Raw genomic sequence first — 115343 nt, forward strand, 5'->3', positions numbered from 1 at the left:
GACCGGCTCGACGAGCAGGGCATCCTGGCGAACACCCTGGTCGTGATCACGTCCGACCACGGGGAAGAATTTGGTGAGCACGGGGTCTACGAACACGGCTACTCGCTGTATCGGCCCAGCGTGCACGTGCCGCTGATCGTGATTCCGCCTCGAGCGGCGAGGGGCGCCGCGCCGGCCGCGGTCTCGACACCAGTCAGCCTGCGCGATCTCGCCGCCACTGTTGTGGATCTGGCGGGACTTGCCGAGGGTGCACCGTTCCCCGGCGCATCACTCGCGGGCCTCTGGCGCGACCCCGGCGCGACGATGCCCAGCCTGTACCGACATCCGTCTCCGTCACCGGGGCAGCCCGACTGGTTCCCGTCGAGCAAAGGCGACATGAGGGCTCTGGTCCATGAGGGCATGCGCTACATCCGCAACGGTGACGGAAGCGAGGAACTGTACGACTTTGCCGCCGATCCCTGGGAACGCACGAATCTGGCGGCCCTTCCGGAGCGTCAGCAGGCCCGGCCGGCGCCAGGGCGGCGCTCGATCGCCTGATGGCCAGGCTGAAATAGGCCCGTCTGTTAGAATCGCCGCGTTGCCCGCAGGGCTGTCATCGTGGAACTTTCCATTGTTGTCCCCCGTTTACCGCAGCGCCGAGTGTTTGCCGGAGCTTGCGCGGCGGGGTGCGCAGGCGCTGGACGGGCATATCGGCACGTATGAGTTGATTCTCGTCAACGACGCCAGCCCCGATGCGAGCTGGCGCGCGATCGCCGCCCTCGTCAACACCTACCCATTCGTCGTCGGGCTCAACCTGCGCAGAACGTGGGACAGGACAACGCGATCATGGCCGGCCTGCACCACGCCAAAGGCGACGGTTGTCATCGTGGACGACGACCTGCAGCATGACCCGGCGGATGTGCCGGCGCTGGCCCGTGCGCTGGGCTCCGAGTTCGACGTGGTGTATGCGACGTTTGAGCACAAACAGCAGGCGCTGTGGAAGAACATGGGGAGTTGGCTCAACGAGCAACTACAGCCTCGTGCGATCGATTGCGGTGTGGCTCAAACTGGCGACGGGCTTCTCGGTGATTCCTCTGCGGGTCACCACGCTCATCGGCGGCGTCATCTCGTTGTTCTCTTTCCTGATGGCGTTGTTCTTTGTCATCCAGGCACTGGTGCTCTCGCGGTCGCCGGAAGGGTATCCGTCGTTGATCGTCACGTTGTTCTTCCTTGGCGGCCTCCAGTTGATGGGACTGGGCGCCGTGGGCGAAACTCGTCGGCAGGATCTTCCTCACCCAGAACAAGCTGCCGCAATTCACGGTGAAGGATGTCGCGCGTCACGCGGAGCGCGACGGTGGGTAAGAGCGAAGGCCCAAGCCCTGCACTGGTGCTTGGCGTCTGCGCGCTGGTGCTGGCGCCAACGATAGCGTATCGGTTGGGCGTGGACCAGGGCGTGTTTACGGTACATGGGGCCCGGCTGCTGCGCGGGGTGGCCCTACATCCATTCCTGGGAAGCCGATTTTCCCGGCCTGATGTTTCTGCAGGCGGCCGAGATTTTTGTGTTCGGCAAGTCGATCTGGATGTTCCGGCTCTTTGATGTCCTGTTCCAGCTCGTCACGGCCTGGTTCGTGTTCCGCATTGCCGACCGCCTCAGTGGCCGCGTCGGGGCGATGGTGGCCGCCATTCTCTACTGCCTGATCTACCAGGACTACGGGCCCTGGAACACGGCGCAGCGCGAAGGCTTCGGACTGCCGTTTGTGCTCGCGGGATTCTGGATGTATCTGACGGCCGACCGGCGATCGCCGTGGGTGACGGCGGCCATCATCGGCTTGGGGATGGGGTTTGCCATCACGATCAAGCCGACCATTCTCGCCCTGGCGCTGTTTTACCTGCCGCTCGCCACCGAACTTCGCACCCGCCGGGCTGTGGCCGTGGCGCTGGTGGCAGGCGCGTGCCTGGCTGCGCCGTCAGTGGCGTTCGTCGTCCTCTACTGGACTCTCGGCGGCCTGACGCAGATGTACGAATCGCTTGTCAGTTACCAGCCGATCTACACCGCGCGCCTCAGGGGCACGGAGCCGCTGTTGACTTACTGGTTGCAGAAACTTGGGAACCTCGGCAGGAACGCCGTGGTCCTGCCCATCGTGTATGCACCGTTTCTTTTCCAGGGCACGTTCCGCCGCGAACGACTGATGGTCTGGCTCGGATTCGTGGGTTCGGTCTACAGCGTGTTTGTGCAGGGCACGTTTGCCGGATATCACTACCTTCCGGGCATGGCCCTTGGGGCCATTCTGGTGGGCGATCTCTTTTCAACCGTGAGCCGTTGGGCACTGAAGCGCTTCCACACGCTCGTGCCCGTGGACGCCGTCCTGGCCCAGCGCATCATGGCCACGCTGATGCTGGTGGTGGCAGCGGTGTTCTACATGCGTGAGGCACCTCTCAAGGATCTCGTCACCGGGCATTTCCTGAATCCACCTCGAGCCAACGAGTTCAGGAGCAACACGGTCTTTGACTACACCGAGTCGTACGACCTTGCCGCATACCTGCGCGCGCGGACGCAGCCCAATGAGCCGGTGCAAGTGTGGGGGTATGAGTCTCTGGTCTACTACCTGGCCGATCGATCGGCGGCGAGCCGCTTCCAGATGACCCATCCGCTTGTCATGCGCGTGCCAGGCGAGGCGCTGACGCCGATGCAACTTCGCTGGCGCGAGGAATTCGTCGGCGACATCGAGCGGCGCCAACCGCTGTATGTGGCGGTGGTCCAGCACGACAATTGGTGGTGGTCACCGGAAGAGCAAACCTCCCAAGAGTTGCTGGACGACTTCCCGGAGTGGAAACACGTCATCGAGCGCGACTATGCGCTCGAAACGACGATCGGGCGTTTCCTTGTGTATCGCCGGATCACGCATACGCCATCGCGGTCCGGCAGCTGACCTGCAGATGACGACCACCGCCGGCACCAGGAATCAGACAGGCTACATCCCCGAGCTTGATGGCTTGCGGGCGATCGCCATCCTGCTCGTGATCGTCTTTCACTGCAGGACCATTGCGAGTGCCGCCACGGATGGCCAGCAATTCTTCATGCGCCTGGCCGAGGCGGGCTGGGTCGGCGTGGATCTCTTCTTCGTGCTGTCGGGATTCCTGATCACTGGAATCCTGATCGATACGGCCGGGCGCCCGGGGTACTTCCGCTCGTTCTACATCAGGCGCGTCCTGCGCATCTTCCCTCTGTACTACGCCGCTCTGGCTGGCTTCGCCATCGGCTTTCACGTCTTCGGCATCGAACGCCTGGCGCCGGTCTCGACCACGGCGGAAGTGGCTCATTGGGTCTATCTGCAGAACTGGCTGCCCCTGTTTGGCGTGGACTGGACGCGTCCGCTCGCGCATTTCTGGTCGCTCGGCGTTGAAGAGCAGTTCTATCTCTGCTGGCCCGCCCTCGTGCTGCTGTTCGCCAAGCGCGGCCGTGTGGCCCAATTGTGCATCGGGACCATCGCGTTCGCCGTGGTGATGCGAGTGGTGTTCTGGTGGGCCGGGGTCAGCGAGGCCGGCAACTTCGCCACGGTGACGCGCATCGACACGCTCGCGATCGGCGGATACCTCGCCTGCCTTCAGCGCGGCACCGGATGGGCGCGCCTGCAGGGGCCGCGGTTGACGATGGTGCTTGCCGTCAGTGCCGCGATGACGCTCGGCGTAGCCCTGTGGGGCGGAAGCTTCTTTCGCCCGACCAATCCACACATCTTCCTGTTCGGCTATCTTCCGCTGGCGATCCTGTTTGGCGCGACGGTGGCCTTCGCCCTCGTGGCCGGCGAGAACTCGCTCTGGCGCCGGCTGCTACGATGGCGGCCCCTGACCGAGATCGGCAAGATCAGCTACGGCATCTACGTGATTCATTGGCCGCTGGTCCTGGCCTTGCAGCCGATCTAGCCCGAGCCGGTGGGGGGATTCTGGGTCCGTCAGGCGATGTTCCTGCTCGTGATTCTGGCCGGGTCGTTCACACTCGCGGCGCTAAGTTTTGCGCTCTTTGAACGCCCCTTCCTGAACCTGAAGGATCGGCTGGCCGCCAGGCCGGGGCCGCCACCACATCAGCACCCCGGTCACGCCCTGAACCAGAAAGCCCAGTGATACCAGCGCGTACAGGACCTTTACGGGCATCGCGTACTTTCTCGCGGTGTGAAGATCGACGAACATCGCCCGCTCCGGCCCCGGCGTGAACATCGTCATCCCCACACCGGTGACGGCCACCAACAACATCAGCACCAGGCCCAACGCGCCAGCGGAGTGGTGAAGGTCGATCGCGGCGCGCCGCCACCCGGCCGACAGCCGCACGGCAAACGATTTCCGCTTCCACCACAGCCACACACCGCCCAGTTGCAGCACGATCGCCGCAGCAGTGGCCGTCAGCACAATCATGTTCCCGACCGAACCGAGCGCCAGTGTCTCGTGAAGCCGGCTGGCCGCGCGTCGCAGCAGATCCGGACCAGGCACGGCGAGCACAGCACCAGTCGCTCCGGCAATCGCCAGGATGATCGACGTCGAGAGTCCAATCCAGCGGTGGGTGATGAGGACGAACCGGCGCGAAGTCATGGGTCGGCCAGGTCGGGATAAAAGCGGCCCGCGGGATACGCGCCGCCCTTGAGGCCATCGCGGCAGTAGTCGAGGATCTGCTGCCGGATGGCGGGCGTGACATCCGCATCGCGTGTTTCCTTGCCGCTACGCAGGAACTGCCCGCCGGCGACCGAGAACATTGTGGGCGGTGCCATCTCGAACACCTCTTCGTGCTCCTTCATGTAGGCAAAGCTGCACCGCTGTGCCACAAGGCTCCGCTCGTTGGCCGACAACTCGACGCCGAGAAACGTCGCGACCCGATCGATCACGCCAGCCAGATCACGCTTCATCTCCTCGAAATGGAGGAACAGCACGTTGCCGTGCTGCTGCGACCATCGCCACCACCCGTCCACGTGCCGGGGCCACGGCAGCCAATACATTCGATCGCTCGTGAACCACGCCGCCTGAGCGTCGACGGGCGGCATCAGCGGACCCAGCATTGACTGATTGAAGTCCACGATGCTGGCGAAGCAGGCCACCGGATGCCTGGCGACGTAGATGTATTTGGCGTCGCCACCATAGGGACAGTGACTGGCCGGCAGATGGGTCTTGATGATCCGCGTCGGCCGTGTGCCAACGAGCGGCGCAGCGTCCATCGAGACGCTGTTGACCGCTTCAATCCACGGGCTCATGGCATACAGATGGGTTGGGCCGGGTTCCGAGAACTCACCCCGGCCCTTGGTGACAATCTGAAAGACAATCTGCTGCATCCACGTGGTGCCGCAGCGCATCTGGGTGGCCACAAACACATCCTCGGCCCTGGGGCGATACTGCCGGGCGCGGGCGAACACTGCCGGCGTGCTGACTCTGGGTGGGCCGCTCACGCCCTCATAGTCGAAGACCGGCATCGACTGGCCTGAACGGGTTAGCGCGACCAGAGCGCGGAGGATCGGCTTTGCGGGAAGTGACAACAACCGGATTTGCCGCTTCAGCGCCCGGCGGGCGGCGAGTGGCCGTCCGTAATAGGCCATTCCGGCGGTGTGACGCTGCTCCCAGCGGAAATACCAGAGCAGGTAGCTGACGGCGGCGACACCGAGCAGCGCCGCTGCAACGGCTGCGCCGATCCAGTTCATTGGGCAGGTTTATCGGAGCGACCGGTCACCATCAGCCAGATTTTCCTGGCCAACCCGACCACACGGTTCCAGAACATCATGACAACGCCCACGATGGCCGCAATCGCGGACGTGAGAGGCAGGAACGCCTCGGGCCCGATGTAGAGCAGCACCCACGCCACGAGCGCGGGCTGGACGTCCAGAGGGAGGGGCACCATCAACATACGTCGTCTAGGCAGAGTATCACCGTGCCGCCCGCTTGGCGGCTCTGGCGTTTCTGATCAGGTCCAGAAAGCTCTCAACAACCGCGTTCTCGGACCAGTGCTTTCTGGCGGCTTCGAACGCGCCCGTGGCGAACGAGTCGCGCAACTCCGGGATCGCCGTGCAGGCGTGCGATGGCCGCCACGAGCTCGTCGGTATCCGAAAACAGCAGCCCGCCCTTGGCACGCTCGATGATCTCGGGAAACGGCCCGATGCGTCGGGCGATGACGGGCGTGTGGTAGTGGAACGCCTCAATCAACACAATGCCGAACGTCTCATAACCCGACGACGGCACAATGGCCGCGATGGCGTGTTCGTAGTACCGCCGGAGGTCGTGGTTGGCGATGCGGCCGAGGAACTTCACATTGGGGAGATCGGCCGCGCGCGCGCGCAGTTCCGGCATCTCGTTGCCGTCGCCGATGATCAGCCAGTCGGCATCCGGAAAGCGCCGGAACGCCGGGATCACCGAATCGAGTCCCTTGATGCGCGCCAGGCGGCCCACCGACAGGAAATAGGGCCGCTGCTGCGGTCGTTCAGACATGCGCGGCGCGGGTTGCTCCGGAAAAGGCGCCGGCAGGAAATACGGCAACACTTCCATCGGCTGGGCCAGCCCGAATTCACGGTGTTTGTTGCGGCTGAATTCGCTGCGCGCGATGAACAGGTCGACGTCGGCCAGCCGGCGTTTGAGTGCGCCCGTGTGGCGCCAGAGTTGCGGCGGCCGCCGGTAGCTCATCACACAGCGTGTGCACGCCCGGACGTCACAGGGCTCGCGGTTGAAGCGCCACAGGACGTGTGTGGGGCAGACGAGCCAGTGTTCGTGGGCCACATACACGCGCAGCGCGGGCCCGCCGAGTTTCAGGATGCCGGGGCCCCCCACCAGCGACACGTTGCCGTAGACGATGACGTCGGGCGCGCGTTCCCGGAGCAATGTGTCAATCGCGCGGCCGTGCATGACGGGGTAGCCGAGCTGGTGGGTCAGGAACGGCGACACCACACCCAGGCGGCTGCGCAATCCGACCACCTCGACGCCGTCCTGAATCACCGGCTGGTCGGGCAGTGTTGTGCCCGCCAGCCACTCATAGGCATCCACGTCGTGCACGACCGTGACGTGATGGCCGCGATCCACAAGCGCCAGCGCCGTCCGCTGCACGTCGATGCCATCGCCGCCGAAATTGAACGGCGGATAAAACGTCGTCAAGAAACAGAAGCGGAGGTGAGCCATCAGAACGCCGCCTCTGCCACGCGGACGGCGTTCGCCATCAGGGTGAAGGTGAGGTTCTTGGCGGGCAAGAATGGAAACGTCGCCCCGTCCACGACAAAGACGTTCTCCAAGTCGCGGCTCTGGCACTGGGGCGTGGTCGTGAAGGGCGCGGCCGTGGGGCTCATGGGCAACGTGCCCGCATAGTGCACGCTCGCACCCATCGGCCTGACGTGCGCCATGCCGGGTGGGACGACGCAGTTGAGGCTGAACAGCACGCGCTTGATGCGACTCAGGGCCTGTTTGATCCGGGCGGGTTCATCGGCGCCGGGAGTGTAGTGCAGGTTCAGGCGCGGCAGGTCGTCGCCGGTCAGCTCAACGTAGCTCTCGTCACGCCGGGTATCCCTGAAGTTGACGTTCACCAGGCCAAGCGCCGCGTGAATGGCGCGGAAGAGGTAGGTGGAGGCCGACAGATCGAGCGGCAGCCGCTGAATCAGCGGATGCACGAGTGCCGTCTTGAGGGTGGTGATCTGTCCGTGCACGTAGTCGCGCGGTGTATCGGCCTCAAGGCCGACGCCGAGCAGGTGGTATTGATACGACTCTGGTGAAAACTGCCGCCCCAGCATTCCCAGGTTCACGAAAGGCACGAGCACCTGTCGATTGTCCATCAACCCGCGAAGACGGACGCGCTCGCCGGTTTTTCGCAGGATCGACATCAGGAAGATGCGGGTCGAGAGCAGCGCGCCGGCGGCCAGGGCGACCCGGTCCACGGCAAACTCCTGTTCCACTCCGGTCTCGAGGGACTTTGCCACAACCGCGCGCGCGCGTTGGCCGGGGCCGAGGTCCAGATGGCTGACCTCCACGCCAGGCACGTACTCGAAGCCCGGGAAGGTCTGGCATTCGAGAAGCGTCTGAGAGGGCGTGTAGAGCGCACCACGCGGGCACCCCCAGAGGCACCGGCCAAGATAGTCGCAGGCCTGCCGGACGCCCAGCGCCCGGCTGAGCGTGGCGACGCGCGTACGTCCCATGTAGGCGCCGCCGCGGTTGAGGCGGCCGCGCATACGCCCGTACGACTCCATCAGCACCTGGGAATGCCGATCGAGCTGGAGCGGGGGCAACAGGTGATCGTGCATCGGCAAAAAACGCGCGAGGTCGTCCTGTTCGCCCGTAATGCCAATGCGCCGTGCCACCTCGTCATAGTGCGGTGCCAGATCGCTGTAGGGAAACGGAAAGTCCTGGATCTCGGCAGCGGTCAGAGGATAACACCCGCCCGTCCACGCTTCGGCCAATCCGCCGCGGGCGAACGAAAAGAGCGGCGCGAAGCCAGTGCCCGTGTGACTGAAGCCGGCCGGCGGGTCAAACACATAGTCTTTGCTGGGTGGAATGCCGTAATACTCGTCATCCACTCCAGGCAAAAGCGCAGCTTCCTGCGCCGGACCTAAAAAATACGCCGCCGGATCTGCAAGCCGGTGCTTGAGTTGGTCGAGGCTCGCGTCGGGCAACACCGCGGCGCGTCCCTGCCGACCCACGTCCAGCATCCGCACCGTGCCGCCTTTGCGCAATACGGTCAGGGCGAAATGAATGCCGCTCGCCCCCGACCCCACCACCGTCACCGTGGGAGTCATGGCGCGCCTTTTCCCATCAGGGCCATGACGAGGCGCGTTGGGGTGAAGATCAGGGTTCCCACCAGCAGACTCACGAGTGCCGCAGCGGTGCGCGCGCCGAGCCGGATGAAGAGCATCGGCATGGAACCGCCAACGGCCTGATCGATCGCCTGGCTGAAGGGGGGACGAGTTTCGAGAATGGCCAGCAGGAGCACCAACCGCTTCCGCAGCGCGCCGGCCCGAAGGAAGAGGCTGGCGTAGGCATCCGCAATCTTCGCGCACACAGGGTGGATTCGCGCGAACGAGAGCAACGCCTCGTCGAAACGGCCGCGAGCAGAGAGGACGGGCATGCCGGCCAGTGCGGCACGGTACGTCGCCGTGACGTAGTCGTCCGGATCGCGGCCCAGCAGATGTTGCGTGAAGACCCGGCATTCCGCGCCAGTAGCGTCGCCGGCGGCACGGTTGGCATCTGACACGCCCGGCACCATCTCCGCGATGCCGATCAGGCTGGGACCCAGCCGTGCGTGAAGTGGGTGGCCGGCGGCCACGCCGTCGAATCGAAAAGATGAGAGTTGCCCGGCGCTGATCGGCAGGAGCTTGCCAAGCCCGATCGCCTCAGCCATCCGCAACGGGATTCGCAGCGCCGCCAGGGGCACGTGGGCCACGCGCCCGGGCCCTCCGGTGCGCGCGATGCGAATGTGTTGAAGCAGCGCCTCCATCGTCAGCGTCTCAGGACCGCCAATCTCGACAGTGGCATTCGTGAACAGATCCTGCCGGATCGTTTCCGTGATGCATCGGGCGACGTCGCTGACATGGATCGGCTGCACCCTGACTCGTCCGGCGCCGGGCATGACGATGAACGGGAGGAGCGCGAGTTTCTCGAGGCTGCCCAGCACGGGCGCACCCGGGCCCAGAATGACCGTCGGTCGAAGGATGGCAAAGCGCAGCCCCGAGCGCGACACGGCCTCCTCGGCGAGGCACTTGGCGAGGGCGTAGTGGTAGCCGGTTTTGTCGGGAAAGGTCGTGGCGATGGAACTGACGAAGAGCACCTTGGGGACACCGGCCTTGCGGCAGGCCTCAAGCAGTACGCTAGTGCCGTGCGCGTTGACGCGCAGGTGGTCTTCGGCCGACGCGCGGCCGGTGGCCGCAGCGAGGTGGACGACCACCTCGCACGAACGAAGCGCGTCCGCGTAGGTCGTCGGATCGAGCAGGTCGCCATGAATGACCGTGGTGTTGGCCCCAGCCGTCTGCGGCATGTCTCGGCGTGCGAGCGCAATCACGGGACGGCCCAACGGCTGAAGCGCGGCCAGCAGCGTCCTGCCGACGAATCCGCTTCCGCCGGTGACGAATATCGTGTCCCGCATGGTCACGCGCCCGGAGCGTCGGGCCCGGAGGTCAGGTCCTCCTCCACGATATACATCGGGCGCGGCTTGACCTCGTTGAACACCCGGCCGAGGTACTCGCCGAGAATGCCCAGGCAAATCAGCTGCACGCTGCCCATGAACAGCATCGCCACCATGATCGTGGCCCAGCCATCCACCGTGTAGCCCATCAGTTTCTGCACAAACACGCTCAGGAGGTAGAGCACCGCGAGTATCGCCGACGCGTAGCCGGTCCAGGTCGCGAGTTTCAGCGGCATGGTGGAAAACGATGTGATGCCGTCGAACGCGAACTTCAGCATCTTCCGGAACGGGTATTTGGTTTCGCCGGCAAAGCGGCGGTCGCGTTTATGCGTGATGCTGGTCTGCGGGAATCCCACCCAGCTGACGAGGCCGCGCACGAACCGGTCCTTCTCGCGCAATTGTTTGAGCTGTTCAACCACACGCCGGCTCATCAGCCTGAAGTCGCCCACGTTGGCGGGAATGTGGATGTTGGTCAGCCGGCCCAGCAGCCGGTAGAACATGGTGGCCGTGGCCAGTTTGATCGGGGTTTCGCCCGCTCGATCGGATCGCACGCCATAGACGACGTCGAAGCCCTCGCGCCACTTCGCGATCATGTCAGCCACGACTTCAGGCGGGTCCTGGAGATCGGCGTCGATGATGACGGCGCAATCGCCTTTGGCGTAATCGATGCCGGCACTGATCGCGATCTGATGTCCGAAGTTCCTCGAGAGTTTCAGCACCCGGATCCGCGCATTCCGTTTCGCGAACTGCGCGAGCCGCTGATACGACCCGTCCACACTGCCGTCATCAATGAACACGATCTCGTAGGCCATGCCCTCGAGCGCGCCAAGCGCCTGGGTCGCCCGTTCATAAAACGCATCGATCGCTTCGATTTCGTTGAAGACCGGAACGACCAGCGATACCAGTGGTTCGCGTGCCGGTTGACTACTGGGCGCCATGCGTGATCTCCAATCGGCTGCCGTACCGCCAGATGCCCGCGGCCACGGCCAGAGTCAGGACCAGCAACATCGTCGGCGGCCACCATGTGCCCAGCCACGCGCTGTCAGGCCTGGATGTCAGGGTCAGGACGCGATACCAGGGTAGCTGCGGTCCCTCGGAAAAGAGCAGTTGCCATGATTTCATCACCGGTTCGCGATAGACGGCGATGACCCACGCATGCATCACGGCGACAGCGGTGATGGCGGCCTTGAGGCGCCAGCCGATCCGGATCCAGTGGTCCGCAAGCGCGAGCATCAACAGCGGCACCAGCGGCAGCAGATAGCGGAACCCGCTGTTGAACTGCAGCCGCGAGTACTGATTGGCTGACGCGAACAGCAGCAGCGCGACCCAGGAAGCCCACACAAACCACCGCTCACGTGCCGGCAGCACCAGCGCCCCCGGCGCGTAGCGCCAGACGGGCACCACCGAGAGCAGCAGAATCGGTCCCCAGGAATACATGCCGAAGGATGGATCGAACAGGCTCTTGAAGAACAGGTCTGGGGCCGGCAGGGTGAAGCCGCGCATGCCGACGGCGACGTATTCGTTCTGGTTCGGCATCCAGTGCTGTCCCGGCCAGAAAGGGTGGCCGTACATCGCCCACTGGCTGAACAGCAGGAACGCGATCGGGGGCAGGCTTCCCACGACCATCACCAGCGATTCCCGGAACGACTGCCACCACGACGCCGACGAGAGCCTGGGAATGAACAGGTAGGCCCACAGCAACGGCATGATGATGACGCCGATGTAGTCGGTGGCCAGGGTCACGCCGGCGAAGAAGCCGGCCAGCGCCCGGCGGCGTTGCGAGACCGGTCCCCCCGCGGGACCCCACAGCAGGACAAACGACGCGAACATCGCGTACATGACGAACATGTTGTGTCCGAGCACCGTGGCCCGGTAGAACAACGGCGTGCCGAACCCGAGCAGGAATGTGAGCCATGTGGCCTGCGAGGGATCAATCCCGCGCCGCCTGAGCACGCGGTAGAAGAACACGAGAAACAGCGCCGTCAGCGGCGCCATGAACAAGGCGGTTGTGATGAACGTGGCCGCGCCGAATCTCAGGTCGAGTCCGCGTGCCTTGACGAGGCGGAAGAAGTTCACGCTATTGCGCCGCGTGGTCCGGTATTCAACATCCGGCACGCCCTGCTCGGCCAACCGTGCCTTGCTGTAGTTCTCGATGGCGTCGAGGGCGGGATCGAGCAGGAACAGCGGGACTGCCGCAAGCGCCGAGACAAGCACCTGATTGCCAATGACCGAGTGCCCGTCACGATGCACAAAGATATCGGGGTGAAATCCCTGATACTCGTCCACGCGAAACGTGCCGTGCTCGGCGATGCTGAACGCCGGGTAGTGCTCTCTCACAACATTGGTCGCAAAGTGCACGGAGTACACGAGCCAGGCAATCAGGAAGATGCGCCAGGGCCGCGACGCAAGGAATGCCGGAGAGGCCACGGCGCCTATGATAACCGCGAGCCTCTTGTTCCCCAACGGCCGGCCCACTACACTTTGCAGCGAAGTCGAAGATGAAGGACGTGACCACCGAAGACGGCATCGCGCTCTGGTCCACACGCGCGAGCACCGAGAATGAGCCCGTGCCGTGGGGGTGGCTCGCGCTGTTGACCGCGCTGGCGGTGCTCCTGCGGGCGATCGGGCTGAACGGCGGCCTGTGGTACGACGAGATCCTCACGATGATCGAGGGCGTGCGCGATCCGCTCTACCAGATCGTCACCGTCTTCCCGGGCAACAACCAGCACACACTGTTCTCGGTACTCGCGCACATCTCCATGGAGGCGTTTGGCGAATACCCATGGAGCCTGCGGCTGCCGGCCCTCGTCTTTGGCGCCGCGACCGTGCCGGTGCTCTACCTGTTTGCACGGCAGTTTGTCACCCGCCGCGAAGCCCTGCTCGGGTGCCTCCTGCTGACGACCGCGTATCACCATGTCTGGTTCTCGCAGAACGCGCGCGGCTATTCCGCGCTGGCGTTCCTGACGCTGCTGAGCAGTTGGCTCCTGCTGCGTGTCCTGCGACACGGCAGGACGTCCGATGCCGTGTGGTACGGCATCGCCGCCGCCCTCGGCGTGTACGCGCACCTCACCATGGTGTTCCTCGTGGTGAGCCACGCGATGCTGTGTGCCGCGGCGGCAGGCATGGCCGGCCGCGATGCCCCCGTGTGGCGCAGATGGCGCGTGGTCACGACGGCAATCGTGCTGGCCGGAGCCTTCACGCTGCTGTTGTACTCGCCGGTCATGCTGGACGTGAAACAGTTCTTTGTGGATCGCCCCGCCCAGGGCGTCGCGGCCACACCCACATGGGCTGCCCGGGAGTTGATTCGGGGGCTGCAGATTGGGCTTGGCGCCGGTCTGGGTGCGCTCGCGGCCGCCGTGTTGTTCGCCGCCGGATTCTGGAGCTACCTCAGGCAAAGCCTGTTCGTGGTCGGACTGTTCGTGCTGCCAGGCGTGGTCACCGTCGGCGCGGCCGTCGCGCTAGGACGGCCCCTCTACCCACGGTTCGTGTTCTTTCTGATCGGCTTCGGCCTGTTGATTGCCGTGCGTGGTGCGCTGGAGATTGGACAGTGGTTCGGTCGCGGCCGGGCGCAGGCCGCGGGAGCCGGTCTGGTGGTGGCGATGGCCGCCGTGTCCGTGGTGGCGCTGATTCCCAATTACAGGCTCCCAAAACAGGACTTTGAGGCCGCGCTGCGTTTTGTCGAAGCGCAACGCACAGGCGACGACGTGATTATCACTGTGGGACAGACCACCAGGGTCTACCGGGAGTTCTACCTTCGCACGTGGGAGTCGGCTCCGTCCCTCGAGCAGTTCCAGAGCATCCGCGCAATGGGGCAGCGCGTGTGGGTGGTTCACACGCTCGATCGATACATTGAGGGCCGCACCCCCGACCTCATGCGCATGCTGCGCGCCGAGTGCGTGGTGCAGCAGGTCTTCCGCGGAACCGTGGGTGACGGCGACGTCACTGTGTGTGTGGCCCCGCCTGTCGGCTCGTGAAAACCGTTCAATGACCACCGCGCTCCTCGAACGAACGCTATTCCGGTGGCTTCCCGCAGGCGTCCTGCTCGTGGCGTTTGTGGGGCTCTGCGTGATGACCGGGACGGCCTGGCCCTGGAACCAGGTGGTGCACGAAGACGGCGTGCGCACCCTGCTCGGCACGGTCTTCTACGTCGAACATGGGACACGGGAGTTGTTGCCAGACGCTCTGCTGGCGCTCGCGGTGGCAGGCTCCGTCGCGTACTACTTTCCGCTCGGCCGCGCCGGGGTCCGAGACACCTTGACCCGCTCCCGTCGCCGCCTGGCCTGGGTGGTGGCCGTCACGTTCGCCGTGATCGTCGGCGGCACGCTCTGGACCGAAGGCGGTCATGTGCTCATCGACAACCTCTCACAGTCACACACCCGCGCCGGAGCGCCGCTCGTGTGGGGCGCGCATTGGCGTTACCACCTGATTGAACGATTCGCACAGATGATGCTCGCGTTCAGCGCGAGCGGCGTGTTCTGGATCCTCCACGGCAAACCGGGCGCCGATTCGGTCCGCGGGCGCTTCCGGCTCTTCGGCGCCGCGCTTCTCCTGTTTGTGGCCATTACGGTTGTCTTCCGCCTTACGAACGAGCCGTTTCGCGACCCGGCGTATCTTGGCCACCAGCTTCGCGAACTGTTCACGCATTCGCTGGTCACGCTGCCGCTCGCGCTGGGCACGTGCCTGGCACTTGCTCGCAAATTCTCGGCTGGGAACCCAGACGCGTCAGGGGATCGCCTCTGGCCCATCGTGGTGACCGGCGCGTTAGCCGTCTTGAGCGGAGCCTTCTTGCTGGTGGCGTCTGTGATGGCCGACGCGCAGTCTCACGGCCAAGCCGAAGGACTGGCAAGCCTGCTCTTCCCCCACTTCGCGGAGCATGCGCTCGGATACGTCCTCGTGCCGTCGCTGGCTGGCTTGATCTACCTTGCGCCCCGCAGCCGAGTCTGAAGACCCGGTATGTCCGCCGGACCTGAAGGTCCGGCCTCCGAAGATAGACGCCACTCCTCGGAGGCCGGGTCTTTAGACCCGGCTACACCGAGGTCGAATCCGCTCTAATCCTCGACGACGTGGTCTTCAAACGACTTGCGGGCGCGCGCCCAGGCGGTGCCGTCGAATGAACCGTCGGCGCCCAGGCAATCCACGAGCGCGTAGGCCATCGCCATGGTGTGATGCGTGTTGTCGTGCGCGAAGAGTCCCTGCCGGCCAAACGTGATCAACCCGTCAATATCGCCGATCCAGTGGTCCAGCACATCCAAGGCCTCGCGGTATCCCTTCGTGTAGAGCGGATACGCGTGCGGCAGACGCCTGGTCTGGACGTGGCGCACCGGAGGCAACGGGCCAAGGCCGGCTCGCACAAGGTCGTTTGCCACGAGTGTGCCCAGCGCCTCATCCGTCATCGACCACTCCCCATCGTCTTGCGAGCAGGGCAACTCGGCGCAGAGCACGGTGCGCCCGGGCGCGGATGTGAGGGAGTAGTTTTTGGGTTCGGAAAGACGGCTGATCCGGATCGCGGTTTCCGGAAAGTAGTGCGCGTCAAATTCTGTGAATTGTTCGGCGTCGAGGGTCAGGTACACCAGGACCATCGAACGTTGCTGCAGGCGTTGCGTGGCGGCCTGCGACACGGCAGGACCGTCCGACCGCACGAGTCGCGCCAGCAGGGTCACGGGGATCGTTGAGAGGACGTAGTCCGCAGGAATGACACGGGTCTCGCCGGCGATCGTGACTTCGACGCCACGCACGCGGCCACCTTCGGCGATGACGCTTGTCACCGTCGTGTTGAGGTGCACCGTGGCGCCGGCCGTAGCCGCGGCGTGGTGCAGGGCGTCGCTGATTTGGCCGTAGCCCTTGCGCGGATAGAAGAATCGGCCGGCGCCTGGGGGTTTGGGCATTCCCGGCAGAGCGCGCATCACGCGCTTCACCATCTTGCCTAGTGACCCGCTGCCGACGCGGCGCTTGGCCTGTTCCGGATCCAACGCCGTGGGCGTGAGTCCCCATATCTTCTGCGCGTACGGGAAATAAAAGTCGCGGCAGATGGTGCGGCCGAGTCCCCGCTCGAGAATGGACGCGAAACTCGGCTCACCCGATGCCCGCGTGAACGGTTTGCGGATCGCGTCAGCCAGCACGCCTGCGATGAACGCGGGGTGGACGTGTTGGATGAGGTCAAACGGCTTCAGAGGAAAATGCACCCATCGGCCGCGTAGCCGAATGCGCCCATGTCTGGGCCGGTCGAGTAAATCACTGCCGAGCAGGGCGCGGATGTCGGCCATCACCGCCGGTGGGCAGACCGGGTGCAGCCGGTGGCTGCCGAAGTCCACGGGAATGCCTTCGATCACGAAGCTCCCGGCGTTGCCGCCCACCTGGCTTCCGCGCTCAAGCACCGTGACGTCGGTCCAGCCGCGCTGCGACAACTTGTAAGCGCCCGCCAGACCGGCGGGGCCGCCCCCGAGTACGACGAACTTCATTTGGGTGCCACCGTGGTGGGCGTGGAGCGGGGCAGCATCTGCGTCACGATCAGTCCGGCCACACCGGTGACAATGAGCACCGCCTGCCAGAGGATGCCGGACGCGAGGACGGCTTCGCGCGGCGCGCCATACGGCGCAAGCAACGAGACGAGCGCAGCCTCGCGCACGCCGATGCCTCCCAGGCTGATGGGCAGCACGGCGATGAGCTTGGAAAGGGGCCAGGCCACAAACCAGGCAGGCACTTCGGTGGTGACGCCGACCTGCCGGGCCAGCCAGACATTGGTCATCACAAACGCCGACTGTACCACGAGGGAAATGACCACCGCCCCGAGCAGTGCCGGCCGGCGGGTGATGAGAGCCGTCCATGCTTCGCTGATCTGTGCGGCCAGATTGGAGAATCGCCCTGACCGCAGCAGCACAATCCCGGCGATGACCGCGATGACGACCCCGGCCGCGATCCACAGGCTCGCGTCCTCAATGATGCGCGCGATGCCGGGCGGCACACCGGCAAACGGCAGGGCCACAATCACGAGCATCAGCACAGTGCCGGTATCAATCAGGCGGTCGGCAATGCTGGCGAACGTCACGCGTTTCACCCCGACCAGCGGCGCGAGGTAGGCCGCACGCACGAGGTCTCCCCCCGCCAACCCCGGCAGGCTGAGGTTCGCGACGAGTCCGGCGTATTGCGCCCGCACGCAGGCGGCATTCAGCCCTTCTGCCGGTCCCAGCAACAGGCGCAGCTTGATCGCATTGAGGTAGTGGCCCGCGAAAAACACCACCACGCTGGCCGACCAGGTCCAGATGCTGGTGCGGCGCAGGGCGTCGAGCACGGTGTCGAGCGGAATGATGCGGAGAAGAATGGCGACGACGGCCGCGGACACGGCGGCGCGAATGACCCAGCGAGCCATCAGGGACTTTCAGTCCTTCGGGCGCCACGGCGCCTGCATCTGGAGGCGCGAGATCATGTCGGCCAGCAGGCCGACCGACCAGATGGTGATGGCCGACAGAAACGCCATCACGGCAGTTTCCGAAAGATTCCAGCGGTAGATGTCCTCGATGAGCTTGGCGATACCGATCAGGAACACCACGCCGCCCACCGGCAGGAACACTTTGAGCGGGTTGAAGAGCACGATCGCCCGGACCACCAGCAGGATGAAGCTCACAAAATGTGACGGACGGATCTTCGACTGGCCCGCCCGCTTCGCGTATTCCACGGGCTCGAAGAGCACGTTGTGCCCGTTCGCCAGCATGGCGAGTGTGATCGTGCTGGTGAAGGAGAATCCGGCCGGGCACAGGTGCATGTAGCGCAGCAGGGTCTCGCGCTTCATGACGCGCTGCCCCGAATTGAGGTCCGGGATGCGGACGCCGACCAGGTAGCCCGCAAGCCGATTGAGCAGCCACTTGCCCGGACGCCGGATCCACGCGACGCCGGCCGACATCAGACGTCGCTCTCCCACCACCATGTCCGCGCCGGCGAGCCTGGCGTACAGGCGCGGCATGGCGTCGGGCTCATACGAGGCATCCGCGTCCATGATCATGATGGCGGGCGCCTCTGTGGCAAACACGCCGGTCTTGAGGGCGGCGCCATAGCCTCGATTCCAGGTATGCGTGATGACCCGCACACCGGCCGCGGCAGCGCGTGCCCCTGTGCCGTCAGTTGAACCGTCATCGACCACGATGATCTCGGTGGACACAGGGAGACCGGAGAGGACCTCGCGGACGTGCGCCAGCGTGCCGTCAATGCCGGCGGCTTCGTTGAACGCCGGCAAAATGACCGCCAGCTCTGGCACGGGCTTCGTGATGTCCATTCAGGGTTACCTTCCGCCGCCGAAAACGGCCAGTGTAGCCTACACCGTCACGACGGATCACAGGGAGGCCGGGAGGCCCGGAGGCACAGCTTCTTGTCACGACGGATCACAGGAGGTTCGGAGGCACGGAGCGCGCCCCTCGACGGATACGACGGATGACAGGAGGAGCGGAGACACGGAGGAAGCTTCTCGTCACGACGGATCACAAGAGGTTGGGAGGCACGGAGGCATGCCCTCACGACAGACACGACGGATCACAGGAGGTTCGGAGGCACGGAGCGCGCCCCTCACGACGGATACGACGGATGACAGGAGGAGCGGAGACACGGAGGAAGCTTCTCGTCACGACGGATCACAGGAGGTTGGGAGGCACGGAGGCGTGCCCCTCACGACGGACACGACGGATCACAGGAGGTTGGGAGGCACGGAGGCGTGCCCTCACGACAGACACGACGGATCACAGGAGGTTGGGAGGCACGGAGGCGTGCCCTCACGACAGACACGACGGATCACAGGAGGTTCGGAGGCACGGAGGCGTGCCTCCGAGTCACGACGGATCACGCAGGAGGTTGGGAGGCACGGAGGCGTGCCCTCACGACAGACACGACGGATCACAGGAGGTTGGGAGGCACGGAGGCGTGCCCTCACGACAGACACGACGGATCACAGGAGGTTGGGAGGCACGGAGGCGTGCTCCTCACGACGGATAACAGGAGGAGTGAAGGCCCGGAGTGGAATCGTCCGGAGGGCATGGGCTTCAGGCCGTGCCGCGCGTCCCAGACTGAAGCCCGGGACCTCCGACCCTCTGCCTTTCCGCGTCTCTGTGTGATCCGGCCTCACTAACAAAGGGCTCTGTGTCTCCTGTGCCTCTGTGTAGTCCGTCGTGCGCCAACCGCAAGGCCTCTGCGTCTCCGCGCCTCTGTGTGATCCGACTTCACTGGGCCCGAGGGCTCCGAGTCTCTGTGTCTCCGTGTGATCCGTCGTGGTCGGCCGCAAGGCCTCTGCGTCTCCGCGCCTCCGTGTGATCCGACGTCACTGAGCCCGAGGGCTCCGTGTCTCTGTGTCTCCGTGTGATCCGACGTCACTGAGCTCGAGGGCTCCGTGTCTCCGTGTGATCCGTCGTGGCGGGCTACTGGCCGAAGGCGTAGAGGCGTCCGTCTCCGTCCCCGATGATGACGCGCCCGTCGGCGACAGCGGGAGAGGCCGTGAAGGGCGCGGCCGCATCGAACTCCCAGAGCTTTTTCCCGGAGGCAAGGTCCAGGACGTACAGCTTGCCGTCGCTCGAGCCTACGATGACCCGGGTGCCTGCGATCGCCGGCGAGGATTCCACTCGCGCACGGGTGGTGAACGACCAGCGCTGCTTCCCCGTCCCCATGTCGAGGGCGCGCACGTTCTTGTCACGGCCGCCCAGCACCATGGTGCCGCCATTGCCGCTGACGCTGAGGGCGGCTGACGAATAAAACGGGAACTGGCGGTCGGGATCGAGGAACCGCCACTTCACCCGTTTCGCCGCGATGTCCACCGCGACCACCTCGTTCGCGAAGGTGCCGTAGTACGCCACGCCTGCGGCGATGGCTGGCGAAGCGGCCGTGTAGGCTTGCGTGGCCAGGGACAGCACCTTGGTGCCATCACTGATACGGACGCCATGGAACACCTCGTCGCAACCGCCGAAGTACGCCACGCCGTTCCAGAGGGCCGGCGTGGAATGCACGTAGTTGTCGGTGCCCGCTTTCCAGAGGAACGCACCTGTCGCGGCGTTCAGACCATACAGATGGCCGTCGTACGATCCAATCAGCACCGTGTTGCCGGTCACCACCGGTGATGATTTGATCTCGGCCCCGGTCTTGTACGTCCAGCGCGCCTTGCCTGTGGCTGCGTCAACCGCGTGAAACACGCCCGCAAGATCCCCGATGTACACCACGCCGTTGGCGACCGCCGGTGAAGACTCGCCGATACCCAGGTCGTCAGACGTCGCCCGGTACGACCACTTCAGCTTCCCGCTGCCAGCATCAATCGCGACCAACGCGCCCCCGGACGTGCCTACATAGGCCACGCCATCAACGACGGCGGCGGAAGATTCAATGGCCGAGCCGGCCTCATACGTCCACTGCAGGCGCAAGGTAGGCGGCAGCGGGGACGCCGCCACGCCGGTCAGCGTGGGCGTATTCCTGAACTGAGACCAATTGGCGGGCTTAGGCGCGGCCGCTTGAAATGGGCCAATGAGCCAATTGGGCAGTGAGCCAGTGGGCAATGAGGCAATGCCGGTAATGGGCCCAACGACGGCAATCAGGGCAAGAGCGAGCATGGTGGCGACGAGCATCGCCCCCTGGTCGCCACGCCGCGGAATCGAGCTGCGCGTCATTGCCCCATTGCCTCACTGGCCAATTGGCTAATTGCGTTTCGCGCCCTGCTGAATCGCGAACAAGTTATTGCGTGTCATCACGAACATCGCGCCGTTGGAGGTGACGACCGTGGAGTAGACGGAACTGCCCATGTTCACTTCGTTGAGCACTTTCTTCTCGCGGCCGTGCTGGAAGACGGTGATGTCGCCGTCTTCGTCACCCAGGTAGACCTTGCCGTCCACGATCATCGGTGAGCTCCACATCGCGGCGAACATGTCGTGTTTCCAGATCTGCTTGCCGGTCTTGAGATCGATGCAGTGGAAGAATCCACTGAAGTCGGGGTAGTAGAGCAGCCCGTCCTTGATCGCCGGCGTCGAAATCGTCCGGCGAATATCGGTGTAGTGCCAGAGGCGGCCCGAGTCCGTGATGTCACCGCGCTTGGTGCCATCGATGGCGTACAGGTGCCCCACGCCTTCACCGTGCTCGGGGTCCTGGCCATTCGCGACGTACACCACGTTTTCGTAGATCACCGGCGTGGCGATGATTTCGTTGCGCGTCTTCGGCCAGACGGAGTCTTTCGGGTTGGAGTCGAACTCCCACAATTTTTTGCCCGACAGGGCTTCGTAGCCGCGGATCCAGCCATCGCCCTGCCCGTGCACCACCTGCACGACGCCGCCGATGGTGCCCACCGTGGGCGTGGACCACTGGCCGTGCAGGACCTTGTCGCCCGGCGATGCGTCCTCCCACACCAGTTTTCCAGTCGTGCGATCGAGCGCGATGATGGCCGGCGCGTTCGGCGACGGGATGTTCACATGGCTTTCGTCCTGGCCGTTGCCGGTCGAGACATACAGCAGGTTCTGATAGAAATTCGGCGACGAGTTGGCAAGGTTGTGCGGGAAGGCGCCGACCTCTTCCATCATGTCGTACTGCCAGACCACGTCCGGGTCGTGTTTGCCGGTGAGTGTCTCGGTCTTGAACTCGCCGTCGTTTTCGTTGTCGTGGAAGCCCTGAATGTCGGCGGCAACGACCACGCCGCGGTTGGACACGAAATACGCGATCTCGCCGATCACGAGCGGCGACGACGCGATGCCCTGGAAGGGCCAGTCGTTTGCGCGCCCCGACGTCAGCTTTTCGTAGGTGGCCTGCCACAGGAACTCGCCCGTTGATTCGCGGAAGGCCATCAGCACGCCTCGGTCGCCGGCTTGTTTGGGGTCGCGTGTGGCTTCGTTGTTCGTGCCCACAAGCACCACGCCGCCCGCCACCACGGGGTTGCCGTAACTCTGGGAGCCGAGCGCGGCCACCCACTTGATGTTCTCTCCCGTCTTCACGTCCCAGGTCGAAGGCATCCCGGTGGCGTCCGACACCATGTTGCGGTCGGGTGACCCGCCCCACATGTGCCACTCGGTCACACCTTTGCCGGCCCCAGACGACGCAGTGGTGGCCACCAACGCACACAACACGACGAGCGAAAGTTTCTTCATCACGTGATTCCTACTGATTCCTGTAGACCTTGAAGTTGTCGAAAAACACGTCGGAGATGCCGTCGCCGTACAGGCCGGGCGCACCGGAGCGGTGGGGAATGCGGTCCACCTTTTCGATGGTCCACGCCGCAGGCTCGGCCTGGTCGCGGGGCCAGACTTTGCCCTGCACGAGCGTGGTGCCGTCAGCCCGGTTCTCGACGCGGAGCTTCATCCGGTACCACGTGTCCACCGGCCACGTGAATTTCTCCACGCTGACCGTCATCTCGTTGGCGGCCTGCCAGGGCTGCAGCTCGATCTTCTGGTTGTTGCCGAACATCATCAGCACATAGCGCTGGTTGATGAGGCCCACGTCACCGCGCTGCCTGCGCATCACGAGGCCGCGCACGTCGGCCTCCACGGTGTAGTTGGACCACTCGGGCCGTCCCATCATCAGCTTCGTACGGCGGCCCACGGTGTCGTCGCGAGGACGCACCAGCACGCCGCTGCCGTCCAGTTCACGAGGGAGGGCCTTCATGTTCGACGTCCACCACGCGGGCGTCGCCTTGAGGCCGTCGAAGTCGTAGGACCAGGGCAGCGCGGGAATCACGCGCACTCTCGCCTGTCCCGTGATGGGGCCGTCCGCGCCGGCCACAGCCGCCTTGACGTAGCCCGCCGCGCCACCACCGGGCGCCACGAAGGCGCCATCGGCGCCAATCGTTCCCGCCAGCTGATCGGTGGTCCACGTCACCTCGCCCGCCTTGGCTTCGCGAATGAACACACCGTTGGCATCAAAGAGTCGTGCGACAAAAGACTGTTTGTCACCCGGGTTGAGGAGCGCTTCGTACGGAAACACCTGCACCGCTGCGATCGGAGCCGTCGAAGCAGCAGGCCTCGCGGCCGTTGGTGACGCGCCTGCGGTAGTTGCCTGTTTCGGTCCAATCGCGTACACGCGTTCCATCGACGTCACATACACACGGCCGTTCGCCACTGCAGGAGACGCCACGATGGGTTCGGGGTTTCCCGCCGAGCCGAGCACGTCTTCATCCAGCACTTCGACGCCCGTGGCGCTCGGCCGCAGAATGTAGAACTTGCCGTTCTCGGTGCCGACGTACAACTTGCCGTCAGCCAGCGTCGGTGATCCCTTCTGCAGAGTCCCGAGCGTCTTCTTCCAGAGTTCCTTGCCCGTGGCCAGATCGAACGCCGCGAGAATCGCGCCGTTGTCCATCCCATAGAGACGGCTGCCATCCATCACCGGCGATGCAAACGTCGGCATGAAGCCATGGGTCTTCCACTTGATCGCTGCGCCGGTTAGCACGCCTTTGCCTGTGGCATCAACGGCTGCGAGCATCCCCATTTCTGTCGTATCGATGTTCTCTTCCCCGTGGGCGATGTACACGGTGTTGTTGTGAAACAACGGGCTGTTGAGAATGGCCCGCTTGCTCACTTCAAGGCTCCACACCGGCTGGCCCGTGTTCACCTTGAGACCGTGAAACACGCCGTCCGTGCCGCCGACGATGAGCTGGCGCATGCCGTTGACGTCGGCCACGATCGGGCTCGAGTAGTTCGTGTCGTAGTGGCGCGACTGCGGCGCGCTGACCCAGATCGTCTGGCCCGTGGTCTTGTCGAAAGCGAAGTAGCGGTTGCCCGGACGGCCCAGGTCGCCCCATCCCTGCAGCAGGGTGTTGAGGATGACCATCTGGCCTTCGATGATGGGGGAGGTGGTGCGGCCGCCGTGCGTGGTGATGGCGCCGTACTCTTCGGGCAGTGACCGCTTCCAGAGGACCGCGCCCTGTGGCGACAGCGCCAGGAGTTCGGCGGACACGGTAAACATGTAGATGTTGCCGCTCTGCCGATCGACCGCGGGTGAAGCCCACGCCGCGCGGTGTTGCGGCACGTCGCTCAGGAACTGCGGCACCTTATGCTCCCAGAGCACGCGTCCGGAGTTGGCTTCCACCGCCACCAGGCGCTCCTGCGTCACGGAGACGTCGCCGACCGTTGTGGTCTGCAGATACAGGCGGTTGCCGTGAATGACTGGGGTGGATCGGCCGCCGAAGGGCAGCGTCCAGGCCAGGTTCTCTCCGGCCGGTGACCATCGCGAGGGGAGGTTGGTCTCCGGCGACGTACCGTCACGGGATGGGCCGCGCGATTCCGGCCAGTCACTCGCCAGCAGGGCGGGCGCAAGGCCCGCCGCGAACAGCACGATAAGAAGTTTGTTTCGCATGAGAGGGATGCTCCCGATTATACCGCCCGGCAGACGGGGTCAATGCAGACTACGGCCGTTTCGCAGGTCCCGTTGCACGCGTGGGACGAACCCACACCAGGCGTCGCTCAAGCCGTCAGAAACGCGGCTCAGCGCGGGTCCCTGCGGGATTTGCCGGGCGAATCTGGAACCTGGCGAGTCACGTACCGATATAATCCGCCCGCCATCCTGCTCATTGCACTCCTCAGATCGTGACTATGAATCCTTCCCGGTCTCAACAGATCATCGGCAATAGCTGCGCCGCTCTCGCCGCCCTCATCTTCCTGCTGCCGCTGCAACATTTCCTGTGGGATTGGGCGCGCAAGGAGGCAAGCAACGATCAATGGGTGACGCCCGCCCTGTACATTTTGGCTCCCCTGTGGCTGCTGTTGATGGGCGCGCTGCTCTGCGTGACCGCCAGCGGCGGATTCAACTGGATGCGACTGGGCCGGCCCATGCTTTATGCGCTCACCGTTGCGGCGGCAATTGCGCTGGCGGTCGTTTCGTTCGTGTTCATCGCCTTGTATATCCGGCCCGGATTCACGCCGCGCTTCCTCTACAGCCCGGTGATCTACCTCGTTCCACTCGCCACCGTGTTGCTCGTGGTCTTGAGCCTCAATCAGAAGCTCGCGCCCGGAATACCCACGCAGTGGTTGCATCGGTCCTGGGCGATATTCACCGGCTTGAGCCTCGTGGGCTGCGGGGTATTTTCCGGCTACTGGATCGTCAACACGGGCGTTGGGGGAGTGGTTGGCATCGCCCACCGAGTGCTCAACCCCGGTCCATCACCCGGGGAAAAACTCGCCCAGATCTCCACGCTTGATTCGGAGACCGATTTCTTAGACCTGCTCCGCTGGGCGGACCGGGATCAACCCCGCGAAGTGCGCGAAGCCGCCACCGCCCGCCTGCGCTCGAGTCCCCAGTTCCTGGAGCGCCTGTCCACCGAATTGGAAACCGGTTATGTGGAACCTGCGCTGGTGTTCCTTCGCGACGCCACGCTGACTCCCGCCGAACACGCCCGGTTCGCCCGACCCGCGCGTCAGGCCTTGCAGCGTTGGGTGGACCGCATACCCGCGCCCAACTACACGACGAAGGCACACCTCAGGGACCTGAAGCGCTGGGGCACGGATATGTTTCGCGTCCTCCCCGAAAAATTCGCCGGCACCGGTGAGGATTTCACCTCGGTCCTGGACGACTTCAAGGACAAGGTCGAATGAATGAGGTGGATGGAGTCTCAACGGCCCGCGGTGCTGGGCAGACGCTCGCCGGCCTGGATGGCCACAGCCAGGCGATTTTCCCGCGGCGGCACGGGACAGACGTACGACGTGTTGAAGACACAGAACGGGTGATACGCGCGGTTGAAGTCCAAATCGTACAGCGTCGTTGATGTGCGTTCGAGTTCCAGGTAGCGGCCGCCCTTGTACGTTTCCGTGCCGCTGGTGAGATCGCCGAATGGCACAAACAGTCGCGTGATCGAACGTTCGCCCTCGTCGGCGAACGCGGTCAGGGTCAGGGTGGTGCCTTTCAGGGTAAACGTCAGCGTGCCCACGCGCTGCATCCGCCGCAGTTCGGTGGTGGAGGTCGGTAGTTCGATGATGAGTCGCGGCGACCGGTTTTCGTTCAGCACCGCCGGCATCCGATACGCGGGGTCGATCGGAAAGTAGGGCAGTCCGGTGAAGGCGGCCTGGTCACCGGGCAGCAGCGGCGAGTCCGCGCCCGACTTGAACATCGCATCCTTGCTGGCCCTCCACGCGAGGATGTCCTGATCGTGCGACACGTCTTCCATTGGTTGCGGGCCGGAGGTGCAGGCGGCCAGCGCGGCCGCCGCAGTCAGGGCAAAAATCAGAGTGCGACGCACACGACGATTCTACCGCGTCCCTCGGGCTTGAGAACCGGCCCGAGCTACGTACCGTTCGCACGTAGCTCGGCCTGGCCCTCAAGGGTACGTAGCTCGGCCTGTTCCTCAAGGCCGAGGCCATTACTCAGGCGAAGATGTACCCCTTCCGATCGACGATCGCGTCGGCGAGCCGGCGGCGCGCCGCGATCGTGTCCACCGGCGTGACCTTGAGCAGTCGCCGCAGCGCCGCCAGCATCGTGCGCTGCGTGTCGCCGCCGGTCATGGCCTGGATGGCGGTTCGCGCCGCAGCGTCCGCGCGCAGGCCGGCGTCGTGCGTGAGCACGGCCGCCGCATCCGCCTGGAGCGCGGCTGTCGGCGATCCTGACGCGGCCGATTGTGCGGCCCGCAGCAGCGAGCTCTCGGCCACGAACGTGTCCATCATGATGTCCGAGGCCAGCATCAGCACTTCCTGTTGTTCTTCGAGCGCCGTGCCATAGGTCTGCATCGCCAGGCCCAGCACCATGATGGCCGTCTTTTTCATGCCGGCCACAGTTCCGGCGATCAGGTCGGCGGGCGCAGTACCGCTCGTGGCCGCGCCAGCCTGGGGCGTGAGCAGTTCATCCTGCAACCGCTTGGCCGCCGCAATGATCGGCACGCCGCCCTTGAGCGCGCGTTTGATGAGCATGCCGGGCACCAGGAGCCGATTGATCTCGTTGGTGCCTTCGAAAATACGATTCACCCTGGCGTCGCGGTAGTGACGTTCAGCCGGGTAGTCACGCACGAATCCGTTGCCGCCATGAATTTGCACGTTTTCATCAAGGACGAAATCAAGCATCTCGCTGCCGGACACTTTCAGGAGCGACGCCTCGATCGCAAACTCCTCAAGCGCGGCCAGCGCCGCGGCCGGCGTGTGACCCGCGCGCGCGATCATCTCGTCGATGAGGCCCGTCGTGCGATACAGAATGCTCTCCACGCCGTACGTGCGCACGGTCATCTCGGCGAGTTTGTGGCGGATGGCGCCAAACGAGGCGATGGGTTGTCCGAACTGGCGTCGCGTCGTGGCATAGGTCGTCGACTCGCGCATCACAAATTTCGCCGCGCCGCTGCAGATGCCGGCAAGTTTCAGCCGCCCGTAATTGAGAACGTTGAACGCGATCTTGTGGCCCTTGCCCACTTCGCCGAGCAGGTTCTCTGCCGGTACGCGCGCGTCCTGCAGCACCAGGGGAGCCGTGGACGAGCCGTGCAGGCCCATCTTGTGTTCTTCCTTACCGGGCAACACGCCGGGAAACGAGCGCTCCACGATGAACGCGGAGAACTGTTCGCCATCCACTTTGGCAAACACGATGTAGAGATCGGCAAAGCCGCCGTTGGTGACCCACATCTTCTCGCCGTTCAGCAGCCACGAGCCGTCTGGCTGGCGCACGGCCTTCGCGCGAGCCCCGAGCGCATCCGACCCCGACCCCGCTTCACTCAGACAGTAGGCACCGACAATGTCGCCCGAGACGATGCGGGGGAGGTACTTGTGCTGTTGCGCCTCGCTGCCGAAACACAGGATGGGGATGATCGCGAGGCCCGTCTGGGCGCCGAACGTGGTGGAGAACGACGCGCTGCCGCCCATGCCTTCACCCACCACCACTGCCGCGGCCTTGTCGAGGCCGATGCCGCCGAACGCTTCGGGCACATCCGTGCCGAGCAGCCCAAGGTCACCGGCGCGTTTCACCAGCGCCCTGGCCAGCGTCCAGTCTTTCTGCTCAAGCCGCTCAAGGGCCGGCAGAATCTCTTTCACGACAAACTCTTCGGCGGTTTTCGCCATGAGTCGGTGTTCGTCGGACAGGCGTTCCGGCGTCAGCACGTCTTGTGGCGCGGTGGAGTCGAGCAGCCAGTCGGCGCCCCGGCGAACAGCAGATGTTGTGGTCATGATGGCCTCAGGCAGAAAGACGTTCGAAGATGGCGGCAGCGCCCATGCCGCCGCCCACACACATGGTGACCAGGCCGTACCGGCCCTGTCGCCGGCGCAGCTCGTACAACAGCGACGTGGTCAGGCGCGCGCCCGTGCAGCCCAGAGGATGCCCCAGCGCAATGGCGCCGCCATTCACATTCAGGCGATCGGGATCGATCGGCAGCACCTGCGTACACGCCAGCACCTGCGCCGCAAACGCTTCGTTGAGTTCCACCAGGTCCATCGCGTCAAGCGTGAGCCCGCTCTTCGACAGCACTTTGCGGATGGCCGGCACTGGTCCAATGCCGAACATTTCCGGCTTCACGCCGGCGGTGGCGTAACCCACGAACCTCGCCAGCGGCGTCAATCCGAGCGCCTGTGCCCGGCCGCACTCATGACAATGACCGCGGCTGCCGCGTCGCTGGTCTGCGACGAATTGCCAGCGGTGACCGTGCCCTGCACGTGGAATGCCGGTCGAAGTCCTGCCAGCGCGGCGACTGACGTATCCCGCCGCGGTCCCTCATCAACCCCCATCGTTACCGTCCCGGTGAGCGTGTGAACGTCCACAGGGACGATCTCGTCGGTGAAACGGCCCGCGTCGATCGCCGCGATCGCCCGCGCGTGGCTTTGCAGGGCGAATGCATCCTGCGCTTCGCGTGTGATCTGGCTCTCGCGCGCGTGGTTCTCGGCCACGAGGCCCGTGCTCAAATACACGTCAGGGTAGTCGCGCACGAGCGTCGGGTTCGGCGCCACTTTGTGGCCGCCCATCGGCACCAGGCTCATGGACTCGGTGCCGCCCGCGATGATGACGTCGGCGGCGCCCACCATGATTCGGCCGGCAGCCTGTGCGATGGCTTCCAGGCCCGACGCGCAGAACCGGTTCACGGTCACCGCGGAGGCCGAGACGGGTATGCCCGCGCGCAGACTCGCGATGCGCGCCACGTTGAGGCCCTGCTCGGCTTCCGGCATGGCACAGCCGAGGATCACATCCTCAACTTCGGCGGGGTCCAGATTCGGGACGCGTCGCAGTACCTCCGCCAGCACCAGCGACGCGAGATCGTCCGGCCGGGTCGTGCGAAACATGCCCTTGGGGGCGCGTCCGATCGGGGTGCGTACGGCGGCGACGACCACTGCGTCAATCATGAGAAGTCTCCCAGCAGGTCTTCGAGGGCGTCTCCCACTTCACGACCCTGTCCATCAAACAGATGCGACGCACCGTCTACCACCACCAGCTCCTTCGGCTCGTGGCAGCGCGCGTAAAACGCGCGGAGGTCCTTCAGCGGGCACAGTTCATCAAGTTCGCCCTGCACAAAAAACTTCGGCTTCGTGCTCTCGAGCGTCTGCGTGAAGTCGTATCCCTCGCGCGTCACTGGAGGCGCCACGGCGATGAGTGCCGACACGCGCGGGTCACTCGCTCCCGTTTCGAGGGCAATCCACGAGCCGAATGAAAACCCCGCGGCCCAGAGCGGCACGCCGGGAAATCGATCGTGCATCTCGTTGAGCGCTGCGCGGTAGTCATCCACTTCGCCGCGCCCCTGATCGAAGGCGCCTGCGCTGGCGCCCACACCCCGGAAGTTGAACCGCAGCACCGCACACCCGGCGCGCACAAGGCCCTTGGCCCCGTGATAGACGGCGCGCGTGTGCATGGTGCCGCCGTACGACGGGTGTGGATGTCCAAACACAACGGCCGCGCGCAGCGGCGCGGAGGCGGGCGGCACGTCGAGCAACGCTTCAAGCGGACCGGCGGGACCTGGAATCGTCAGCTGCATTGCCTCATGGCCTCACAATCAGTTGCATCGAGGAACTCATGTACGAGAACGGAAAAATCGTCGGGCCGAGAGACCACGCCGATATGGCCGGTCCGCGAGAGTCGTGAAAACGTCGAGCCGGGAATCAGGGTCAGATAGTGCAGCGTGCTCTGCACCGGCACCACGCGATCGAGCTTGGGCTCGCCGGTGATGAGATGTGTGGGCGCCGTGATGCGTGCGCACTCGGACGCGATGTCCGTCGCCTGCCAGGCGTGCACCCATCGCGCCATCTTCCGCGGGGACGCCGGATGGGTCAGCACCTGCCAGACGTACTCGGCGGTGAACGCGACGCGCCCGCGCCACGTGGGTTTCGCCGCGAAAATCTCGGGCGCCAGTCGCCGCACCCCACGAATCGCAAACAGCGGCAGTTTCGTGATGGGGCTCTTCACCATGTCTCGATCGAGTGGGCCAAGCCGCATCTGGGGCGATGGCGATGAGACCAGCACCAGGGCGCCGACGCGATTCGGATACCGTGCGGCGAAGCGCGCCGCCACCAACCCGCCGAACGACACGCCGACGAGCACGACGGGTGCGCCTCCTGCGCGGTCAATCAACCGATTGATCGTGGCCATCCACTGCTCGAACGGATCGCCGGTGCCGTCTTCGTCGTTGAGCGAAAAGGTCCACACGCCACCTTCGCCCAATGGGCTCCGCCGGGCCAGCGCGTCAATCGCCGGGCGCATCCATTCCCATCGGCCTTGAATGCCGGGAATGATCACGATTGGAAGCGAATCGAGGGGCATCTAGTTTCTCAACGTCTTCCCGGTTTTCAACGTGTACGCGATCCGTTCGAGCGTCTTGGGCTCTCCGCACAAGCTCAGGAAGGCCTCACGTTCAAGGTCGAGGATTTGATCTTCTGAAAGAGTGGTTGCGTGCGGGACGTTGCCGCCCGTCAGGATCCACGCGAGTTTGCGGCCGATGACCACGTCGTGATCGCTGAGCCGGCCGGCGCGCCAGGCGAGGTGAACGCCAAGTGACAACGTCGCAAACGCCGTGGGGCCGCCCACCGGGATTGCGGCGCGCCGCGCCGGCGCCTGGTAGCCCGCGCGCGCCAGACCCAGAGCGACGGCTTTTGCATCGGTGATGAGCCGTTCGCGGTTCATCGAGATGCCGTCAGATTTCTGCAAATACCCAAGCCGCTTCGCATCCGGGCCACTCGTTGAGACCTTGCCGAAGCCGATGGTCTCAAACGCCACTTGCGCGTCAGGTTGTCGCAGCATCATCTCTTTCGTGCCGCCGCCCGCGGGGATCAGGCCGACGCCCACCTCGACCAGGCCCATGTAGGTTTCGGCTGCCGCCTGTACGCGGTCGCCGTGCAGGCTCAGTTCGCATCCGCCACCAAGCGTCAGGCCGCCTGGCGCGATGACCACGGGCACCGCCGCCGTCTTGAGCGCCATCGTCGCGCCCTGGAAGGCGCGGATCATCAGGTCCACCTCGTCCCAGTTGCCTTCCTGGGCCTCGAGCAGGAGCAACATCAGGTTGGCGCCGGCCGAGAAGTTCGGCGCGTCGTTGCCCACCACCAGGGCCTCAAAGTTGGCCTCCGCCTCGCGCACGCCCGCCTGCAGCATGGCGATCGAGTCGCCACCGATGGCGTTCATCTTGGAGTGGAACTCCACGCAGAGGCATCCGTCGCCCACGTCGATCAGGCTCGCGCCTTCGTTGGTCGCGACGATGGCGCCTCGATCACGCGCGGATTGAAGAATCAGCAGGTCAGGTGCCGCGGCGGGGAGCCGGCCTTCGCGGAACCGCGCGCGCCCCTGCAGCATCGCGGGGCGTTCGGTCACGCCGCAGGCGGCCAACACGTTGTCCACGCCAATCGCGTCCCACAATTCGAATGGGCCGAGGTCCCAGCCGAAACCCCAGCGCATGGCGCGATCAATGTCGTTGATGTCGTGCGCAATGTCGTCCGCGATTCGCGCGGCGTAGAGCAGCGTCGGTCCGAGCGTGCGTCGCAGGAGGTCGCCGGTCTTGTGTTTGCCCAGGAAGAGATCGCGGGTGCGGGCGCCGGTGTCCGTGGTGCCACGTGCGGCGTCCAACTCCGGGAGGCGCACGGACTGTTTCTCGCGATACGTCAATGACGCGGGGTCGAGAGTCAGAATCTCAGTGGCGCCCGCGGTGCGCGTCTTTTTGTAGAAGCCCTGACCCGTCTTGTCGCCCAGCAGTCCGCGCTCGAGCATGGCGGCCACAAACGGTGGCGGCACAAACGCGCGGCGGTCTTCCTCCTGGGGAAGGCGCACCGACAGATCGTGCGCAACCTTGGCGAGGATATCGAGGCCCGCGATATCCACGGTGCGGAACGTGGCACTCTTGGGCCGGCCGATGATCGGTCCGGTCATGGCGTCCACTTCTTCAATCGACACACTGCCGTCGGCCACGGCATCGAGCAACCGCACGACGCCGAAGAGGCCGAGGTGATTGGCGATGAAGGCCGGCGTGTCTTTCGCCTCAACGACGCCTTTGCCCAGCAGGTCATCAAGCCAGCCGCGCACGCGCGCCGTGACTGCCGGGTCGGTGTCGGCGGTGGCGATGAGTTCCACCAGCCGCAGGTATCGGGGCGGGTTGAAGAAGTGTGTGCCCGTCCAGTGGCGCCTGAATCCTTCCGAGCGTCCCTCTGCGACCAGTGCCAGCGGAATACCCGACGTGTTGGACGAGACCACGGCGTGTGGCGCGCGCACGGCATCGATGCGCTCGGCCAGGGCCTGTTTGACGCCAAGGTTCTCGATGACGGCTTCGAGAATCCAGTCGACGGTGGCGAGCGGTGACAGGTCATCCAGGCTGCCGGTGTGGATGAGTGCCGCATTGTCTGGCACAAAAAACGGATCGGGCTTGAGCCCGCGTGCCCGCGCCAGGCCGGCGGCGGCCGCTTCAGCGGTCACATCAAGGAGGTGAACGGGGATGCCGGCATTGGCCAGGTGCGCCGCAATCTGCGCACCCATCGTGCCCGCGCCAAGGACCGCTGCGGAACGAAGGCGGTGCGTCATGATGCGCTCACTCCGTGCAGGAACACATCCACCACCGCATCCGCATCGTCGGCCAGCGTGTAGCGGCGGTCAGAGAGGATCCAGTTGGTGGCCATTTCGTCGAGGGCGCCGAAGAAGACTTTGGCGGCGAGCGTGGCGGGGACCTGTGCGCGAAAGGCGCCGCGCGCCTGGCCGTCGGCGATGGTGTCGCGAATGAGGCCGAGGTAGTCGCGCAGCCGCGACGTCGAGAGGCGCGCCATGAATTTCGTGGACTGCCGCAGCTCCACCTGAAACACCACCGCGAGGTCGCGGTCGCTTCCCAGGCGCGCGAGATGGAGGTGTGCGATGCGGCGCAAGCGGGCGGTCGGGTCGTCGATGGTCGCCAGGGTCTCGCGGCCTTCGCGGATGGCGTCCTGCATGGTGCGATCGAACACGCTGATCAGCAGTTCGTCCTTGCTGCGGAAGTAGAGGTAGACGGTGCCGGCGGCGATTCCGGCCCGGCGTGCGATGTCGGCGACCTGTGCGCCGAAGAACCCGCGCTCGGCGAACACGCGCGTGGCGGCGTCAAGGATGAGGACGCGTTTGTCGGCGTCGGGGGCGGGTGGGCGTGGCATGCGGAGGGTGCGGGCCATATGCTGAATGAATGTTCATTCATTTCACGACCAATCGTCAAGGTTGTAATGGCAGTTGTAACAGAGGTCGTCGACGGTCGTAGTTAGGGGCATGTTAGACGCGGCCCAGCAGCAACTTCTGGTGACTCGGCTCAACCGGGTCGAGGGGCAGGTACGCGGGATCCGGCGGATGGTGCAGGAGCCCCGTCTGTGTGTGGAGATCCTGCAGCAGCTCTCGGCGGCCGAGGCCGCTTTGAATCGAATCAGTCTGGCCGTCCTGCGGACGCACGTCGAACAGTGCGTCCCGTCGGGCGTCGAACAGGGCCGAGAAGAAGGCCAGGCCCGTTTGAAGGAACTGGTCGACATTTTCGACCGGTTCTCCTGAAGACCGGCCGCGGCCGGACGTTCCCGCACCCCTATCCGCCCGTTTGATCACGCCTTTCTTTGATCACGCCTTTCCTCGTAGGGCGGCCTGAACCTCAAGGCCGCCGACAGCCGCGGCGTTGAGGCCCACGCCGCGCTACGACAGGGCAGAAATCTGCCTGTTTTCGGCCAAATTGTCCGTTTCTTGACGTACTCCCTACTCCACGATAGTATCCGCGCCATTACAACAGCTTGGCTGGTGATGGGGGTTTGACCCTCTTCGCACATTGCGTGTGCGGTTGTGAACGGGTTCGACGTGAACCTGACCCTGCAGTGACTGATGGAGGAGAAAAGGATGATGCGAGTCTTTCGAGTGATGGCATTTGCCGTTGTAGCGACGGTGATGATGACCGGAGCGGCCCTGGCCCAGGGTTCGATCTTCGGAAAAGCGACTGACACGTCCGGCGGTGTGTTGCCGGGAGTGACCGTAACCGTGGCGGGACCGGCGCTGCAGGCGCCGCTCGTGGTGGTGACCGGCAGCAGTGGCGCGTACCAGTTTCCGTCGGTGCCGAACGGGACATTTTCCGTTTCGTTTGAACTGAGCGGCTTCAAGAAAGTCGTGCGCAACGGCGTTGTGATTACCAGCGGGTTCAACGCGCCCATCGACATGAAGATGGAAGTCGGTGCGATGTCGGAAGAACTCACCGTCTCGGCGGCGGCCCCCGTGGTCGACACGAAGAAGACCACATCGGGTGCGACGTTCACGTCGGAGATCCTTGAGAAGATTCCGACCGCGCGTGACCCCTGGCAGATCATCAATATGACCCCGGGCGTGCAGGCCGGCCTCAACGTCGGCGGCTCGTCGTCGGGCCAGCAGGTGGGTCTGGCGTCGCGCGGCACGGGCGCGAGCGTGCAGTGGAACCTGGAAGGCGGGTCGATCACGGACCTGTCGTCGAACTCGTCGCCCAGCTACTTCAACTTTGACTCGTTCGACCAGATCTCGGTCACGAACGGCGGCGGCGACGTCTCCGTGCAGTCGTCGGGCCTGTCGATCAACCTGGTGACCAAGAGCGGCAGCAACGTGTTCAAGGGCTCGGCCGTCGGCACGTTCCAGAACGACAAGATGCAGAACAACAACGTGACCGAGACGCAGTTTGCGCGCGGCACGGGCGGCTTCTTGTCAGGTGCGCCGATCAAGAAGATCTACAACATCTCGGGCGAGTACGGCGGCCCGATTGTGAAGAACCGGCTCTGGTGGTGGGCCGCGGCCGACAAGCAACTCATCGACGCCGGCGTCGTGAACTACTTCGATCGCGCCCGCGCGGAGTGCGTGGGTTATGCCGACGCCCAGCGCGCGGGTTCGCTGCTGACCGGCGGTACCTTGACGTATGCCAACCTCGAGCAGGTGCAGGACTGCCTCTCGAGCGACAAAACGATCATCAAGAACAAGCAGGGCAAGCTGAACTACCAGCTGAACGCGTCGCACAAGTTCCAGTACTTGTTCATGAGCGACAACAAGTTCCGCAACGCGCGCGGCGCGTCAGCGAACACCGAGAAGGAAGCGGTTACGATTCAGACGTCCGAGACGTACTGGAAGTACTTCCCGCTCCCGACCCACCAGCTCACGCACACGTTCATCGCGAGCGACCGGCTCGTGTTCAACACGGCGTTCACGAAGGTGTTCGGCGGCTTCTTCCTGGACTACCAGGACACGCAGGGCGACTGCGGCGGCACGCGGTACAGCGGATCGAGCGACATCTCGTCGTACCCGCAAGCGGCCAAGCCCACCTGCATGTTCAACATCCAGCCACAGACGATCCAGACCACGGGCAACCTGAGCCGGTCGTTGGGTGCGTCGTATCAGACGGTGCGGCCGTCGCTGGACCTCAAGACGGACGGCACCTACTTCCTGACCAACGTGCTCGGCGGCGACCACAGCTTGAAGTTCGGCGTGGGCTACCGCAAGAACCCGATCACGTCGTTCTCGCACGAGAGTGGCGGCGGCCGGGCCGTGGTGCAGTGCGTCGGCAATACGCTCGCGAACTGCGGCGATGCCAAGACCTACGTGGCCGTGGGCTCCGCGACAGGCTTGGTGCCCCGCAATGCCAACCTGAATCGCGACTCGGTGTTGAACAATGACTGGTGGTCGTACAACGGCTACATCCAGGATTCGTACAGCTACAAGCGGCTGCGCGTGAACGCCGGCCTGCGTTACGACTGGCAGCAGTCGAAGTGGATGGGCGGCTGCGTGACGGCGAACGTGCTGGTGCCGACACTCCTGCCGGCGCAGTGTGACGAAGCGACGTCAAGCGGCCTGAGCCCAATCACGGGCCAGGTGGAAGAGATTCGACCCTTCTCGACGTGGTCGCCCCGCATGTCGTTGACCTACGACGTATTCGGCAACGGCAAGACCGCGCTGAAGGCCACGGGGTCGTTTTATTACGCCACGAAGATCACGCTGGCCAACGCGCTGTCCGGTCTGCCGACCACTGTCGGCCTGACCTGGGGCGCCAACCAGACGAGCGGTGCGTGCGCCACGGCCGCGGGCGCGACCTGCTGGACCGACGCGAATCGTGACGGGTTTGTCCAGACGGGGGAGCTCATCGGCGTCCCAACCGGACCGAGCAACTTCATTAACGGTGTGTTGCAGCCCGGAGGCAACATCGTGTCAGACGCCGCGCAGCTGGCCCGGACGCGGGAAATGACGCTCGGCGTGTCGCACGAGCTCATTCCGAACCTGGCGGTGGGTGCCGACTACATCTACCGACGTTACGATCGTGGTACGCAGGGATACGTCCTCGGCTACGAGCCAGGGGCCGCGGGCTTCCCGGTGTCGAGCATCTACAACACGACCCCGCTGGTCTATACCGACACCGTCACCGGCAAGACGGCGAACTACTACACGGTACAGCAGGGGCTGACGCGGCCGACCGGTCAGACGGTCACCGCGTTGAACCTTGACTATCAGACGTACCAGGGCGTGGACCTGACCCTGAACAAGCGCTACAGCGACAAGTGGCAGCTGAACATCGCAGTCACGATCCAGAAGCGCAACGACTACGACGAGTACTTCACGAACCCGACCGGTGTGGACCTGTTTGATGGCATCAACACGGGCACGCGGTATCTGGTGAAGGTCAACGGCAGCTATGACCTGCCCTGGGGCATCATGGCGTCCACGAACTTCAACATGAACGACGGCGCGAACCGCGACCTGGCCATCAACGGTCCAGGCCAGGTGTACGGCGGCACGTCAGGCACGATCAACTACGCCTCGCTCAACTTCCAGGCAGGCGGGACGACTCGTCTGGAGCGGACGATGCTGTGGGACGCGGGCCTGAACAAGACGTTCACGTTCCGCGGCGGCCAGAACCGCGTGAAGGTCACGCTCGACGGGTTCAACATCCTGAACGCGGCGCCCGTCCTCGGCTTCTCGAGCAACAACATCAGCTCGCTCGGCACGACGGCGAACCCGGTCATTCCGGCCGAACGCATCAGCTCGATCCTGCCGCCGCGGGTCTTCCGCGCAGGCGTGACGATCTGGTTCTAACAACGGCGTAGTCCGCCGAAGCCTCGCCGTAGCCCCTAGGGCGTAGGCGGGAGAAAACAGACCGGCCCCGGACACTTGTGTCCGGGGCCGTTTTTTTATGTCCGACTGCGGTCAGAGAGTCTTGACCACCTTGCAGCGCAGCACTAGCCTGCTCCTACCGTTCCAATGATCCGGCTGTCGTCAAAGTGCATCTCGCTCCGACGGCAGCTGACTTCCTTGTGACGGATGGAGGAGAAAAAACTGATGATGCGAGTGTTTCGGGTGATGACGTTCGCCGCCGTGGCGACCGTGATGATGACTGGAGCGGCCCTGGCGCAGGGGTCGATCTTCGGGAAAGCGACTGACACGTCCGGTGGTGTGCTGCCGGGAGTGACCGTGACCGTGAGCGGGCCTGCACTGCAGGCGCCGTTGGTGGTGGTTACTGGCAGCAGTGGTGCGTACCAGTTTCCGACGGTGCCGAACGGGACATTTTCTGTTTCGTTTGAACTGAGCGGCTTCAAGAAAGTTGTTCGCAATAACATTGTGATTAGCAGCGGGTTCAACGCGCCCATCGACATGAAGATGGAAGTCGGCGCGATGTCGGAAGAACTCACCGTCTCGGCCGCGGCCCCCGTGGTCGACACGAAGAAGACCACGTCGGGTGCGACGTTCACGTCGGAAATCCTCGAGAAGATTCCGACGGCGCGTGACCCGTGGCAGATCATCAACATGACCCCGGGCGTGCAGGCCGGTCTCAACGTCGGCGGCTCGTCGTCGGGCCAGCAGGTGGGTCTGGCGTCGCGCGGCACGGGCGCGAGCGTGCAGTGGAATCTGGAAGGCGGGTCGATCACGGACCTGTCGTCGAACTCGTCCCCGAGCTACTTCAACTTCGACTCGTTCGACCAGATCTCGGTCACGAACGGCGGCGGCGATGTGTCGGTGCAGTCGTCGGGCCTGTCGATCAATCTGGTGACCAAGAGCGGCAGCAACGTGTTCAAGGGCTCGGCCGTGGGCACGTTTCAGAACGACAAGATGCAGAACAACAACGTGACCGAAGCGCAGTTTGCGCGGGGCACGTCGGGCTTCCTGTCGGGCGCGCCGATCAAGAAGATCTACAACATCTCGGGTGAGTACGGCGGCCCGGTGGTGAAGAATCGTCTCTGGTGGTGGGTGGCGGCCGACAAGCAGCTCATCGACGCAGGCGTCGTGAACTACTTCGACCGTGCCAGGGCGGAGTGCGTGGGTTATGCCGACGCGCAGCGCGCGGGCTCCTTGCTGACGGGCGCCAACGCCATCACGTATGGTGACCTCGAGACGGTGCAGGATTGCCTGTCGAGCGACAAGACGGTCATCAAGAACAAGCAGGGCAAGCTGAACTACCAGCTGAACGCGTCGCACAAGTTCCAGTACCTGTTCATGAGCGACAACAAGTTCCGCAACGCGCGCGGCGCGTCGGCGAACACCGAAAAGGAAGCGGTCACGATCCAGACGTCTGAAACGTACTGGAAGTACTTCCCGCTCCCGACGCACCAGCTGACGCACACGTTCATCGTGAGCGACCGGCTCGTGTTCAACACCGCGTTCACGAAAGTGTTCGGCGGATTCTTCCTCGACTACCAGGACTCGCAGGGCGCCTGCGGCGGCACGCGGTACACCGGGTCCACCGACCTGGCGTCGTATCCGCAGTCGGCGAACCCGAACTGCATGTTCAACATCCAGCCCCAGACCATCCAGACCACCGGCAACCTGAGCCGGTCGCTGGGCGCGTCGTACCAGACGGTACGGCCGTCGCTGGACCTCAAGACGGACGGCACGTACTTCCTGACCAACGTGCTGGGCGGCGACCACAGCTTGAAGTTCGGCGTGGGCTACCGCAAGAACCCGATCACCTCGTTCTCGCACGAGAGCGGCGGCGGCCGGGCCGTGGTGCAGTGCGTCGGCAATGCGCTGGCGAACTGCGGCGATGCCAAGACGTATGTGGCGGTGGGCTCGGCGACCGGCCTGGTGCCGCGCAACGCCGTGCTGCAGCGTGATTCCCTGCTGAACAACGACTGGTGGTCGTACAACGGCTACATCCAGGACTCCTACAGCTACAAGCGCCTGCGTGTGAACGCGGGCCTGCGCTACGACTGGCAGCAGTCGAAGTGGATGGGTGGCTGCCTGACCGCGAACGTGCTGGTGCCGACGATGCTGCCGGCGCAGTGTGACGAAGAAACGTCGAGCGGTTTGAGCCCGATCACTGGTCAGGTGGAAGAGATCCGGCCGTTCTCGAACTGGTCGCCCCGCATGTCGCTGACGTATGACATCTTCGGCGACGGCAAGACGGCCGCGAAGCTGACCGGTTCCTACTACTACGCGACGAAGATCACGCTGGCGAATGCGTTGTCCGGTCTGCCGACCACCGTCGGCCTGACCTGGGGCAACAACCAGACCAGCGGCGCGTGTGCCACGGCCGCCGGTTCCACCTGCTGGACCGACGCGAACCGCGATGGGTTCGTCCAGCCGGGTGAGCTCATCGGCACACCGACGGGACCGGCGAACTTCATTAACGGCGTGCTGCAGCCCGGCGGCAACCTGGTCTCCGAAGATGCCCAACTCGCTCGCACGCGGGAATTCACCGCGGGTCTGTCACACGAACTGATTGCCAACCTGGCGGTGGGCGCCGACTACATCTACCGGCGTTATGACCGTGGCACGCAGAACTACGTGCTGGGTTACGAGCCTGGCGCGGCGGGGTACCCGGTGTCGAACATCTACAACACCACCCCGAGCGTTCACACGGACACGATCACCGGCAAGACGGCGAACTACTACACCGTGCAGCAGGGGCTGACCCGGCCGACCGGGACAACCGTCACGGCGACGAACCCGGACTACCAGACGTACCAGGGCGTGGACCTGACGCTGAACAAGCGCTACAGCGACAAGTGGCAGTTCAACGTGGCGCTGACGATCCAGAAGCGCAACGACCAGGATGTCTACTTCACCAACCCGACGGGTGTGGACCTCACACAGGGCCTCAACACCCAGTCGCGGTACCTGCTGAAGGTCAATGGCAGCTATGACCTGCCGTGGGGCGTCATGGCGTCCACCAACTTCAACATGAATGATGGCGCGCAGCGGACCATGCTGATTGATGGACCCGGTCAGGTCTACGGCGGCACGTCGGGCACCATCAACTACGCCACGCTCACGTTCGAGCCGGCGGACACCACACGCCTGGAGAAGACGGTCCTCTGGGATGCGGGCTTGAACAAGACGTTCACGTTCCGTGGCGGCCAGAACCGCGTCAAGGTGACGATTGATGGATTCAACGTCCTGAACTCGGCGCCCGTCCTCAGCTTCTCGAGCCAGAACATCAGCACGAGGGGAACGACGGCGAACCCGATCATTCCGGCCGAGCGCATCTCGACGATCCTCCCGCCGCGCGTTTTCCGCGCCGGCGTGACAATCTGGTTCTAACGAGGGCGTAGGCGGGAAGACATACCGGCCCCGGGCGTTTATCGCCCGGGGCCGTTTTTTTGTAACGCACACAAAACGGGGTCGACAATATACCCCTACTGGGTATAGCATCATAAATTCTCGCACTCCGCCTTGACCGAATGCGCCCACCGGCCGTAGGATGCCTCACCGTCGCAATGGTCCGATTCCGGTTAAAGGGCGTTTACGCTCTTGTCCTGCATCTGACTTTTTTGTGACGGATGGAGGAGAACAGGATGATGCGAGTCTTTCGAGTGATGGCGTTCGCCGCTGTGGCGACCGTGATGATGACCGGAGCGGCCCTGGCCCAGGGTTCGATCTTCGGCAAGGCCACTGATACGTCCGGCGGCGTGCTGCCCGGCGTGACGGTGACCGTGGCAGGACCGGCGCTGCAGGCGCCGTTGGTGGTGGTCACTGGCAGCAGTGGCGCGTACCAGTTTCCGACCGTGCCGAACGGCACGTTCTCGGTGACGTTTGAACTGAGCGGCTTCAAAAAAGTCGTGCGCAACAACATTGTGATTACCAGCGGGTTCAACGCGCCCATCGACATGAAGATGGAAGTCGGCGCGATGTCGGAAGAACTCACCGTCTCAGCGGCGGCCCCCGTCGTTGACACGAAGAAGACCACGTCGGGTGCGACGTTCACGTCGGAAATTCTCGAGAAGATTCCGACCGCGCGCGACCCGTGGCAGATCATCAACATGACCCCGGGCGTGCAGGCCGGTCTCAACGTCGGCGGCTCGTCGTCGGGCCAGCAGGTCGGCCTTGAGTCGCGCGGCACGGGTGCCAGCGTGCAGTGGAACCTGGAAGGCGGGTCGATCACGGACCTGTCGTCGAACTCATCGCCCAGCTACTTCAACTTTGACTCGTTCGACCAGATTTCGGTGACCAATGGCGGCGGCGACGTCTCCGTGCAGTCGTCGGGCCTGTCGATCAACCTGGTGACCAAGAGCGGCAGCAACGTGTTCAAGGGTTCGGCCGTGGGCACGTTCCAGAACGACGCGATGCAGGCGAACAACGTGACCGAGGACCAGTTCAAGCGAGGCACGGGCGGCTTCCTGTCGGGCGCGCCGATCAAGAAGATCTACAACATCTCGGGTGAGTACGGCGGCCCGATCGTGAAGAACCGTCTCTGGTGGTGGGCGGCGGCCGACAAGCAGCTCATCGACGCGGGCGTCGTGAACTACTTCGACCGTTCGCGCGCCGAGTGCGTGCCGTATGCCGATGCACAGCGCGCGGGTTCGCTGCTGACCGGCGGCTCCCTGACGTATGCCAACCTGGCGGACGTGCAGGACTGCCTCTCGAGCGACAAGACGGTCATCAAGAACAAGCAGGCCAAGGTCAACTACCAGCTGAACGCCTCGCACAAGTTCCAGTACCTGTTCATGAGCGACAACAAGTTCCGCAACGCGCGCGGCGCGTCGGCCGACACCGAAAAGGAAGCGGTCACGATCCAGACGTCTGAGACGTACTGGAAGTACTTCCCGCTCCCGACCCACCAGATCACGCACACGTTCATCGCGAGCGACCGGCTCGTGTTCAACACGGCGTTCACGAAGGTGTTCGGCGGGTTCTTCCTCGACTACCAGGACTCGCAGGGCTCCTGCGGCAACACGCGCTACACGGGCGACATCCAGTTGTCGTCGTATCCGCAGACGGCCGACCCGACCTGCATGTTCAACATCCAGCCGCAGACCATCGCGACCACGGGCAACCTGAGCCGCTCGCTGGGTAACTCCTACCAGACCGTGCGTCCCTCGCTGGACCTCAAGACGGACGGCACCTACTTCCTGACCAACGTGCTCGGCGGCGACCACAGCCTGAAGTTCGGCGTCGGCTACCGCAAGAACCCGATCACCACGTTCAACCACATCAGCGGCGGCGGCCGGGCCACCGTGCAGTGCGTGGGCAATGCGCTGGCAGGTTGCGGCGATGGCCGGACGTACGTGGCCGTGGGCGGCGCGACGCAGGGCCTGGTGCCGCGCGCCGCGTCCGCGACGCGCGACTCGCTGACCAACAACGACTGGTGGTCGTACAACGGCTACATCCAGGATTCCTACAGCTACAAGCGGCTGCGCGTGAACGCCGGCCTGCGCTACGACTGGCAGCAGTCGAAGTGGATGGGTGGTTGCGTAACGGCGAACGCGTTGGTGCCGGATCTCCTCCCGGGCCAGTGCGAAGGCGAACTGACGGGCGGCATCAGCCCGATCACCGGCCAGGACGAAAAGCTGCGGGCGTTCTCGCAGTTCTCGCCGCGCATGTCGTTGACCTATGACGTCTTCGGTGACGGCAAGACGGCAGCGAAGATGACCGGTTCCTACTACTACGCGACCAAGATCACGCTGGCCAACGCCCTGTCGGGTCTCGGCGGCGTCGGTCTCACGTGGGGCACCAACCAGAACAGCGGCGCGTGCAGCACGACCGCGAACTCCACCTGCTGGAACGACGCGAACCGCGACGGCTTCATTCAGCGTCCCGAACTGCTGGGCACGCCGAACTTCCCGGCCGAATTCGTGAACGGCGTGCTCGTCGCCTCCGGTAACCGCGTGGCTGACGATGCGAAGCTCGCCCGTACGCGCGAGATGACGGTCGGTCTGTCGCACGAGCTCATCGCCAACCTGGCAGTGGGCGCTGACTACATCTACCGGAAGTACGACTACGGCACGGCGGCCTACATCATCGGCTACGAGCCGGGTGCGGCTGGCTTCCCCCAGTCGAACATCTACGGCGCACCGCTCACGCACACCGACACGGTCACCGGCAAGACGGCGACCTACTACACGGTGCAGCAGGGGCTGACGCGGCCCTCAGGCCCGACGATCACCAAGACGAACCTGGACTACGAGGTGTATCAGGGCGTGGACCTGACGCTGAACAAGCGTTACAGCGACAAGTGGCAGCTGAACATCGCGGTCACCATCCAGAAGCGCAATGACTACGACGTCTTCTACACCAACCCGACCGGTGTGGATCTCTTCGACGGCATCAACACCGGCTCGCGCTACCTGCTGAAGGTCAACGGCAGCTATGACCTGCCCTGGGGCATCATGGCGTCCACGAACTTCAACATGAACGACGGTGCCAACCGCAACATGTCCATCAACGGACCGGGCAATGTGTACGGCGGCACGACGGGCAACATCACCTACAACACGCTGAACTTCGAAAAGGGTGGCTCGACGCGCCTCGAGAAGACCGTGCTGTGGGACATGGGCCTGAACAAGACGTTCACGTTCCGTGGCGGCCAGAACCGCGTGAAGATGACGGTGGACGGGTTCAACATCCTGAACGCGGCGCCCGTCCTCGGCTTCTCGAGCAACAACCTGAGCTCACTGGGCACGACGGCGAACCCCATCATCCCGGCCGAGCGCATCAACTCGATCCTGCCACCGCGGGTCTTCCGCGCCGGCGTGACCGTCTGGTTCTAGACGCGGCGAGCCGCGTCTAGTCCCGCCGTAGCCCTTGGGCGAAGGCGGACAAACGCGAGGCACACTCACCGGCCCCGGGCATACAATGCCCGGGGCCGTTTTTTTTGCCCGCCATCCATTGGAGGCTGCGTTGAGACATGCGCTCGTCGTGAGCCTGCTGGTCGCCGTAGCGCTGCCGCACGCCCTACGCTCACAGCCGGCGGTGGAAGACCCGACGAGCCTTGAGGCGGTCGTAGCGGCCGCCGCCGCTTACGTTAACGGCTACCAGCGGGAGCTCACCGCCATTCTGGCCGACGAGGAATACCGGCAGCAGATTCACGGTCAGACGCCGCGCGAAGACAACATGCCGCGCCTGAGAACCCTTCAGAGTGAGGTGTTCTTCATGTACGCGCCCGGCAGCGACTGGATGGCCATCCGCGACGTCCTCTCGCAGAACGGCAAGCCCCTCAAGGAGCGGCCCAACCTGCGCGAAGCCCTGCGCACGCTCCCGCCAGGCGAGGTGGCCAGGACGTTCAAGAAATACAACTCGCGGTTCAACCTGGGCCGCATTGTCCGCAACTTCAACGAGCCGACGCTGAGCCTGCTGCTGCTCGCAGACCGCTACCGTCCGCACGTGACGTTTGAACGCAAGCGCGTGCAGAAAAAGCCTGACGGTGTCTGGGTGACGATCGCCGCGAAGGAAGCCCGTGTGCCCGACACCCTGATCCAGGACCTGTCGCGTACGCCTGTGCCCTCAGTTGGCGAGTTCGTCGTGCACGCGGCCACCGGCCGCATCAGCCAGGCGATGCTGAGGACGACGCTGGGGGCCGTGATTGCGGAACTGACCACGGAGTATGCCCCGGACGCCAGGCTCGGCATGTGGGTGCCGACCCGGTTCATCGAGCACTACCTTGAAGGCGCCAGAGTGCAAATCGCGTCCGACCCCCGCACGCGAATCCAGACGCAGTTCGAGGAAATTCGCAGCGTGGCCGAGTACCGGAACTACCGCCGCTTCGAGGTGAAGATCACGATTAAGTAAACTATTTCCATCCTTCGCGGATGGCCTGCATGGGGGGCAGCGCGACGGCTGCATAGCCCTTGCGCGAGCGGACATTGACGCCCGACACGTTCGCCTTCACTTCAATCTTGCGGAACTTGCCGTCCATCACGGCGTTGTCGGGACGATACCCAATCACGTAGTAGGTGCTGGTGTCGCGCACGACCATGTTGAACGCCCGGCTGATGAAGTCGATGTTCTGGATGCGCAGGCCGCCCGTGGCCGACGTGAGCAGGAACGGCGCGGCCTCGCCGCTGTCAAAAGCGGTAGACCGGCCGGCTTCCACGCGCAGTGCGTCCGATGTCGCAGAGGGCGCGCCAATCAGGCCGCGTCCATCGATCGAGTAGATCGTCGTCCCGCCGCGGGCCGCGTCCGCGCCGATGGCCAGCAGGTCGTCGCGCGATTCCTCGACGAAGAACCCTTCCGTGAGGAAGATCAGGGTCTTCCGGCCGGGGATCCGGCTGAGGCGGCTGACCACATAACGCAGGTTCTGCAGCGTCGTGTACATCAGGATGCGCGCCTGGCGGACGTAGAGTCGCGATTTCTGCTGGATCTGGTTTTCCACCTGGTTCAAGCCGCCGTTGAGCAGGCACGACTGCGGGTCTTCCTGGCAGACGGCCAGACCCACGCGTCGCGCCACCTCGGTGGAGCCCTCCGAGATGCGCATGGCGTCGATCTCGCTCGGGATCCTCGGGAACTCGCGAAACGTCGAGAGCAGCGACTGGCGGTTCTCGAACCCGACGGTCACGCTGTTGACGCCGGCCAGGAGTTCGGCCGGGCTCGTGGTCAGGCGCCCGTTGTGCATCTTGCCGTTCTGGAAGATCCCGCCAAAATCGCCCGGGCCAATGTTCTCCTTGATGAACTGGCTCACGCCCACCTTGCTGCGCATCAGAGACTCGTGTGCGAGGTGGCCCTCGTCGAACATGACCACGAAGATGCGCCGCGCCCGGTCTTCAGGCGCCACGTCCTGGTCGCCGGTGACGGGAATGAGCTGCCCGCCCCGCTCGTGCGACACCATGTAGAACTGTTCGATCTTCTGGGGCTTGCCGTCTTCGAACAGTTGCAGGTCGCCGGCCGTCAACCCGCCGACAAAGTCGCCCTTCTTGTCGTGAATGACGACATCCACTTCGACCAGTGACGTGGTGGTGCGGAAGGTGGCCTGAGGCTGCTGGACTGACGGAACTGACGGAACTGGCGGAACTGGCGGAACTGGCGCGGTTGAGACTCCGGGGACACAGATCACCCAGAGGGCGAGGGCAAAGAGGGATATGGCGCGCATGCCACGCATGTGGGAACTCCCAGTATTAAAGGCCGTGGGACAGGATCTTACACCCGGCGCTTGGGTGGAGTTACCATGGCGGGACGGAAAATCATGAAGAGCCCAGCCCGTTCCTGCCGGATGCCCCTGCTCCCACTGGTGCTTGCTCTGGCCATTGTGGCCGCTCCTGACGCGCAGCAACTACCGACGTTCCGAAGCGCGGTCACACTCGTGACCGTGGATGTGTCCGTTCTCGACCGGGACGGCAAGCCTGTGCCCGGCCTCGCGGCCGGTGATTTTGAAGTGAAACTGAACGGCAAGGTCCGCCCTGTGAAGGTACTGAGCTTCGTGCAGGCGGCCGGGGCACTTGCGCCGACCGCCGCAGCCGTTGTGCCCAAACTGGCCGAGGCCCCGGAGGGCGTTCGGCAGGGGCGCCAGACGGTCACGAACGAGGGCGTCGTGGCCGCGGCCGTTAAGGCGGGTGAAGATCGGGTGTTTGTCCTCCTCATCGATGATTTGTCGTTTGCGCCGATGCGCGGCAAGGCGATGTTCCTGGCGGCAAAGAAGTTCGTTAGCAACCTGCCGGCTTCCGACGTCGTCGGCCTGGCCACGACCAGCGGAACGGCCGCCATCAATCCCACGACTGATCGGACCAGGATTCGCTCGGCCCTTGATCATGTCGCCGGCGAAGCGAGCGATTTCCAGGCGTTGACACCTCCCGGCGCCGATGCGGCCGACACCGCGTCTCCCGATGCCGACGGGTCCGTCGGAGTCCACCAGGCCCTTGAGATCTCGAATGGTAACAACGAGGTTCTCAAGGTGGCGATTGCCAATGCCTGCTTCGAAGGGAAACGGTCCCTTCCCGACAGCCCGGTTGACAGCACGGTGCTCGAAGTTCTCATGGCACAGAACGACTGCGCGGCACAAGTCGGCAGACAGGCCAGGACCATTGCCACGCAGGTCAAACAAGTCACGCGACGGCAGGTCGCATCTTATGTTTCGGTGATCGAAGCCATGAAGGCCGCGACGGGCCTTCGGCATCTCGTAGTGATGTCTGATGGCCTGGCCGTTGGGCGTGATGCCTCGCAGCTGACGCCACTCGCGAGGGCGGCGGCTGCCGCGGGCGTTCAGGTCAGCGTCTTGATGGAGGAGCGCGACCTGAGCCTGACGGATGGCGGGCGGCGACAGAGGGCGCCATCGAATGCAGCTCCTCCCCCGATCACCGACACAGGTGCACCGCAGCGCCGCATCGAAGACAACGCGATGTTCCTGGCCGGCGCACAGCTGGCCGCCGAAATGGCGGGAGGGCAGTTCTATCGGATCATCGGCCAGCCAGACACGTTCTTCGCTCGGGTGCGAAATGCCAGTTCCGCCGTGTATCGCCTGGGCGTCGAGCCACCGCCCGACGTCGAGCCGTCGCGCATCACGAGCGTCGAAGCCAAGGTGGGTCGCAAGGGTCTCACCGTGCTCGCGAATCGTCACGGCGTGGCACCACCGTTGTCGCCGTTCGCCCCCGCAGAGCCAACTGTGGACGACAAACTCAGGACGGCGATCGGCCAGGGCCAGTCGCACGGTGCCGTGCCTCTCAAGGTGGCCACTGCACTCCGCCGATCGTCATCGTCCTCCCTGGACCTCAGCGTGAATGCGGAGATCCCCGGCACCGTGCGTGGGCCGCTGGTGGCGATGTTCGGCCTGGTGAAGGACGGCGCCGCGCTGGGGCCATCACCACCGGCCGTCGTGAGATCGCCGTGCCCGCCGCCGGCGAGCCGTTCACCTTGTCCGTGTCGCTGCCGGCTGAACCCGGCTCCTATCAACTGCGGCTGGCCGTGGCCGATGCCACAGGCGCTCTGGGCGCGCTGGAGGTGCCGGTAGACGCGTCGCTCAGCACGATGGGACCGTTTGCCGCCAGCGACCTGATCGTCGCGTGGGTGGATGCCAAGGGGCAGCCGCACGGTATGGCGCTTGAAGAACTGCCGGCGGCGGCCACAAGCCTTCAGGCGCTGTTGGAACTCTACGCGCCGGCCGGTGGCGCGCCCGGTGTGCTCGACGCCCTGAAGAACGACGTCCAGGTGGAGTTGGTCCTCACGCGCGCCGGCGAAACCGAACCTGTCGACGAGCGCGAAGTGGTCCCCCAGTTCTCACCCGGCGTCCTTCGCATGGTCGTTGAGTACCCCATCGACGACCTCAAGCCGGGTGTCTACCGTCTGCGCGCCAACGTCCGCGTCGGTGGCCAACCAGCCGGCGCAGCGATCGCGACGGTGAGAAAGAAGTAGTCTGCATTTCGTAGCGCGCGCTGGGTCTCAAGCGCGCGGAAGGGCCGCGGCCTTGAGACCCAGGCCGCGCTACGAATTTTCTTGGAGCTTCGCGCGCACGGCGGTCGCCAGCGCGTGCGTGGGGTTGAGCGCGAGTGCGTTGTCGGCGTGCGTGCGCGCTTCGACAAGGCGTCCCAGCACGAGCTCGCAGTAGGCCAGGTGCGCGAACGCATCGGCGTCGCGAGGGTCCAGCCGGGCGCTGGCCCCGAACTCACGCGCGGCGTCTTCGATGCGGTTCAGCACCAGCAGGTTGAGTCCGTACTGCAGGCGTGCCGCAGCGGAGCCCGGCGCCAAGGCGGCGCCACGCCTGAAGAACGGCTCGGCCACATCAGGCGCCTGCACGGCCGCCGCCAGGCGGCCAATCTGCAGCCACACCTCCGCGTCGTCTCCCGGCGCCGGAGTGATGCGCTTGATGGCCTCTGCCGCGCCCCTGGGGTCGCCGGTGGCCTGCAGGGCGACCGCAAGGTCATAACCGGCCACACGCGCCTTCGTGCCGGCGTCAACGCCCTTTCGCAGATGGGGTAGCGCCTCAGCGGCCCGTCCAGCCTTGAGCAACGCCTGGCCGAGCGCGTATTCGAGGTCGGCCCCGCCCGGGTTCAGGCGTTGAGCTTCGGCGAGGTACGTGAGCGCCCGGTCGTTCTTCCCGCCGAGCATGTACTGAACGCCGGCGCCGTAATGGGCGGCGCCTGGCCTGGGCGCCGTCGGCTCGAGCTTGCGAACCCAGTCCGCAGCTTCGGCATCACGTCCCAGGATGATCAGGCGCTGGGCCATGCGCAAACCCTCATTCCATCGATCGTCGCCGACCGATGAGGGCGAGTTGACCGCCACAAGGCCTACAACGAGGGCGAGCAACGGGAGCGCGAGCGTGCGCCACTGCCGGCGCGTCACGTACGTGGCGAACGCGTCGAGCGCGATGCCCGATCCAACACAGAGCGGTACCAGCAGCGGCAGCCGGTACCGCTCGGCGATAAAAAACAGCGCGACGGAAATCGCATAGATCGGAACGAACGAGATCCAGACCACGGCCGAACGATCGTCGGCACGGCGAAGCAACAGGCCAAGTCCCACCACACCGAGCGGCATCAACAGCCACGGGCCGATCGCGTAGAACCTCAGCGCGGTATTGGCGTCATAGGCAAAAAACGGATACGAGTACGGCAGCGCCACATGCTGCGCGTGAAACACGTAGCCGAATTTCTTCAGGAACAAGAAAACCGCCCGGTGCGGATGTTCGCCAATCCAGCTCAACGCGAGGTCGAAGAAATAGTCCCGAGGTCTCCGCATCGGAAAGCGTCCGGCCCAGGGCCAGTTCCGCCACGCGTCGCGCGTCGCGCGACTGGCCCTGGATGTCGGGCGTGATGCCCGGCACTTCGGCGTAAAACCCGGTGGCGGTCTCGGAATTGCCGATGTAGAAGTTCAGCCCACCGTGCGAAGACACCGGCGACCATTCACCCGCCACCACGCCGTTGCGTATCGAGACAGGCGCCATGCCCAGAAGGACACCGGCGACGAGCACCGCGGCCGGACGCACACGCCTGGTCGCCAGCAGCACCGCCACCAGGCCGGCGGCAGCAATCGCCATGTTCGGCCGGTTGAGTGCGGCAAGGCCAAAGACGATGCCAGCGATGAGGAACCAGCGCGCGCCGCGGCCCTTCAGCGCCCAGGTCAACGCCAGCAGCGCCGCTGTGGCGAGTGCGACATCAATCGACGCCTGCAGGATCAGTACTTCGTAAAACGTGATGAGCCCGGTGACTGCGGCAAGCCCGGCGGCGAACCAGGCTGCCCGGCTCGTGCTCCACTCCCGCGCCATCGTCCAGATCCCGCCGACAGCAAGGGCGCCCATGAGTGCCTGCAACACGCGCACGGCCGTGAACGAGTCGGTCAGCGCCAGGCCAGCGGCCAGCACGTAGATGTAAAGCGGAGAGACGTAATAGAGGCCCGGCCCCAACGAAAGGTCGCCGGCCACCACTCGGCGCGCGAGATCGGCGTAGGCGGTGGTATCAAGACCCACTTCGGGCTGCACCAGCGGGTGGTCGGCCAACTGCCAGACCACGATCAACTTCAGGATGGCCGCGAGGGCAACAACCACTCCGATCGGCCACCATGTCGCGCCGATGGACTCAGGAGCGGCAGGCTTCTGTATCGGGCGTTTCATCGTCTCAGCAGTTGTCGGATCGCTTCGACGTCACCGGCCAGTTGCGGCGGCGCTGTCCGGACGTATTGCTCGCCGAACGTGCGTGCTTCACCGATGCGGCCCGCGTCGGCGAGCAATACGATTAGGTTATAGAGTGCGTCGAACTCATTCGGGTCCAGCTGCACTGCGCGCTTCCAACTCTCGATCGCGTCAGGCTTCCGGTTGGTCTGCGCCAGAATGACTCCCAGTGTGGTGAAGCCCTTTGCCAGCGACGGATCGATGTCCACCGCGCGTCGTGCGAACTGTTCTGCTTCGCGTAGTTTCGCACCACGGTCACCGCCGGGCCGCCCCGCCTCTTCCAGCAGCATCGTCGCAATGTTCTGATGCGCGAGGCCGCTGGTGGTGTCGAGCGTGAGAATTTTCTGGAACACCACGATGGCGTCCCGGAAGCGCCCCGCGCGACCGTACGCAAGGCCGAGGGCGTTGAGGCCCTCCACGTCGGTGTCCGGCAGAGATTCCAACAGGGCTATCGCCTTCGGAAGATTGGTGCCACTCTCGGCCAGGTAAATGCCGAGCCTGATGCGCAGGTCTCGGTCCGGTGCGCCGGCCGCCAGGCCCGCCTCGAGCGTGGCGATCGCCGCCGGCCACTGGCCCGACTCCCACTCCGAGTACGCCAGCGAAATGTACGCGTCGGCCGTGTCGGGACGACGGGAGATGACGCTGCGAAGCATTTGTACGCCTTCAGCCGTGCGATTCTCCCTGAAAAATTCGGAGGCGCGATGCAGGTCGCGATCGATGGTGACCAGGTTCTTGAGGTCGTCGGCTTCGGTAAACACCGTCCGCTCCGGCGCGCTGCCCGAGATATAGCTCAGCGACCGCAAGGCCTCCCGCTCCGAGGCGGAAATCTGTCCCGGTCGATCAGGCGCCGCCGTGCTGAAGGTACGAAGCAGATTCGTCAGCACTTGCAGCCGCTCGGGTTGGCGGGATGCCATGTTGCTCGACTCGCCCGGGTCTGCCGCCAGGTCGTAGATTTCGGGGATGGGCTGGTCGATGTATTTCGTGCGCTCCTGCAGCACGCCTCGGAGCGGTGCCCAGCCGCGCACGAGGTTGAAAGTCATGGATTCGAAGTAGCTGGGCCGGTCGGGGCCGTCGCCATCGGCGATGAGCGGGCGCAACGATGTGCCCAGCCATTTCGGGTCCACGGGAACGCCCACGGCGTCGAGCACTGTTGGGGCGATGTCGATGTGGCGAGCGGGCGTGTTGATCGTTTTGCCGCGTGTCGCAGCGGCGCCGCCCGGCTGGATGGTCGCCACGATCAGCGGCACACGCAATGTGCCCTCGTACGCGAACATGCCGTGTGTTTCTTCGCCATGTTCGCCCAAGCTCTCGCCGTGGTCGGACGTGACGATCACCGTGGTGGGCCGCGAGAGCGTGGCCAGGTGTGTGAGCAGTGGTTCAAGTGCGTGATCCACCCACGCCACTTCGTCGTCGTACGGGCGGGGCGACTTGCCGGCGAACTCGGCGGGCGGCTTGTAGGGCGAGTGCGGGTCGAAGACGTGCACCCACCCAAAGAACTTCCCAGGTGTGCGACGGACCCAGTCGAGCGCACGTGTCACTACTTCATCGGCCCGCCGTTCGGGCAGCGTGAACGTGACGTCGCTCTTCATCTCGCTGATTTGATCGTCGTAGACGTCAAACCCCGGCGACAGGCCGAACCGTTTGGTGAGCGGGAACCCCCCGACGAAGGCGCCGGTCGAAAAACCCAGCGGCTTCAGACGAGTGGCGAGTGTGGCCGTGCCGTCTTTCACGCGAAACCCGGCGTTGTCGCGCATGCCGTGTTCGTACGGCAGCTGCCCCGTGAGGATCGATGTGTGTGAGGGGAGCGTGACCACCGCGTGGGAGTGCGCGAAGGTGAAGCGCGCGCCGTGCGCGGCGAGCGCATCCAGGTTTGGCGTGGCTGCGGCGCCGCCGTACGACCCCAGCGCGTCGGCGCGCAGGGTGTCGATGGTGACGAGCAGGATGTTCTGGTCGGCCTGCTGGCCGAGTTCGTACGCCGGGGTACGGTTCAGCAGCCAGGCCGTGCCGGCGGCCACAACGAGGGCCACCAGGCCCACGGACGCCCCGCGACGAATCATCAGTCGGAAATCCCGCTACGCCGGCGGAATCCTGTTGGCGTAGAGCTTCAGGCCGTCACGCCGGACACCCACGAGCACGCCCTGGGCCTTGCCGCCGCCGGGCCGCTTGTAGACCACTTCGTACTGGTGATTCAGGTTGTCCACGATGTTCTTCATCATGGCTTCCAGCGCCGACTGCGCATGAATGAACTCGCGCCGGCCACCAGTATTCGCGGTCAACTGCTCAAGGACCAGTCCACGCACCGCGTTTTGATTCGTGCCCGGCTGCACCGAGACCGCCCAGAGGTTGGCGTGGGACTTCGACAGTTCTTCGTGCAACTGCCGGATGTTCTGGCGGCTCTGTTCGTCGCCCGGTTCGATGTTGAGGGCGACGATGTTACGGCGGGGCGACTTGGCTTTCGTCAGCGACTTGCTCGCCTCGATAATCGCTTCGAGCAGCACGGAGGCCGCCCCGGGCTTGGGGAACAGCCGGGCCACACCCTTCTCAAGATCCGCCACGTTTGACGTCATCTTCGTGACGGTGATCGCCGCCTGGCCAAACTCCATCAATTCCATCTGCGTTTCAGGGCTGACGGACGCCATGTCCTTTACGAACGAACCGATCGCGGTGCGAATATCCCGGATGAGTTCAGGCGAGAAGGAGCCGAGGCCCAGGGCGCCGCCAGTGCTGCCGCTCATCATCGAGCCCTCGCCGGCGTTCTTGGTCGTGTCCGCCAAAAGCACGATGGCCATCGGCGCTGTCGACCGCTTCACGCTCACCACTTCGCGATCCTGGTTGTCTTCGCGGATGAGGACTTCCGGCGTCGTCAGGTCCTTCACCGACTTGCCGTCCTTGTCGACGACGGTGAGATAGAGGATCTTTTCTTCCTGGCTGGTCGCCGTCAGTTCGGGCGTCGAGAAGGCCCCAAACGTCACCGCAAGGCCGAGCAGGCCGGCCAGAGGCACAAGGGCCCGGCGGCGAAGTGTGTCAGTCGTCATGTGTCGTGAAGCCTCCAGAGGAAGAGTAGCAGGAATCGGCTACGCCAACGCGAGCACGTCCACAGAGGGGTATCTCGTCCGGATCTTCCGGTCGAGCGTGACGAGCGTGGCAGGTGCAGACTGGGCGAACGCGGCCAGATAGTCGTCGGTCCAGAGCAAGTGGCTTTTGTCGTTGCGCTTCGAGAGCGTGATCCACACCGGCGCCAGGCCGCGTGGCTCGCCGAGGAATCTGACCCGCGGGTCGTCCTGGAGCGCCAGCAGCAGGTCCCACCCCTGTTTCCGCGTCTGAACGTCCGTCCCCGTCACCGCCGGATTGCTGACCAGGCGCAGGAAGGCCATCTCGGTGACCCGGCAAAACGCCAGATCATCATCTTCCTGGTCCATCCAGCGTTTGGCGATCGAATGATGCGCATGGCGGCCCCACGAAGCAGCGAGCCACACGTTCACATCCAGTAATTTCATCGCCGAGCCCGAGCCCGCCCTGTGGACGGGGACGATCGAGGACTGACCCCTTCCGCGTCCGCGTTAGCAAGCGCCTGTTCGAGGCTCGCATTCGTCGCGGCGACCGCTGGCCCTGTGGCGGCACCAAACAGCGGCAAACGTGCCCGAGTGCGGCCCCGCGCCGACTGGGGCAGCGCAAGCTCCGACGCGAGGGCCCGCGACAGCAAGGTCTTCAGCGACTCCCCGCGCTCGGCGGATCGCGCCTTCGCGTGTCGCATGAGTGCGGTGTCGAACATGACCGTAGTGCGCATAAAAGCATATTTGCATATCGACGCAGCCCTGGCAAGACCGGTCGTGAGGCAGCCTGCCGGCTGAAATTGAGCCAATGAGCCAATGGGGCACCCGTATAATTGCCGCCATGACGCGAGAACAACGGCTCCCGTGGCTGGTGGCATGTGGAGTGGTGGCCTGGGCCGCGGCGGTGACGATGCCGCAGGCGCAGGTGGCGACGCCCGCCACAACGGGTGCGGCCCGGGTGGATGCCACCCGGCTTGCGAAGATCGACGAGGTCGTCGCCGAGGCGATCGCCGAGAAGAAACTGCCGGGTGCCGTGGTGCTGGTCGGCCAGGGCGACACCGTCGTGTTTCGAAAGGCGTACGGCCATCGCGCGTTGGTGCCCGCGCCCGAGGTGATGACCCTCGACACGATGTTCGACATGGCCTCGCTGACCAAGGTCATCGCCACCACAAGCGCGGTGATGATGCTGGTCGAAGACGGCAAGATCCGCCTGAGCGATCCGGTGGACTCAGTTCATCCCCGACTTCGCGAAGTACGGCAAAGATCGCGTCACCGTCCGCCACCTCCTGACGCACATGTCCGGCCTTCGGCCCGATGTGGACCTGGCTGATCCGTGGGTCGGCTACGAGGCGGCCATGGCGCTTGCCAACGAAGAAGTGCTCGGCGCCGCACCCGGCCGGCAGTTCGTCTATAGCGACATCGGGTTCTTCCTGCTGGCCGACATCGTGGCCAAAGTCAGTGGCCAACCCTTCGACCAGTTTGTGGCCACGCGCCTGTTCCAACCGCTTGGCATGACAGACACGATGTTCAACCCGGCTGCGGTCCTGCGAGACCGCATTGCGCCCACGGAAAGTTGCACGCAGTACGGATGGCCCTGCGCCGGCCCTGGCGCCGAGATGCTTCGCGGTACGGTGCACGACCCGACGGCGCGCCGCATGGGCGGTGTGGCCGGCCACGCGGGACTGTTCAGCACGGCGGACGACACCGCGCGTTTCGCACGCATGCTGCTGCGCGGCGGCGAATTGGACGGCGCGCGGGTGCTCTCGCCGTTGGCTGTGGCGCGCATGACCAGTCCGTCCACGCCTGATGGTCTGCCCAGTGTGCGCGGACTCGGCTGGGACCTGGATTCGTCTTACTCCTCCAACCGCGGCGAACTGCTGCCCATCGGCTCCTTCGGACACACGGGCTTCACCGGCACGTCGCTCTGGGTTGATCCAGCCACTCAGGTGTTCGTCGTGTTCATGTCCAACCGTGTGCATCCAGAAGGCAAGGGCGACGTCACGCCCCTGCGCGCGCGCGTGGCGACGATCGCGGCGTCTGCATTCAGCGCGCTGCCCGCAACGGGGCTTGCCGGCACCCGCCGGACATTCGAGTCACAAACGCCGGCCGTGCCCGCACCCACGAACGCACCCGTGCAGAACGGCATCGATGTGCTTCGCGCCGGCGGGTTTGCGGCGCTCAAAGGCCTGCGTGTGGGCCTGCTCACCAACCACACCGGCCGCGCGCGTGATGGCGCCGCAACCATCGACGTACTCGCCGCCGCCCCGGACGTGAAGCTGACCGCCCTTTTCAGCCCTGAACACGGAATCCGCGGAATTCTGGACGCCGTTGTGCCCTCCACGCACGACGCCAAGACCGACCTGCCGATTCACTCCCTGTATGGCGACTCACGGCGTCCGACCGACGCGATGCTCGCCGGTCTCGACGCCATCGTCATCGACCTGCAGGACGTTGGCGCGCGGTTCTACACCTACATGACCACGATGGCGTATGTGATGGAAGAGGCCGCGTCGCGCAAGATCAAGGTCTTCGTGCTGGATCGGCCGAACCCCATTGGCGGCGTGCACATCGAAGGCCCCGTCCTCGATCCTGACGCGGTGAGCTTCATTGGCTACCTGCCGGCGATGCCCACACGGCACGGCATGACGCTTGGTGAACTTGCGCGCCTGTTCAATGCGGAGAAGAAGATCGGCGCGGACCTGACGGTGGTCGCGATGCGCAACTGGCGGCGCGACGCCTGGTTCGATGACACGGGGCTGATGTGGATTGGCCCGTCACCGAATATGCGCAACCTCTACGCTGCCACGTTGTACACGGGACTCGCGTCATTCGAGAGCGCGAACCTGTCGGTGGGGCGCGGCACCGATACGCCATTCGAACACATCGGTGCGCCGTGGATTGATGGTGTGCGCCTCGCAGAAGCGCTGAACGCCCGGGCCATCCCGGCGTGCGCTTCTATCCCGAACAGTTCACGCCCAACGCGAGCAAGTTTGCCAACGAACTCTGCCAGGGCGTCTTCATTGTCGTCACCGACCGGAATGCCGTGCGGCCCGTGCGCGTCGGCGTGGAAATCGCGTCCGCGCTCCTGCGACTATTCCCAGGCAAGTTCGAGATCGATTCCTCATTGCGGTTGTTCGGCTCAGCCTCGGGCCTCGCGCGCCTCAAGAGCGGCGACGACCCCGCCGCGATCGCCGCCACCTGGAGCGGCGGCGAAGCGCGGTGGCGACTGCTGCGGGCGAAGTATCTGCTCTACTAGTCCTGGGTCCAGGGTCCTGGGTCCAGGGTTCGATGTGCGTGCGCCGTTCGGCGCACGGGCTTTAGTTAAGAAGGAAGTTCCGGCAAAGCCGGCACCGAGAACTCTGGACCCAGGACTCTGGACCCAGGACTACTCAGAACCTCCTGAATATCCCGATCGTCACCGTCACCTGCCTGTTGGTGCCCGAGCCTTCGAAGAGGGGTGGCGGCCAGGTTTGGCCCGCTCAGCGACGAGCGCACGTTTGGCTGCGTGCTGAACTGAATGCCCGGGCTCGTGGCCGACGGCAATACTCCGGTGGTTGTGGCGGTGGCCACAGCGGGTGCCGCCGTCAGCTTCGTGACGTCCTTCGTTGAGTTCACGAGCAGGCGGGCGTCGACGCGTATTCCTGTGCGCTCAGACAAGTCGTATGTCAGGCCGCCGCCCACAAGGCCCATCGCATTGTTCTTTGGCTGGGTCACGCTCACCACCACGCGATCGGTCTCGTCCATCAGGAACGCGCCAAAAAGCCTGAACGTGTAGCGGCCGTTGAGAACGGCCTGAGGCCCCTCGCCGCTGTTGAGCATGACCCCGCCTCCCGCAGTCAGATACGCCTCCACCTTGCTTCCGCTGAGCACCGTCCACTTCATCGCGCCTGCCACTCGGGTCTGGCTGTTCGCCCGGTCGGGTGTCGTGAGCTGCGACGTGACAACGAGGTTGGTCACCGGCGCCGTCGCGAGCAACGCCTGGAACGATTCCTCGAAGCTGTCGCTGCTGGCCTTCAACGCGTCCTGAAGGGCGCTGGTCAGCGCCAGCTTCGCCAGACTGCGCTCCACACTCAACTCGAGGCTGAGCCTCGATGTGAGCGTCCTTCCCACGCGCAGGCCAAACGCGCTACCGCTCTCTTGCGGCTGGCGCCGTTGCGCCCGAACGCGGCGTCCATCGGGATGAGTTCCGGGAATGGCGTGCCGTCAATGGCCTCGAAGCGCGCCAACACCTGATTCAGGAGTCCAGCACCATCGCCGAAGTACCACGAGGACACAGCGCGACTCGGCTGCCCGGACTCAGTCGTGAACGGTGTGCCTGGGGCGAACGCCGGCACCGCACCTCCGCTCGAGGATGACGATGAGGAGGAGGACGCGCCGCCGTAGAGTTCGATGGTCCACTTGCCGGGCCGAGCCGCGTTCTGAGCGTGGGCGGTTGACGGCCAGAACCCGCCAAGGGCGATGGCGCTCAGCGTTGCGAAGACTCGCGTGGCGGTCCGGCGAACAATTCGGGGTGAAGTCAGCATGCGTGTCTCCGGAAAAAGCGAGTGGCCGGCAGTATAGTAACGGCGGGAGGCAGAGCATGGGCAGATCTTTCTCGATGGTTCGCGCAGGTGTGCTGGCCGGGGCCGGCCTGATGGTGGCGCTGAGCCCGTCGTGGCTGGGGGCTGTCCGGGCCTCGTCCAGTCCGCTGTCGAACGATGCGCTGTTGCCCGCCGCGGCCCTGTCCCAAATCCTCGCGGCAAGCGATGCGAGCGTGACACGGTCGCGCGCGGTGGCGCTGGACGTCAACACGCTGCCGGATCCCCGAACCCGCCCGCAACTGGTCCGCGAGCCGTCTTTGTCGCTCGAACTCTTTCCCGACGTCTCCATCGTTGCGGTATTTGAGCGTTTTGATCCGAATACGTCCGGCGTCACCTGGGTGGGGCATGTGGATGGGGTCGCGGCGAGTTCAGTGACCCTCGTGTACGGCGGAGGCCTTCTCGCAGGCAGTGTCGTGATGCCGTCAGGCACGTTCAACATTCGGCCGGCGTCGGCGGAGTCACGGGCCGCCAATCCGCAGCCCGCGGGCGAAGTGCATGTGATTTCGCAGGTGAATCAAGCCGCGCTCCCACGCGAGGCGGATCCGCTCGAACCCACGTACACGCCCGAAGCGCTTGCGGCCGCGGCCGATCGCAACATTACTGATACGGCCGACATCATTGACGTGATGGTGGTCTATACCGCATTGGCGCAGCAGCACGCAGGCGGCGCGGCAGGCATGGCCAACCTCATCAACATCGGCATCAGCGAGACCAACACGACGTATGCGAACAGCGACGTCAAGCATCGCGTGCGCCTCGTGCACAGCGCCCTCGTGGGCTACACAGAAGTCGGTTCATTCAGCGCGAATCTCACGAGTCTGCGCCAGGGTCTGGGCCCGCTCAGCGGCGTGCCCGCGCTGCGTAATCAGTTTGGCGCCGACCTGGTCATGATGTTGGTGCATCCGTCCAGTGGCGCCGACGCCTGCGGCATTGCCTACGTGATGTCGACGGTGAACGCCGCGTTTGACCCGTTCGGCTACAGCGTCACGGATACCGTGTGCGTCACGCCTGGCCTGACCATGCCCCACGAGTGGGGCCACAACATGGGCGCGCAACACGACTGGTACGTGAATACCTCCGTGTTTCCCTACAGCTATGCCCACGGCTACAACAACACACGGGTGGGGCAGCGGTGGCGCACGGTCATGTCGTACAACGACGCCTGCGCCGTGCAGGGGTTCAATTGCACGCGGCTGCTGGCCTGGGCCAACCCTGACAATCGTCTGAACCCGTTCTGCACCGGGGGCAGTTTTGCCTGCCGCGGCAATCTCTGGTTCCTGCCTGGAGAGGCGATGGGGGTTCCCGGCGGCACTCGCACCGACTGCGTCGTCGGCGTGCTGACGACGAACCCGTGCGACGCTGATGACCATCGCGCGCTCAACAACACCGCGTTGACGGTGGCCAACCTCAGGCAGCGGGTCGTGGCCAGTACAACATCAGATAGACGATAACGCCGGTCACCGAGACAAACAGCCAGATGGGCAGTGTCCACCGCGCGATGGCGCGATGGCGGGCATCATCGCGTTTCAGTCCGCGCCGCAACGTCATGAGTGCGAGCGGCACCACGGCCGCCGCCAGGATGATGTGCGGCACCAGAATGACGAAGTAGATCGTGCGCAGCATTCCGGTGCCCGGGAACGGCTTCGACCCCACCTGCGCGTGATAAATCACGTAAGAAATCAGAAACAACACCGACGTCCCAAACGCCGCCAGCATCGTCTTTCGATGCTGTTCAATGCGCCGCGCCCGAATGTGGAAGTACGCGATAACCAGCAGCACCGTGCAGAGCGCGTTCAGCGATGCGTTCAGTGTCGGAAGGTCGCTTACCGAGATCATTTAGTCAGTTCCCCAGTTCCCCAGTTCCTAAGTTCCCAACTTCGCGATCGCCATCAGAATCCACAGCAGCGGCAAATAGATGATCGACGCGTAGAACACCACGCGCGCGTTGGTCTTGGTGCGCGACCAGGCGAAGCGGACGGTCAGCGCAAACTGCATCAGGCCGAGTATCAACACGCCGATGGCGTACGTCTGGTCGGCCAGGTTCACCACCGTGGGCATCACGCTGACCGGCACCAGGGTGGCGGCCCAGAGGGCCATCTGGCGACCGGTCATGGCGCCCGTGTGATCGATCACCGGCAACATCGGCAGTCCGGCGCGGCCGTAGTCTTCCCGGTAGATCCACGCGATGGCCAGGAAGTGCGGCAGCTGCCAGATGAACATGATGAAGAACAACGACCAGCCCGCCAGTTCGTCGATCGACCCGCGCGCGGCGGCCCAGCCGATCATCGGCGGCAGCGCACCCGGCACGGCGCCGACCACGGTGGCAAACGACGTGTAGCGTTTGAGCGGCGTGTAACAGAGGACGTAGCTGAACAGCGTGGCCAGCGCCACCCACATCGCCAGCATGCTCACCGCGCCGCCGAGAATGCCCAACCCCACGGCCGAGAAGACTGCCGCAACGATGCGGCCTTCGCGCGGCGACATCCGGAGCCCCGCCACAGGCCGGTTTTTCGTGCGGTCCATCAGAGCGTCGGTATCGCGCTCGCTGACCTGGTTGAACGCGGCCGCGCCGCCTGCCACAAGCGCCGTGCCGGCGCACGTCACGGCCAGGCGCGTCAGGTCCACGTCGCCGGGTGTGGCCATGTAGTAGCCACCTGCGGTGGTGGCAACAACCAGGGTATTCACCCGGATCTTGGCAAGCGTGATCCAATCGGCCACGCGCGAAGGTGTGGATGGCATTTCAGGCCGGGCCGAAGGCCAGCGTCACGCTTTGCTGGCTGCCTGCGGCGATCGTGACCTGCTGCGTGCGGGTGCCGAAGACCTCGTGCCACGCTTCAATCGTGTAGGTGCCCGGCGGCAGGCCCTTGAGGTCGAATGCGCCAGTGGCGTCTGTGACCGCGAAGAACGGATGGCTCACCACGCCCACATGCGCGGCCATCCATCCGTGGAAGTCGCATTTGAATCGCACCATGACTTCGGGCACGGTGAAGATCTTCGTTGTCCGCATCCCGGCGCGCGGTTGGCTTTCGTTGAACTCCTGGTTCTGCATCGGCAGGGCGTGCACGTTATGCACCGTGTCATCGCTGTTCAGGATTTCGATCGGCTGGCCCACGCGCACGCCGAACACGCGCGGCGCATACACGCACCCCTTCTGGTCCATCGTGACGGCTTCAGTCGGCGTGTCGAAGGTGTATTCGTCGAATGTCGCCTTAACGTGGACAAAGACGTTTTTGAGCCCGCCATCTGCGCCGACGAGTACGGCGTCGCTCTGCGGGTTCGGGCCGGCGCCGGCCACACACGCCGCGTCCTTGCCCATGCGCAGCAGTTCAGGTTTCGGCACCTGTCCCGTGAATGTGATGCGACCGGCCACCGACCCTGCGGTGGCGCTGTCCACCCGCTTGCCGCCGGTGGCGGGGGGCGGGGCAGACGGCGTGGGCGCGGGCGAGCAGGCGGCCAGGGTCAGGACCACAATCACGAGAAGAGCGGCGGCAGAAATGCGGGTAGAAGTCATGGCAGTAATTGAACCTGTCGATTATCCCTGACTTGACCGCCTTCTCGCCACGATGCTACTTTCAGTGTTCGGGTTAGGGCCGAAACCGGCCCCATCCATGGCGGTATCGTCTAGGGGTCAGGACATGTGGTTCTCAACCACAGAACCGGGGTTCGAATCCCCGTACCGCTACCAGCCTTCGCCAATCAGTCGCTGCGCTCCTGGCTTCGGCTGGGCTGCGCCCGCGAGCCTCTCGCGAAGGCTGTCCCGCCGGAGCCAGGAGCGGAGCGCCTGTCAGGCGCAGGCGGAAGGCGGACGCCAATTCGGTCTACTCTTCACAGGTCGATGAGAAAAGTTGCGATCGGTCTCGCCATTGGTGGCGTGGCGTGGGCGCTGGCCTACGGCCTCGGCCTGTTCCGGGTCTTCACGGACCAGGAGCTCTCCACGTACGACCGCCGGCTCGTGGCCACCCATGACACGCGCCTGGCGCGCGGGGGCGGCGCGCACCAGGACATGGTCATCGTCGAAATCGACGAGTCGTCGCTGCGCCTGCTGGAGCCCACGTTCGGCCGGTGGCCATGGCCACGCCTGGTGCATTCGGCTGTGGTGGACTTCCTGGCGCGCGGGCAGGCGAAAGCCATCGCCTACGATGTGTTGTTCGTGGACCGGGACCTTCGCGGCGCGTTTCCGCTGGGAGACAGCGGCGCGACCATGTCGGGCGCCGAGTCGGATGCCGCGCTCGTCGAAAGCGTCAGGCGCGCGGGAAATGTGGTGCTGGCGGCTGAAGTAATTTTTGAGGGCTCGGCCAGCGCGGAAACACCTGTGCCTGCAGCGCCGCCGCTGCCCGGCGTGAACTACGACCCCGGGCCCGGCTTTTTTGTGCGCCCACACCTTCGTCTGCCGTTTGCCGATCTCGCCGCGGCAAGCGCAGGCGTCGGCCACACCATGTTGGAACTTGACCCCGACGGCACAGCACGCCGCGTGTTGCCGTTCGTCGTGGCCCAGGGACGGCCGGTGCCGTGGCTCGGACTGGCCTCCTTCCTGGCGGCCGATCGTGTGCCGGCCTCGGGGTCTCCGTGGACGGGTCGATCCTGCGCGTCGGCTCGGCGCAAGTGCCGGTGCTCTCAGCCCCCGCGCGCTCGACCACCGGTGAAGAACTGCCGTCGCGTCAGATGCTGCTCCGGTTACACGGGCCCTATGCAGATGCCGAAGGGCAACGCACGTATCCGGCCTATTCCTTCGTAGACCTGCTGCGCTCCGAAGACCTGATGCTCAATGGCGCGGCGCCGCTCGTGGACCCCGCAGAGTTCCGCGGTAAGTACGTGTTCATCGGCACCACCGCCCCAGGCTTGAAAGACACGTATCCGTCGCCGTTCGGCGGACCGGCGATGCCCGGCGTGCAGCTTCACGCCGCGACAGTGGATGACGTGTTGTCGCAGCGGTTCATGCGCAAGGCCGACACCACCGTGGACGTGTTGACCACCGGAGGCGTCAGCCTCGCAGCCGGGGTGGTCGCGGTGGTGCTGCCCGTCGGGTGGGCGGTGGGGGTGGTCCTGGTTCTGGGCGCCATTCTCGTCTGGGCGACGACCGCGGCGATCGGTGCGGGCGTGTGGGTGAGTCTGGTGCCGCCGGTCTTGGGCCTCTCCCTGGCCACGTTTGGTGGCACGGCCTGGCAATATTTTGTGGAGGACCGGCAGAAGCGTCTGATGAAACAGCTGTTCGGACGGTATGTGTCACCCGATGTGTTTGCGCACCTGGTGGCAGACCCGTCGCTCGCGCGACTGGGTGGCCAGCGCCGGGAAATGACCGTGCTCTTTTCGGATATCCGCGGGTTTACAACCGCGTCGGAAAAGGCCACCCCGGAAGCCGTGGTGGCGCAGCTCAACGAGTACTTTTCCGCGATGGTGGCCGTCCTGTTCCGCCACCAGGGCACGCTGGACAAGTTCGTCGGCGACATGGTGATGGGCCTGTTCGGCGCACCCGTGACCGACCCGCACCACGCCGACCATGCCGTGGCCGCCGCCCTCGAGATGGTGCAGGAGCTGAACCGCCTGAATGCCGACTGGAAAGCCCGGGGAATGCCCACCGTGGATATTGGAATTGGCATCAACTCCGGGGACATGATTGCGGGTAACATCGGGTCCGACACCGTCATGAGTTACACAGTCATTGGAGACTCGGTCAATCTGGGGTCGCGCCTTGAGTCTGCCACCAAGGAGCACGGCGTGCGCATCCTCATCAGCGAGGCCGTCAGATCGAGACTGACGACGGATGTGCCGACGCGCGAGATTGGCGCGATTACGGTGAAGGGCAAGGCCCAGGCGATCGTGGTGCACGAGGTAATAGGGGGGCGTTCATGAGACGGGTGCTTTTCATCAGTGTGTTGATGCTTGCGGTGGCGGCGCCAGCCTCGGCGCAGCTCGGGAAACTCGGCCAGGCGGTCGGAAAGATCAGCAAGGCCAAGAGCATGGCCGACCAGGTCAAGGACCTCGTCGTCACCGAGCAGGAAGAAAAGGACATGGGGGCGGCCATCAGCACCCGCCTGCGCCAGAAGTACGGCGTGGTGCAGGACGCCGGAGTGCATAAGTACGTGTCGCTGGTGGGCCGCGTCGTGGCGTCGTCGAGCACCAGGCCGAATCTTGCGTGGAACTTCGTCGTGCTCGACACCGACGGCGTCAACGCATTCGCGGCGCCCGGAGGCTTTGTGCACATCACACGCGGCGCGCTTGCACTTATCGCCAACGAGGCCGAACTGGCGGGCGTGCTCGGCCACGAGATCACCCACATCACCGCGAAGCACACGTTAAACGCCATCAAGAACAAGAAGCTCTCGGGAGCCGCGGTCGAAGCCGCGACCCGCAGCAACGTGCTGGAGTTCATGCTCGACGCGGCCTATGACAACCTGCTCGAGAACCAGTACGACCAAGGTGACGAGAACGAGTCTGATAAGGTGGGCATCCGCATGGCCAACAAGGTCGGATACGCGCCGGCCGGTCTGGGGGCGTTCCTGACGCGCCTGGCCGACCGGAACAAAGACTTGAAAGAGCCGAGCGGCGTGTTTGCGTCTCACCCGAAAACCAAGGAACGCACGGACAAGCTGGCGAAGCAGATCACATCCGAGAAGCTCACCGCGACCGCCACGGTCGCTGCGCGCTACAAGGCCACGATTTCGTACAGGCCTGTTGCGGTGACCGTAGTTGCCGGCGCCGCCGGCGCCTCATCACTCGCCGGCAGCAGTGGGTCTGCCACAACAACCACGGCCAAACCTGCCGCCACGACGACGTCGTCGACGGCGAAGCCGCCGGCGTCTTCGAGCAAGTTCGGTCTCGGTGGGATTACCTCAAAGCTGGGCGCCGACAAAACAAACACCGGCACGGTGGCGTCCGCCGGGTCGCGGGGAGTCAACCCCGACCGCGACGCCAAGGGCGGATCGAACCCGGCGCGCGTGACGGTGACCCTGACGCCGGCCGAGATCGCCGCCTTCCGCAAGGGCATCTCGGGCTGACGTGGACACTGCGCGTCTGACAAGCCCGCACTTCATCGCCGGCGTGGCGCTCCTTGTCGCCACGCTGGCGCTCCTGTTTGCGGTGCGCAACCCCGCGCTGCGCCGCAGGCTCAGGCTCACGCTGGGTGTGTCGGCCGCTGCCGTCGCAGCCCATCTGCTGCTGGTCAGTGCCGTGGTGCCTGAGGGGTACTACGGAAATATCTTCAGCGTTGAGAAACTGCTGCTGACGCTTGGGGCCATCCAGGTGGTCATCACATTGTTGTTCCATCCGTGGTTCAGCGACCACGCCACCGAGCGCGCACCGGGCATCGTGCAGGGCGCGCTCATCATCAGTGTCTTCTTGCTGGTCGTCACGCTGGTGTTCCCCGAGCAGTTGCTCGCCGCTTCCGCCGTAGGTGCGGTCGTCGTGGGCTTCGCGTTGCAGGACACGCTGGGCAATTTCTTCGCGGGCCTCGCGCTGCAAATCGACCGGCCGTTCAAGCCGGGTCACTGGATCGAAGTCGGTCCGTTCCAGGGCCGCGTCACCGACATCACGTGGCGCGCCACGAAGATTCAGACCAAAACCGGCAACCTCGTGATCGTGCCCAACAACATCGTGGGCAAGGAAGCCATCACGAACTACTCGGAACCGCTGTCGCCCACGCGGTTGTTTGTCGAAGTGGGCACGGGTTATCAGATACCGCCGAACCAGGTGCGCGAGGCGATCATGGTGGCGTTGGCGCGGTGCTCGCGCGTGCTCGAGAAGCCGTCGCCGGATGTGGTGCTGGTGGATTTCGGCGCATCCGCGCTGATCTTCAGGGCCCGCTTCTGGGTGACAGACTTCGAGCATGATGAGCGCGCGCGGGACGAAGTGCGCACGGCGATTTACTACGAATTTCATCGGCGCGAGATCGAGATCCCGTGGCCGATCCAGATCGAATATCAGCGAAACGAAATCCCACGCGACCCGATTGCCGAGCACCACCGGAATGAGCAGCAGATTGCGGCCGTGCCGATCTTTGCAGGGCTGGCGCCCGAGGTGCACGCGGCGCTGGCGGCAGCGGCGCGTACTCGGCTGTACGGGCGGGGCGACATCGTGGTGAGGGAAGGCGAACCCGGCGGATCGATGTTCCTGGTCACTGACGGCACCGTCGTGATTTCCGTCGGACCCGAACGCCGCGAAGTGGCCGTCACGGAAAGCGGAGGCTACTTCGGCGAGATGTCGCTGCTCACCGGCGATGCCCGATCGGCCACGGTCACCGCGCGCCGCGACAGCATGCTTCTCGAAATTTCAGCGGAAGCGTTTGGCGCGCACGTGCGGAGTCAACCCTCGGTGCTGGATGCGTTGGCCGGGGCCGCCGCCACGCGCCGCGCGGAACTGGATGCGGTCAAGTCCGCGCCAGGTGCAGCGCCGGCGGCAAGCCATGCGTCGCTCCTGGCGCGGATGCGAAAGTTCTTCCGTCTGGCGTAGCCTAGATCACGTACGGATCACACCTCACGTACGGATCACAGGAGACGCTGAGACACGGAGGACTTCTTTTGGAAATGCCTTCATTTGACTCATTGGCGCACCCAGTCATTTCCGCAGTTCGCCATTTCGGTCATTTGTGACATTTCGCCACTACGCGGCTGTTAACGCCCGAACGGCCACCAGCGCGGAGCGTCGCGCCGATCGTAGCGTCTTCCGTCTCGGTAGCCCTCGTCGTAGCCGCGGCGGAATCCGTCACGGTAACGATCCTTGTAGAGCTCCTTGGGTCCATAGCGGCGATCGTAGTTGCGGTCGCCTGATCGGTAGCGCTTTTCGCCTACGGGGTCGAAGCGCTCGCCACGTTGGCCGTCCCGCAGGCCGGCTTCGTAGCCGTCGTCCTGCCCGTTCCGGAACGCCTCATCAAAGCGGGGAATCGCGCGCGAGTTGACTCCGCCGCGCTCATCGCGTGGATCTGGCCGTCCACGTTGATCCGATCGTCGATCGTCCCAACGCGGGTCGTGCCAAGTCTGACACGCCGCCAACGTAGGCGTGGCCACCACCAGTGTCAAAGCCAGCATCAGTCCACGTGTACCAGTCATAGAAACCTCCATGACTGCCCACATTGCAAGCGTCGTGCCGATCTAAGGAAGGATGCGAAGCCACCAGAATTTCGCCATTTCGGTCATTTGTGACATTTCGCCATAGCAGGGACAGCGTCCCGCTGTCCTCTATTCCGTCCAGATCAGCACGCGTTCACCTGAGCGGCCGCGGACATCCACGATCAGGAGTGATCCCACCCGAGTGATCTCGTTGATGTCGAGTTCCAGCTTCTGGAGATCGAAACGTTCGGCGCCGACGCCCAGATCCACCTTCCGCTGTCCCATCGTCAACATCCAGAGCGGGAGCTTGAGGTTGACGATACGGCCCTGGTCGGGTTCCCACGCCATGACGATGAGGTTCGTGGCCTTGACGGCGGCGGTCGGCGCCTCACTCAGGTCGCGCATCCGGCGCACACGTTCGGAGGCGTCGATTTCGAGGAGCGGCTTCTGGTCTTTGAACGGAACCAGCGCGTCGTCGAATTGCTTGAGCGCGCTGCCGCTGGACACGCGTTCGGTATTGACGTGTTTTGACACGAAGTAAATGCCTGCACCGGCGATGCCGCACATGCCCAGCATGCCGAGGGCGACGATCACGAGCAGGATCTTGAGCCAGGGCTTCATGCGTGCCAGTTGTAGTCTATGAGATTGGACGGAAACTGAAGGGGTGTTTCCTCAAGCGTCCGGCCTCCTCCTGGCACCACGGGTCCTGATGGGTGCGGCACAACTCGCCGGCGGCCAGATATTCGGTGAGGGCCGTCGATCGCTGTTGACGCAGGTCGGCGACCTTGCCCAATTCCAGGTGCACACGGCCCCGCACCCACCCGACCGGGTTCTGGGTCAGCGCCATCCTGAGGTCCGATGCCGCCTCGTCGAGGTGGTTGAGCGAGACCCGTGCCATGCCCCGTTTGTAAATCCACAGCGCGCGCTCGCCAGGCACCTTCGGCCGGGGATCGCGGTCGTGCCAGGCGAGACCGGACGTCAACGCGGCTTCGGCTTCGGCCGGCAGGCCGGCGCGCCACGCCGCTGACCCAATCTCCAGCTGCAGCAGGCGGTTCTGTGGATGGTCGGCGAAGAGCGCCTTGAGCACGGACAGCGCGTCGGCTTGCCGTCCCTCGCGGCTGTACATCAATGCGAGGGCGATGCGTGCGTCTGTCCGCGTGAGCGGATGTTTTGCCGCGCCTTCGATCAGCTGAAGGCCTCGTTCCTTCCCGCCGCCGAAGCCGGCGATGTACGCGACGAGGCGCTTGGGCATCGAGAGCGCGGCCACGGCATACCTGTATGTGCCCACCACGAGTCCGGCGTCGGTCCTGTCCTGCGCATGTTCGAGCACCCACTCGTGTGAGTTGTAGGCCCGCCGCGCCGATCCGAAGGCTTGCGTGACTTTTCCTTCCACCGTGGCCACGTACGAGGCCTGCAACCCATGTGCGGCGCCGAGGTCGTATCGCGCCTGCGCGCTCCGCGAATCGTGTTTCACGGCGGCTTCTGCCAGGGTGATCGCTCGTCCGAGGTGTTTGCGGAATTCGGCATCCGCGTCAGGAGGTGGCGGGGGCAGCTTGATTTGAGAGGACGTCAGGCCGCCGAGGTAGTGGTCGATCGTGGCGCCGCCACGAGTGAAGAGCGCGTGCATCCAGAGGATGGTGGCGAGCGTCCGATGTACTTCGGAGGTATCCGGCCGAGCGGCCGCGTCCTGTCGCGCCAGGCGCAGGGCATCCTCGTAGTTCAGGTTGTACGCGGCAGCAAAGGCTTCGGGCAGCGGACGTGGTGGCTGCGACGCAGGCGCTGCGGCTGTCAGACCGGCCTGGACCGCGATCAGCAGAGTTCCGAACGCTGTCCGCGTCCGCGCTGTCACGAGAGCGAGAACTCCGTGCCCAGGCCGGCGGCCGTCGCGCGCTCAGCCACAAGCTGCGCCGCTACGAGATCTTCCACCGCCATTCCGAGCGACTTGAACAGCGTGACCTCCGCATCAGACTGCCGGCCCGCGCACCGTCCCAGCACGAGACTGCCGAGTTCGCCGACGATGTGGTCGGCGGTGAAGGCGCCTTCCTTGATGGGCAGCACGATATCGCCGGCTTCGACCAGTGCGGCTGCGTGCGAGTCCACGAACAGGCGCGAGCGGGCGACCAGGGCCGTCGGCATTTCGCGCTGCGTGGGCCGGCAGGCGCCGATCGCACAGATGTGGGTGCCCGGCGCAATGTCTTCGTCGGTGATGACCGGCACGGGAGACGCCGTGACGAGCACCACGATGTCGGCGTCACGTACCGCCGTACGCGCGCTGGCGGCGGCGCGGACGGTCAGGCCGGTGTCGGCGGATGCCGATTGCGCGAACGCCGCGCAGTGCGAGGCGTTGGGGCTCCACACGCGCACGTCGGTCAAGGCGCGGACATGCCTGATGGCGTCGAGGTGGCTGCGCGCCTGCACGCCGCTGCCGATGATGGCCAGGCGCGTGGCGCCGGCGCGGGCAAGCCTATCAACGGACACGGCCGAGACGGCCGCCGTGCGGGCTTCGGTGATGTAGCGCCCGTCGAGCAGGGCGACGAGCGCGCCGGTGGCCGGGTCCAGCAGGATGATTGTCGCCAGGTGCGACGTCAGGCCACGCGCGTGGTTGCCGGCATACACGGTGACGAGTTTGGCGCCCATGGCCGCCGGCGCATCGATCACGGCCGGCATGATGCCGAAGTACGCGCGCTCGGGGCCGACCTCGATGACCGTCCGTACCGGTTGCGACACGCGGTTCGCGGAGTATTCGGCCAGCGCCGAGCCCATGGCCTGAATCAGATCCGGCATGGGTAGCACGCGGCGGACGTCATGTTCCGATAACAATAGGGGCATGTCCCTCATCTTACGCACGATCGACGCCCACACAGCAGGCGAACCGCTGAGGCTGGTCACCCACGGGTGGCCCGCGCCTGAGGGCGCCACGATGCTGGAACGGCGGGCCTGGGCTCGGGAGCATCAGGACCATCTGCGAAGGGTGCTCATGTTCGAACCGCGCGGCCATGCGGATATGTACGGAGCGCTGCTGACCGAGCCTGAGCGCGCGGATTCGGACGTCGGCGTCCTGTTCATGCACAACGAGGGCTACAGCACCATGTGCGGCCACGGCATCGTCGCGGTCACGACCATCGCGTTTGAGCGGTCGCTTGTGACCCATGCTGATGGCCGGCGGACTCTGGTGTTTGACGCGCCGGCAGGGCAGATTCGGGCGCGCGCACACATGGATGGGTCGCGCGTCACGCAAGTGTCGTTCGTCAATGTGTCGTCGTTTGTGCTCGCGGCGGGTCTGGTCGTGCGCGTGGGGAACCGGGACGTTCGGGTGGACGTGGCGTTTGGCGGTGCCTTCTACGCGGTAGTGGATGCGGAAAGCGTCGGGCTGGCCGTGGTCCGCGAACGGCTTGGCGATCTCAAGACCGTGGGCATGGCCATCGCGCGCGAGGTGGAGCGCGTGATCACCGTGGTGCACCCGCTCGAGCCTGGCCTGACTGGAATCTACGGCACGATCTTCACAGGGCCGCCTACCGTGGCCGACGCCCACCTGCGCAACGTGACGGTGTTTGCGGACCACGAGGTCGATCGATCCCCCTGCGGCACCGGGACATGTGCTGTGCTTGCGGTGCTGGATGCGATGGGCCTGACCGACGACAGCGTGCCCTTCGTGCACGAGAGCATCATCGGCACCACGTTCAGCGCCCGCGTGTTGTCCAGGACGACGGTCGGCGACTACGCGGCGATCGTTCCCGAACTCACCGGCGCGGCGTCAATCACCGGCGAGCACACGTTCATCGTCGAACCGGGCGACGTAGTGCCGGAAGGCTTTCGGTTATGAGGCGTTACCGAAGCCGAGACGTATCGACGGCTTCGGCGAGGGTGCGCATCGGCTGAGCATCTGACAGTCCTGCGCCCGCGACGTTGATGATGTAGCGCCGGCGGATGAGCACGCTGAGTTCGCCGAGCTTGTCCACGGTGTTCCATGACTCAACGGCCGGGAACGTGGCGACGGTGGTGCCTTTGAAGTAGCCGTTCTCGACCGTGCGGCTCGTGCTTGTGCCGGCCATGTGTTCAAGTGATTCAATCGACCGTTCGTCGCCGCCGGTATCCGCTATCTCCAGACTGAGTGTCTCCGCGCCGCGCGTGAACGTGACCTGCACATGAGTGGAGCGCGAGGGGGCCGGGCCTTCCTGTGCCGTGATCTCGCCGCGTGTCCAGCCGGTAAACTGGGGCACCGACGCCCGCAGGTCCTGCAGTGAGACCAGTGTCACCGCAGGCGCACTCGGAGTCTGCGCGGGTGCAGCGGGCACCGGCGCGGGAGTGGCCTCCTGGCCGCTGCCACACGCCACCATAACGGTGGCAATAGCGGCCACCGTGAACGCCCTCTGCACTCCGTGAATCACTTCGCGGCCGTCAGCTTGGTGAAGTCCATCTGCTCCAGCACGGCACGCACCGGTTCGATGCCTGCGCCCTGGGATCCACGCCCCGTGACGATGAACCGTTTGCCGACCACGACCGTGAGTTCGGCGGACTGGTTCTTCGTGTTGACATCTTCGAAGGCGGGTTCACCTTTGACCGAAGTGCCCTTCTTGTAGCCGTCCGAAGAGCGCTCGCTGAAGTTGGAGGAGAGGAACATCGAGAACGGGACGAACAGCATCTGGGCCAGCGCGGCATCAACGACCTCCACTTTGATCCTCGCATCGTCCTTCCGATAGCTCGCCTCGGACTGCGAGATTGACATGGGGAAGGTCGAGGTGGAGCCGGTGATTTCGCCACGCGTCCAGCCGCTGACTTCCGGGAAGGCCTCGCCGAGTTTTTCGAACGGCAACACCTCGACCTTGCCGCCGGCGCCACTGGCTCCCTGCGCCATCTGCTCCAGGCCCTTGGTCATGGCTGCGGCGCCCGCCGCCATCTGATCCGCGCCCGCTTTGGTGGCGTCGGCGATCGCCTGAGCCGTCTTCTCGGCCTGTTCCTGTTCCGCGCTTTTGCCGCACGCTGCGCCGGCCATTGCAAATACGAGGATGCCTGCTGTGAGTTGCTGTTTCATATGTCCTCCGGGGAATGGGAACCGTTCAGCCAAAAGGCTGGTCAATGGCAACGCTCTGCTTGGTAAAGAACTTCGGGCCGGCTTCAGTCATGTAAAGACAATCTTCCAGCCGGATGCCGAACTCTCCGTAGATCGCCACGGTGGGTTCGTCGCTGAAACACATGCCCGGCGCGAGCGGCGTCTTGTTGCCGAGCACGAAGTTCGTCCATTCGTGCCCTTCCATGCCGATGCCGTGCCCCGTGCGGTGGGGCAGGCCCGGCACCTTGTAGCCCGGCCCGAAGCCCGCGTCGACGATGACCTTGCGAGCCGCGATATCCACGTTCTCGCACGGCGCGCCAATCACCGCGGCAGCGAAACCGGCGTCCTGAGCGCGCTTCTCCAGGTTCCAAATCTCGATTTGGCGCGGCGTGGGTTTGCCCATCACGATGGTGCGGGTGATGTCAGAGGCGTAGCCTTCCAGGTTCATGCCGCCGTCGACCATGACGACGTCGCCTTCCTTGAGCGTCTGCGGCGTGGCGCTGCCGTGCGGAAACGCCGTGTAGATGCCGAACTGCGCACTTGCGCCGCCCGTGTATCCGAGCGCCTTGAACGCCGCGGCAATGTTGCCGCTCAACTCGCCTTGCGTGATGCCCGGCCGAATGGTGGTAAACGCGGCGCGGTATGCCGCAATAGTCACGTCGTTGGCGCGCTGCATCAGCGCGATCTCGGCCGCGGTCTTGTACATCCGGCATCCGGCGGTCACCGGCGTGGCGTCAGCCAACTCCAGCGAGGATGCTTTTCGAATGCCGTCGGCAATGAAGAACCGCACTCGTTCTTCGATGCCGATGCGGCCGTGACGCACGCCGCGATCCTTGACGATGTCGGCGATGAGTTTGTAGGGGCTTTCGTCTTCCTGCCAGACGCGCACGTCATTGCCGAACGTGATCAGCTCGCGTGCCCGGTCTTCCTCGAATCCAGGACACACGTAGGCCAGTTCGCCCTTGGCGGGAATGACGACGCCGAAGGTGCGTTCGCTCTGGCCCCATCGCATATTCGCAAAGTAGGCACAGGTCGTGGTGCCCTCCATGAAGATGGCGTCCAGCTTCTGCTCGGCCATCAGCTTCTGGGCTTTGGCGATCCGCGCCCGCCGCTCGTCGTCGCCAATCGGCACGACGCCGGCCGTCATGGGCGTCAGGCCCTTGAGAAACGCGGGCGTGTCGGCGGCGGCAGCGGCCGGCGCGGGGTCAGGTGCGCCGGCACATCCGGCCGCGAGCGCACCCGCGCCCAGGGCGCTCGTTGAAAGAAATTGGCGGCGAGAAAGGGGGACGGGTGTGTTTTCCACAGAAAACCTCATTTGAGGGACAGGTCTCAGCGGGAAGTTTATCTGAGACCTGTCCCCGAATTGAGGTTTTCTGTGGATAACACACCCGTCCCCCTATTTGGCAACGTAGGACTTGCGGGCGCGGGCGGTGAGGCCGGGTTTGGAGAGGCGCACTTCGAGTTTGTGCGCTTTTCCGTCCATTGCCGTGGGCGAGAATCCCAGCACGTACTGGCTGTGCAACTCCGCAATCACTCGCGTGAACGTGGAGTTGAGCTCAGCTGATTTCTTCAGCTCAAAGAATCCGCCGCCCGTTTCCGCCGCCAGTCGTCTGAATGCGCCGCCGGGCCGCGAAAGCGTCCATCGCTCACCGTTGTGGTAATACGACTCAATGCCCAGCGTGTAGATCATCACGTCTTCGCGCTGCGCACGCTCGAGGATGTCCCCGTTGCTGCGGCTGCTCGCGCCGAGGTCGTCTCCGTCGGTCAGCACCACCACCACCCGGCGTCCCAGGGCGTCGGTCAGCTGATCCATCGCGGCATCAACCCCGTCCCACAGCCGCGTGGAGTTGCCCCGCGTCATGTTGTTGCGGATATAACTGACCAGGCTGTCGCGATCGTTCGTGAGGCTCGGGCTGAACTGGATCTTGGAATTGAAGAACCCAACCACGGTCTTGTCTTCCGGCGCGAGCCGAATCACAAACTGCACCGCTGCATCCTGCATGAAGGGAAGGTTCATCTCCATGCTGATGCTCGAGTCCAGCGTCAACGCGGCAGAGAATGGAATGGGCTTGTTGTCGAAAATCGTTACGGCCTGTTTCTTGCCGTTGTCGTAGATTTCGAAGTCGGATTGCTCCAGGCCGGGCACCAGGCGCCCATCCTCATCAAACACCGTGGCGTATACCGGAACCGTGCGCGTACCCGACTTGAAGGTCGGCTGCTGTTGAACGCCCCCGGTGAGGACTCCGACGACCGCGACGATGAGAGGAAGACGGGTCATTTGGCCACGTAGCTCTTTCTGGCGCGGGCCACCAGGCCCGGCCGGTTGATCCTAACCTCAAGCTTGTGGACCTTGCCGTCCACCGCAAGCGGCGTGAAACCCAGGACGTATTGGCTGTGCAGCTCCGCCGCCACTCGTGTGAACGTCGAATTCAACTCGTCGGCGCGGGTCAACTCAAAGTACCCTCCGCCCGTCTCCTCAGCGACCTTGCGCAGCCCGGCGTCGGGGCGCGTGACCCCCTGGCCGCGCATCCGCGACCGCAGGCCGATCGCATAGATCAGGAACTCTTCGTTTCGGGCCCGCGCCAGGATGTCGCCCTGATCAAGGCGGCTCCAGTTATCCGCGCCGTCGGTGAAGACCAGCACCACCCGTCGGCCCTCGATGTCCTTGAGCGCCTCCATCCCGACGTCGGTCGCATCCCACAGCGCGGTCGGATTCCCGTACTGGATGTCATCCCGCAGGATGCGCACCAGCTCGTCGCGATCATTCGTGAATCCCGGAGGGGCCACCCGAATCTTGTCGCTGAAACTCCCGATACGGGCCTTGTCCGCGGGCAGCAGTCGAATGGCGAATTGCGTCGCTGCCTGCTTCAACAGATCCAGATTCATCGTCATGCTTCCGCTCGTGTCGAGCATGACAACAACGCTGATCGGCTGGATGGAGTTCTCGAAGAGCGAGATGGCCACCTTCTTGCCGTTGTCCCAGATCTCGAAGTCGCCCTGCTCCAGGTCAGGCACCAGTCGCCCCGTGGCGTCGGTGACTGTGGCGTAGACCGGAACCGTGCGGGTGGCCGACCGGAATGTCGGTTGCTGCTGGCCGTACGTCGCTGCGGCGCACAGGCCGAGCGCAGCGGCCGTCATCCAAAGAGGTCGCCGAGGGCCCATACAGGTATCCTAAGCAAAAATGAGGCCGGGCACATGGCACTTGTAGTTTTTGATCTTGACGGCACACTCGTGGACTCGCGGCAGGATCTGGCCGACAGCACCAACGCCGTCCTTGAATCGTTCGGCGCGCCGCCACTCCCGCTCGACCGCGTGGTGATGATGGTGGGCGAAGGCGCGCGAATCCTCGTGCAACGAGCGCTTGCAGCTGCTGGTCTGGACGCGGACCTGGACGACGCATTGGGCCGGTTTCACGCTCACTACCGGACCCGGTTGCTGGCCACCACCCGGCCCTATCCCGGGATAGACGACATGCTGGAACAGACGGCGGGCGTGGCCACACTGGCCGTGTTGACCAACAAGCCCCTCGCCCCGTCACAGCTGTTGCTTGAGGCGTTCGGCTGGTCCCCGCTCTTTCTCTCAGTGATCGGCGGCGACAGCGCCTTTGGACGCAAGCCCGATCCGTCGGGCCTGCAGCATCTGATGGCGCTGGCGGATGCTACCCCCGAGTCCACCCTGCTCGTGGGGGACTCGATGGTGGACGTTGAAACTGCGCGGCGCGCGGGCGCCGGCATTTGCGTGGCTCAATACGGCTTCGGCAACGCTCGTGGCGACCTCCACCTGCGCGGGGACGAGTGGATTGCCGAGACCGGCCACGAGATTGGGCAGGTCATTCGGGCGTGGCGCGCTGGTTCCTGACGCAGCTCGGGCTGTTCCTCAAGCCCGAGCATGTCCTCGGCCTTGAGTAGCAGGCCGAGCTACGTACGGTCCCTGATAGAATCAGAGGCGATGCGACGCCAAATTCTCGCGGGACTCTCGATTGCCGTGGCCCTCGTCATGCTCGCCTCCAAGGTAGGCGCGCAGCAATCAGTCAACACGAAGCCTCCGGTTGGCAAGCCCGCCGTCACCAAGTCGGGCTACATGTTCCTGGACTTCTGGTTCCTGGCCGGATACGACTACAACCCGTCGGACCCCTTCGACCCATCACCCAAGCAGGTCAAGAACACCATTCCCGCCACCATCCTCTCGCTGCAGGGCAAGAAGGTGGAGATCTACGGCAACATCCTGCCGCTCGACTACGACAGCTCCGGCACGTCCACTTTCATCCTCAACGCCAGCGTCGATGCCTGCGGCTTCGGCGGGGTGCCCCGCATCAACGAGTGGATTTATGTCTCGATGAAGCCGGGCCAGAAAGCCAAGACGTACGGCGCGGGCTACGAAATTCTCGTGCGCGGCACCTTCAGCATTGCAGAAGAGGTGGAGAAGGGTCGCATCGTAGGCCTCTACTCCATCGTCGCCGACAGCGTGCAGTGACCACCACGCCGCTGCTCGACGTCACGGGCCTGCAGAAGAGCTTTCTCTCGCCAGAGGGCGAATCCACACTGATTGTGGATGTGCCGCAGTTCCAGCTGGCCGAGGGAGAGCAGGTGGCCGTCCGCGGCGCCAGTGGTTCCGGCAAAACCACATTCCTGAATCTCATCGCCGGCATTCTCCAAGCCGACAAGGGCACCATCGTGCTCGCCGGGCAGACGATGACGTCGTTGTCTGAGAGTGGCCGCGATCGAGTGCGTGCGAAGACGATCGGGTACGTCTTTCAGAACTTCAACCTCCTCCAGGGCTACACCGCGATTGAAAACGTGATGCTCGGCATGCTGTTTGGCTCCGGCGTTGACCGCACGAGAGCGCAGCAACTGCTGGAACGTGTGGGCCTCTCACATCGTGTCAACTACCGTCCCTCGCAGTTGTCGATTGGCCAGCAGCAGCGAGTGGCCGTGGCGCGCGCCCTGGCGAATCGTCCCAAGCTCGTGCTGGCCGATGAACCCACCGGCAACCTGGACCAGCGCCACGCGGGCGAAGCGCTCGAACTGATTCGCGAAGCCTGCAGGGAGAATGGCGCAGCCCTGCTGCTCGTCAGTCACGACCCGGCCGTCCTCGCACTGTTCGACCGGTCCGAGGATTTGGCGGACCTCAATCAGGCCGCCGCCGCGCACGCCGTCTCGGCATCGGGGGGACACCGATGAACCTCATGTCTCTCGTGCGGCGCAGTCTGCGACAGCACGCCTTGTCGTCGTTTGTCACGATCGTGTCGGTGGGCCTGGCGGCCGGCCTCACCATGTCGGTGTTTGCCATCAACGCCCAGACCTACGATGCGTTCACTGGTGGCAAGGTTGGATTTGATGCGGTGCTCGGCGCACGTGGAAGCCAACTCCAGCTCGTACTCAACACCGTGTTTCACCTCGAGACGTCGCCGGGGAACATCCCCTGGTCGCTCTACAAGGAAATTTCCGAAGACCCGCGCGTGACATTGGCCATTCCTTACGCGGTGGGCGACAACTACCAGGGCTACCGCATTGTCGGTACCACACAGGAGATGTTCACGAAGTTCACCTACCGCGAAGGACAGGGCTTTGTGCTCGAACCCGGCGGCCGGGTGTTTGACGAGTCGAAGAAGGAAGCGATTCTCGGGAACTACGTCGCGGAAAAGCTCGGGATGACCGTCGGGTCCACGTTCACGCCGTATCACGGCCTTCAATTCAGTGAACGCGAAAAGCACCAGGATGAATACACAGTCGTGGCGATCATGGAGCCCACAAACGGCCCATCCGATCGCGTCGTGTGGATTCCCATCGAAGGCATCTATCGCATGTCGGGCCACGTGCTGCGCGGTGCGGGCAAGCCCATGCGCGCTCGGCCCGGCGAGGTCATCGCCGAGGAGAACCTCGAAGTCAGCGCCGTGATGCTGAAGTTGCGCAACCCGCAGGCTGGGTTTCTGCTCAACGGCCAGATCAACCAGCAGGGCAAGGTGGCCACGCTCGCGTGGCCCATCGCTCGCGTGATGGCGGAGCTCTTCGATCGCATCGGCTGGGTCAGCCGCATTCTGACGATGGTGGCGTATCTGATTGTGGTGGTGGCGGCCGGTTCGATTCTGGCGAGCATCTACAACACGATGAACGAGCGGCGGCGCGAGTTCGCCATTCTGCGCGCCCTCGGCGCCAGGCGCTCAACCGTGTTCTCAGCTATCGTTCTTGAGGCGTCCACCATCACCACGATTGGCGCGCTTCTGGGATTCCTCGTGTACGGCGCCATCCTCGCCGCAGCGTTTGTCATCGTCCGCGCGCAGACCGGCGTCGTCCTCGACGCGTTCAGATTCGACCACGCCCTGTGGATGACGCCCGTCGGGATGATTCTGCTGGGTGCCCTTGCCGGCCTCGTGCCGGCGTTCAAGGCCTATCGCACGGACGTCGCGTCCAACCTGACGCCGCTGTCGTAAGGGTCCAGGGTCCAGAGTCCAGAGCCGCCAAGTTCCGCGGCGTTGAGACCCACGCCGCGCTACGAAATGCGCGTCCTCGTAGGGCGGCCTGAACCTCAAGGCCGCCAGGTTCCGCGGCCTGGGTCTCAAGGCCGCGGCCTTGCCCAAGTGCTAGACTGGCGCGGCTCTTTCATGAAACTGGCGGCTGGCGACAAACTCGGCCCGTACAAAATCCTCGGACTACTGGGCGAAGGCGGCATGGGCGAGGTGTATCGTGCCCACGACGACCGGCTGCGCCGCGACGTGGCGGTCAAGGTGTCCAACGCGGAGTTCACCGAGCGTTTCACTCAGGAGGCGCGGGCGATCGCATCGCTCAACCACACCAACATCTGTCACCTCTATGACGTGGGCCCGAACTACCTGGTCATGGAGCTCGTGGAAGGCGAGACGCTCAAAGGCCCGCTCGCCTTCGACGATGCGCTGCCGATCGTGCTGCAGCTGATCGACGGCATCGAGGCCGCGCACGAGAAGAACATCATCCATCGGGATCTGAAGCCCGCCAACATCAAGATCACGCCCGATGGCGTGGTGAAGATCCTCGACTTCGGTTTGGCGAAGGCTCTGGATGTGACGTCCTCGAGCGACACCAATCCGGAGAACTCGCCCACGCTGACAGCCGGCGCAACGGTCGTCGGCGCGATTCTGGGCACCGCGGCCTACATGTCTCCGGAGCAGGCGCGGGGCAAGACCGCCGATAGGCGCTCCGACATCTGGTCGTTCGGTGTGATTCTTCACGAGATCCTCACCGGCACACGACCTTTCCAGGGCGAGTCCATCGTCGAGATTCTCGGCAGCGTCCTGAACAAGGACCCCGATCTGTCGAAGGCTCCGGCGCGGGCGCAGCGGCTGCTGCGATGGTGCCTGGAGCGGGATCGCAAGAATCGGTTGCAGGCGATTGGCGATGCGCGACGGTTGCTGACGGAGTTCGCGCCGGTAGACGCCGTGGCGTCCGCGGCAACACCCTCAAGCGGCCTGTTGAAGTGGGCGCCGTGGATCACCGCAGCCGCCGCGCTTGCGGTCGCGGCGCTCCTGTTCCTGCGTCCGGCGCCCGGGAACGACGGTGATGTGACGAGGTTTACCGTCACACCTCCGCCGGGTCATACATTGCCGAGTTCGTTTGACTCCGGAACGATGGCGATCTCTCCCGACGGGCGTGCGATCGTGTTCGTCGCCCAGAGCGGCTCAGGCACGACGGCGCAGACCGCGTTGTGGGTGCGTGCCATCGATTCGTTCGCCTGGCGGAAACTGGACAACACCGAAGGTGCCAGACAACCCTTCTGGTCGCCGGACTTCAAGGCACATTGCCTTCTTCGCCTCGGTCGATAACGGCCGCAGACTCATGCGGATTCCCGCGAGTGGCGGGTGCCCCATTGTCATCTGTCCGGCCCTGACTCATCGGGAGGCGGGACATGGTTTCAGCCGGCAGGTGATCCCGAAGGCGTCATCCTGTTTGGCACGCCAGCGTTGGGCGGTGCCATCAATCGCGTATCGGCGAGTGGAAACGGCTTGCCAGAAGCGGTCACCCGGAGCGAGAAGGGCGAACGACACACGTTTCCACAGGTCCTTCCCGACGGCCTGCGGTTCCTGTTCCTGGAAGATGGCGGCGACCGGCCCGCAACGTATGTCCAGAAGTTCGGCGAAATCGAGCACCGGACCCTGCTGGCAGAGGGACCCAACCTGGCCACGTTCGCGCCGGACCATCTTCTGATACAGCGTGACGACGATACTGCTCGCACAGCCGTGGGATTGGGACCAGTTGAAATCGAAAGGGGAGCCGGTTCCTATCGCCGACGGCTTGCCCAACGCGCGTCGCGCGTTTTCCGTGTCCGCTGCCGCATTGGCGTATCGCACGGACATCGCGGGTGCTGTTCATCAGTACCGCTGGTTCAGACGCGACGGGACTCCCGAGGGCGCAGCCCTCACGCTGCCCGAGGGCCAGTGGGGCGACGTCGATCTCTCTCCGGACAATATGCGGGCGGTGGTCGCGCGAACGACGGGTGTCGACGCCGGCGATCTCTACCTGGTGGAATTCCCGTCCGGTGTCGTGTCTCGGCTGACCTCGGACGGCCGGTTGAAGTCTCGACTGGCCTGGTCTCCCGATTCGCGACGGATCGTTTTTGCGACAAGAGGCTCACGCGAGATCCACCAGATAGTGGTCGGCTCCGGCAAACCAACGCTGGTCCATACCGCTGCCGAGCCCGTGGGACACCTGGCGTGGCTCAAGGACGGCATCCTGATTAGTGGTCGCGCCAAGCTGATGCTGCTCCCCACGCCCGAAGAGAACGTGACCACGCCCGTGACGGCGCAGCCGCGCGTGTTGACCGACCAGCGGGGCGGGCCACATCGGGTCTCTCCAGACGGCAAGTGGGTGGCCTACGTCACGCAGGTCGAAGGCGTGTGGGAACTGTGGGTCGCCGCCTTTCCATCGTTCACCGACCAACGCAAGATCACGAGCGACGCCGTCGGGCCGCGCTGGCGTGGCGACAGCAGGGAACTGATCTTTGTGCGTGGAGACCGCGGCCTGATGTCCGTTGACGTCAAACCCGGCTCGTCTTTCGAATTCACTTCTCCCAAGCCCCTGTTGAACCCAGACGACGCGCAGATCAACGGCCCTTCGAACTACGCCGTGACGAGCGACGGCCGGCGCTTCCTGATGCGGGTGAGCGCACCGGCCCCTGCCGCGGGTGAGCAGATCTACGTGGTGCTCAACTGGCCGAAGTTGCTCGTGAAGTAAACACGCCCGTCAACTCGAACCGCGAGTTGCTCCGAAGTACAACATGTTCCGCGCGTCCGATCGCGCCATCGCGATGTCGAGCAGGCCGTCCTCGTCGAGGTCGCCGACCGCGAATCCGTACGCAGTGCCTTCGGCATCGCCGAAGGGAACGGCTGTGAAGGCGCGCGGTCCGTCGTTGAAGTAGACGACCGGGCGTGACTCTACGTACCCGACGATGACGTCCGGCCGCCCGTTGCGATCGAGGTCGGCAATGGCGATGGCGTAGGGCCGGATGTCGCGGGGGCCGAGCGGTTCGGCAGCCGCGTAGGTGCCGTCGGCGAGGCCGCGGTAGATGGCGGGGCCCGCGCCTTCGTCGATCACCGCGAGGTCGATCAGGCCATCCCCGTCCAGATCCACTGGTTCGGCACTCCGAATCGTGGCGTTCGCCGGCCCGAACGGCCGACGACTTGCGAAGCGGCCTTTTCCGTCGTTCAGATACACGTAGCTCTGCCCATTGTCCCGATGCGGGACGACCAGGTCCGGCGCGCCGTCGCGGTTCACATCAGCGGCCTTGATGGTGGTGGCGGAGCCCTCGGTCACGGCGGCGCAGTCGGCCGCGAACCGCCCGCCGCGTTCGCCGAAGCAGATGAAGCTCGGGCCGGAGCTATTGCCGTACCGGTTCGCCAGCACGACGTCCGGCAGGCCATCTCGGTTGAAGTCGGCGACGCTCACGTGCCGCGTGCTCCAGTTGCCCTGCCCGAACGTCGAGCCCTGCGTGAATCGCCCGCGGCCGTCGTTCAGATGAACCACTTTCGGATCGGGTGTGTCGTTGCTCACCACCACGTCGAGGTCGCCGTCGCCGTCCATGTCCACCAGCAAGCCCGAATACGAACGGTCGGGCCGGCTGCCGAGCGTGTAGGCGGGCGCGAATCCGCCCCGGCCGTCGCCAGGCAGCACGATGTCGTCGAGCGGCCAGTGACGGCCTTTGACCAGCACGAGGTCGAGGTGGCCGTCGGCGTTGAGGTCGCCAATCGAGACGTTCGCCGATGTCGCGCCTTCAGCCTCGAGCGCGAGGCGGCGGGCGAAGCTCCTGGAGCCTGGCTGCTGGATGGCCAAGGCCCACGATCCGGCGGCCAGGAGCAGCGCAGTCACGGAGGTCACGGTCACACGCATCAGCTCTCTCCTGACACCGGGCCGAGCAGGTCTCATTGGTTGCCGGCCATGTCCCGGAAGATGATAGCCGTCAACTGACAGAAGTTGCTCGTGAAGTAAACACGCCCGTCAACTCGAACCGCCTCAGCAGGTGTTCTCCGGGTGGGCAGCCGGCGAGGTCTCGAAAGTCGCGGATGAAGTGTGCCTGATCGGCGTAGCCGCACGTGACGGCCGTGCGTGTGCCAGGAGACGCAGACTCGCACTCTTCGAGCACTCGCAGCGCGTGCTGGAATCGAGTGATGCGCGCCAGGCGCTTGGGCGTCACGCCGACCGTCCTCAGGAACGTCCGCTCCAGCTGCCGCCGGGTCACCGAGACTCGGGCCGCCACAACGTCGATCGGCATGAGGCCCTGCGTGCCGGCAATCAGTTCCACGGCCGCCCGGACGCGCGCGTCAATACGATCGACGGCGAGCCATCGGGGCAGCATCTGTTGTACGAGCGCGACGGCCTCTGTCAGGTCCACTGTCGCGGCACGAACGTCATCGAGCGCGCGCTTGAGTGCCGGCGCGATCTCGTCGACGCCAATCGTGAGCCCAGCGAGTGCCTGTTGGGGCGTGTCAATGAGCGCCGCCGCGCCGTACGGATGGAAGCGTACGCCAAGGACGCCAATCACACCGGTCGGCCTCAGCAACAACTGTGACGTGAGCTGACCGGCGAAGATGACCTCCGGCTGCCGCTCAATACACCCATCCGCATGGACCCGCTCGAAGGCGTCGCCGAAATGCAGGATCAGTTCAGGCCGGCCGTCTGGAAGTATTGGTTGCGTGTCGGCGCCGAGCCGTGACGCGTCGCCGGAAAGGGTCCAGAGGCAAGCCACGATGCCGGCCAGGTCCGGATGCGGCGGAAATTCCGCGTACTGCATGTAGGCAGAGAGCCTGACACAGGCGCCTGCGTCGGCTCAAGCTGGGGATCTCGGGCTGTTCCTCAAGCCCGAGGGGCACCGCTACTTCTTCCGATTGAACGCGAATACCGTGGGCTTGGACGTGCCGCCGGCGCTGATCATCGCATCCATGCCGCCGTCCGGGCGCTTCACGTATCGGATCATCTTCGGGAAGTTGTGCGCGGGATTCTCAAACGTCGCGCTGTCGGCGTCGAGTTTCGTCAGCGTGAAGTCGGTCGCCGTCCCGGCATTCGGCATGGCCGTGTAGACAAGCGTGCCTTCGCGTTCAGAGATGCACAGGAACTCAAACTCGGTCATCACGTCGCCGCGAAGGGTCCGGCTCGTGGCGATCATGCCGCCGCCGGCCCCGGTGGACCAACGCTCTTCGATGCTGCCCGTGGCGGTGGCGCTCATCCAGTCGCCCGCGATCCACGCGACGTCCGCGATTCTGGCCGGAGCCACTGGCGGCGCCTTCGTCGCAGAGGGCGGATCTTCGGGGAGCACCTCAGTGGATCGCTGATACACGGTGCCGACCGGCTTGGGCTGGCCTGTCGCCGTATCTCGTATGCTCGCTTCGATCACGATCGTGTCGGCAGACACGGACCGGAAACGATAGACAACCGGCGCCGTGGGGCGCCTTGGCGTGGTGGCTCCCGGCGCCAGGGTCCCGGTGATCGAGTACTTCAGGGCATCACCGTCCCAAGCCATCGAAATCAACTGCCCCGACTGGCCCCTGCACGGCCGGCTGGGATCAAGCACGGTGGTTTCCGTACCGTCGAGCGGAAGCACAACCGTGAGCGCTGTCGCACGCCCACGAACGGGCCGGACGAGCGCCACGTTCCTGCCTTCTTGTCGGAGCGCGAACCGGTCGCCAAACACGGCGCTTGGGGCGGCCTCGATGGTCGGTGGCGTGTTCTTGGTCGCCACCCACGTGCCGCTGAAGTTGGGCTGCTGCTCCACGAAAACGGTGGCAGCGCTGGCAGAGAACACGATGCCGAAGAGGACGATGGCTTTACGCATAGATTCGTCACTGTAACCCCCGGGTCGTCGACCCGTCTTGAAGGAATGCGACGTTCTTACGCTTTTTGTTCGCTTTGCGCTCCGGTCGGCGCTAGGCTTGGGGCGTGCCGAACAATCCAGCCGTGAAGGGTCGAGGGGCACCGGCCAATCCCTCCGGCCGCTTTGAACGGCTGGCCTTTGTGCAGGAGCCGGGCGACGAGCCCGATGACACCAGGGCCGCGCGGCCCACAGAGCTGTTCAGGGACACGTCAAAGAGCATCCTGGCCTTCAACGACAGTCCGGACGTGCCGATGGACGCGTCCGTGAATCCGTACCGCGGCTGCGAGCACGGATGCATCTATTGCTACGCGCGCCCGTACCACGAATATCTCGGTCTGTCCGCCGGTGCCGATTTCGAAAGCAAGATCTTCGTCAAGGAAAATGCCGCCGCGCTGCTGCGCGAAGCGCTCGCCGCGAAATCCTGGACGCCCCAGGTGATTGGACTGAGCGGCGTCACCGACCCGTATCAGCCCGTGGAGCGCAAACTGCGGGTCACACGCGCGTGCTTGGAGGTGCTCGAGGCGTGCCGCAACCCGGTGGCCGTCATTACCAAGAACCATCTCGTGACACGCGACATCGACCTGCTGGCGTCACTGGCGCAACACCAGGCCGCGCAGGTGTTTCTTTCAATCACCACACTCGATGATGACCTCGCGCGCGTCATGGAGCCGCGGGCATCGCGTCCGGCGCTGCGACTGGAAGCCGTGCGGAAGCTGCGCGAGGCTGGCATACCCGTGGGCGTGATGGTGGCGCCCATCATTCCGGCGCTCACCGACCATGAAGTGCCCGCCATCCTCGAAGCTGCGGCCCAGGCGGGCGCCATGATGGCGGGCTGCACCGTTGTGCGACTGCCGCACGGCGTCAAAGATCTGTTCGAGGCGTGGCTTGAGGCGCATGCGCCGCTTCGCAAAGAGAAGGTGCTCAACCGGCTTCGCGCCATGCGCGACGGCAAGCTCAACGATCCGAAGTTTGGCAGCCGCATGGTTGGCCAGGGCCCATTCGCTGAGTCCATCCACCAGGTGTTCGACCTCCATCGGCGCAAACTGGGGCTGACGCAGAGGCTCACGCTCTCCACACAAGCCTTTCGGCGCCCTGGCGGGAGCCAGATGCGTCTGTTTGGCTGACTCCGACGGTACAGCGTCCGGCTCGTTCGAGCCTGTAGGATCACCCTGGAAGCATGGCAGTCCTGTGAGACTAAAAACGCTCGTGGCCCTCGCCTGTGTGACCGTCCTCGCGGCCGGGTGTGGAGATCCGTACGAGGGCGCCAGCGCTCTGCAGGCCCAGAAGGCGCAGCTGGAGCGTGAACTCGAAGGATTGCGCGAGTCAGCGGCGCTCATCAGCCGGGGCGAGAGCCTCATTCCCGCCTCCGATGTTGTGGTGGCGATTCAAGAAGCGCTCATCCAGGGGTTGATCGCGCGGCGTCTTCCGATCGATATCGAGGCGGCGCCATACAGGATGGCGCTCACCGCGGTGGACGTGGGTTTTAATGGCGCGCCCACTGTGCAACTGCGCGGCATGGTGAGCCGGGACGGACTGCCGGGCATTACCGTCGCCGTGAAACTCATCGGGGCGTTGAGCCGCATCGACGTGGATACCACGACGTTCACGTTGAGAGCCCAGATATCCGCCGACCATCTGGAAATTGAGTCCACGGCCGGCGTCGGGTCGCTGTTCAGCGGATCGTCGCTGGATGACGTGGCCGAGCTGCTGCGGCTTGAACTCGTGGAGCAGCTGCCGGTCGTCGAGATTCCGGTGCGCATACAGGAAGACATCCTCATTCCTGCCGTCACAGACGGTCCGGTGCAGATCGCCAGCGTCCGATTTCCCGTGAAGGCGTCGGTCTCACGCGTGTTTGCGGCGAACGGCCGCTTGTGGATTGGCCTGCACGTCGAGGTGGCTCAGGCCGGCAAGGGGGCACCGTGACCCGCCGGCACGTCACCGTACTCGTGGCGACTTCGGCCGTGGTCGCGACGTTGATGACATCGTGGCTGATGGTCGGCCGGTCACGTGCGGGGCGGCGAACCATTGCGAAGCTCCAGGCCGACCTGGTGACGCTCACGGCCGAGCGCGATCGACTTCGGGCCGGGGTTGTGGGCGCGGTGCACCTCGATGGCCGCCTGACAGGCGGCCCGGACAAACCGCTGCGTATCGGCATCCCCACCACGCTGGCGCGAGCGGTGGTGTCAACGCTCGCCGCTGGCGTGACCGATCAGGTGTCGCTCACGCTGGCCAATCTCCGCGTTCGGAGGCAAGGTGAAATCCGTAGGGTGGTGTCGCTCGGCGACTTCGACCTCACGCTTCGCGTCAAACAGGTCAACGTCAAGCTGGGCGCCGGCACCCCGGACCTCCAATTCGGCGGCAACCAGATGCGCATGGCGATGCCGGTGCGCGTGGAATCGGGCACGGGCACGGCCGAGATCGATTTCCTCTGGCACGCGCGAGGCATCAGCAACGCCGTGTGTGGCGACATGACCATGCTCGAGGTCGTCACCGGCACCGTGACTCCGGCCGTCTACCGCCTCGCCGGCACCTTGCAGCTTTCCACCACAGACGACGCGATCATTGTGACCCCGCGCATGCCGGCGCTCCGCATTCGGGTGCGGGTGGTGCCATCAAAAGCCTCGTGGGACCTCGTGCAGAAAGCACTCGACGCAAAAAAAGGCTTGTGCGGATTTGTGATCGACCGCGTGAATATTCCCGAGGGACTTGAAGGCATGCTGGCCCGAGGTTTCAGTGTGCGTCTGCCGATCGAGAAGGTGCGACCCATGGCCCTGCCGATCGGGTTTGCCCAGACCGTGATGGTGCGCGGCACACCGGTGCAGATCGGGGTCAAGGCCGGCGGCCTCGCTGATCACGAGCGACATGATCTGGCTTGGGGCCGACGTCACCCTCGTCACTCTGCCGCTCCCGCTTCCCGTACCGGCCCCAACGCCGGCGGGTGGGCCCAGGGGCAGCGGGACGTAACCCGGCGCCGATCCGGCCCGGGTTGTGCGATGCTGACGACATGAATCGGCGATTTATTGTGAGCAGTGTTGCCGTGGTGGCGATCAGCGTCGCGACGTTTGTGGCGGTCCGTGGCGTCAGCCCGGAGCCGGGCGCCCAACGTCGCAACGCACCGGTTCAGTCCTTCACCGTCGTCAACTCGTTCCCGCATGATCCGGGCGCGTTTACGCAGGGACTGGTCTACGCCGACGGGGAGTTTCTTGAAAGCACCGGGCTGTTCGGCGAGTCATCTCTGCGCCGGGTGGAGATTGCCACGGGCAAGGTCCTGCAGCGCAAGGCGATCGATGCGAAGTACTTCGCTGAAGGGCTGGCCCTGGTGGGTGATGCGCTCGTGCAGCTCACCTGGCAGAGCAAGATCGGGTTTGTGTACGACCGCAAGACGTTTACGCAGCGCCGGACGTTTCAGTACCAGACGGAAGGATGGGGGATCGCCTACGACGTAAAGGGCGGCCTTGTGATGAGCGATGGATCCGACCGGCTCACATTCCTCGATCCAAAACGTACGCCGTCACCCGCACCATCCGCGTGACGGACGCGGGTCGCCCCGTGCCGCAACTCAATGAGCTGGAGTGGATTGAGGGCGAGATCTGGGCGAACGTCTGGCAGACCGATCGAGTGGCCCGCATCGCGCCGGCCACAGGTGCGGTCAACGCATGGGTGGACTTCTCGACGCTGTGGCCCCAGGTCCGCCGCACGCCACCTGCCGACGTCCTCAACGGCATTGCCTACGACGCCGCAGGCAAACGCATCTTCGTGACCGGCAAGAAGTGGCCGAGGGTGTACGAGGTCAAGGTCCAGTAGTCCAGGGTCCAGGGTCCTGGGTCCAGAGTCCAGGGCTTGCCCCGCCGTAGCCTTGGCGGAGGCGGGTCCAGGGTCCAGAGTCCAGGGCTTGCCTCGCCGTAGCCTTGGCGGAGGCGGGTCCCGAGGTCCTGAGAGGTTGGGGCTGTTCGTGCGTTATTGGGTGTAGTGGCGCGAATGGCTGAATCCAACGCCTTGTTTCTGGCCTGTCATCAGGGACTCGTGAAATACCTCACGGGCGCCGTGGGCAATGCTGACACGGCCAGGGACCTGGCGCAGGATGTGTTCGTGCGAGTGGCGGCGGCGAACGCGCTCCCGACGACTGAAGAAGGCCGGCGGGCCTGGGTGTTCCACATCGCCCGCAACATCGCTATCGATCATCACAGACGCCAGAAACTCCGGCAGGTGGAGCCGATCACGATCGAGCCCGTCGTCAGCGCCGGCGGGTCCGCGGATACCGCGCTCATCGTGAACCAGGCTCTGGCGGCGCTCGATGACCTCGCTCGCGATGTGTTTCTGATGCGCGAAGTGGCGGGCCTGAGTTACACGGAGATCGCCGACGCCTGCAACCTGACGCCGAATGCCGTCCGATCGCGAATCCATCGAGCCCGGCTTGAGCTGCGCGAATACCTCCAACAACCGATTTCCGCGGCCCGCGCACGGCCGCTGCGTGCGGGTTTCCCTATCGACCGAAGGACCAACAATGCATGACGTGATTTCAGCGTTCCTCGACAACGAACCCATTGACGGGCAAGAGCTGTCTGCCGCCCTCGCCACACCAGAGGGGCGGGACCTTCTGCTCGATCTGATCGCGATGCGGGTTGTGATCAACCCCATCGAAGTCGCGGCCCCAGTGGCAGTCCTGGCGCCGCGGCGCGTGCCGTGGATGTGGGCTTCCGCCGCTGCGGTGTTGATTGCCTTGGTTGGCGGGTACCAATTCGGACGAAATGCAGTGGGCAGTGCGACGCCTGCGCTTGGCGCGCCGGCGTCGGTTGCCGCGCCTGAGCCGACCACAGTAATTAAGTTCGAGCCGGGTGTGAACTGGACCGAATCGCCAGGAAGCGGGGGGAATTAGCAATGGGGATCATGAATCTCGTTTTCGCATTTGGCTTGTTGATTGGTGCGCCGGAGCAGGCAGCTCCACAGTTGTTTGACCTTACCCTCCACACAGAGATGAGGTTCGGCAACGAGCCAGGCGGGAGAAGCTCGTGGAGCTCGAAGCCGGTCGTGAAGGGGCAGTCGCTCCGGATGAGAACCTACTCAATCGAGAATTCGTGTGGCTTCGCAGCAGGCACCATTTCTGAGTTCGATTCGAACGCAGCGATCGGATGGCAACTTGACGCGATGCCGGTTGAGATCACGGGTGAGAACGCAGTGATCCGGCTGCACTGGTCGAGAGAAGTCGAGCTCGGCAAGAGAGCAGGGAAGGAATTCAAAGAGGTTGTGGTCCTGCTTCGGCCCGGTGACTTCTTGCCGCTCGATACCTTTGTGTTGCCGCAAACGGCGAAATCTGAGTGCGGCGGTCCCGTTGCCACACTCATCGTCGGCCTCAGGGCGCAGGAACCCGAGCGCAAGCGTGTGGCATCCACAGACCTGTGGCTGGTTCACAAGCAGCCTGGAGGCAAGGAGACGATGCAGCATATCAATGTGCGGGGTGAACTAAATTCGAGCATTCCGTTCTTTTTCGACGAGGAACGTGTCGGCACTGCTGTGCTCGATGTGTTCGGTCAGTTCACCCTTCGCCCGAAGGCCGGAGACTCTTTAGCTCTCGAATTCAGCGCGCAGCGGCTCCTGGCTGGAGAGCAATACGGCCTCAACTCGAGCCACTTCGGCAGTAGCGCCGGCAGCAAGGTGGTCCTGTCTGATTCGCTCTCGGTCAGTAGTAACGGCGGCGGCAGGATGGTCCTTGAAATAGGGCCGGACTCGGTGACGTCGTTTGAGATACCGCAGGGATCCGGACCCGGGTGGAAAGCATTTGCCGGACATTCCTTGTCGGTGCGGGTGAAGAGCAGGCGGATGAGGTAGGCGTCCAGAGTCCAGAGTCCAGAGTCCTGGGCTTGCCTCGTCGTAGCCTTGGCGGAGGCGGTCCAGAGTCCATATTGAAGAAATTGCCAGGGACGCAGACTTCGAGGTTGCACAGGTTGCGATCTTCTGGCCCAGGCCTCCGATTTCCCGGCGTTTTCGCCCTGGCATGCCGTGTGCTGCCATCGGTGCCATGGGAGTGCGGCACGTTGAAGAGCTGAGGGCGTTCCAGCACGCGAGAGCGTTCAAGTGCGCAGTCTACGCGCTCGTGCGGGCCAGTCCCGACGCGAACGCCGACTTCAAGTACAGGGGCCAGCTGTTTGAATCGGCGGCTAGCGCAGAGATGAATATTGCTGAGGGCTGGCGCCGCTTTGGCGCGGGAGAGATTGCACAGTTCCTGCGTTTCTCGCGCGCGTCATTGGAAGAGGCCGAGCATCGGCTTCGGGATGGCGTAGACCGTGGCTATTTCACGATGGAGGCCTGTGGTCCGGCATTCGACCACGCCAGAAAATGTGGTGCCGCCACAATGGCACTCTGGAAGAGCCTCCAACCGTTCGTCAAAAAGCCGCAGAAGTCCGGGAGGCCGTAACCCCCCGGACTCTGGACTCTGGACTCTGGACCCGCCTACGCCAAGGCTACGGCGGGGCAAGCCCTGGACTCTGGACTCTATTGCGTCTTGAACGCGACCGACGCCATCGTCCTGTCCCACATGACCGCGAGGCGGCCACCGGTCTTGGTCATGTCCACGAAGGCGATCGTGAACTCATCAACCGAGTACGGCAGCGCGTCGAGCTTCATCGGCACGCGAAGGACGTCGCGGTCCGCCGTGTAGTTGTAGGCGCCCCAGAGTTCGGTCTTGTTGGCCGGGTCGTACTTCTGCTGCGCGGGCCAGGAAGAGAGCACGAACGTCCACTCCTTTTCGGCGAGGCCGATGTACATCGAATACTCACCGGCCGGCAGGGCTTTGCCGGCGAAGTCGAGCGCCACGTCAGTCTTGAACCGTGTGGACTGGTCCGCGCCCGCACGCCAGACCGGCGCACCGGCGTTCAGCGTCTTGCCGTAGTCGGCCCCGGTGCCGAAGATATTCGCGCGCTGCCGCAACACGGGCCGACCGTACGTGACGTCGATCCACTTGCCGCCCTGATACGTCGAGCTGCGTTCGCCCTTGACCCAGTCGCCACCGATCTGCGTCGAGGCCTGACCCCGGCCACTCGCCGGCCGATTCGCCGGTGCCTGCGCCGCAAGCGCCACACCCATCACCGCCACCACACCACACACCAATAACCGCTTCACCATTCGTTTGCTCCTCAATTGGCGCGGCTAAAGCCACGCCCTCCATTTTCTGGACCCTGGACCCGCCTTCGCCAAGGCTACGGCGAGGCAAGCCCTGGACTCTGGACCCTGGACCCTGGACCCTGGACTATTTCACCACGTCCTGCACCGCTGTTCTTGCCATTGGATGATACCCGTCTCTCGCCTTGGCGAAAATGCGGACCGCCAGGGCCTTGCCCTCGGGCGTCGCGGCCAGGTCGCGATACAGGGGGAGGATGAGCTTCCGGCGTCCGATGCGGACCATGTAGTCTTCCATCGCCGCGTACGCCTGTGTATAGCGCGTGGCGATTGCGAGCCTGAACCAGGCGTGCGCAATCTCCGAGTTGCCTGACTTCGTGAACCCAAACTGCCCGTCGAGCGCCCGCATTTGCGCCGGAGTCAGCGTGCGCGGCAGCGCATCCACAAAGTGAATCCACTCATGCGCCGACCACGACTTCGACGCAGACGCGAGCGTCGCAATGGGCGCGCCGGCAAGCCAGGCGTCGCGCGCGGCTTCCACCCTGACAAACGCATCGGACTTCGGCAGCACCGCAAAGGCGGGCACACCTTCCGAGCGCAGCCACTCCTGCACCTGGGCGTCGGTGACCGCGCCCGGCGCGCGCGCCATGAGCTCGGCCTTTAAAAACGCAAGGAAGCTCTCCGTCGTGGCGCTCTGGAAGGCGTGCGTGTCGAACCACTTCCGCAGAAACGTGTCGAACTCCTGGCGTCCGTACTTGTCTTCCAGGAACCTGAGAAACAACGCGCCTTGTTCGTACGCCACCGACGAGTACGCGTCGTCCGGATCCCGGCCGGTCATGTCGGGCAGCAGCGTCTTGTCGCGCGGCACGGTGATGGTCGATCGCGAGTCTGCGAGGTCGGCTACGCCAATCATCGCTTCCATGTCGGCCCGATCCTTCCCGTACAGCGCTTCGATAATGCGGCGCTCAAGGTAGGTGGTAAATCCTTCGTTGAGCCAGAAGTCGGGCCACGTGGCGTTGGTCACGAGGTTGCCCGACCAGGAGTGCGCAAGTTCGTGAGCCACGAGAGAGACGAGAGACTTGTCGCCGGCGATCACTGTCGGCGTGGCAAACGTCAGCCGAGGATTCTCCATCCCACCGAACGGAAATGACGGCGGCAACACCAGCAGGTCATACCGGCCCCACCGGTACGGCCCATACAGCTTCTCGGTAGCGGCCACCATCTGTTCGGTATCTTCAAACTCCCGCGCCGCGGCCTCCACCACGGAAGGCTCCGCCCAGATGCCGGTGCGCGGGCTCATCGCCTTGAACGTGAGATCGCCCACCGCAAGCGCGATGAGTGCGACGGAATCGGCTGCGGCATCCTGAATGTGAAGACGCCCGTGCCGGCGGTGCCCGGCGTCATCTCGGCCGCCATCACCGCGACCAGCTCTTTCGGCGTGCGAATGGTCGCGTCGTACGTCAGACGGACCCCCGGCAGATCCTGCAACGGAATAAACGACCGCGCCTGGATGGCCTGGGCCTGCGTAAAGAGGAACGGATGCGCGCGCCCCGCCGTCTGCGCCGGCGTGAGCCACTGCAGGCCTTTCGCGTCGGGCGACGATGAGTAGGTGATGCGGGCGCGGTCGGCTCCGGGTGGCATCGCGACTCGCAGCGCGCTGCCAAATGCCGGTGTCGCGGCGTCGAGCCTGAACGTGGTCGGAACCCACCCGGCCGTACCAATCGCAGCCTCGGCCTTCGTGATTGTGAGGTCGCGCGAGTCCAGCACCAATTCAGTGGCGGTCGGGTCGCGCCGCTCGAACTGCAGTTCCACGGTGCCCGCCAGCGTCTTCGCGCTAAAGTCCGTCGTCAAATCCAGCACCAGGTGTTTCGTCGTGAATGCGTTGACGTTGGCGTACGACGACGAGTCGGTGGGGATGGGAATCATGGGGGTGTCTTTCGAGCCGCAGCCCGCGAGAAGGGCGCCGGCCGCCAGAAGGTACGCAGATGCCGTGAGCCGTCGGTAGGTCCCGGGTCCAGTGTCCAGGGTCCAGAGTCCTCTGTCGGGGTCCTGTGGGGTCCCGGGGTCAGCGATGCAGCGGGATGTGCAGATCTTAGAAAAAAACCTCATCATCTCCGTGTCTCCTGTGATCCGTCGTGACAAGGATGCAGCGCGACGTGAAGGTCTTCCAGAAGGTCCTCCGCGTCTCCGTGACTCCTGTGATCCGTCGTGATCGCGATGCAGCGCGACACCAGGCTCATGCCCCCCAGTCTACTGCCGAGGTGCGGTACGCTGTGAAGATGAGCAAAAGGCCGTCGATGCTCCGTTCGTACACCTGGGCTGATCTGCTCACCCTGGCCAACGCAGGGTGCGGTACGGTGACGATCTTCGCCTGCCTGAGCTATCTAGCGGGTGATCAGGAACGCTGGCTCTGGACGGCATTTGCCCTCCCTGTGCTGGCGCTCGTGTTTGATGCGCTCGACGGGTGGGTGGCGCGTCTGGACGTGCGCCATAAGTCCGTGATGGGCGCCGAACTGGATTCTCTGGCCGACATCGTGTCGTTCGGCGTGGCGCCCGCCGTGCTGGCCTACACGCTCGGCCTGCGTGGGTTGTGGGACGCGATCTGCCTCATTCTGTTTGTGTGCGCCGGCATCAGCCGCCTGGCGCGATACAACGTGACATCGAACGCACTGACCGACAGTGCCACAGGGAAAGTCCGCTACTTCGAAGGAACGCCGATTCCCACGAGTGTCTTCCTGGTGGTGGTGATGGCGGTGCTGTTTGCGTTTGACCTCACCGGATCAAACTTCGTGGGCGGCCACGTGAATCTCCTCGGCCGGCAGTTCCACCCGTTCTCGCTGCTGTTCCTGCTGAACGGAAGCCTGATGATCAGCACCATCAAGGTGCCGAAGCCCTGACGGGCTTAAGGGTGCCGAAGCCCTGACGGGCTCAGGTTCGGGTCTTGACCGGGCAGGTTGAGACTCCAAGCAGCGTGTACAGCGGGCACGTGCCCAGGGCCCCGGTCAGAATCGGCACCACGCCGATGTAGCCCCACGCGCCGATGGTGCCCATCGCCGCCATGCCGACAAGGGCCACGCCCAGGACGACCCTCGCCACACGTTCCATTGGATGTTCGTTCACTTTTAGCAGGCTGCTCATGCGGTGCTCCTAGTCAAGGTCTCGAAGGTCGTCGGTCAGTTGTTCGTTGAGCGCGCGGTCGTCTGCTGCCGGGCGCGCTTCGGGAGGGGCCGTAGTCTCACCCGGCGCGCTGAAGCGGCGAATCACGCCGACGATCAGGAGGACGCTACCCACGAGTGCCAGCGGCGGCAATACGTACAGCACGAGGTTGCTGCCGTGCGCCGGCGGCACCACGAGGACTCCAGGGCCATGCTCGGCGACATACGCGGCAAGGATGACCTCTCGATTCTCGCCCTTCGCCAACCGGGTCCGGATGTCGCGACGCACCTCGTTGGCCGTGGGTGACTGATGCACCGATACCTGCTGCCGGAAGCAGCAGGGCGCCATCAACAGGTCCTCGATCTCGCGGGCCTCCCGTTCAGGGTCGGTTGCGCCCACCGCGACGCTGCCGAAGACCATCATCCAGACCATCCAGCCGCGCAGCCGTGTCATGACGTTCCCGCTCCAATCCGGCCGCCCGAGGGCGCCCTTCCCCTTAAGACTCTGAACCGGGAAAAAGGTGACAGATGGGCGTATCATCGCGAATTATGACCTCACGCCTTATCCTCAGCGTCCTCATCCTGGGAACGATGATTGTCGAACCGGCCGCGCTTTCGGCCCAGAACGCGGCCGCAGCGGCCGCCCAACTCCAGAATGCCTCGCCGCGGGCGATCCGCCGCGATGTGCCGCTGACCAACGCGATTCGGCGCGCCATTGACGCCGGCACCCGCGATCTCACTGGGCGGCCCGGCTCCAATTACTGGCAACTGGAGACCGACTTCACGATCGAGGCCCGGCTCGACCCGGCAACCCAGACCATCACCGGCACCGAGACCATCGTCATTCACAACAACAGTGCGGCGCCGTTGAACGAGTTGGTCATGCGGCTTGACCACAACATTTTCCGCGGCCTGGTGCCGCGCGGCATGTCAGTGCCGGCCGAGAACACAGACGGCATGGTCGTGACGCGCCTGGCCATCGATGGCACAGTCATCGACCTGACGCCTCAGACTGGCGGTCGCCGTGGTGGCGGTGCCGGCGCGGGCGGCGCGCCCGCTCAGCGTTCGAATGCCGTGACGGGGCTCACCCAGACCGTGGCGCGGATCAGTCTCGCGAATCCGATTCCTGCAAAAGGCACCGCGCGCCTGGAAGTGGCATGGCGTACGAAGTTGCCGGGTGGACCGGCTGGCAGCGGCCATCGCATGACCCAGCGTTGGGATGACACCCTGTTCCAGCCCACGCAATGGTTCCCGCGGCTGGCCAAGTACGACGACATGCGCGGTTGGGACACGAGCCTCTATCTTGGTCCGTCGGAGTTCTACAACAACTTCGGCAAGTTCGACGTGAAGATCGATGTGCCCGCCGGCTGGATCGTCAGCGGCACTGGCGTGCTGCAGAATCCGGAACAGGTGCTCACCGCCACGGCGCGCCAGCGCCTGGCCACCGTCCTCTCGTCCGACGCCATCGTCACCATCGTGGGTCCAGACGAGATTGGCCCAGGGCAGGCGACGGCTCCCGGTGAACGACTCGTGTGGCACTTTGCAGCCGACAAGGTCAACGACTTTGCGTGGGCCACGGCGAAGAAGTTTGTGTGGCAGGCCACACGCGCCACTATTCCCACCAAGGGCCCGGTGCCCATCCACATGGTGTTTCTGCCTGAGCGTGCCGCGCAGTTTGCCAATGCCGGCCAGATCACGCGTCACGCGCTCGAGTTTTACTCGAAGTTGTGGACGCCGTACCCGTTCCCGCAGCTGACGCTTCAGGACGGCCCCAGCGCGGGCATGGAATATCCGATGGTCATCAACTCGAACCAGGGCGCGGCCGACCATGAGGCGGCACACCAGTGGTGGCCGATGATGGTGGGCACGAACGAAACACGCTATGGCTGGATGGACGAAGGATTCAACCAGTACATGAATGTGCTGTCGGCCGCTGATTCGCGGGGTGTGCCGGCGAATCTGAACGGCGCAGGACAGAGTTACGGGCGTACGAGCGGCAGCGAAGACGAGCCGGCAATGATGTGGTCGGCGAATGATGCTGGCGTGATGTACGGCTTCCAGACCTACTCGAAGGCGCCGCTGATGCTGTCCATGCTCGGCGGCATTGTGGGAGACGAGGCTGTGCAGCACGCCATGAGCGAGTACTCGAAGGCATGGGCCTTCAAGCATCCCTCGCCGTGGGACTATGTCTTCTTCATGAACAACGCCCTCAAACAGGACCTGGGCTGGTTCTGGTACTACTGGCTCTGGACCACGGAGTCTGTCGATGGCCGCATCGCGAACGTCGCCACGGCCGGGGCGCGGACAACGGTGACGGTGCGGCAGGATGGCCAAATGCCGTCACCCGTGGTGTTGAAGGTGAAGTTCACGGCGCCCGGTCAGTTGCCGCGGCCTGTAGCGAATGCCACGGTGAAGTTGCTGGATCCGCAGACCGCGCTGATCACATGGCCGGTGGATGTGTGGTTCAACGGCAGCCGGACGTTCAGTGCGGCGTTTGACTCCGCCGGTCGCGTGATTGAGACGATCACACTGGATCCGTCGTGCCGCTTCCCCGACCGTGACCCGAACGACAACGTGTGGCCCGCTCCGACGACGCCCCTGGCGCCCGGCGCCCGCGCGTATCAGTGCGGGTGAAAGGCAGCGGGTACCCAAAACGACCTCTGAGGTAGTTTTTTTCTCCCTCTCAAGAAAAAAACTACCTCAGAGGTCGTTTTGGGTACCCACCCCTATTTCTCTGCGATCGCCCCTTCGGCGTTCAGGATCAGCGGGGCGCCGTCCACGAGTTGTTCGCGGTAGGCGATCCCGAAGATCTGCCACGACGTGACAAAGAGGCCCGCCAGCACGGGGCCAACGATGAAGCCGAGTGGTCCAATCACCAGCAGGCCGCCCAGGGTCGAGAACAGGATGATGAGATCGTGCAGCCTCGTATCGCGGCCGACCAGCCACGGACGCAGCAGGTTGTCCACCGAACCGACGATCAACGAGCAGAACAGGGCGAGGCCAATGGCGGTTCCCACCTGACCCGTCGCCAGTAACACGATGCAGGCAGGCACCCAGATGAGCGCTCCGCCGATCAGCGGGATGATCGAGAGAACGACCATCAGCACCGTCCAGAACGCCACGTTCGGGATACCCGCCACCCAGAACGCCAGGCCGGACATCGTGCCTTGAATCAGACCGATCACCAGGGTGCCCTTCACCGTGGCCCTGGTGATCGACATGAAGCGCTCGGTGAGCAGTACTTTTTCATCGGCCCGCAATGGCAGGTGGTCCAGTATCTCCCGCAGCATCTTTGGCCCGTCGATGAGGAAGAAGAACATCGCGTACAGGGCGATGAAGAAGTTGAAGATCAACGATACGGTGCTCAGCGTGCCACTCGACAGCGAGGACATCAGGAATCCGCCGGCTGACTTCACCACTTCTCCGGCCTTGGTCAGAATTTGTGTCCGATACGGTCTGAGGTAACGCTCATAGCCTGGCAGGCGCTGCAGTTTCTGACCCAGGTACGAAGACGGCGAGTTGATCGACTTCTCAACAATCGGCCGGACGTTCTCCGTGATTCCGGCCGCCTGGCCCACCACCAGGCCGCCGATGCCGATCAATGGGCCGACGATGACGACCAGCGTCAGCAGAACCGTAGCGCCGGACGCAGCCAATGCGTGCCCACGCATCAACCGCAGCAACCGCAGGTACACTGGCCGCAAGAGGCCAGCCAACACCGCCGCGGCCACGATCGTCATCAGGAATGCCTTCAGGATGACCACCATCACCAGGGTCATGCTGACGACCAGGAACAGGAGGAAGGCCTTGCGGAACGAGGTGTCGGCGGTCATAGCCATTTCGCTTTCCGGAACCGAAACACGAGATAGAGGTCAATGGCCACCATCGCTGCCACCGTCAACGGGTAGCCGTAGGGTGAATTCAGCTCCGGCATGTGCCTGAAATTCATGCCATACACGCCGGCGATCATCGTGGGCACCGCCACAAGCGCGGCATAAGCCGCCAGCCGCTTCGTGACTTCGTTCTCCTGCAGCGTAATCAGCGACAGATTGACTGAAAGCGCCGTGCTCACCATGTCGCGCAAGTTGTCGGTGGACTGCTTGAGGCGCTGCAAGTGGTCATAAACGTCGCGAAAATAGTCCTGAAGTCCTGCGCACAGGGGCGGCACACGCCCACCGTGAAGCTTGCTGGTGACTTCCAGCAACGGATTGATCGCATGGTCCAGCACCATGAGGCGCTGTTTGAACGTATACAGCGCTTCCACCTGCGCCCGTGTGGTGTTGCTCGCGAAGATACGCTCCTCGATGTCCTCGATTTCCCGCGTCAACCGATCGATGAGCGGAAAGTACCGATCGACCACCGTGTCCATCAGCGCGTACAGCACGTAGGCCGGCCCGTGCTTGAGGAGGTCGGGCTCCTCCTCGCATCGGCGGCGAACTTCGGTGAAACCCTGGCGCGAGTTGCGCCGCACCGATACCACATACTGGGGACCGACGAAGATCGCGACCTCGCCCGTCAGCAGTTCGTCGCCCTCGGCTTCAATCATGTGGAGCACGACGAAGATGGAAGAACCGTACTCCTCAATTTTCGGGCGCTGGTGGCCCCGGCTCGCGTCCTCCACCGCCAGTTCGTGCAGGTTGAACTCTTCCTGAAGCCGTTCAAATTCTTCCGGCGCCGGGTCCTTGAGCGCCACCCACACGAAGCAGCCGGGATCGGTCAGATGCGATCGAATGTCGCTGATCGGGATGTCGGCCACCCGCTCACCCAGACGATATGCCACGCAGTTGACCAGCACGTCGCCATTCTAGCCGCGCTTGGCATGCACGGATCGTGCAGAAGAGCACTTGAGCACGAGGGATGGGGAGGCTAGAGTAGGCGCATGCCCATGTCCATGACACGACGAGAGCTTCTTTCGACGGTCGGCGCCGCCGCAGTCGCCGCCGTAGCGTCACCCAGCCTTACTGCCTTTGACCAGGCTCCCGCACCGGCCGGGCCATATACGCTGGCACCCCTGCCGTATCCGGCGGCCGCACTCGAGCCGCATATCGATGCGCAGACGATGACGATTCACCATGATCGGCATCATCAGACCTATGTGACCGGGCTCAATACCGCGTTGGCGAAAGAGCCGGCCGTGGCCGGCCGCTCACTCGAAGACCTGCTGCGCAATCTGGGCACGGTGCCCGAGGGCATCCGGACGGCCGTGCAGAATCACGGCGGTGGGCACTTCAACCACATGCAATTCTGGACGCTGATGGCGCCCAACGCCGGCGGCGCCCCCACGGGCGCAGCGGCTGCCGCCATCACCAGCACCTTCGGCAGTTTCGAAACGTTTCGCGATCGCTTTAACCAGGCGGCCGCGTCACGGTTCGGCAGTGGGTGGGCCTGGCTGAGCGACGAGAAAGGCAAACTTGTGATTCACAGCACGGCCAATCAGGACACGCCGCTCGCGGAAGGGCGCAAGCCGATCATCGGCCTTGATGTCTGGGAACACGCGTACTACCTGAAATACCAGAACCGTCGTGCCGAATACGTCAGCGCGTTCTGGAACGTGATCAACTGGACCGAAGTGAATCGCCGACTGGCGTCTTGACCCCTTTCCGACAAGTCGCTTAGAGTCGGGGGAGCCCATGCGTTTCCGTCGCCCGGTCGCCATCGTCCTGCTCGCCGCATTTTTCTGCGGCTTCGGCGTGCCATGGCTGGGCGACGCGCATCAGTTCAACGACGACCCGCACTGGGTGGTCAAACTCGGAACTGACGCGAACGCCGGCGCCCGGCTGGGCGCCCAGCGAGAGGGGGATGAGAGCCACTGTGCCGTCTGTCACCTGCTCCGCACAATGCGGTCGGCCAGTCGCCCCATGCAGGCCGTCGCCGTTCGTGACGTCCGGCAAGTGCTGCCGCCGCACGTCACTGACCCGCGCACCCGCGCGGCCGTCACGCGCCCCCACGGCGCTCGCGCTCCCCCTTCCGCACTCTGACCCGTCGCTCGTTTGATGTTGGTGAGGCCGGCGCCCTGGTGCGTACGGCCGCGCCTTGGTCGTGGTTTTGGAATGGAAGGAACAAGTTCATGAATACGCGTGTCCATATTCTGGCGGTGGTGGCCCTTTTCCTGGTTGTGGCCCCAGCCAATCTCGTGTTTGCACAGCCCACCGGAGGCACAATTTCCGGCAAAGTCCTGCTTGAAGGCACCAGTGCGCCGCTCCACGGCGCCGAAGTGATCGTCGTCGGTGCGCGCCGCACCGCGACGACCCGCGAAGACGGCACGTTCGAAATCACCAATGTGCCCATCGGAACGTATCAGGTGCTGGCGCAGCGCGAACATTTCTCTGCCGCCAGGCAATCGGTGACCGTGGTGGCTGGGACGACGGCGACGATTGAGTTCAAGCTCTCGGTTGACGCCGTTCACGAGGAAGTGACGGTGACCGCAAGCGCGTCGGGCGCAGCCACGACGTTTGAGGCGTTCAGCGCGATCACCAGCCTTGACGCGGTGGAACTGGCCAAGAACCCGGGCGGCACCGTGGCAGATGCATTGGCGAGCACGCCGGGTGTGGCCAAACGCTCATTCGGGCCTGGCAACGCGAGGCCGGTCATCAGGGGCTTTGACGGAGATCGTGTGCTCATCATGCAGGACGGCGTGCGCACAGGGGATCTCTCGAGTCAGTCAGGTGACCATGGCGTGTCGATCGACCCGGCGGGATTGCAGCGCCTTGAAGTGGTCAGGGGACCTGCCACGCTGCTGTACGGCAGCAACGCCATTGGCGGTGTGGTGAACGCGATCACGCCGCAGGATGCGTTCAGATCCAGTCCATTCTCGGGGATGCTCGGTGGCGTGACGCTTGAGGCCGGAAGCGCCGACGAGTCACTCGGCGCCAATGGCAGTGTGCAGATTGGCCGCGGGGGCTGGACGGCGTGGGCCGGTGGTGGGTCTCGCCGCAGTGGCGACTACACAACGCCGAGCACGACCATTGCAAACTCTGCGAGCCGGCTGCAAAGCGGCCGCGCAGGATTTGGCCGCACCGGGGCCAAGGGTTTCTTCAGCCTTGGCGGCTCGATTGAAGACAGTCGATTCGGTGTGCCGTTTGCCGGATTGTTCGAAGGTGAGCCCGACGCTGAGATCGACATCGACTCTCGACGCCGCGACGTTCGCCTCGACGTCGGCGCGCGGCACCTCTCAGGCTCGTTCCTCGATGCGGCGAAGCTCACGGTGGGATACACGGACTATGCGCACTCGGAGCTGGAGGTTGAAGACGGTGCCGAATCCGTCGGCACGGCGTTCTCAAACGACACCCTGACCGTCAGGACGGAACTGGAGCAGAAGCGGCGCGGACGGATCACCGGACGCCTGGGTGCTGAGTTGTTCAGACGCGAGTTCGCCGCCGTTGGCGCCGAGGCACTGGCCCCGGCCGTGACCCTGTCGTCACTGGCGGCGTTTGTCTACGAAGAAGCAGCCTTTGATCGCTTCCGGTTGCAGTTCGGCGTACGGGCGGAGCGCAACTCCTACGCGGTGGAGCCGCGGCCGGCTGGCGCACCCGCCGAGGCCCCGGCAGTGCGTGACCGTTCGTTCAGCGCATTGTCTGGATCACTCGGCCTGCACGCCAATATCGGCACGCACGGCGCATTCGTTGTGAATCTGAGCGGTGCGTCGCGGGCGCCCGCCCTCGAAGAGCTCTACAACTTCGGGCCACACATCGGGAATCTTGCCTTCGAGATCGGCAACCCCGACTTGAGTGTGGAACGCACGCTTGGGGTGGACATCAGCCTGCGGAGTCGCGCAGAACGCGCCCAGGGCGAGCTGAACGTGTTCGCCTACAACATCAGCAACTTCGTGTTTCTTGATTTCACCGGCGAAGAGGAAGACGGGTTGCGTGTGGCCAACTACATCCAGGCGGACAGCCGTTTTGTGGGGATGGAGGCGTCCGGCGAGTTTCAGGCGCACCCGCTGCTTCACCTGCACGCGGGCGCCAGCTACGTGCGCGCCACACTGACCGGGACCAATCAGCCGCTACCGCGCATCCCGGCATTTTCCGCTCGTCTGGGTGTGGAAGTGCCGTGGAAGCGACTTACCCTCACACCGGAGGTGGTCCTGACTGCCGATCAGAACCGCGTGTTCGGCGCCGAGACGGCCACCGCCGGCTCGACGGTGGTGAACGTCGGCGCCACGTATCTGATTGCCGGTCGTCATGCGACGCACACGTTCTCGCTCAAGGCGTACAACCTGACCAACGAGGACTACCGGCTCCACAACTCGTTGCTCAAGGACCTGGCCGCCGAGATCGGTCGCGGCGCCAAGCTGACGTACACGATCAGGTTTTTCTGAGCGCAGCGATCACCGGCGCCAGGGCTGCGGCCATGTTCCGGTAGCCAGCCACGTCGGGGTGCAATCCATCCGGCGACCCCGCAAGCCGGTCGGGTTGTCCTGGCGCCGCCACGGCGGCGCGGGTGTCGGCCACACGAATGCGCGGGTCGCGGCGTCCCTCGGCCGCGATCCACGCATTGATTTCGCGCATCTTCGCATTCTGCTCATCTGTGGCCGTGTTGTACGGCACGATCGTGCCGGCAACCACGGGAATGCCCGCGGCGATGGCGCGGTCATACATCGCGCGCAGTTGCGTGGTGACGTGTGAGACTGGGCGGCCCTGATAGACGTCGTTGACGCCGGCGATGATGATAACTACCTCGGGCTTCGCCGTCACAACATCGCGATCAAACCGCGCGGCAATCTGGTCGGTGCGTTCACCGTTCACACCGCGATTGAGTACCGTCCACCCCGGGTGCGTCCGCATCAACCAGTAGGAGAACTGACTCTCGGGGTTGCCTTCGCCGTCCGGCGGCGCCTCAATGGGCGACTTGAACGCCGGCGTGCCCGCGGTCGTGGAGTCGCCGAGGGCGACGATGGTGACCGGCGGGGGAGGCGGAGACTGCATCACCGGCCGGTGCGCGCCACTTCTTCGGCGCGTTTGAGCACGCGCAGGATGTTCTTGCCGGCGATCTTCCGCACGTCTTCGTCGGAATACTCGCGCCGCAGCAATTCGGCGATAAGGTCTGGATAGGTGGAGACGTCCTCAAGGCCCAGCACCACCTGCGTGATGCCGTCGAAGTCGCCGCCCAGGCCGATGTGATCAATACCTGCCACCTTGCGGATGTGGTCGATGTGGTCGGCCACTTGAATGATGGTCGCGCGCGGCGGCGTGTTGGCCGAGCGCCACATCTCCACGCCACGGGTGATGGTGTCGGCCGTGCTGCCGGCCACCGCAGTCAGCCTCGCGCGCTCGACGTTTTCACGCGCGTTGAAGTCTGCCACCTCCTGGGAAATGAACCCGGGTACAAATGTCACCATCACCACGCCGCCGTTCTTTGGCATCTGCGACAGGATGTCGTCAGGCACGTTGCGCGGCACGTTGGCGAGGGCCCTGGCCGAGGAGTGAGAGAAGAAGACGGGCGCTTGCGACACCCGGATGGCATCGGCCATGGTGTCGGGCGAGACGTGGCTCAGGTCCACGAGCATGCCGAGGCGGTTCATTTCCTGAATGACCTGTTCGCCGAAGGGCGAGAGGCCGCCGTGGACAGGTGTGTCGGTGGCCGCATCCGCCCACGGGACGTTCAGGCTGTGCGTCAGCGTCATGTAGCGGGCGCCGAGCCGGTACATCATGCGCAGCGTGCCGAGAGACCCGTCGATGGAGTGTCCGCCTTCCATCCCGATGAGCGAGGCGATCTTGCCGGCCTTCTGGATGCGTTCCACGTCCGCCGACGTGAGGGCCAGTTCCAGGCGATCGGGATACCGCGCGACCATGCGGTGCACCACATCGATCTGCTCGAGCGTGGCCGTGACCGCGGTGGTGCCCTGCAACGTTGAGGGCACGTAGACCGACCAGAACTGCGCGCCCACGCCGCCGCGCGCCAAACGGGCGAAGTCGGTGTGCAGGGCCTTCTGGGGTTGCCGCAGGTCCAGCGCGGTGATGTCGCCCTTGGCCAGTTCCCGCACCTGCCACGGGTAGTCGTTGTGTCCGTCGAACACCGGCACATCGCGCAGGATCCTGCGCGCACGTTCCACCATCGGATCTCCCTGTTGCGACGCGACCGTTGTCACACAGAGCGTACACAGAAGCAGTCCCAGCGTTCGCATGAACCGATTATAGCCACCAGCTGGGCTGCCGGCTGCTCGCCATGGCCGCCCGCTATGCCTTGACCAACTTGACCAACTCCAATCGTCCTGATAGCGGTTGATCAAAGCGGCGCTGGGCCGGCTGAGGCTCGCCGAACCGTTCGACCGCATGCTGGTGGCGCAGGCGCTGACCGAGCGGGCACATCTGGTCAGCCACGACAGATCGTTGGAACCGTACGGCGTGCCGATGGTCTGGACGTAGCGCGGCACCTACTGCCGGTAGACACACGCCTGACCGCCGAAGCGGCTCTTCCACGTCGCGACGAGGTTAGTGAAGTTCGTCAGTTCCACCTGGCCGCTGGCGCGCAGCGAAGCCAGCACACTCAGGACGTCGCGTTCCAATGCCGCCATCGCGCTGGCCGACCCGAGCGTCGATGGCGAGACGCCATACGTGCTGGTCTGCATGCACGTCGCTGGAGCCTGGCCTGATTGGTACCGCCCAGCAAGTTCCCTGATGCCGTCGATGTCGCCCTTGAATGCCCCGACGCACGCGATGTTGCCGAGCGGGTCGTCCTCAAAGTAGCGCCAGGGTTCCTTCGGACGCCACACGCCGCTCACGATGGGATCGTTTGTGTGGTTCGGCGTGCCGCTCCCCATCAGAATGTCGCCGCGCCACACCGCGGACGGGTACTGCTCTCCCGAAACCGGGACGCGGAAACGGTCCCAGTTCGCAAACTGCGGCAGCGCCGGGTCCCAGACGTGTCCGCCGATGACCGTGCTGCCACCCACGCCAAGTGTGTCGAGCAAGTACGCCACGTCGGTGTAGTTGTAGCCGAAGGATTCGTGCGAGTGCGGATCGATGGTCACGCCCAGGGTGTCGCGCAGATATCGGAGCAGATTCTGGCCGCCGGTTGATGCGGTCGTTGATGCGTCTTCGTACATCTGCGCCGCGAGCAGGAACTTCCAGTCGGGTTGCAGCACCCACGGCACGTTGTAACGGCGTGCGAGATCGGCCATCGCGATGAGACGGCCACGCAGGGTCAGGTAGGTGGACCTGTTGCCCGCCGATCCCAATGTGCCGCCCGGCGTGTTGTCCTCGATGTGCGTGAACATGACGACGTACACCGGCGGCGCCGTCGCGTTTCCGCCGCCCGTCGTCGTCGGCGCTGCTGTGGATGGCGCCGTCGGCGACGAGGTCTTGTCACCTCCGCACGCCGCCGTAAGACACAAAGTCAGTTGGACAATCAGTCCGAGGACCGCACGTTGAGACATGGTGAACCTCCGCCCCGCCCTGTCACGTTCGACCGGACATGCGCAGGGGAAGTTACTCGCGGTACCATTGCGGGCCATGAGCACAGTCCGCATCGCTCTGGCGAACATTCGTGTTCCCGCCACTCGTGAAGAGTCTGTGACACTGGCGACGGCCGCCGTGGCTGACGCCGGGCGACAAGGCGCGGCCGTGCTGTGTTTTCCGGAGTGCTTCGTCCCTGGCTATCGCTGGCCTGGCAAGGCGACGGCGCCACCAGATCCGGCGTTTCTCGAGCGGGCGTGGACAGCGGTCGCGGAGGCGGCGAGCGCTGCTCAAATCACCGTCATTCTGGGCACAGAGCGCGTGACCGACCGCGGCCTGCAGATTGCCGCCTGTGTGATTGGTCCGGACGGCGCGATTGCCGGATGGCAGGACAAGGGACAGCTCGACCCGTCGGAAGAGAGTACCTATCCGGCGCGCGGGACGGACCGACGGGTCTTTTCCGCCGGACCACTGACCTTCGGCGTGGTGATCTGCCATGAAGGATGGCGGTATCCCGAGACGGTGCGATGGGCCGTGCGGCAAGGGGCGCAGGTCGTGTTTCATCCCCACGCGCATGTGGCCGAACCCGGTAGTTATCGCCCGGTGACCTTCGCCGACCCAGCGAACACCTTCCACGAGAAAGCCGTCCTGTGTCGCGCAGCGGAGAACACGTGTTATTTCGCGTCGGTGAACTGCGCGAGTGAAGGTTCAGGTACGACCTCGGCGATTGCACGCCCCGATGGCACACTGCAGTGTTATCAGCCCTATGGGCACGAGGGGCTGCTCGTGGCGGATTTGGATCTCAGCACAGCCACTGGCCTGCTTGCTGCCAGGTGCCGCTCCCCCTATTCCTGATGTTACGTGGTGACGCGTGCCACGAACGGGCGCGCCCTGACCTGGAACACCTCCCGTGAGCCAGGCCCCGGAGTCAAAAGAGTCCGCCGCCTAGGCGGTGGCGGCTACGGCTGTTCTTTGCGGCGCCGCGCTGAATCATCGTGCTCGTACTTGAACTTTTTGGTCCCTGGGCCGTCCCCGCCGGGCTTGTGCGATCCCACAGACCCTCCCGGTGCGGCCGGACGGGCGTTTTGCCCACGGCTGCCGGCGTTGCCTCCAGCGTCCCTGCCGACCTTCGATTCGGGGCCCCGCTGGTTCTTTCCTGACACGGTCTTCTGGTGCCCGTTGTCGATGACTTCGTGCTTCTTCGCGTGTTGTTCAGTCATAGCTGCATCACAACAGAGCGGCCCCCTGACGTCGATGCACTATTGCACACCCGCCCCGCACATGGCAGACAGCCCGGTACCTGTCGCGTTGGACCCTGCGGGCGCTGGTTTCGTAAGATAGCCCGTCCTGAGCCTCATCCAAATGCAATCAAAACTCCTTCTGTTGTTTGTGTCGTGCGTTCTGGTCACCTCCAGCAGCCTCGTCGCGTTCGGATCGCAGTGGCCGCAGTTCCGCGGACCGAATGGCGCCGGGATTGGCGAAGGCGCCGGATACCCGGTTGAGTTCTCGCCGACGAAGAACCTGGCGTGGAAGACAGCCGTGCCGTTTGGCCAGTCATCGCCGGTTGTGGTCGCGGACCGTCTGTATGTCACGGCGCGCGAGGGCGAGGAGCTTCTGACCGTCGCCATGGACGCAAGGACGGGCAAGGAACTGTGGCGGCAAGGGCTTCGTCGGAGCCGTGCGATGGCGATGTACAAGGCGAACGATCCGGCCTCGCCCACGACCGCAGCGGACGATCGCGGCGTCGTATCTTTTTTTGCGGACTTCGGCCTGATCGCCTACGACGCAGGCGGCCATGTGCGATGGACGCATCCGATGGGCCCGTTCCGGAATTTCTACGGAATGTCTGCGTCGCCGGTGATCGCCGGTGACCTCGTCATCCAGCTGATTGACCAGCTCAACGGTTCGTACCTGGTGGCGCTCGAGCGGGAGACCGGCCGCGTACGCTGGAAGGCCGACCGGCCTGGCGCGACCATTGGGTATGCGACACCGATGGTGTTCCGCCCGTCCGACGGCCGCGCCGAAGTCGTCACCATTGGGTCGACGCGTCTCGACGCCTACGATCTCGCTACGGGCGAGGCGCGCTGGTGGACCCCGATCGGGTCCGGCGGGTCGATGGGTGTGGCGCTTGCGGACGACAAGACGCTGTGGCTCTCCACGTTGGCTTCCGATGAACCGGGGTTGCCGCAGTGGGCCGGCAGCCTCGCGCAGTACGACAAGGACGCCGACGGCCGTATTTCGATGGCCGAACTCGCGGCTGACAAGGAACTTGGGGAGCACTTCGGGTGGATCGACACCAGCGACGATACGTTCATCATCGAGGCGGAGTGGAATGTCGCCCGCACGCTTGGCATGGGCACCTGGGGGGCGATGGCCCTGAAGCCCGGCGGCACCAAGGGCCAGTTGCCAGTGGACGCCGTGCAGTGGCGCTTTCAGAAGAACGTGCCGTACATCCCGGCGCCGCTCCTGTACCAGGGCGTCTTCTACATGGTCAAGACGGGCGGCATCATCACGTCGCTCGACGCCGCGACTGGTGCCCTCCTCAAGCAGGGGCGGGCTCCAGGTGCGCTCGGCGAGTACTACGCCTCACCAGTCGCCGCTGACGGGAAGATCTACGCCCTGAGCCAGGAAGGCAAAATCACTGTGCTCAAGGCCGGCGCACAGTGGGAGGTGCTGGCGGTGAACGATCTCGGCGACGAAATCAACGCGTCGCCGGCGCTGGCGAATGGCCGCCTCTACGTGCGCACGCGCAGCGCGGTCTACTGCTTCAGCCAGGCTGGCCGGGGAATGTAGATGCCGATGGGACGGCCCACCGCCGGCCGCGCGCCGTGGCGGTAACGCCGTGGTAGCAGTCACCGCTTCGACCCGAGTGCGCGGAGGCCTTCGTGCGAGGGTGCGTAGTCCGGGTTGATGTCCAGCGCCCGGCGGAACTCTCGGACCGCGTCTTCGTGTTTGCCCTGCGCGGCGAGGACGCGTGCAAGCGCGTCGTGGGCGCCCGGCTCGGCCGGCAGAAGCGCCACCGCCTGCTCCGCGTGCGACAACGCTTCGCTGACGCGTGTGGTCTCGAGCAGCGCCAGCGCCAGGTTCTGGTGATAGTGCCCATTGCCAGGGTTCGCCGCGACCGCGCGACGGAACGCCTCGGCAGCCTCCTCAGCGCGGCCGATCGAGAAGAGCGAGCGGCCGAAGCCGCTCCATCCCGCATGATTGGCCGGGTCGGCGTCGAGCCACGCTCGGAAATGCGGAACCGACTCGGCCGTGCGGCCGAGGCGCACAAGGGCGTCCGCGATCAGGCCGTGCGCCGTTGGTACGACCGGTTGGTGCGGCTCGTCTCGAATGAACGACCGCAGGGCCTCTGCCGCTTCGTTGAAGCGGCCGGCAGCCCCGAGTTCCCGGCCCAGATAGTAGCGGGCCGGCGCATAGCCGGGCGCGGCGATGGACAGTTCGGCGATCGCCTGGTCGCGCTGTCCGGTGAACGCGAGTTCGGCGCCCACCAGGTGATGCGCCATCGGCGTCGGCCACCGTGCCAGCACCGTCCGCGCCATCGTCACCGCCGATGCGTACTCGCGATTGCGCACGGTCGTCACCACAGCGAGCACGAGCACCAGCGCGCCGACAACCCACAGCAACGAGTTGGCTGGCGCGCGCGACTGGGTTTCAGGGGCGCGGAACCGACGCCAGAGGGCGTCGGCCCCGATGATGACGAGGATCACGATGCAGGCGAGCGGCAGATACATCCGCCGCTCGGCGCCGACTTCGGCTGCGATCGGCACGATGGATGTGGGCGCGAGCAGGACGAATACTGACACGGCGAGGAAGCCGGCCCGCGGCGCTTTCACAAGCCAGACGATCGATGCCAGCCCGACGACGGTCAGAAACGCGGCCTGCATCCACACGTCCGCCAGCGACAGCGGGCGGGTCCAACCGTAGAAGTTCACGAGAGACGATGGCCAGAAGGCAAGACCGAAGTACCGCGTGACCATCTCTGTCTGATTCAGGATGTAGTTCCACCACGTCGTGTGCGCGCTGGCGAACCCGCCGGTCGAGATTGACGCGCTTGCGAGCAGCGAAGGCACGAGCAGCGTCCACGTGGCGGCGAGCGCTGCGTAGAAGCGCCAATGTGACCGGAGCGCGCCTGCGATCGCGGCCATCGACGCGCCCCGCAGATAGATCGCGTCGTACAACCAGATCAGAATCGGCGCCGTGGCCATCGATTCCTTGCACCACATGCCCAACGCGCACAACACGACGGCCGCGATGCGCCAGCGCGCGGGCTGCGGCGACTGATGGGCACGCATGCTTGCGTAGAGCGCGCCGAGATAGCAGAGCGTCATCATCGAGTCCGACCGCTCGCTGACGTAGTTCACCACTTCGCTATTGAGGGGATGGACGACCCACACAAGTGCCGCCACCCCCGCAAGGCCGGCCCCGCGCGGGGTGCCAAGCGTGCGCCGGACGAGCCCGAAGATCACCAGCGCGCAGGCGATATGGAGCGCCAGATTCACGACGCGATATCCGACGACATCCAGTCCACCTATCGCGTAGTTGATCGCGAACGAGAGGTTCACCAGGGGTCGTCGCGCGACCGACGTTTCAGTGGGCGGCGTCAGCACACTCTTGAGGTCAGCCAGGTCGCGAATGCTCTCGTTGCGCACGACGCTGCCGAAGTCATCGAAGATGAACGGATTCGTGAGGCCGTTCGCGTACGTCAGCAGGCCTGCCAGGAGGATCAGCGCCGGCCACAGACGGGCCGCGGGCGCGCCAGAGTGGGTCGATGCCGTGCGGGAGCGACTGGGTTTCACCAAACGGGAGGAGCGAGTCACGAGCGTGTCGCCGCTCATTCTAGCAAGCCCCGTGACCCGCCTTCGCCAAGGCTACGGCGGGGCAAGCCCCAGGACCCCGGGACTCCAGGACCCCGACTAGTCGCGGAGCGCCCCTGCCGGATCCACCGAGATGGCGTGGCGCGCCGGCAGCAACGTCGCGAGCAACGCGACCGTCGTCAACAGTGCGGTGATGGCCACGTACAACATCGGTTCAAGTGCGATGACGCCGAAGAGCGCGCCTTCGATGACGCGGCCGAGCGCCAGGCCCAGGCCCAGGCCGATCGTGATGCCGAACCCGGCGAGCTTCAGTCCAGAGCCGATCGTCAGTTTCAACACGTCACGAGTGGTTGCGCCAAGCGCCATACGGACGCCGATTTCATGGCGCCGCTGCGCCACATAGTGCGCCATCACCGAATAGATGCCCGCGGCTGACAGTACCAGCGCGAGCACACCGAAGGCCGCCATCAACTGGCCGACAAAACGAAGGCCCGTCGTTCTTGTGTGAATGGCCTTTCGCATCGTCTCGGTGTCGAACGCCGGCAGGTTCGAGTCGACCCTGGATACGGCGCCACGCAACCTGGTCAGGCTCCCGTCGGGGTCGCCCTGCACGCGCGCAAGGACAAAGACCTGGGTGCTGGGGAACTGCAGCACCGACGCATAGATGGTTGGTGCGTTGCGCGAATTGAACCAATCGTCAAGGACGTTGCCCGAGATGCCGACGATGGTGACCCACTCCTCGTGAGTGGGGTTCAGCTTCACGCGCTTCCCGATGGGAGATTGGCCGGGCCAGTACAGGTTCGCCAGCGACTGGCTGACCACCGCCACCTGCAGGGTGCCGTCGCGATCCTGCGCAGAGATCGCACGGCCCTCGAGGATCGGAATCTTCAGGACATCAAAGAAGCCGGCTGTGACGCCACGGTAGTTGATGAACGCCGGACCGTTCGGATCGTCGGGCCGCCCGTCCACCACCACCTGACGCCGCTGGTTCGAAGTCGCAGCCGGGGACACCGTGGTGGTGGCGACGTGCGTCACGCCAGGAACCCGGTGCGCTTCATCAAGCAGCTGTCGCGTGAACTGCCGCCGGGCCTCGTCGTCCGGATACGCGGTGCCGGCCAGATCGAGGCGGAGCCTGACCACGTTGTCGGGGTCGTAGCCCTGCGGGCCGCTGGCCATACGGTGTCCGGCAACGGCGGCAAGCCCTGAGGCAATGAGCAGCGGCAGCGCGATGGCAATTTCGGCCACCACCAGGCCGCGACGCAGCCGGCTCCGGCCCATGCCCGCGGTGGCCGATCGACCTCCATCTTTGAGCGACGACGTGAGTTGCGGCTTCGATGATTGGAGCGCGGGGAGCAGGCCAAACAGCAACGCGGTGACCAGCGCCGCGAGCGACGTGACGAGCACCACCCGTGGCGTCACGCCCATCGTGGTCCATCCGGTGACAAAGCGAATCAGTTCAGCGGGCATCATGCCGCGCAGAAGTGCGATGGAACCCCACGCGACCAGGAGCGCCGCGGGAATGGCTGCGGCTGCAAGCACCAGGCTTTCGACGAGCATCTGGCGCACAATGCGCCAGCGGCCGGCGCCGATCGCAAGACGCACGGCGAGTTCGCGCTGGCGCTCGGCGCCGCGGGCGAGCAGGAGGTTGGCGATATTCGTGCCGGCGATGAGCAGGAGGAGAAGCGCCGCCGCCTGCCAGAGTCCCAGAACGGTCGGCAATCCGAAGTCCACCATGGCCTTGGTGAAGGTCATGACCGTGAGGGTGAAGTTCCTGTTGGCATCGGGTGCCAGCTGCTGCAGGCGTTGATACTGAGCGGTCAGCTGCGTCTGGGCCTGCTCAAGGGTTGCGCCGGGGGCCAGCTCGCCGACCACCGTCAGGTACTTGGACTTTCGATCCACCTGTTCTTCAGCGGTCAGAATGGCCGGAGTCCAGAGATCGCTGCCGTTCGGAAAGTCGAATGCCGCCGGCGCGCGCCCGATGACCGTGTGTGGTTCGCCGCTCAGCCGGATGGTGCTGCCCACGATGTTCGCCGTGCCGCCGAACCGGCGCTTCCAGAGGCTGTCGCTGATCACCACGGTGCGTGCCGCGCCCTCGGCCTCGTCGGGTGCGGCGAAGAAGCGGCCCTCAGCGGGTGTAACGCCAAGCATTGCGAAGAAGTCGGCGCCCACGCGTGAGCCCTGGACGCGTTCGGGCTGATCGGTCCCCGAGAGGTTCACATCGCCCCAGCCGACGGTGGTCATGCGGGCGAGCGCCGCCGGGGGATTGCGCCGGAAGTCCACGTAGTTCCCTGGCGCCACGGCCTCCTGCGGGAAAGGCGCGTCGGGCGAGAGTTCCGCCAGCACCACCAGACGGTCGACGTTGGGGATGGTGAAGGGACGCAGCATTAGCGCGTCGATCATCCCGAACGTGGCGGCGTTGGCGCCCAACCCGAGGGCGAGCGTGATCACGACGACGCTGCTGACGAGCGGCTGGCGCCAGAGTGCGCGGGCGGCGACACGAATTTCGGAGAGAAGAGTGCGCATGCTGGAGTCCTTCTGGATGGCGAGCCTGGTCCGGTACCGCCGCCATGCATCGTGAATGCGATCGGTGAACAGGTTGAGCGTTTCGCGCCAGTACCACCGGTGGGCGCGACGCCGGTCTTCACGGGAACTGATGTCGGCGAGTTCTTCGCGCAGGTCGCCCAGCGTGGTGTCGCGCCACGGTTCGTCGCGCAGCAGCCATCGCACAAGGGCTTCGGCGGCGCGCGGGGGCGTGGGCGTGGACGACTTCATCGTCAGGACCGGGAAGACCTGTTTCGACGGGCGCCCATCGCCGGGCCGTCGGCTAGCAGGGTATCGAGGCCGGCCGAGAGCGTCTGGACGGCGGCCTGCGCATGCCTGATGGCCTGCAGGCCGAGCGGCGTGACCGTGTAATACCGGCGTGCGCGACCACCCCGAATGGCAACAGGGTCACCCATCGCGGAGGTGACGAGGCCCTTGGCTTCGAGACGGTCGAGCGATGTGTGCACTGCGCCCCGGGCCACGTCGCGACCGGTGCGCTCGATGAGCAATTGCCGAATGGGGACCGTGTAGGCGTCGGTGCCGTCCCTCTGGCATTGGAGGACGGCGAGCAGGAGCAGGTGCTCAAACTCGCCGACGGAGGGAGTCGGGGTGCGCGAAGCCGTCATTGTAGGCAATATACGCGACGGCCCCGACATAGTTCCCTGTCACGACGGATCACAGGGAGGCGCGGAGGCATGGAGGAACTCCTTTTCAACGACGGATCACAGTGGATTCGACATCGGTGTAGCCGGACCTGAAGGTCCGGCCTCCGAAGACATGACCTGTCCGTCCTCGGAGGCCGGGTCTTTAGACCCGGCTACACCGATGTCGAATCCGCTCTCGCCCGTGCCGCACGTGGCGGTTGAACAGTTCTTGCAGTGTGACGTATTGTAAGACTGCTTATGATTTCTGACCTCGAAGCGCTGGTGCTCGACCTGTTGTCTGCGAAAGCCCCGACGTATGGGCTGGACCTCGTGCATGCCTCTGGCGGCCGCCTTAAGCGCGGCAGCGTGTACGTGACCCTGGGCCGCATGGAGCAGAAGGGCTTCGTGACCTCGATGGTGGAGGAGCGGCCCGGTGAGGGGCCG

Annotated in this window: 101 protein-coding genes, 1 tRNA gene and 3 pseudogenes (1 of these 105 running past the window's edge); 46 read left to right on the forward strand and 59 right to left on the reverse strand. The window is 64.7% G+C overall.

The genetic code is table 11. The features are described from left to right. From IPL75_03855 to IPL75_03870, 4 genes are all read left to right on the forward strand, one after another. On the forward strand, positions 1–537 hold a 537-nt coding region (locus tag IPL75_03855; protein MBK9239397.1), incomplete at its 5' end, for a sulfatase-like hydrolase/transferase. 40 nt (positions 538–577) lie between these two features. Continuing rightward, a complete protein-coding gene (locus tag IPL75_03860) occupies positions 578–1303 on the forward strand; it encodes a glycosyltransferase (GenBank protein MBK9239398.1) in 726 nt (241 codons plus the stop codon). Between the two features lie 208 nt (positions 1304–1511). Continuing rightward, positions 1512–2909 (forward strand): glycosyltransferase family 39 protein, encoded by a 1398-nt coding sequence (locus tag IPL75_03865; GenBank protein MBK9239399.1) that lies wholly within the window; start codon positions 1512–1514, stop codon positions 2907–2909. Positions 2910–2916: 7 nt separating this feature from the next. After that, positions 2917–3900, forward strand: coding sequence for an acyltransferase (locus IPL75_03870; GenBank protein MBK9239400.1), 984 nt, complete (start codon positions 2917–2919; stop codon positions 3898–3900). 81 nt (positions 3901–3981) lie between these two features. On the opposite strand, the gene IPL75_03875 is transcribed toward IPL75_03870, so the two are convergent. The 8 genes from IPL75_03875 to IPL75_03910 form a co-directional block, all read right to left on the reverse strand. Further along, a complete protein-coding gene (locus IPL75_03875) occupies positions 3982–4560 on the reverse strand; it encodes a PepSY domain-containing protein (protein MBK9239401.1) in 579 nt (192 codons plus the stop codon). Next, positions 4557–5654 carry a sulfotransferase domain-containing protein gene (locus IPL75_03880; protein ID MBK9239402.1) on the reverse strand — a complete coding sequence of 366 codons (1098 nt, stop codon included), beginning with the start codon at positions 5652–5654 and terminating at the stop codon, positions 4557–4559. Before IPL75_03880 ends, IPL75_03875 begins: the two co-directional genes overlap by 4 nt. Beyond that, positions 5651–5851, reverse strand: coding sequence for a hypothetical protein (locus IPL75_03885; protein MBK9239403.1), 201 nt, complete (start codon positions 5849–5851; stop codon positions 5651–5653). The genes IPL75_03880 and IPL75_03885 overlap by 4 nt, the downstream gene beginning before the upstream one ends. Positions 5852–5931: 80 nt before the next feature. Then, positions 5932–7116, reverse strand: a complete 1185-nt coding sequence (locus tag IPL75_03890; GenBank protein ID MBK9239404.1) for a glycosyltransferase family 4 protein — start codon at positions 7114–7116, stop codon at positions 5932–5934. Then, on the reverse strand, positions 7116–8717 hold the full coding sequence (locus IPL75_03895; GenBank protein ID MBK9239405.1) for a hypothetical protein: 1602 nt from the start codon (positions 8715–8717) through the stop codon (positions 7116–7118). The genes IPL75_03890 and IPL75_03895 overlap by 1 nt, the downstream gene beginning before the upstream one ends. Then, positions 8714–10060, reverse strand: coding sequence for an NAD-dependent epimerase/dehydratase family protein (locus IPL75_03900; GenBank protein MBK9239406.1), 1347 nt, complete (start codon positions 10058–10060; stop codon positions 8714–8716). Before IPL75_03900 ends, IPL75_03895 begins: the two co-directional genes overlap by 4 nt. A 2-nt stretch (positions 10061–10062) precedes the next feature. Further along, positions 10063–11037 carry a glycosyltransferase family 2 protein gene (locus tag IPL75_03905; protein ID MBK9239407.1) on the reverse strand — a complete coding sequence of 325 codons (975 nt, stop codon included), beginning with the start codon at positions 11035–11037 and terminating at the stop codon, positions 10063–10065. Next, positions 11024–12526, reverse strand: a complete 1503-nt coding sequence (locus IPL75_03910; protein MBK9239408.1) for a hypothetical protein — start codon at positions 12524–12526, stop codon at positions 11024–11026. The genes IPL75_03905 and IPL75_03910 overlap by 14 nt, the downstream gene beginning before the upstream one ends. Positions 12527–12597: 71 nt before the next feature. Here IPL75_03910 and IPL75_03915 point away from each other — a divergent pair, with 71 nt between their 5' ends. Then, the gene (locus IPL75_03915; protein MBK9239409.1) at positions 12598–14073 is read left to right on the forward strand and encodes a glycosyltransferase family 39 protein; all 1476 of its coding nucleotides are present in this window, start codon (positions 12598–12600) and stop codon (positions 14071–14073) included. A 10-nt stretch (positions 14074–14083) separates the two neighbouring features. Further along, a complete protein-coding gene (locus tag IPL75_03920; protein MBK9239410.1) occupies positions 14084–15043 on the forward strand; it encodes a hypothetical protein in 960 nt (319 codons plus the stop codon). A gap of 104 nt (positions 15044–15147) precedes the next feature. On the opposite strand, the gene IPL75_03925 is transcribed toward IPL75_03920, so the two are convergent. The 6 genes from IPL75_03925 to IPL75_03950 all read right to left on the reverse strand — a co-directional run bounded on the left by IPL75_03925 (position 15148) and on the right by IPL75_03950 (position 24388). Next, on the reverse strand, positions 15148–16557 hold the full coding sequence (locus IPL75_03925; protein ID MBK9239411.1) for an FAD-dependent oxidoreductase: 1410 nt from the start codon (positions 16555–16557) through the stop codon (positions 15148–15150). Beyond that, positions 16554–17465 carry a flippase-like domain-containing protein gene (locus tag IPL75_03930; protein ID MBK9239412.1) on the reverse strand — a complete coding sequence of 304 codons (912 nt, stop codon included), beginning with the start codon at positions 17463–17465 and terminating at the stop codon, positions 16554–16556. The genes IPL75_03925 and IPL75_03930 overlap by 4 nt, the downstream gene beginning before the upstream one ends. Before the next feature lie 9 nt (positions 17466–17474). Next, on the reverse strand, positions 17475–18365 hold the full coding sequence (locus IPL75_03935) for a glycosyltransferase family 2 protein (GenBank protein MBK9239413.1): 891 nt from the start codon (positions 18363–18365) through the stop codon (positions 17475–17477). 1129 nt (positions 18366–19494) lie between these two features. Continuing rightward, positions 19495–20727 (reverse strand): PQQ-binding-like beta-propeller repeat protein, encoded by a 1233-nt coding sequence (locus IPL75_03940; protein ID MBK9239414.1) that lies wholly within the window; start codon positions 20725–20727, stop codon positions 19495–19497. A gap of 27 nt (positions 20728–20754) precedes the next feature. Then, positions 20755–22188: a PQQ-binding-like beta-propeller repeat protein gene (locus IPL75_03945; GenBank protein MBK9239415.1), complete on the reverse strand. Its 1434-nt coding sequence runs from the start codon at positions 22186–22188 to the stop codon at positions 20755–20757. Positions 22189–22198: 10 nt separating this feature from the next. Further along, positions 22199–24388 carry a PQQ-like beta-propeller repeat protein gene (locus tag IPL75_03950; protein ID MBK9239416.1) on the reverse strand — a complete coding sequence of 730 codons (2190 nt, stop codon included), beginning with the start codon at positions 24386–24388 and terminating at the stop codon, positions 22199–22201. A gap of 236 nt (positions 24389–24624) precedes the next feature. Here IPL75_03950 and IPL75_03955 point away from each other — a divergent pair, with 236 nt between their 5' ends. After that, positions 24625–25623, forward strand: coding sequence for a hypothetical protein (locus IPL75_03955; GenBank protein ID MBK9239417.1), 999 nt, complete (start codon positions 24625–24627; stop codon positions 25621–25623). Positions 25624–25640: 17 nt separating this feature from the next. Here the strand turns inward: IPL75_03955 and IPL75_03960 are convergent, their stop codons facing one another. The 7 genes and pseudogenes from IPL75_03960 to IPL75_03990 all read right to left on the reverse strand — a co-directional run bounded on the left by IPL75_03960 (position 25641) and on the right by IPL75_03990 (position 33582). Continuing rightward, positions 25641–26264 carry a DUF1684 domain-containing protein gene (locus tag IPL75_03960; protein MBK9239418.1) on the reverse strand — a complete coding sequence of 208 codons (624 nt, stop codon included), beginning with the start codon at positions 26262–26264 and terminating at the stop codon, positions 25641–25643. A 124-nt stretch (positions 26265–26388) separates the two neighbouring features. Next, positions 26389–28161, reverse strand: a complete 1773-nt coding sequence (locus IPL75_03965; protein MBK9239419.1) for an acyl-CoA dehydrogenase family protein — start codon at positions 28159–28161, stop codon at positions 26389–26391. A 7-nt stretch (positions 28162–28168) separates the two neighbouring features. Further along, positions 28169–29325 (reverse strand): annotated as a pseudogene (locus IPL75_03970) (thiolase family protein). Beyond that, entirely contained in the window at positions 29322–29951 is a 630-nt protein-coding gene (locus tag IPL75_03975; GenBank protein ID MBK9239420.1) for an alpha/beta fold hydrolase, read from the reverse strand. Before IPL75_03975 ends, IPL75_03970 begins: the two are co-directional and overlap by 4 nt. Continuing rightward, complete coding sequence (locus tag IPL75_03980; GenBank protein MBK9239421.1) at positions 29942–30733, reverse strand: alpha/beta hydrolase; 792 nt, start codon at positions 30731–30733, stop codon at positions 29942–29944. Before IPL75_03980 ends, IPL75_03975 begins: the two co-directional genes overlap by 10 nt. Further along, entirely contained in the window at positions 30734–32971 is a 2238-nt protein-coding gene (locus tag IPL75_03985) for an enoyl-CoA hydratase/isomerase family protein (protein MBK9239422.1), read from the reverse strand. Then, entirely contained in the window at positions 32968–33582 is a 615-nt protein-coding gene (locus IPL75_03990; GenBank protein ID MBK9239423.1) for a TetR/AcrR family transcriptional regulator, read from the reverse strand. Before IPL75_03990 ends, IPL75_03985 begins: the two co-directional genes overlap by 4 nt. 91 nt (positions 33583–33673) lie before the next feature. Here IPL75_03990 and IPL75_03995 point away from each other — a divergent pair, with 91 nt between their 5' ends. The 5 genes from IPL75_03995 (at position 33674) to IPL75_04015 (ending at position 45379) form a co-directional block, all read left to right on the forward strand. Then, on the forward strand, positions 33674–33946 hold the full coding sequence (locus tag IPL75_03995) for a metal-sensitive transcriptional regulator (protein MBK9239424.1): 273 nt from the start codon (positions 33674–33676) through the stop codon (positions 33944–33946). Positions 33947–34279: 333 nt separating this feature from the next. Then, positions 34280–37474, forward strand: a complete 3195-nt coding sequence (locus IPL75_04000; GenBank protein MBK9239425.1) for a carboxypeptidase regulatory-like domain-containing protein — start codon at positions 34280–34282, stop codon at positions 37472–37474. A 243-nt stretch (positions 37475–37717) separates the two neighbouring features. Further along, the gene (locus IPL75_04005; GenBank protein MBK9239426.1) at positions 37718–40915 is read left to right on the forward strand and encodes a carboxypeptidase regulatory-like domain-containing protein; all 3198 of its coding nucleotides are present in this window, start codon (positions 37718–37720) and stop codon (positions 40913–40915) included. Positions 40916–41169: 254 nt separating this feature from the next. Further along, the gene (locus tag IPL75_04010; GenBank protein ID MBK9239427.1) at positions 41170–44361 is read left to right on the forward strand and encodes a carboxypeptidase regulatory-like domain-containing protein; all 3192 of its coding nucleotides are present in this window, start codon (positions 41170–41172) and stop codon (positions 44359–44361) included. 148 nt (positions 44362–44509) lie between these two features. Next, on the forward strand, positions 44510–45379 hold the full coding sequence (locus IPL75_04015) for a hypothetical protein (protein ID MBK9239428.1): 870 nt from the start codon (positions 44510–44512) through the stop codon (positions 45377–45379). 1 nt (position 45380) lies between these two features. On the opposite strand, the gene IPL75_04020 is transcribed toward IPL75_04015, so the two are convergent. Then, positions 45381–46676 carry a VWA domain-containing protein gene (locus IPL75_04020; GenBank protein MBK9239429.1) on the reverse strand — a complete coding sequence of 432 codons (1296 nt, stop codon included), beginning with the start codon at positions 46674–46676 and terminating at the stop codon, positions 45381–45383. 93 nt (positions 46677–46769) lie between these two features. On the opposite strand from IPL75_04020, the gene IPL75_04025 reads away from it, so the two are divergent. Continuing rightward, on the forward strand, positions 46770–48527 hold the full coding sequence (locus IPL75_04025) for a VWA domain-containing protein (protein ID MBK9239430.1): 1758 nt from the start codon (positions 46770–46772) through the stop codon (positions 48525–48527). Then, a complete protein-coding gene (locus IPL75_04030) occupies positions 48482–48928 on the forward strand; it encodes a hypothetical protein (protein ID MBK9239431.1) in 447 nt (148 codons plus the stop codon). Before IPL75_04025 ends, IPL75_04030 begins: the two co-directional genes overlap by 46 nt. Before the next feature lie 69 nt (positions 48929–48997). Here the strand turns inward: IPL75_04030 and IPL75_04035 are convergent, their stop codons facing one another. The 5 genes from IPL75_04035 to IPL75_04055 form a co-directional block, all read right to left on the reverse strand. After that, positions 48998–50251 carry a tetratricopeptide repeat protein gene (locus IPL75_04035; protein MBK9239432.1) on the reverse strand — a complete coding sequence of 418 codons (1254 nt, stop codon included), beginning with the start codon at positions 50249–50251 and terminating at the stop codon, positions 48998–49000. A gap of 867 nt (positions 50252–51118) precedes the next feature. After that, the gene (locus tag IPL75_04040; GenBank protein ID MBK9239433.1) at positions 51119–53236 is read right to left on the reverse strand and encodes a sulfatase-like hydrolase/transferase; all 2118 of its coding nucleotides are present in this window, start codon (positions 53234–53236) and stop codon (positions 51119–51121) included. Positions 53237–53251: 15 nt separating this feature from the next. Then, complete coding sequence (locus IPL75_04045) at positions 53252–54214, reverse strand: VWA domain-containing protein (GenBank protein MBK9239434.1); 963 nt, start codon at positions 54212–54214, stop codon at positions 53252–53254. 39 nt (positions 54215–54253) lie between these two features. After that, positions 54254–54676 carry a PIN domain-containing protein gene (locus IPL75_04050; GenBank protein ID MBK9239435.1) on the reverse strand — a complete coding sequence of 141 codons (423 nt, stop codon included), beginning with the start codon at positions 54674–54676 and terminating at the stop codon, positions 54254–54256. Then, a complete protein-coding gene (locus IPL75_04055; protein MBK9239436.1) occupies positions 54673–54966 on the reverse strand; it encodes a hypothetical protein in 294 nt (97 codons plus the stop codon). Before IPL75_04055 ends, IPL75_04050 begins: the two co-directional genes overlap by 4 nt. A 107-nt stretch (positions 54967–55073) precedes the next feature. On the opposite strand from IPL75_04055, the gene IPL75_04060 reads away from it, so the two are divergent. Together IPL75_04060 and IPL75_04065 are read left to right on the forward strand one after the other, a co-directional pair. Continuing rightward, positions 55074–55562 carry a serine hydrolase gene (locus tag IPL75_04060; GenBank protein MBK9239437.1) on the forward strand — a complete coding sequence of 163 codons (489 nt, stop codon included), beginning with the start codon at positions 55074–55076 and terminating at the stop codon, positions 55560–55562. Continuing rightward, a pseudogene (locus tag IPL75_04065) lies at positions 55450–56241 on the forward strand (beta-lactamase family protein). Before IPL75_04060 ends, IPL75_04065 begins: the two are co-directional and overlap by 113 nt. A 1312-nt stretch (positions 56242–57553) precedes the next feature. Here the strand turns inward: IPL75_04065 and IPL75_04070 are convergent. Together IPL75_04070 and IPL75_04075 are read right to left on the reverse strand one after the other, a co-directional pair. Continuing rightward, positions 57554–58300 carry a hypothetical protein gene (locus tag IPL75_04070; GenBank protein MBK9239438.1) on the reverse strand — a complete coding sequence of 249 codons (747 nt, stop codon included), beginning with the start codon at positions 58298–58300 and terminating at the stop codon, positions 57554–57556. Between the two features lie 2 nt (positions 58301–58302). Beyond that, positions 58303–58755 carry a hypothetical protein gene (locus IPL75_04075; protein ID MBK9239439.1) on the reverse strand — a complete coding sequence of 151 codons (453 nt, stop codon included), beginning with the start codon at positions 58753–58755 and terminating at the stop codon, positions 58303–58305. Between the two features lie 56 nt (positions 58756–58811). Here IPL75_04075 and IPL75_04080 point away from each other — a divergent pair, with 56 nt between their 5' ends. Next, a complete protein-coding gene (locus IPL75_04080; GenBank protein MBK9239440.1) occupies positions 58812–60263 on the forward strand; it encodes a hypothetical protein in 1452 nt (483 codons plus the stop codon). Here IPL75_04080 and IPL75_04085 read toward each other — a convergent pair. Genes IPL75_04085 through IPL75_04095 form a run of 3 tightly spaced genes read right to left on the reverse strand, consistent with a single transcriptional unit; the run spans position 60220 to position 62323 of the window. Beyond that, positions 60220–60648, reverse strand: a complete 429-nt coding sequence (locus IPL75_04085) for a DUF420 domain-containing protein (protein MBK9239441.1) — start codon at positions 60646–60648, stop codon at positions 60220–60222. The two genes, IPL75_04080 and IPL75_04085, sit on opposite strands and share 44 nt — an antisense overlap. Before the next feature lie 27 nt (positions 60649–60675). Next, complete coding sequence (gene cyoE, locus IPL75_04090; protein MBK9239442.1) at positions 60676–61551, reverse strand: protoheme IX farnesyltransferase; 876 nt, start codon at positions 61549–61551, stop codon at positions 60676–60678. A gap of 1 nt (position 61552) precedes the next feature. Continuing rightward, on the reverse strand, positions 61553–62323 hold the full coding sequence (locus IPL75_04095) for a carboxypeptidase regulatory-like domain-containing protein (protein MBK9239443.1): 771 nt from the start codon (positions 62321–62323) through the stop codon (positions 61553–61555). Positions 62324–62422: 99 nt separating this feature from the next. On the opposite strand from IPL75_04095, the gene IPL75_04100 reads away from it, so the two are divergent. The 5 genes from IPL75_04100 (at position 62423) to IPL75_04120 (ending at position 67257) form a co-directional block, all read left to right on the forward strand. Next, a tRNA-Glu gene (locus tag IPL75_04100) sits at positions 62423–62497 on the forward strand. A 150-nt stretch (positions 62498–62647) separates the two neighbouring features. Next, a complete protein-coding gene (locus IPL75_04105; GenBank protein MBK9239444.1) occupies positions 62648–63547 on the forward strand; it encodes a CHASE2 domain-containing protein in 900 nt (299 codons plus the stop codon). Next, positions 63475–64662 carry an adenylate/guanylate cyclase domain-containing protein gene (locus IPL75_04110; protein MBK9239445.1) on the forward strand — a complete coding sequence of 396 codons (1188 nt, stop codon included), beginning with the start codon at positions 63475–63477 and terminating at the stop codon, positions 64660–64662. Before IPL75_04105 ends, IPL75_04110 begins: the two co-directional genes overlap by 73 nt. Further along, positions 64659–65807 carry a M48 family metalloprotease gene (locus IPL75_04115; GenBank protein ID MBK9239446.1) on the forward strand — a complete coding sequence of 383 codons (1149 nt, stop codon included), beginning with the start codon at positions 64659–64661 and terminating at the stop codon, positions 65805–65807. Before IPL75_04110 ends, IPL75_04115 begins: the two co-directional genes overlap by 4 nt. Position 65808: 1 nt before the next feature. Further along, positions 65809–67257, forward strand: a complete 1449-nt coding sequence (locus tag IPL75_04120; protein ID MBK9239447.1) for a mechanosensitive ion channel — start codon at positions 65809–65811, stop codon at positions 67255–67257. Positions 67258–67418: 161 nt separating this feature from the next. On the opposite strand, the gene IPL75_04125 is transcribed toward IPL75_04120, so the two are convergent. The 4 genes from IPL75_04125 to IPL75_04140 form a co-directional block, all read right to left on the reverse strand. Beyond that, positions 67419–67832 (reverse strand): hypothetical protein, encoded by a 414-nt coding sequence (locus IPL75_04125; GenBank protein MBK9239448.1) that lies wholly within the window; start codon positions 67830–67832, stop codon positions 67419–67421. A 150-nt stretch (positions 67833–67982) separates the two neighbouring features. Next, complete coding sequence (locus IPL75_04130; GenBank protein ID MBK9239449.1) at positions 67983–68474, reverse strand: hypothetical protein; 492 nt, start codon at positions 68472–68474, stop codon at positions 67983–67985. 16 nt (positions 68475–68490) lie between these two features. Then, positions 68491–69702, reverse strand: coding sequence for a tetratricopeptide repeat protein (locus IPL75_04135; protein MBK9239450.1), 1212 nt, complete (start codon positions 69700–69702; stop codon positions 68491–68493). Further along, a complete protein-coding gene (locus IPL75_04140) occupies positions 69699–70682 on the reverse strand; it encodes an ornithine cyclodeaminase family protein (GenBank protein ID MBK9239451.1) in 984 nt (327 codons plus the stop codon). Before IPL75_04140 ends, IPL75_04135 begins: the two co-directional genes overlap by 4 nt. On the opposite strand from IPL75_04140, the gene IPL75_04145 reads away from it, so the two are divergent. Continuing rightward, the gene (locus tag IPL75_04145; GenBank protein MBK9239452.1) at positions 70681–71676 is read left to right on the forward strand and encodes a proline racemase family protein; all 996 of its coding nucleotides are present in this window, start codon (positions 70681–70683) and stop codon (positions 71674–71676) included. The two genes, IPL75_04140 and IPL75_04145, sit on opposite strands and share 2 nt — an antisense overlap. Before the next feature lie 4 nt (positions 71677–71680). Here IPL75_04145 and IPL75_04150 read toward each other — a convergent pair whose 3' ends face one another. From IPL75_04150 to IPL75_04170, 5 genes are all read right to left on the reverse strand, one after another. Next, a complete protein-coding gene (locus IPL75_04150) occupies positions 71681–72241 on the reverse strand; it encodes a hypothetical protein (protein MBK9239453.1) in 561 nt (186 codons plus the stop codon). Continuing rightward, positions 72238–72846, reverse strand: a complete 609-nt coding sequence (locus IPL75_04155; protein MBK9239454.1) for a hypothetical protein — start codon at positions 72844–72846, stop codon at positions 72238–72240. Before IPL75_04155 ends, IPL75_04150 begins: the two co-directional genes overlap by 4 nt. A 64-nt stretch (positions 72847–72910) precedes the next feature. Then, positions 72911–74206, reverse strand: coding sequence for an aminopeptidase P family protein (locus tag IPL75_04160; protein ID MBK9239455.1), 1296 nt, complete (start codon positions 74204–74206; stop codon positions 72911–72913). A gap of 93 nt (positions 74207–74299) precedes the next feature. Beyond that, entirely contained in the window at positions 74300–75181 is an 882-nt protein-coding gene (locus IPL75_04165; protein MBK9239456.1) for a VWA domain-containing protein, read from the reverse strand. Beyond that, on the reverse strand, positions 75178–76065 hold the full coding sequence (locus IPL75_04170; GenBank protein MBK9239457.1) for a VWA domain-containing protein: 888 nt from the start codon (positions 76063–76065) through the stop codon (positions 75178–75180). The genes IPL75_04165 and IPL75_04170 overlap by 4 nt, the downstream gene beginning before the upstream one ends. 33 nt (positions 76066–76098) lie before the next feature. Between IPL75_04170 and IPL75_04175 the strand changes: the two genes are divergently transcribed. The 5 genes from IPL75_04175 to IPL75_04195 all read left to right on the forward strand — a co-directional run bounded on the left by IPL75_04175 (position 76099) and on the right by IPL75_04195 (position 80698). Beyond that, positions 76099–76761 (forward strand): HAD-IA family hydrolase, encoded by a 663-nt coding sequence (locus tag IPL75_04175; GenBank protein MBK9239458.1) that lies wholly within the window; start codon positions 76099–76101, stop codon positions 76759–76761. Between the two features lie 90 nt (positions 76762–76851). Then, positions 76852–77376, forward strand: a complete 525-nt coding sequence (locus IPL75_04180) for a DUF3299 domain-containing protein (protein MBK9239459.1) — start codon at positions 76852–76854, stop codon at positions 77374–77376. Then, positions 77373–78083 (forward strand): ABC transporter ATP-binding protein, encoded by a 711-nt coding sequence (locus IPL75_04185; protein MBK9239460.1) that lies wholly within the window; start codon positions 77373–77375, stop codon positions 78081–78083. The genes IPL75_04180 and IPL75_04185 overlap by 4 nt, the downstream gene beginning before the upstream one ends. Beyond that, the gene (locus IPL75_04190; GenBank protein MBK9239461.1) at positions 78080–79333 is read left to right on the forward strand and encodes an FtsX-like permease family protein; all 1254 of its coding nucleotides are present in this window, start codon (positions 78080–78082) and stop codon (positions 79331–79333) included. The genes IPL75_04185 and IPL75_04190 overlap by 4 nt, the downstream gene beginning before the upstream one ends. Positions 79334–79504: 171 nt before the next feature. Next, the gene (locus tag IPL75_04195; GenBank protein MBK9239462.1) at positions 79505–80698 is read left to right on the forward strand and encodes a serine/threonine protein kinase; all 1194 of its coding nucleotides are present in this window, start codon (positions 79505–79507) and stop codon (positions 80696–80698) included. Between the two features lie 66 nt (positions 80699–80764). On the opposite strand, the gene IPL75_04200 is transcribed toward IPL75_04195, so the two are convergent. Then, positions 80765–81022 (reverse strand): hypothetical protein, encoded by a 258-nt coding sequence (locus tag IPL75_04200; protein ID MBK9239463.1) that lies wholly within the window; start codon positions 81020–81022, stop codon positions 80765–80767. Between the two features lie 64 nt (positions 81023–81086). On the opposite strand from IPL75_04200, the gene IPL75_04205 reads away from it, so the two are divergent. After that, positions 81087–82106 carry a PD40 domain-containing protein gene (locus tag IPL75_04205; GenBank protein MBK9239464.1) on the forward strand — a complete coding sequence of 340 codons (1020 nt, stop codon included), beginning with the start codon at positions 81087–81089 and terminating at the stop codon, positions 82104–82106. A 9-nt stretch (positions 82107–82115) separates the two neighbouring features. Here the strand turns inward: IPL75_04205 and IPL75_04210 are convergent, their stop codons facing one another. The 3 genes from IPL75_04210 to IPL75_04220 all read right to left on the reverse strand — a co-directional run bounded on the left by IPL75_04210 (position 82116) and on the right by IPL75_04220 (position 85197). Further along, positions 82116–83258 (reverse strand): VCBS repeat-containing protein, encoded by a 1143-nt coding sequence (locus IPL75_04210; protein ID MBK9239465.1) that lies wholly within the window; start codon positions 83256–83258, stop codon positions 82116–82118. 70 nt (positions 83259–83328) lie between these two features. Then, positions 83329–84159 carry an AraC family transcriptional regulator gene (locus IPL75_04215; protein MBK9239466.1) on the reverse strand — a complete coding sequence of 277 codons (831 nt, stop codon included), beginning with the start codon at positions 84157–84159 and terminating at the stop codon, positions 83329–83331. Positions 84160–84240: 81 nt separating this feature from the next. Next, a complete protein-coding gene (locus IPL75_04220; protein ID MBK9239467.1) occupies positions 84241–85197 on the reverse strand; it encodes a hypothetical protein in 957 nt (318 codons plus the stop codon). 104 nt (positions 85198–85301) lie between these two features. On the opposite strand from IPL75_04220, the gene IPL75_04225 reads away from it, so the two are divergent. From IPL75_04225 to IPL75_04260, 8 genes and pseudogenes are all read left to right on the forward strand, one after another. Next, positions 85302–86360, forward strand: coding sequence for a PA0069 family radical SAM protein (locus tag IPL75_04225; GenBank protein MBK9239468.1), 1059 nt, complete (start codon positions 85302–85304; stop codon positions 86358–86360). 64 nt (positions 86361–86424) lie between these two features. Further along, entirely contained in the window at positions 86425–87159 is a 735-nt protein-coding gene (locus IPL75_04230; protein MBK9239469.1) for a hypothetical protein, read from the forward strand. Beyond that, on the forward strand, positions 87156–88244 hold the full coding sequence (locus tag IPL75_04235; protein MBK9239470.1) for a hypothetical protein: 1089 nt from the start codon (positions 87156–87158) through the stop codon (positions 88242–88244). The genes IPL75_04230 and IPL75_04235 overlap by 4 nt, the downstream gene beginning before the upstream one ends. Further along, positions 88241–89040 (forward strand): annotated as a pseudogene (locus IPL75_04240) (glutaminyl-peptide cyclotransferase). Before IPL75_04235 ends, IPL75_04240 begins: the two are co-directional and overlap by 4 nt. A 174-nt stretch (positions 89041–89214) precedes the next feature. Then, entirely contained in the window at positions 89215–89748 is a 534-nt protein-coding gene (locus IPL75_04245) for an RNA polymerase sigma factor (GenBank protein MBK9239471.1), read from the forward strand. A 1-nt stretch (position 89749) separates the two neighbouring features. Further along, on the forward strand, positions 89750–90112 hold the full coding sequence (locus IPL75_04250) for a hypothetical protein (protein ID MBK9239472.1): 363 nt from the start codon (positions 89750–89752) through the stop codon (positions 90110–90112). An 11-nt stretch (positions 90113–90123) separates the two neighbouring features. Beyond that, positions 90124–91062, forward strand: coding sequence for a hypothetical protein (locus IPL75_04255; protein MBK9239473.1), 939 nt, complete (start codon positions 90124–90126; stop codon positions 91060–91062). A 190-nt stretch (positions 91063–91252) separates the two neighbouring features. Beyond that, the gene (locus IPL75_04260) at positions 91253–91648 is read left to right on the forward strand and encodes a four helix bundle protein (protein MBK9239474.1); all 396 of its coding nucleotides are present in this window, start codon (positions 91253–91255) and stop codon (positions 91646–91648) included. 77 nt (positions 91649–91725) lie between these two features. On the opposite strand, the gene IPL75_04265 is transcribed toward IPL75_04260, so the two are convergent. The 3 genes from IPL75_04265 to IPL75_04275 all read right to left on the reverse strand — a co-directional run bounded on the left by IPL75_04265 (position 91726) and on the right by IPL75_04275 (position 94275). Further along, positions 91726–92355, reverse strand: coding sequence for a DUF2911 domain-containing protein (locus IPL75_04265; GenBank protein ID MBK9239475.1), 630 nt, complete (start codon positions 92353–92355; stop codon positions 91726–91728). A gap of 124 nt (positions 92356–92479) precedes the next feature. Then, the gene (locus IPL75_04270) at positions 92480–93649 is read right to left on the reverse strand and encodes a leukotriene A4 hydrolase C-terminal domain-containing protein (GenBank protein MBK9239476.1); all 1170 of its coding nucleotides are present in this window, start codon (positions 93647–93649) and stop codon (positions 92480–92482) included. After that, positions 93646–94275, reverse strand: a complete 630-nt coding sequence (locus tag IPL75_04275; GenBank protein ID MBK9239477.1) for a hypothetical protein — start codon at positions 94273–94275, stop codon at positions 93646–93648. Before IPL75_04275 ends, IPL75_04270 begins: the two co-directional genes overlap by 4 nt. A gap of 353 nt (positions 94276–94628) precedes the next feature. On the opposite strand from IPL75_04275, the gene pssA reads away from it, so the two are divergent. After that, positions 94629–95246, forward strand: coding sequence for a CDP-diacylglycerol--serine O-phosphatidyltransferase (gene pssA / locus IPL75_04280; GenBank protein ID MBK9239478.1), 618 nt, complete (start codon positions 94629–94631; stop codon positions 95244–95246). A 31-nt stretch (positions 95247–95277) separates the two neighbouring features. Here the strand turns inward: pssA and IPL75_04285 are convergent, their stop codons facing one another. Beyond that, positions 95278–95487: a DUF2892 domain-containing protein gene (locus IPL75_04285; GenBank protein ID MBK9239479.1), complete on the reverse strand. Its 210-nt coding sequence runs from the start codon at positions 95485–95487 to the stop codon at positions 95278–95280. Between the two features lie 9 nt (positions 95488–95496). Next, complete coding sequence (locus IPL75_04290) at positions 95497–95958, reverse strand: cytochrome c-type biogenesis protein CcmH (protein ID MBK9239480.1); 462 nt, start codon at positions 95956–95958, stop codon at positions 95497–95499. Positions 95959–96053: 95 nt separating this feature from the next. Between IPL75_04290 and IPL75_04295 the strand changes: the two genes are divergently transcribed. After that, positions 96054–98138 carry a M1 family metallopeptidase gene (locus IPL75_04295; protein MBK9239481.1) on the forward strand — a complete coding sequence of 695 codons (2085 nt, stop codon included), beginning with the start codon at positions 96054–96056 and terminating at the stop codon, positions 98136–98138. Between the two features lie 92 nt (positions 98139–98230). On the opposite strand, the gene IPL75_04300 is transcribed toward IPL75_04295, so the two are convergent. Both IPL75_04300 and corA read right to left on the reverse strand, forming a co-directional pair. Next, a complete protein-coding gene (locus tag IPL75_04300; GenBank protein MBK9239482.1) occupies positions 98231–99337 on the reverse strand; it encodes an AI-2E family transporter in 1107 nt (368 codons plus the stop codon). Beyond that, the gene (corA, locus tag IPL75_04305; GenBank protein MBK9239483.1) at positions 99334–100299 is read right to left on the reverse strand and encodes a magnesium/cobalt transporter CorA; all 966 of its coding nucleotides are present in this window, start codon (positions 100297–100299) and stop codon (positions 99334–99336) included. The genes IPL75_04300 and corA overlap by 4 nt, the downstream gene beginning before the upstream one ends. Positions 100300–100389: 90 nt before the next feature. Between corA and IPL75_04310 the strand changes: the two genes are divergently transcribed. The 3 genes from IPL75_04310 (at position 100390) to IPL75_04320 (ending at position 103821) form a co-directional block, all read left to right on the forward strand. After that, positions 100390–101097 (forward strand): superoxide dismutase, encoded by a 708-nt coding sequence (locus tag IPL75_04310; protein ID MBK9239484.1) that lies wholly within the window; start codon positions 100390–100392, stop codon positions 101095–101097. Between the two features lie 37 nt (positions 101098–101134). Beyond that, a complete protein-coding gene (locus IPL75_04315) occupies positions 101135–101482 on the forward strand; it encodes a hypothetical protein (GenBank protein ID MBK9239485.1) in 348 nt (115 codons plus the stop codon). Between the two features lie 89 nt (positions 101483–101571). Beyond that, positions 101572–103821 carry a TonB-dependent receptor gene (locus IPL75_04320; protein ID MBK9239486.1) on the forward strand — a complete coding sequence of 750 codons (2250 nt, stop codon included), beginning with the start codon at positions 101572–101574 and terminating at the stop codon, positions 103819–103821. On the opposite strand, the gene IPL75_04325 is transcribed toward IPL75_04320, so the two are convergent. Next, positions 103808–104428: an SGNH/GDSL hydrolase family protein gene (locus tag IPL75_04325; protein ID MBK9239487.1), complete on the reverse strand. Its 621-nt coding sequence runs from the start codon at positions 104426–104428 to the stop codon at positions 103808–103810. The two genes, IPL75_04320 and IPL75_04325, sit on opposite strands and share 14 nt — an antisense overlap. Then, positions 104428–105558: a dipeptidase gene (locus IPL75_04330; protein ID MBK9239488.1), complete on the reverse strand. Its 1131-nt coding sequence runs from the start codon at positions 105556–105558 to the stop codon at positions 104428–104430. Before IPL75_04330 ends, IPL75_04325 begins: the two co-directional genes overlap by 1 nt. Before the next feature lie 166 nt (positions 105559–105724). Here IPL75_04330 and IPL75_04335 point away from each other — a divergent pair, with 166 nt between their 5' ends. Beyond that, positions 105725–105868 (forward strand): hypothetical protein, encoded by a 144-nt coding sequence (locus IPL75_04335; protein ID MBK9239489.1) that lies wholly within the window; start codon positions 105725–105727, stop codon positions 105866–105868. Between the two features lie 8 nt (positions 105869–105876). Here IPL75_04335 and IPL75_04340 read toward each other — a convergent pair whose 3' ends face one another. Next, positions 105877–106878 carry a hypothetical protein gene (locus tag IPL75_04340; GenBank protein MBK9239490.1) on the reverse strand — a complete coding sequence of 334 codons (1002 nt, stop codon included), beginning with the start codon at positions 106876–106878 and terminating at the stop codon, positions 105877–105879. A 76-nt stretch (positions 106879–106954) separates the two neighbouring features. Here IPL75_04340 and IPL75_04345 point away from each other — a divergent pair, with 76 nt between their 5' ends. Continuing rightward, positions 106955–107752: a carbon-nitrogen hydrolase family protein gene (locus IPL75_04345; GenBank protein MBK9239491.1), complete on the forward strand. Its 798-nt coding sequence runs from the start codon at positions 106955–106957 to the stop codon at positions 107750–107752. Positions 107753–107856: 104 nt separating this feature from the next. On the opposite strand, the gene IPL75_04350 is transcribed toward IPL75_04345, so the two are convergent. Continuing rightward, complete coding sequence (locus tag IPL75_04350; protein ID MBK9239492.1) at positions 107857–108117, reverse strand: hypothetical protein; 261 nt, start codon at positions 108115–108117, stop codon at positions 107857–107859. Between the two features lie 142 nt (positions 108118–108259). On the opposite strand from IPL75_04350, the gene IPL75_04355 reads away from it, so the two are divergent. Beyond that, positions 108260–109690, forward strand: a complete 1431-nt coding sequence (locus tag IPL75_04355; GenBank protein ID MBK9239493.1) for a PQQ-binding-like beta-propeller repeat protein — start codon at positions 108260–108262, stop codon at positions 109688–109690. A gap of 59 nt (positions 109691–109749) precedes the next feature. On the opposite strand, the gene IPL75_04360 is transcribed toward IPL75_04355, so the two are convergent. The 3 genes from IPL75_04360 to IPL75_04370 all read right to left on the reverse strand — a co-directional run bounded on the left by IPL75_04360 (position 109750) and on the right by IPL75_04370 (position 114881). After that, positions 109750–111696 carry a tetratricopeptide repeat protein gene (locus IPL75_04360; protein MBK9239494.1) on the reverse strand — a complete coding sequence of 649 codons (1947 nt, stop codon included), beginning with the start codon at positions 111694–111696 and terminating at the stop codon, positions 109750–109752. A gap of 117 nt (positions 111697–111813) precedes the next feature. Continuing rightward, a complete protein-coding gene (locus tag IPL75_04365) occupies positions 111814–114486 on the reverse strand; it encodes an ABC transporter permease (protein MBK9239495.1) in 2673 nt (890 codons plus the stop codon). 2 nt (positions 114487–114488) lie between these two features. Next, positions 114489–114881, reverse strand: a complete 393-nt coding sequence (locus IPL75_04370; protein MBK9239496.1) for a helix-turn-helix transcriptional regulator — start codon at positions 114879–114881, stop codon at positions 114489–114491. 276 nt (positions 114882–115157) lie between these two features. Between IPL75_04370 and IPL75_04375 the strand changes: the two genes are divergently transcribed. Beyond that, positions 115158–115343, forward strand: the 5' portion of a protein-coding gene (locus tag IPL75_04375; protein ID MBK9239497.1) for a PadR family transcriptional regulator. It continues 96 nt past the right edge of the window; the window shows 186 of its 282 coding nt (coding positions 1–186); its start codon is at positions 115158–115160; the stop codon falls past the right edge of the window.

Source organism: Acidobacteriota bacterium (genome assembly GCA_016716905.1).
Classification (GTDB): Bacteria; Acidobacteriota; Vicinamibacteria; order Vicinamibacterales; family SCN-69-37; genus SYFT01.

Excerpts from the sequence above, each read along its gene's own strand:
- IPL75_04170 (MBK9239457.1), bottom strand. The coding sequence starts at position 76,065 with ATGGGCCCTCGGCGACCTCTTTGGATGACGGCCGCTGCGCTCGGCCTG.
- IPL75_04130 (MBK9239449.1), bottom strand. The coding sequence starts at position 68,474 with ATGAAGCCCTGGCTCAAGATCCTGCTCGTGATCGTCGCCCTCGGCATG.
- IPL75_03870 (MBK9239400.1), top strand. The coding sequence starts at position 2,917 with ATGACGACCACCGCCGGCACCAGGAATCAGACAGGCTACATCCCCGAG.
- IPL75_04165 (MBK9239456.1), bottom strand. The coding sequence starts at position 75,181 with ATGACCCGTCTTCCTCTCATCGTCGCGGTCGTCGGAGTCCTCACCGGG.
- IPL75_04310 (MBK9239484.1), top strand. The coding sequence starts at position 100,390 with ATGTCCATGACACGACGAGAGCTTCTTTCGACGGTCGGCGCCGCCGCA.
- IPL75_04035 (MBK9239432.1), bottom strand. The coding sequence starts at position 50,251 with ATGCGGAGACCTCGGGACTATTTCTTCGACCTCGCGTTGAGCTGGATT.
- IPL75_03975 (MBK9239420.1), bottom strand. The coding sequence starts at position 29,951 with ATGCAGCTGACGATTCCAGGTCCCGCCGGTCCGCTTGAAGCGTTGCTC.
- IPL75_04210 (MBK9239465.1), bottom strand. The coding sequence starts at position 83,258 with ATGCGTGTGACCGTGACCTCCGTGACTGCGCTGCTCCTGGCCGCCGGA.
- IPL75_03890 (MBK9239404.1), bottom strand. The coding sequence starts at position 7,116 with ATGGCTCACCTCCGCTTCTGTTTCTTGACGACGTTTTATCCGCCGTTC.
- IPL75_03950 (MBK9239416.1), bottom strand. The coding sequence starts at position 24,388 with ATGCGAAACAAACTTCTTATCGTGCTGTTCGCGGCGGGCCTTGCGCCC.
- IPL75_04265 (MBK9239475.1), bottom strand. The coding sequence starts at position 92,355 with ATGGTGAAGCGGTTATTGGTGTGTGGTGTGGTGGCGGTGATGGGTGTG.
- IPL75_04285 (MBK9239479.1), bottom strand. The coding sequence starts at position 95,487 with ATGAGCAGCCTGCTAAAAGTGAACGAACATCCAATGGAACGTGTGGCG.
- IPL75_03965 (MBK9239419.1), bottom strand. The coding sequence starts at position 28,161 with ATGACCACAACATCTGCTGTTCGCCGGGGCGCCGACTGGCTGCTCGAC.
- IPL75_03885 (MBK9239403.1), bottom strand. The coding sequence starts at position 5,851 with ATGGTGCCCCTCCCTCTGGACGTCCAGCCCGCGCTCGTGGCGTGGGTG.
- IPL75_04020 (MBK9239429.1), bottom strand. The coding sequence starts at position 46,676 with ATGCGCGCCATATCCCTCTTTGCCCTCGCCCTCTGGGTGATCTGTGTC.
- IPL75_04365 (MBK9239495.1), bottom strand. The coding sequence starts at position 114,486 with ATGAAGTCGTCCACGCCCACGCCCCCGCGCGCCGCCGAAGCCCTTGTG.
- IPL75_04095 (MBK9239443.1), bottom strand. The coding sequence starts at position 62,323 with ATGACTTCTACCCGCATTTCTGCCGCCGCTCTTCTCGTGATTGTGGTC.
- IPL75_03915 (MBK9239409.1), top strand. The coding sequence starts at position 12,598 with ATGAAGGACGTGACCACCGAAGACGGCATCGCGCTCTGGTCCACACGC.
- IPL75_04045 (MBK9239434.1), bottom strand. The coding sequence starts at position 54,214 with ATGACGACTGACACACTTCGCCGCCGGGCCCTTGTGCCTCTGGCCGGC.
- IPL75_03940 (MBK9239414.1), bottom strand. The coding sequence starts at position 20,727 with ATGACGCGCAGCTCGATTCCGCGGCGTGGCGACCAGGGGGCGATGCTC.
- IPL75_03980 (MBK9239421.1), bottom strand. The coding sequence starts at position 30,733 with ATGCCCCTCGATTCGCTTCCAATCGTGATCATTCCCGGCATTCAAGGC.
- IPL75_04270 (MBK9239476.1), bottom strand. The coding sequence starts at position 93,649 with ATGAGCCCGCGCACCGGCATCTGGGCGGAGCCTTCCGTGGTGGAGGCC.
- IPL75_04010 (MBK9239427.1), top strand. The coding sequence starts at position 41,170 with ATGATGCGAGTCTTTCGAGTGATGGCGTTCGCCGCTGTGGCGACCGTG.
- IPL75_03930 (MBK9239412.1), bottom strand. The coding sequence starts at position 17,465 with ATGGCTCGCTGGGTCATTCGCGCCGCCGTGTCCGCGGCCGTCGTCGCC.
- IPL75_03920 (MBK9239410.1), top strand. The coding sequence starts at position 14,084 with ATGACCACCGCGCTCCTCGAACGAACGCTATTCCGGTGGCTTCCCGCA.
- IPL75_04340 (MBK9239490.1), bottom strand. The coding sequence starts at position 106,878 with ATGTCTCAACGTGCGGTCCTCGGACTGATTGTCCAACTGACTTTGTGT.
- IPL75_04110 (MBK9239445.1), top strand. The coding sequence starts at position 63,475 with ATGCTGCTCCGGTTACACGGGCCCTATGCAGATGCCGAAGGGCAACGC.
- IPL75_03990 (MBK9239423.1), bottom strand. The coding sequence starts at position 33,582 with ATGGCCCGCACCCTCCGCATGCCACGCCCACCCGCCCCCGACGCCGAC.
- IPL75_04060 (MBK9239437.1), top strand. The coding sequence starts at position 55,074 with ATGACGCGAGAACAACGGCTCCCGTGGCTGGTGGCATGTGGAGTGGTG.
- IPL75_04190 (MBK9239461.1), top strand. The coding sequence starts at position 78,080 with ATGAACCTCATGTCTCTCGTGCGGCGCAGTCTGCGACAGCACGCCTTG.
- IPL75_04080 (MBK9239440.1), top strand. The coding sequence starts at position 58,812 with ATGGGCAGATCTTTCTCGATGGTTCGCGCAGGTGTGCTGGCCGGGGCC.
- IPL75_04000 (MBK9239425.1), top strand. The coding sequence starts at position 34,280 with ATGATGCGAGTCTTTCGAGTGATGGCATTTGCCGTTGTAGCGACGGTG.
- IPL75_04180 (MBK9239459.1), top strand. The coding sequence starts at position 76,852 with ATGCGACGCCAAATTCTCGCGGGACTCTCGATTGCCGTGGCCCTCGTC.
- IPL75_03905 (MBK9239407.1), bottom strand. The coding sequence starts at position 11,037 with ATGGCGCCCAGTAGTCAACCGGCACGCGAACCACTGGTATCGCTGGTC.
- IPL75_04055 (MBK9239436.1), bottom strand. The coding sequence starts at position 54,966 with ATGCGCACTACGGTCATGTTCGACACCGCACTCATGCGACACGCGAAG.
- cyoE (MBK9239442.1), bottom strand. The coding sequence starts at position 61,551 with ATGCCATCCACACCTTCGCGCGTGGCCGATTGGATCACGCTTGCCAAG.
- IPL75_04175 (MBK9239458.1), top strand. The coding sequence starts at position 76,099 with ATGGCACTTGTAGTTTTTGATCTTGACGGCACACTCGTGGACTCGCGG.
- IPL75_03900 (MBK9239406.1), bottom strand. The coding sequence starts at position 10,060 with ATGCGGGACACGATATTCGTCACCGGCGGAAGCGGATTCGTCGGCAGG.
- IPL75_04115 (MBK9239446.1), top strand. The coding sequence starts at position 64,659 with ATGAGACGGGTGCTTTTCATCAGTGTGTTGATGCTTGCGGTGGCGGCG.
- IPL75_03925 (MBK9239411.1), bottom strand. The coding sequence starts at position 16,557 with ATGAAGTTCGTCGTACTCGGGGGCGGCCCCGCCGGTCTGGCGGGCGCT.
- IPL75_04260 (MBK9239474.1), top strand. The coding sequence starts at position 91,253 with ATGGGAGTGCGGCACGTTGAAGAGCTGAGGGCGTTCCAGCACGCGAGA.
- IPL75_04275 (MBK9239477.1), bottom strand. The coding sequence starts at position 94,275 with ATGATTCCCATCCCCACCGACTCGTCGTCGTACGCCAACGTCAACGCA.
- IPL75_04300 (MBK9239482.1), bottom strand. The coding sequence starts at position 99,337 with ATGACCGCCGACACCTCGTTCCGCAAGGCCTTCCTCCTGTTCCTGGTC.
- IPL75_04370 (MBK9239496.1), bottom strand. The coding sequence starts at position 114,881 with ATGACGGCTTCGCGCACCCCGACTCCCTCCGTCGGCGAGTTTGAGCAC.
- IPL75_04295 (MBK9239481.1), top strand. The coding sequence starts at position 96,054 with ATGACCTCACGCCTTATCCTCAGCGTCCTCATCCTGGGAACGATGATT.
- IPL75_03995 (MBK9239424.1), top strand. The coding sequence starts at position 33,674 with ATGTTAGACGCGGCCCAGCAGCAACTTCTGGTGACTCGGCTCAACCGG.
- IPL75_04085 (MBK9239441.1), bottom strand. The coding sequence starts at position 60,648 with ATGATCTCGGTAAGCGACCTTCCGACACTGAACGCATCGCTGAACGCG.
- IPL75_04005 (MBK9239426.1), top strand. The coding sequence starts at position 37,718 with ATGATGCGAGTGTTTCGGGTGATGACGTTCGCCGCCGTGGCGACCGTG.
- IPL75_04330 (MBK9239488.1), bottom strand. The coding sequence starts at position 105,558 with ATGGTGGAACGTGCGCGCAGGATCCTGCGCGATGTGCCGGTGTTCGAC.
- IPL75_04220 (MBK9239467.1), bottom strand. The coding sequence starts at position 85,197 with ATGCGTAAAGCCATCGTCCTCTTCGGCATCGTGTTCTCTGCCAGCGCT.
- IPL75_04355 (MBK9239493.1), top strand. The coding sequence starts at position 108,260 with ATGCAATCAAAACTCCTTCTGTTGTTTGTGTCGTGCGTTCTGGTCACC.
- IPL75_04040 (MBK9239433.1), bottom strand. The coding sequence starts at position 53,236 with ATGATTCGTCGCGGGGCGTCCGTGGGCCTGGTGGCCCTCGTTGTGGCC.
- IPL75_03895 (MBK9239405.1), bottom strand. The coding sequence starts at position 8,717 with ATGACTCCCACGGTGACGGTGGTGGGGTCGGGGGCGAGCGGCATTCAT.
- IPL75_04345 (MBK9239491.1), top strand. The coding sequence starts at position 106,955 with ATGAGCACAGTCCGCATCGCTCTGGCGAACATTCGTGTTCCCGCCACT.
- IPL75_04215 (MBK9239466.1), bottom strand. The coding sequence starts at position 84,159 with ATGCAGTACGCGGAATTTCCGCCGCATCCGGACCTGGCCGGCATCGTG.
- IPL75_03935 (MBK9239413.1), bottom strand. The coding sequence starts at position 18,365 with ATGGACATCACGAAGCCCGTGCCAGAGCTGGCGGTCATTTTGCCGGCG.
- IPL75_04145 (MBK9239452.1), top strand. The coding sequence starts at position 70,681 with ATGTCCCTCATCTTACGCACGATCGACGCCCACACAGCAGGCGAACCG.
- IPL75_04350 (MBK9239492.1), bottom strand. The coding sequence starts at position 108,117 with ATGACTGAACAACACGCGAAGAAGCACGAAGTCATCGACAACGGGCAC.
- pssA (MBK9239478.1), top strand. The coding sequence starts at position 94,629 with ATGAGCAAAAGGCCGTCGATGCTCCGTTCGTACACCTGGGCTGATCTG.
- IPL75_04140 (MBK9239451.1), bottom strand. The coding sequence starts at position 70,682 with ATGCCCCTATTGTTATCGGAACATGACGTCCGCCGCGTGCTACCCATG.
- IPL75_04050 (MBK9239435.1), bottom strand. The coding sequence starts at position 54,676 with ATGAAATTACTGGATGTGAACGTGTGGCTCGCTGCTTCGTGGGGCCGC.
- IPL75_03880 (MBK9239402.1), bottom strand. The coding sequence starts at position 5,654 with ATGAACTGGATCGGCGCAGCCGTTGCAGCGGCGCTGCTCGGTGTCGCC.
- IPL75_04125 (MBK9239448.1), bottom strand. The coding sequence starts at position 67,832 with ATGCTGGCTTTGACACTGGTGGTGGCCACGCCTACGTTGGCGGCGTGT.
- IPL75_04325 (MBK9239487.1), bottom strand. The coding sequence starts at position 104,428 with ATGCAGTCTCCGCCTCCCCCGCCGGTCACCATCGTCGCCCTCGGCGAC.
- IPL75_04105 (MBK9239444.1), top strand. The coding sequence starts at position 62,648 with ATGAGAAAAGTTGCGATCGGTCTCGCCATTGGTGGCGTGGCGTGGGCG.
- IPL75_04320 (MBK9239486.1), top strand. The coding sequence starts at position 101,572 with ATGAATACGCGTGTCCATATTCTGGCGGTGGTGGCCCTTTTCCTGGTT.
- IPL75_04025 (MBK9239430.1), top strand. The coding sequence starts at position 46,770 with ATGAAGAGCCCAGCCCGTTCCTGCCGGATGCCCCTGCTCCCACTGGTG.
- IPL75_04155 (MBK9239454.1), bottom strand. The coding sequence starts at position 72,846 with ATGGCCGGCGCAGCGTGCGGCAAAAGCGCGGAACAGGAACAGGCCGAG.
- IPL75_04255 (MBK9239473.1), top strand. The coding sequence starts at position 90,124 with ATGAATCTCGTTTTCGCATTTGGCTTGTTGATTGGTGCGCCGGAGCAG.
- IPL75_04245 (MBK9239471.1), top strand. The coding sequence starts at position 89,215 with ATGGCTGAATCCAACGCCTTGTTTCTGGCCTGTCATCAGGGACTCGTG.
- IPL75_04075 (MBK9239439.1), bottom strand. The coding sequence starts at position 58,755 with ATGCTGACTTCACCCCGAATTGTTCGCCGGACCGCCACGCGAGTCTTC.
- IPL75_03875 (MBK9239401.1), bottom strand. The coding sequence starts at position 4,560 with ATGACTTCGCGCCGGTTCGTCCTCATCACCCACCGCTGGATTGGACTC.
- IPL75_04290 (MBK9239480.1), bottom strand. The coding sequence starts at position 95,958 with ATGACACGGCTGCGCGGCTGGATGGTCTGGATGATGGTCTTCGGCAGC.
- IPL75_04315 (MBK9239485.1), top strand. The coding sequence starts at position 101,135 with ATGCGTTTCCGTCGCCCGGTCGCCATCGTCCTGCTCGCCGCATTTTTC.
- IPL75_03985 (MBK9239422.1), bottom strand. The coding sequence starts at position 32,971 with ATGACGCACCGCCTTCGTTCCGCAGCGGTCCTTGGCGCGGGCACGATG.
- IPL75_04195 (MBK9239462.1), top strand. The coding sequence starts at position 79,505 with ATGAAACTGGCGGCTGGCGACAAACTCGGCCCGTACAAAATCCTCGGA.
- IPL75_03945 (MBK9239415.1), bottom strand. The coding sequence starts at position 22,188 with ATGAAGAAACTTTCGCTCGTCGTGTTGTGTGCGTTGGTGGCCACCACT.
- IPL75_03955 (MBK9239417.1), top strand. The coding sequence starts at position 24,625 with ATGAATCCTTCCCGGTCTCAACAGATCATCGGCAATAGCTGCGCCGCT.
- IPL75_03865 (MBK9239399.1), top strand. The coding sequence starts at position 1,512 with ATGTTTCTGCAGGCGGCCGAGATTTTTGTGTTCGGCAAGTCGATCTGG.